General features: G+C 58.5%; 89 protein-coding genes and 2 pseudogenes (2 of these 91 cut by a window edge). 45 read left to right on the top strand and 46 right to left on the bottom strand.

Features of this window, described 5'->3' with window-relative positions:
• From ACTG27_RS06730 to ACTG27_RS06720, 3 genes are all read left to right on the top strand, one after another.
• Positions 1 to 1,380: the end of a DEAD/DEAH box helicase gene (locus tag ACTG27_RS06730; RefSeq protein WP_439979356.1), read on the top strand. The gene continues 2,796 nt to the left of window position 1, outside the view; only the last 1,380 of its 4,176 coding nucleotides appear in the window; its start codon lies off the left edge, out of view; it ends in the stop codon at positions 1,378 to 1,380.
• 293 nt (positions 1,381 to 1,673) lie between these two features.
• Positions 1,674 to 3,608, top strand: a complete 1,935-nt coding sequence (locus tag ACTG27_RS06725; RefSeq protein WP_439980502.1) for a DUF1998 domain-containing protein — start codon at positions 1,674 to 1,676, stop codon at positions 3,606 to 3,608.
• Positions 3,605 to 5,734, top strand: coding sequence for a UvrD-helicase domain-containing protein (locus ACTG27_RS06720; protein WP_439979355.1), 2,130 nt, complete (start codon positions 3,605 to 3,607; stop codon positions 5,732 to 5,734). The genes ACTG27_RS06725 and ACTG27_RS06720 overlap by 4 nt, the downstream gene beginning before the upstream one ends.
• Before the next feature lie 410 nt (positions 5,735 to 6,144).
• Here ACTG27_RS06720 and ACTG27_RS06715 read toward each other — a convergent pair.
• Positions 6,145 to 7,212: pseudogene (locus tag ACTG27_RS06715) on the bottom strand (IS256 family transposase); the annotation flags it as partial.
• A 1,334-nt stretch (positions 7,213 to 8,546) separates the two neighbouring features.
• On the opposite strand from ACTG27_RS06715, the gene ACTG27_RS06710 reads away from it, so the two are divergent.
• Genes ACTG27_RS06710 through ACTG27_RS06700 form a run of 3 tightly spaced genes read left to right on the top strand, consistent with a single transcriptional unit; the run spans position 8,547 to position 11,814 of the window.
• The gene (locus ACTG27_RS06710) at positions 8,547 to 9,860 is read left to right on the top strand and encodes an anaerobic sulfatase maturase (protein ID WP_206874584.1); all 1,314 of its coding nucleotides are present in this window, start codon (positions 8,547 to 8,549) and stop codon (positions 9,858 to 9,860) included.
• A 3-nt stretch (positions 9,861 to 9,863) separates the two neighbouring features.
• Positions 9,864 to 10,979, top strand: a complete 1,116-nt coding sequence (locus ACTG27_RS06705) for a tetratricopeptide repeat protein (RefSeq protein WP_439979354.1) — start codon at positions 9,864 to 9,866, stop codon at positions 10,977 to 10,979.
• 34 nt (positions 10,980 to 11,013) lie between these two features.
• A complete protein-coding gene (locus ACTG27_RS06700) occupies positions 11,014 to 11,814 on the top strand; it encodes a formylglycine-generating enzyme family protein (RefSeq protein ID WP_439979353.1) in 801 nt (266 codons plus the stop codon).
• Here ACTG27_RS06700 and ACTG27_RS06695 read toward each other — a convergent pair.
• The 8 genes from ACTG27_RS06695 to ACTG27_RS06660 all read right to left on the bottom strand — a co-directional run bounded on the left by ACTG27_RS06695 (position 11,811) and on the right by ACTG27_RS06660 (position 21,230).
• Entirely contained in the window at positions 11,811 to 12,746 is a 936-nt protein-coding gene (locus ACTG27_RS06695) for a LysR family transcriptional regulator (RefSeq protein WP_439979352.1), read from the bottom strand. The genes ACTG27_RS06700 and ACTG27_RS06695 overlap by 4 nt on opposite strands.
• A gap of 185 nt (positions 12,747 to 12,931) precedes the next feature.
• On the bottom strand, positions 12,932 to 14,269 hold the full coding sequence (locus ACTG27_RS06690; RefSeq protein ID WP_439979351.1) for a BatD family protein: 1,338 nt from the start codon (positions 14,267 to 14,269) through the stop codon (positions 12,932 to 12,934).
• 25 nt (positions 14,270 to 14,294) lie between these two features.
• Positions 14,295 to 16,025: a VWA domain-containing protein gene (locus ACTG27_RS06685; RefSeq protein ID WP_439979350.1), complete on the bottom strand. Its 1,731-nt coding sequence runs from the start codon at positions 16,023 to 16,025 to the stop codon at positions 14,295 to 14,297.
• A complete protein-coding gene (locus ACTG27_RS06680) occupies positions 16,022 to 17,065 on the bottom strand; it encodes a vWA domain-containing protein (RefSeq protein ID WP_439979349.1) in 1,044 nt (347 codons plus the stop codon). Before ACTG27_RS06680 ends, ACTG27_RS06685 begins: the two co-directional genes overlap by 4 nt.
• Entirely contained in the window at positions 17,058 to 17,579 is a 522-nt protein-coding gene (locus ACTG27_RS06675) for a DUF4381 family protein (protein WP_244775285.1), read from the bottom strand. The genes ACTG27_RS06680 and ACTG27_RS06675 overlap by 8 nt, the downstream gene beginning before the upstream one ends.
• Positions 17,579 to 18,562 carry a DUF58 domain-containing protein gene (locus ACTG27_RS06670; RefSeq protein ID WP_439979348.1) on the bottom strand — a complete coding sequence of 328 codons (984 nt, stop codon included), beginning with the start codon at positions 18,560 to 18,562 and terminating at the stop codon, positions 17,579 to 17,581. Before ACTG27_RS06670 ends, ACTG27_RS06675 begins: the two co-directional genes overlap by 1 nt.
• An 8-nt stretch (positions 18,563 to 18,570) precedes the next feature.
• Positions 18,571 to 19,548, bottom strand: coding sequence for an AAA family ATPase (locus ACTG27_RS06665; protein ID WP_439979347.1), 978 nt, complete (start codon positions 19,546 to 19,548; stop codon positions 18,571 to 18,573).
• Positions 19,549 to 19,691: 143 nt separating this feature from the next.
• Entirely contained in the window at positions 19,692 to 21,230 is a 1,539-nt protein-coding gene (locus ACTG27_RS06660) for an arylsulfatase (RefSeq protein ID WP_227273598.1), read from the bottom strand.
• Positions 21,231 to 22,075: 845 nt separating this feature from the next.
• Here ACTG27_RS06660 and ACTG27_RS06655 point away from each other — a divergent pair.
• From ACTG27_RS06655 to rplY, 5 genes are all read left to right on the top strand, one after another.
• On the top strand, positions 22,076 to 23,353 hold the full coding sequence (locus ACTG27_RS06655; protein ID WP_031227597.1) for an HD-GYP domain-containing protein: 1,278 nt from the start codon (positions 22,076 to 22,078) through the stop codon (positions 23,351 to 23,353).
• Positions 23,354 to 23,473: 120 nt separating this feature from the next.
• Entirely contained in the window at positions 23,474 to 23,896 is a 423-nt protein-coding gene (locus tag ACTG27_RS06650; RefSeq protein WP_005333273.1) for a CBS domain-containing protein, read from the top strand.
• A gap of 240 nt (positions 23,897 to 24,136) precedes the next feature.
• Entirely contained in the window at positions 24,137 to 28,051 is a 3,915-nt protein-coding gene (gene hrpA / locus ACTG27_RS06645) for an ATP-dependent RNA helicase HrpA (protein WP_439979346.1), read from the top strand.
• A gap of 95 nt (positions 28,052 to 28,146) precedes the next feature.
• Positions 28,147 to 29,034 carry a hypothetical protein gene (locus tag ACTG27_RS06640; protein ID WP_139402318.1) on the top strand — a complete coding sequence of 296 codons (888 nt, stop codon included), beginning with the start codon at positions 28,147 to 28,149 and terminating at the stop codon, positions 29,032 to 29,034.
• Positions 29,035 to 29,150: 116 nt separating this feature from the next.
• Entirely contained in the window at positions 29,151 to 29,438 is a 288-nt protein-coding gene (gene rplY / locus ACTG27_RS06635; RefSeq protein WP_005333252.1) for a 50S ribosomal protein L25, read from the top strand.
• Positions 29,439 to 29,544: 106 nt separating this feature from the next.
• Here rplY and ACTG27_RS06630 read toward each other — a convergent pair whose 3' ends face one another.
• On the bottom strand, positions 29,545 to 29,937 hold the full coding sequence (locus ACTG27_RS06630; protein ID WP_005360322.1) for a MerR family transcriptional regulator: 393 nt from the start codon (positions 29,935 to 29,937) through the stop codon (positions 29,545 to 29,547).
• A gap of 122 nt (positions 29,938 to 30,059) precedes the next feature.
• On the opposite strand from ACTG27_RS06630, the gene ACTG27_RS06625 reads away from it, so the two are divergent.
• Positions 30,060 to 31,235, top strand: a complete 1,176-nt coding sequence (locus ACTG27_RS06625) for a thiolase family protein (protein ID WP_439979345.1) — start codon at positions 30,060 to 30,062, stop codon at positions 31,233 to 31,235.
• Here ACTG27_RS06625 and ACTG27_RS06620 read toward each other — a convergent pair.
• From ACTG27_RS06620 to ACTG27_RS06570, 11 genes and pseudogenes are all read right to left on the bottom strand, one after another.
• Positions 31,232 to 32,454: pseudogene (locus tag ACTG27_RS06620) on the bottom strand (EAL and HDOD domain-containing protein). The gene ACTG27_RS06625 and the pseudogene ACTG27_RS06620 overlap by 4 nt on opposite strands.
• Positions 32,455 to 32,569: 115 nt before the next feature.
• On the bottom strand, positions 32,570 to 33,838 hold the full coding sequence (locus ACTG27_RS06615) for an OmpP1/FadL family transporter (protein WP_439979344.1): 1,269 nt from the start codon (positions 33,836 to 33,838) through the stop codon (positions 32,570 to 32,572).
• Positions 33,839 to 34,090: 252 nt separating this feature from the next.
• Positions 34,091 to 35,377 (bottom strand): outer membrane protein transport protein, encoded by a 1,287-nt coding sequence (locus ACTG27_RS06610; RefSeq protein ID WP_123173014.1) that lies wholly within the window; start codon positions 35,375 to 35,377, stop codon positions 34,091 to 34,093.
• A gap of 402 nt (positions 35,378 to 35,779) precedes the next feature.
• Positions 35,780 to 36,559: a DUF3379 domain-containing protein gene (locus ACTG27_RS06605; protein ID WP_439979343.1), complete on the bottom strand. Its 780-nt coding sequence runs from the start codon at positions 36,557 to 36,559 to the stop codon at positions 35,780 to 35,782.
• On the bottom strand, positions 36,552 to 37,151 hold the full coding sequence (locus ACTG27_RS06600; RefSeq protein ID WP_439979342.1) for a sigma-70 family RNA polymerase sigma factor: 600 nt from the start codon (positions 37,149 to 37,151) through the stop codon (positions 36,552 to 36,554). The genes ACTG27_RS06605 and ACTG27_RS06600 overlap by 8 nt, the downstream gene beginning before the upstream one ends.
• 13 nt (positions 37,152 to 37,164) lie before the next feature.
• Positions 37,165 to 38,676 carry a hypothetical protein gene (locus ACTG27_RS06595; protein ID WP_236317054.1) on the bottom strand — a complete coding sequence of 504 codons (1,512 nt, stop codon included), beginning with the start codon at positions 38,674 to 38,676 and terminating at the stop codon, positions 37,165 to 37,167.
• Between the two features lie 20 nt (positions 38,677 to 38,696).
• Complete coding sequence (locus ACTG27_RS06590) at positions 38,697 to 40,148, bottom strand: VWA domain-containing protein (RefSeq protein ID WP_439979341.1); 1,452 nt, start codon at positions 40,146 to 40,148, stop codon at positions 38,697 to 38,699.
• On the bottom strand, positions 40,139 to 41,131 hold the full coding sequence (locus ACTG27_RS06585) for a VWA domain-containing protein (protein ID WP_110303079.1): 993 nt from the start codon (positions 41,129 to 41,131) through the stop codon (positions 40,139 to 40,141). Before ACTG27_RS06585 ends, ACTG27_RS06590 begins: the two co-directional genes overlap by 10 nt.
• Positions 41,128 to 41,667 carry a DUF4381 domain-containing protein gene (locus ACTG27_RS06580; RefSeq protein ID WP_439979340.1) on the bottom strand — a complete coding sequence of 180 codons (540 nt, stop codon included), beginning with the start codon at positions 41,665 to 41,667 and terminating at the stop codon, positions 41,128 to 41,130. The genes ACTG27_RS06585 and ACTG27_RS06580 overlap by 4 nt, the downstream gene beginning before the upstream one ends.
• Positions 41,652 to 42,554: a DUF58 domain-containing protein gene (locus ACTG27_RS06575; protein WP_439979339.1), complete on the bottom strand. Its 903-nt coding sequence runs from the start codon at positions 42,552 to 42,554 to the stop codon at positions 41,652 to 41,654. Before ACTG27_RS06575 ends, ACTG27_RS06580 begins: the two co-directional genes overlap by 16 nt.
• A complete protein-coding gene (locus tag ACTG27_RS06570; RefSeq protein WP_064341237.1) occupies positions 42,545 to 43,495 on the bottom strand; it encodes an AAA family ATPase in 951 nt (316 codons plus the stop codon). Before ACTG27_RS06570 ends, ACTG27_RS06575 begins: the two co-directional genes overlap by 10 nt.
• Positions 43,496 to 43,677: 182 nt before the next feature.
• On the opposite strand from ACTG27_RS06570, the gene fadI reads away from it, so the two are divergent.
• Both fadI and fadJ read left to right on the top strand, forming a co-directional pair.
• Positions 43,678 to 44,988 (top strand): acetyl-CoA C-acyltransferase FadI, encoded by a 1,311-nt coding sequence (fadI, locus tag ACTG27_RS06565; RefSeq protein ID WP_236317058.1) that lies wholly within the window; start codon positions 43,678 to 43,680, stop codon positions 44,986 to 44,988.
• On the top strand, positions 44,988 to 47,135 hold the full coding sequence (gene fadJ, locus ACTG27_RS06560; protein WP_031227596.1) for a fatty acid oxidation complex subunit alpha FadJ: 2,148 nt from the start codon (positions 44,988 to 44,990) through the stop codon (positions 47,133 to 47,135). The genes fadI and fadJ overlap by 1 nt, the downstream gene beginning before the upstream one ends.
• A 168-nt stretch (positions 47,136 to 47,303) precedes the next feature.
• Here the strand turns inward: fadJ and ACTG27_RS06555 are convergent, their stop codons facing one another.
• The 4 genes from ACTG27_RS06555 to ACTG27_RS06540 all read right to left on the bottom strand — a co-directional run bounded on the left by ACTG27_RS06555 (position 47,304) and on the right by ACTG27_RS06540 (position 54,559).
• On the bottom strand, positions 47,304 to 48,824 hold the full coding sequence (locus ACTG27_RS06555) for a SpoVR family protein (RefSeq protein ID WP_201913877.1): 1,521 nt from the start codon (positions 48,822 to 48,824) through the stop codon (positions 47,304 to 47,306).
• A 9-nt stretch (positions 48,825 to 48,833) separates the two neighbouring features.
• Positions 48,834 to 50,105: a YeaH/YhbH family protein gene (locus ACTG27_RS06550; RefSeq protein WP_021230168.1), complete on the bottom strand. Its 1,272-nt coding sequence runs from the start codon at positions 50,103 to 50,105 to the stop codon at positions 48,834 to 48,836.
• 23 nt (positions 50,106 to 50,128) lie between these two features.
• Positions 50,129 to 52,051, bottom strand: a complete 1,923-nt coding sequence (locus tag ACTG27_RS06545; protein WP_005333223.1) for a PrkA family serine protein kinase — start codon at positions 52,049 to 52,051, stop codon at positions 50,129 to 50,131.
• A 591-nt stretch (positions 52,052 to 52,642) separates the two neighbouring features.
• Positions 52,643 to 54,559 carry a RecQ family ATP-dependent DNA helicase gene (locus ACTG27_RS06540; RefSeq protein WP_236267410.1) on the bottom strand — a complete coding sequence of 639 codons (1,917 nt, stop codon included), beginning with the start codon at positions 54,557 to 54,559 and terminating at the stop codon, positions 52,643 to 52,645.
• Between the two features lie 354 nt (positions 54,560 to 54,913).
• Here ACTG27_RS06540 and sstT point away from each other — a divergent pair, with 354 nt between their 5' ends.
• Both sstT and ACTG27_RS06530 read left to right on the top strand, forming a co-directional pair.
• Complete coding sequence (gene sstT / locus ACTG27_RS06535; RefSeq protein WP_346201622.1) at positions 54,914 to 56,164, top strand: serine/threonine transporter SstT; 1,251 nt, start codon at positions 54,914 to 54,916, stop codon at positions 56,162 to 56,164.
• Positions 56,165 to 56,371: 207 nt separating this feature from the next.
• Positions 56,372 to 57,367 carry a hypothetical protein gene (locus ACTG27_RS06530; RefSeq protein ID WP_335818952.1) on the top strand — a complete coding sequence of 332 codons (996 nt, stop codon included), beginning with the start codon at positions 56,372 to 56,374 and terminating at the stop codon, positions 57,365 to 57,367.
• Positions 57,368 to 57,633: 266 nt separating this feature from the next.
• Here the strand turns inward: ACTG27_RS06530 and ACTG27_RS06525 are convergent, their stop codons facing one another.
• The 3 genes from ACTG27_RS06525 to pabB form a co-directional block, all read right to left on the bottom strand.
• Positions 57,634 to 58,932: a serine/threonine transporter gene (locus ACTG27_RS06525; protein ID WP_439979338.1), complete on the bottom strand. Its 1,299-nt coding sequence runs from the start codon at positions 58,930 to 58,932 to the stop codon at positions 57,634 to 57,636.
• Positions 58,933 to 59,148: 216 nt separating this feature from the next.
• Positions 59,149 to 59,715: a CoA pyrophosphatase gene (locus tag ACTG27_RS06520; RefSeq protein WP_439979337.1), complete on the bottom strand. Its 567-nt coding sequence runs from the start codon at positions 59,713 to 59,715 to the stop codon at positions 59,149 to 59,151.
• 42 nt (positions 59,716 to 59,757) lie between these two features.
• Positions 59,758 to 61,041 (bottom strand): aminodeoxychorismate synthase component I, encoded by a 1,284-nt coding sequence (gene pabB / locus ACTG27_RS06515; protein ID WP_439979336.1) that lies wholly within the window; start codon positions 61,039 to 61,041, stop codon positions 59,758 to 59,760.
• Between the two features lie 294 nt (positions 61,042 to 61,335).
• Here pabB and ACTG27_RS06510 point away from each other — a divergent pair, with 294 nt between their 5' ends.
• Positions 61,336 to 62,862 (top strand): fumarate hydratase, encoded by a 1,527-nt coding sequence (locus ACTG27_RS06510; protein WP_005345328.1) that lies wholly within the window; start codon positions 61,336 to 61,338, stop codon positions 62,860 to 62,862.
• Positions 62,863 to 63,067: 205 nt separating this feature from the next.
• Here ACTG27_RS06510 and ACTG27_RS06505 read toward each other — a convergent pair whose 3' ends face one another.
• Entirely contained in the window at positions 63,068 to 63,646 is a 579-nt protein-coding gene (locus tag ACTG27_RS06505; protein ID WP_005333203.1) for a PhnA domain-containing protein, read from the bottom strand.
• 184 nt (positions 63,647 to 63,830) lie between these two features.
• Between ACTG27_RS06505 and ACTG27_RS06500 the strand changes: the two genes are divergently transcribed.
• The 3 genes from ACTG27_RS06500 (at position 63,831) to ACTG27_RS06490 (ending at position 68,025) form a co-directional block, all read left to right on the top strand.
• Positions 63,831 to 65,051 carry a methyltransferase gene (locus ACTG27_RS06500; protein WP_110303068.1) on the top strand — a complete coding sequence of 407 codons (1,221 nt, stop codon included), beginning with the start codon at positions 63,831 to 63,833 and terminating at the stop codon, positions 65,049 to 65,051.
• Between the two features lie 307 nt (positions 65,052 to 65,358).
• On the top strand, positions 65,359 to 66,822 hold the full coding sequence (locus ACTG27_RS06495) for a chitinase (protein WP_439979335.1): 1,464 nt from the start codon (positions 65,359 to 65,361) through the stop codon (positions 66,820 to 66,822).
• Positions 66,823 to 67,416: 594 nt separating this feature from the next.
• Complete coding sequence (locus tag ACTG27_RS06490; protein WP_335818946.1) at positions 67,417 to 68,025, top strand: histidine phosphatase family protein; 609 nt, start codon at positions 67,417 to 67,419, stop codon at positions 68,023 to 68,025.
• A 130-nt stretch (positions 68,026 to 68,155) separates the two neighbouring features.
• On the opposite strand, the gene ACTG27_RS06485 is transcribed toward ACTG27_RS06490, so the two are convergent.
• Both ACTG27_RS06485 and smrB read right to left on the bottom strand, forming a co-directional pair.
• Entirely contained in the window at positions 68,156 to 69,451 is a 1,296-nt protein-coding gene (locus ACTG27_RS06485; RefSeq protein ID WP_179903928.1) for a sensor domain-containing diguanylate cyclase, read from the bottom strand.
• Positions 69,452 to 69,508: 57 nt separating this feature from the next.
• Positions 69,509 to 70,033 (bottom strand): endonuclease SmrB, encoded by a 525-nt coding sequence (gene smrB / locus ACTG27_RS06480; protein WP_021230158.1) that lies wholly within the window; start codon positions 70,031 to 70,033, stop codon positions 69,509 to 69,511.
• Positions 70,034 to 70,115: 82 nt separating this feature from the next.
• Here smrB and prmB point away from each other — a divergent pair, with 82 nt between their 5' ends.
• Complete coding sequence (prmB, locus tag ACTG27_RS06475; RefSeq protein WP_005360393.1) at positions 70,116 to 71,051, top strand: 50S ribosomal protein L3 N(5)-glutamine methyltransferase; 936 nt, start codon at positions 70,116 to 70,118, stop codon at positions 71,049 to 71,051.
• A 12-nt stretch (positions 71,052 to 71,063) separates the two neighbouring features.
• On the top strand, positions 71,064 to 72,152 hold the full coding sequence (gene aroC, locus ACTG27_RS06470) for a chorismate synthase (RefSeq protein WP_201914756.1): 1,089 nt from the start codon (positions 71,064 to 71,066) through the stop codon (positions 72,150 to 72,152).
• A gap of 111 nt (positions 72,153 to 72,263) precedes the next feature.
• Here the strand turns inward: aroC and ACTG27_RS06465 are convergent, their stop codons facing one another.
• On the bottom strand, positions 72,264 to 73,094 hold the full coding sequence (locus ACTG27_RS06465) for a substrate-binding periplasmic protein (protein WP_439979334.1): 831 nt from the start codon (positions 73,092 to 73,094) through the stop codon (positions 72,264 to 72,266).
• A gap of 348 nt (positions 73,095 to 73,442) precedes the next feature.
• Between ACTG27_RS06465 and ACTG27_RS06460 the strand changes: the two genes are divergently transcribed.
• Positions 73,443 to 74,843, top strand: a complete 1,401-nt coding sequence (locus ACTG27_RS06460; protein WP_439979333.1) for a DEAD/DEAH box helicase — start codon at positions 73,443 to 73,445, stop codon at positions 74,841 to 74,843.
• A 118-nt stretch (positions 74,844 to 74,961) separates the two neighbouring features.
• Here the strand turns inward: ACTG27_RS06460 and ACTG27_RS06455 are convergent, their stop codons facing one another.
• The 5 genes from ACTG27_RS06455 to cra form a co-directional block, all read right to left on the bottom strand.
• The gene (locus ACTG27_RS06455; protein WP_439979332.1) at positions 74,962 to 75,612 is read right to left on the bottom strand and encodes a hypothetical protein; all 651 of its coding nucleotides are present in this window, start codon (positions 75,610 to 75,612) and stop codon (positions 74,962 to 74,964) included.
• 116 nt (positions 75,613 to 75,728) lie between these two features.
• Positions 75,729 to 76,115 carry an MAPEG family protein gene (locus tag ACTG27_RS06450; RefSeq protein WP_127005567.1) on the bottom strand — a complete coding sequence of 129 codons (387 nt, stop codon included), beginning with the start codon at positions 76,113 to 76,115 and terminating at the stop codon, positions 75,729 to 75,731.
• 220 nt (positions 76,116 to 76,335) lie between these two features.
• Positions 76,336 to 76,893: a hypothetical protein gene (locus ACTG27_RS06445; RefSeq protein ID WP_439979331.1), complete on the bottom strand. Its 558-nt coding sequence runs from the start codon at positions 76,891 to 76,893 to the stop codon at positions 76,336 to 76,338.
• A 252-nt stretch (positions 76,894 to 77,145) separates the two neighbouring features.
• Complete coding sequence (locus ACTG27_RS06440; protein WP_100653785.1) at positions 77,146 to 78,339, bottom strand: aromatic amino acid transport family protein; 1,194 nt, start codon at positions 78,337 to 78,339, stop codon at positions 77,146 to 77,148.
• Between the two features lie 559 nt (positions 78,340 to 78,898).
• Positions 78,899 to 79,885, bottom strand: coding sequence for a catabolite repressor/activator (gene cra / locus ACTG27_RS06435; RefSeq protein ID WP_439979330.1), 987 nt, complete (start codon positions 79,883 to 79,885; stop codon positions 78,899 to 78,901).
• A gap of 296 nt (positions 79,886 to 80,181) precedes the next feature.
• Here cra and fruB point away from each other — a divergent pair, with 296 nt between their 5' ends.
• The 4 genes from fruB to ACTG27_RS06415 all read left to right on the top strand — a co-directional run bounded on the left by fruB (position 80,182) and on the right by ACTG27_RS06415 (position 84,750).
• The gene (gene fruB / locus ACTG27_RS06430; RefSeq protein ID WP_439979329.1) at positions 80,182 to 81,282 is read left to right on the top strand and encodes a fused PTS fructose transporter subunit IIA/HPr protein; all 1,101 of its coding nucleotides are present in this window, start codon (positions 80,182 to 80,184) and stop codon (positions 81,280 to 81,282) included.
• Positions 81,282 to 82,271 (top strand): 1-phosphofructokinase, encoded by a 990-nt coding sequence (gene pfkB / locus ACTG27_RS06425; protein ID WP_439979328.1) that lies wholly within the window; start codon positions 81,282 to 81,284, stop codon positions 82,269 to 82,271. The genes fruB and pfkB overlap by 1 nt, the downstream gene beginning before the upstream one ends.
• Entirely contained in the window at positions 82,268 to 83,992 is a 1,725-nt protein-coding gene (fruA, locus tag ACTG27_RS06420) for a PTS fructose transporter subunit IIBC (RefSeq protein WP_439979327.1), read from the top strand. The genes pfkB and fruA overlap by 4 nt, the downstream gene beginning before the upstream one ends.
• Before the next feature lie 185 nt (positions 83,993 to 84,177).
• Entirely contained in the window at positions 84,178 to 84,750 is a 573-nt protein-coding gene (locus ACTG27_RS06415; RefSeq protein WP_439979326.1) for a glucose-6-phosphate isomerase family protein, read from the top strand.
• 21 nt (positions 84,751 to 84,771) lie between these two features.
• Here ACTG27_RS06415 and ACTG27_RS06410 read toward each other — a convergent pair whose 3' ends face one another.
• Positions 84,772 to 85,779, bottom strand: a complete 1,008-nt coding sequence (locus ACTG27_RS06410; RefSeq protein WP_368151050.1) for a LacI family DNA-binding transcriptional regulator — start codon at positions 85,777 to 85,779, stop codon at positions 84,772 to 84,774.
• Between the two features lie 211 nt (positions 85,780 to 85,990).
• Between ACTG27_RS06410 and ACTG27_RS06405 the strand changes: the two genes are divergently transcribed.
• The 6 genes from ACTG27_RS06405 (at position 85,991) to ACTG27_RS06380 (ending at position 91,598) form a co-directional block, all read left to right on the top strand.
• On the top strand, positions 85,991 to 87,757 hold the full coding sequence (locus ACTG27_RS06405) for a class I mannose-6-phosphate isomerase (RefSeq protein ID WP_439979325.1): 1,767 nt from the start codon (positions 85,991 to 85,993) through the stop codon (positions 87,755 to 87,757).
• Between the two features lie 6 nt (positions 87,758 to 87,763).
• Positions 87,764 to 88,192 (top strand): PTS sugar transporter subunit IIA, encoded by a 429-nt coding sequence (locus ACTG27_RS06400; RefSeq protein ID WP_108612298.1) that lies wholly within the window; start codon positions 87,764 to 87,766, stop codon positions 88,190 to 88,192.
• A 9-nt stretch (positions 88,193 to 88,201) separates the two neighbouring features.
• Positions 88,202 to 88,696, top strand: a complete 495-nt coding sequence (locus ACTG27_RS06395) for a PTS system mannose/fructose/N-acetylgalactosamine-transporter subunit IIB (RefSeq protein ID WP_064341276.1) — start codon at positions 88,202 to 88,204, stop codon at positions 88,694 to 88,696.
• Positions 88,697 to 88,708: 12 nt separating this feature from the next.
• Positions 88,709 to 89,512: a PTS mannose/fructose/sorbose/N-acetylgalactosamine transporter subunit IIC gene (locus ACTG27_RS06390; protein WP_194496413.1), complete on the top strand. Its 804-nt coding sequence runs from the start codon at positions 88,709 to 88,711 to the stop codon at positions 89,510 to 89,512.
• Positions 89,512 to 90,360, top strand: coding sequence for a PTS system mannose/fructose/sorbose family transporter subunit IID (locus ACTG27_RS06385; RefSeq protein WP_331378512.1), 849 nt, complete (start codon positions 89,512 to 89,514; stop codon positions 90,358 to 90,360). The genes ACTG27_RS06390 and ACTG27_RS06385 overlap by 1 nt, the downstream gene beginning before the upstream one ends.
• 74 nt (positions 90,361 to 90,434) lie before the next feature.
• Positions 90,435 to 91,598: an AGE family epimerase/isomerase gene (locus ACTG27_RS06380; RefSeq protein ID WP_439979324.1), complete on the top strand. Its 1,164-nt coding sequence runs from the start codon at positions 90,435 to 90,437 to the stop codon at positions 91,596 to 91,598.
• 19 nt (positions 91,599 to 91,617) lie between these two features.
• On the opposite strand, the gene ACTG27_RS06375 is transcribed toward ACTG27_RS06380, so the two are convergent.
• Positions 91,618 to 91,869 (bottom strand): DUF1289 domain-containing protein, encoded by a 252-nt coding sequence (locus ACTG27_RS06375; protein WP_042053709.1) that lies wholly within the window; start codon positions 91,867 to 91,869, stop codon positions 91,618 to 91,620.
• A gap of 150 nt (positions 91,870 to 92,019) precedes the next feature.
• On the opposite strand from ACTG27_RS06375, the gene mltA reads away from it, so the two are divergent.
• Positions 92,020 to 93,171 (top strand): murein transglycosylase A, encoded by a 1,152-nt coding sequence (gene mltA, locus ACTG27_RS06370; protein WP_019445143.1) that lies wholly within the window; start codon positions 92,020 to 92,022, stop codon positions 93,169 to 93,171.
• Positions 93,172 to 93,289: 118 nt separating this feature from the next.
• Here the strand turns inward: mltA and yfaE are convergent, their stop codons facing one another.
• The 5 genes from yfaE to ubiG form a co-directional block, all read right to left on the bottom strand.
• Positions 93,290 to 93,613: a class I ribonucleotide reductase maintenance protein YfaE gene (yfaE, locus tag ACTG27_RS06365; protein WP_019838758.1), complete on the bottom strand. Its 324-nt coding sequence runs from the start codon at positions 93,611 to 93,613 to the stop codon at positions 93,290 to 93,292.
• Positions 93,610 to 94,743, bottom strand: coding sequence for a class Ia ribonucleoside-diphosphate reductase subunit beta (nrdB, locus tag ACTG27_RS06360; protein ID WP_421388068.1), 1,134 nt, complete (start codon positions 94,741 to 94,743; stop codon positions 93,610 to 93,612). The genes yfaE and nrdB overlap by 4 nt, the downstream gene beginning before the upstream one ends.
• Positions 94,744 to 94,823: 80 nt before the next feature.
• A complete protein-coding gene (gene nrdA, locus ACTG27_RS06355; RefSeq protein ID WP_439979323.1) occupies positions 94,824 to 97,091 on the bottom strand; it encodes a class 1a ribonucleoside-diphosphate reductase subunit alpha in 2,268 nt (755 codons plus the stop codon).
• Positions 97,092 to 97,715: 624 nt separating this feature from the next.
• Positions 97,716 to 98,411, bottom strand: coding sequence for an HAD family hydrolase (locus ACTG27_RS06350; RefSeq protein WP_439979322.1), 696 nt, complete (start codon positions 98,409 to 98,411; stop codon positions 97,716 to 97,718).
• Positions 98,411 to 99,127, bottom strand: coding sequence for a bifunctional 2-polyprenyl-6-hydroxyphenol methylase/3-demethylubiquinol 3-O-methyltransferase UbiG (gene ubiG, locus ACTG27_RS06345; protein WP_108571790.1), 717 nt, complete (start codon positions 99,125 to 99,127; stop codon positions 98,411 to 98,413). The genes ACTG27_RS06350 and ubiG overlap by 1 nt, the downstream gene beginning before the upstream one ends.
• 198 nt (positions 99,128 to 99,325) lie before the next feature.
• Between ubiG and gyrA the strand changes: the two genes are divergently transcribed.
• A complete protein-coding gene (gyrA, locus tag ACTG27_RS06340) occupies positions 99,326 to 102,073 on the top strand; it encodes a DNA topoisomerase (ATP-hydrolyzing) subunit A (RefSeq protein WP_043170192.1) in 2,748 nt (915 codons plus the stop codon).
• A gap of 107 nt (positions 102,074 to 102,180) precedes the next feature.
• Here gyrA and ACTG27_RS06335 read toward each other — a convergent pair whose 3' ends face one another.
• Positions 102,181 to 103,578, bottom strand: coding sequence for an alpha-amylase family protein (locus ACTG27_RS06335; RefSeq protein WP_421319097.1), 1,398 nt, complete (start codon positions 103,576 to 103,578; stop codon positions 102,181 to 102,183).
• Between the two features lie 261 nt (positions 103,579 to 103,839).
• Between ACTG27_RS06335 and ACTG27_RS06330 the strand changes: the two genes are divergently transcribed.
• Positions 103,840 to 103,995: a hypothetical protein gene (locus tag ACTG27_RS06330; protein ID WP_005336695.1), complete on the top strand. Its 156-nt coding sequence runs from the start codon at positions 103,840 to 103,842 to the stop codon at positions 103,993 to 103,995.
• 179 nt (positions 103,996 to 104,174) lie between these two features.
• Here ACTG27_RS06330 and ACTG27_RS06325 read toward each other — a convergent pair whose 3' ends face one another.
• Complete coding sequence (locus ACTG27_RS06325; RefSeq protein WP_139443782.1) at positions 104,175 to 105,230, bottom strand: PA0069 family radical SAM protein; 1,056 nt, start codon at positions 105,228 to 105,230, stop codon at positions 104,175 to 104,177.
• Positions 105,231 to 105,403: 173 nt separating this feature from the next.
• Between ACTG27_RS06325 and ACTG27_RS06320 the strand changes: the two genes are divergently transcribed.
• From ACTG27_RS06320 to ACTG27_RS06280, 9 genes are all read left to right on the top strand, one after another.
• The gene (locus ACTG27_RS06320) at positions 105,404 to 105,991 is read left to right on the top strand and encodes a tetratricopeptide repeat protein (RefSeq protein ID WP_439979321.1); all 588 of its coding nucleotides are present in this window, start codon (positions 105,404 to 105,406) and stop codon (positions 105,989 to 105,991) included.
• Positions 105,992 to 106,224: 233 nt separating this feature from the next.
• Positions 106,225 to 108,153 carry a threonine--tRNA ligase gene (gene thrS / locus ACTG27_RS06315; protein ID WP_005336690.1) on the top strand — a complete coding sequence of 643 codons (1,929 nt, stop codon included), beginning with the start codon at positions 106,225 to 106,227 and terminating at the stop codon, positions 108,151 to 108,153.
• A 3-nt stretch (positions 108,154 to 108,156) separates the two neighbouring features.
• Complete coding sequence (infC, locus tag ACTG27_RS06310) at positions 108,157 to 108,705, top strand: translation initiation factor IF-3 (RefSeq protein ID WP_026034907.1); 549 nt, start codon at positions 108,157 to 108,159, stop codon at positions 108,703 to 108,705.
• An 86-nt stretch (positions 108,706 to 108,791) separates the two neighbouring features.
• On the top strand, positions 108,792 to 108,989 hold the full coding sequence (gene rpmI / locus ACTG27_RS06305; RefSeq protein WP_005336688.1) for a 50S ribosomal protein L35: 198 nt from the start codon (positions 108,792 to 108,794) through the stop codon (positions 108,987 to 108,989).
• A gap of 15 nt (positions 108,990 to 109,004) precedes the next feature.
• Positions 109,005 to 109,361: a 50S ribosomal protein L20 gene (gene rplT / locus ACTG27_RS06300; RefSeq protein ID WP_005336687.1), complete on the top strand. Its 357-nt coding sequence runs from the start codon at positions 109,005 to 109,007 to the stop codon at positions 109,359 to 109,361.
• 381 nt (positions 109,362 to 109,742) lie between these two features.
• Positions 109,743 to 110,726 (top strand): phenylalanine--tRNA ligase subunit alpha, encoded by a 984-nt coding sequence (pheS, locus tag ACTG27_RS06295; RefSeq protein WP_005351972.1) that lies wholly within the window; start codon positions 109,743 to 109,745, stop codon positions 110,724 to 110,726.
• Between the two features lie 12 nt (positions 110,727 to 110,738).
• Complete coding sequence (pheT, locus tag ACTG27_RS06290; RefSeq protein WP_439979320.1) at positions 110,739 to 113,126, top strand: phenylalanine--tRNA ligase subunit beta; 2,388 nt, start codon at positions 110,739 to 110,741, stop codon at positions 113,124 to 113,126.
• A gap of 3 nt (positions 113,127 to 113,129) precedes the next feature.
• Positions 113,130 to 113,426 (top strand): integration host factor subunit alpha, encoded by a 297-nt coding sequence (gene ihfA / locus ACTG27_RS06285; RefSeq protein ID WP_005300715.1) that lies wholly within the window; start codon positions 113,130 to 113,132, stop codon positions 113,424 to 113,426.
• Between the two features lie 15 nt (positions 113,427 to 113,441).
• Positions 113,442 to 115,343: the 5' portion of a response regulator gene (locus tag ACTG27_RS06280; protein WP_439979319.1), read on the top strand. 2,088 nt of this gene lie beyond the right edge of the window; 1,902 of the gene's 3,990 nt are visible here — the first part of the coding sequence; the start codon lies at positions 113,442 to 113,444; its stop codon lies beyond the right edge, outside the window.

Below are 115,343 nucleotides of genomic sequence, written 5' to 3'. Positions count from 1 at the left end.
AAGGCGCTCACAGTAACCCGTGAAGTCAGCCGCTTATGTTGCAGTGACTGTCGAGAGACGCTGGTTGCCCCCAGTGCACAGGCGTGGCAGTGGCAGGGGGCGCCCTGTATGTCGCTACGCTGCACCGGGACATATCAGCTTACCGCCCAAGCGAGTGCATTGCGCTGGGATCGGCTTGATGTGGCACGGGTGGTGGGTGCCGAGCATACCGGACTGTTAACCCGCGAGGTGCGCGAGGCCACCGAGCAGGCGTTTTATCGCGGCACTCGCGCCTGGCAGGTGAATTTGCTGTCGGCCACCCCGACCCTGGAGATGGGTATCGATGTGGGTGATCTTTCTAGCGTGCTGCTCTGTTCGGTGCCACCGGCGCAGGCCAACTATTTGCAGCGCATCGGCCGTGCCGGGCGTAAAGATGGCAACGCCTTGAATATCACCCTGGCCGAAGGCAATCCACACGATCAATTCTTCTTTGAAGAGCCGCTGGAGATGATGCAGGGCCAGGTGCAGCCGCCGGGGGTGTTTCTTAACGCCGTGGCGATTTTGGAGCGTCAACTGGCGGCCTTCTGCCTCGACAGTTGGGTGAGAACCGGCATCACGCCGATGGCGATCAGCCCGAACGTGAAACAGATGCTCGATGAGGTGGAACGCGGCAAGAAGGAACGCTTCCCGTATAACTTTTTGGCGTTTGTCGAGGAGCAGAGGGTCCGGCTTGCGGCCGATTTTGCCGCGGTGTTTGCCGATCTTGAGCCGCAAACCCTGCAACAGCTCTATGACTATTTGATGGGGCAGCAAGCTGAGCATTCGCTGGTGCTGCGCATAGACAAGGCGTTGCAACAGTTGCTTGAAGATCGTAAGTCCCTCAAGGCGCGCATCGACAAGCTCAAGCGTAGCATCGATAAGCTCGAAACCGGGCCGCGCGATCAGAACTTTGATTCGGATATGCGTGATCTGCATACCGAACGCCAAGCCTTGCAAGCCTTGGTCAGCCAGATCAACAACAAGCAGACGCTGAACTTTTTAACCGATGAGGGAATATTACCCAATTACGCCTTCCCTGAGGCGGGTATTACCCTGCGTTCTGTGTTGTGGCGTAAAAATGAGAATGAAGAGGGGCGAGTTATCAGACCGCGACCTACGAATATGAGCGCCCAGCCTCGACCGCCTTGGCCGAGCTGGCGCCACTCAATAGTTTTTATGCTGGTGGTCATAAGGTCGAGATTGAACAAATTGATCTCAAGGTGTCGGAACCAGAGCACTGGCGCTTGTGTAGCCACTGCAATCACAGTGAAAACATCGACCAAAACGGTGACCCGCATAAATACTGCCCCAAGTGCGGGACCCCGGGTTGGGCTGACGCAGGTCAGAAGACCACGTTACTGAAGTTGCGTCAGGTCTATGCCCGCGCCAGTGCTCGTGACAGCCAGATTGGCGATGAGTCCGATAGCCGAGAACCGGCCTTTTATCAGCGCCAATTACTGGTGAGTTATGAGCCTAAGGATGTGACCGCAGCCTATGCGATCAGCGACGGAGAAGTGCCGTTTGGTTTTGAGTTTTTAAGCAAGGTGACCCTGCGTGATATCAACTTTGGCAAGCAGACTGAAGATGCGCTGGAACTGAGCATCGCCGGTGATATTAAACGTTGCAGCGGCTTTAAGGTCTGTTTGGGCTGCGGCATGGTGCAACATCCGGTGAATCAAGATCCACGCAAAGAGCACGATCTGAGCTGTAAATACAAGAGCACGCCTGAGAAGGCGCAGTTTGAAGATTATCTCTATCTCTATCGTCAGCTGGAATCCGAGGCGGTGCGCATCTTGCTGCCGGTGAGCAGTTATAGTAGTGATCCGACAGTGGAAGCCTCGTTAGGGGCTGCAATCCAGCTGGGGCTTAAGCACTACTTCAAGGGCAGTGTCGATCACCTCAAGGGGGTGGTTTATCGCGAGCCGGAAAATGAGGGGGATTCGTGGCGCCAGTATCTGGTGATCTACGATACCGTGCCGGGCGGCACGGGCTCACTCAAGGAGCTGATGCGCGAGCCCGATAACTTATTGCAACTATTGCAATTGGCCTACGAGTCGCTGTGCGACTGCGGTTGTAATCAGGATGCCAGTAAAGATGGCTGTTATCGCTGCGTGTATGCCTACCGAGAGCGCGGCAAGATGCAGTACGTATCGCGCGATAAGGCGCGTTTGCTGTTGGGGCAGATCCTCGCGGTACGCGACAAGTTGCAACGCATTAACAGTATCAATCAGATCCCGCTCGATACCATGATGGGCTCTGAACTGGAAAAGCGCTTTATTGATGTGTTGGCGCAAAGCAAAGAGTTGGTCGTCAGCCGCAGCTATGCCCATGAGGGCGACGGTTGGATCATCAATACCCGCAGCAGCCCCTCTCTGAGCTGGCAGCTGAAAACGCAGGTCGATCTGGGCCCCAAACAGGGGGTTGGTATTCCCTGTCGCCCTGATTTTGTGCTCTATCCGCTGGTGCATATCGCCCAGTGCAAGCCGCTGGCGATTTTTCTCGATGGCTTTGCCTTTCATAAGGCGAGCGTGGTGGATGATGTGCAAAAGCGACAGGCCATTCGCGATAGCGGTCGTTATGGGGTATGGACGCTGACCTGGCGCGATTTAACCCAACCTGGCTGCAAACATTTGCAAGATGTGTTGGGACTGCACCATAACCTCGATATGAAGGCACCGCAGTTTTATAACCGCTTCCATACCACCACCTTTGCCACCTTGGAGAGTGAAGTCCGTGAGCGTAACAGCTTCGAACTGCTGCTGACCTATGTGCAAGATCCCCGTGCTCAGGCGCAGTTCTGGCAAAAACTGGCGGCCGCCCATGCCTGGGTATGGCTGGAGGTGAAAAAGTCCCAAGATGCCGGGATTTGCAACAAGTTTGCCTATGAGATGCATGAGAATGCCCCGGCATGGCGTGAGGCGCAGTTGCTGTCCGATGAGCCGTTTGTGTTTGGAGGCTTGCTTGATGCCCTGGCCAGCTCTCAACCGTTTATCGAGCTGGCCTCGGTGTTGCCCCAGCGTTGCCTAATCAATCCGATCACCCCGGATCAGTTGCATGCAGCCCTACGCTTACATCTGTGTTTTGATGACCAAAATCCCTTGGCCGATAACTATGAACGCGGTTTAACCGGTTTTTGGCGTTTGGTAAATCTGCTGCAGTGGCTGCCTGATATGACCTTTACCAGCCGCAACGCTGTCCGTAATAACATCGGGCAGGTTCCGAGGCCAGTGGACACGTTGCTCACCACAGCGACACCAGACTGCACCACGCCGGATGCCACTTTGGATGCTGGGGTGCTGGCGCAGTGGCAAGAACTGGCAGAGCTGGAAGTGTTGAGTCAACAGCAGATTGTGCTGTTGCAACGATTACCACTGCCGGTGCCCGAGGTGGGGTATGCCCTTCAAGATGAAGCAGGGGCCATCATCGCCGAGGCCGATCTGGCCTGGCCAGCGCTACACCGCGCCCATTGCTTTGTACACGATCAGCAAGCTGACGCTTTCATCACGCAAGGTTGGCAACTGACCCATGGCGAACTTGACGCTGAACTTATCGACACCCTGACCCAATTAGTCACAGGAGGTAAGGCATGACACTGCCATCCCTGAAAGTTGCCATATCCGATGGCTTTTTAACTTCATTTACCAAGATCCCCAAAGCACAACAAAAAAAGGTGATGGAGTTTCTTGCCAAGTTTCGTAATGACCCCACCAGCAAGGGGCTTAACTACGAAAAGATTCACGATACCAGCAGCGCCAATGTGCATTCGGTGCGCATCGACCAGAACTACCGCGGCATTGTGCTCAAACCCGAGCAGGGCAATCTCTATATGATGTTGTGGGTAGATAAGCATGATGATGCTTATTCTTGGGCTAAAAATCATAAGTGTGAAATTCACCCCGCTACAGGCGCGTTGCAGGTGATCGATACCAGCTTGGTTGTGCAGCCACCGCTGGACGATCCTGATCTGCCCATCGCATTCAAGCCAACCCCGTTATTTGCCGACTATTCGACCGAGCAGATCATGGCACTCGGGGTGCCGGCGCTGTTTTTGAATCGGGTGATGGCATTGACCAACTTGAGCGAGCTCTACCAGCTGGAGGGGGGGATGCCGGCCGATGCCTGGGAGCCGCTCTATTGGTTGGCCGAAGGGCTGGAGTATGACGAGGTATTGGCCGAGTTTAATGACGCCGCGGATGTGAAGGTTGATACCGACGATTTCGAACAGGCGATTAAGCGCAGCCAGCGGCACTTTTCCGTGGTGGAGAGCGAGCAGGAGCTGCTGCAAATGCTCAATGCCCCGCTGGAAAAATGGCGGGTATTTTTGCACCCCAGCCAGCGCAAGCTGGTGGAAGCGCACGCCAATGGTCCGGTGCGGGTGCTGGGCGGTGCTGGTACCGGTAAAACCGTGGTCGCCATGCACCGAGCCCGTTGGTTGGCGCAGCGTTTGTTAGCCGCGCCCGGCAAAAAGGTGCTGTTCACTACGTTCACCAAAAACCTAGCGGCCGATATTCGTGCCAACCTGCAGCGGCTATGCAGCCGTGAAGAGCTGGCCAAAATTGAGGTGATCCATATCGATGGCTGGCTGACCGATCAACTAAAGCGCCACGGTTATGATTTTCGGGTGGTGTATGACGGCGATCCGGCGCGCCGCAAATGCTGGGAGTATGCACTGCAGCAGCTGCCCACTGACCTCAATTTGCCAGAGAATTTCTATTTGGAAGAGTGGCATCGTGTGGTGCAGCCCAATGGGGTTCACAGCCGCGAGGATTACTTCAAGGTCAGCCGTTTAGGGCGAGGCTCGGCCATTTCGCGCTTGCAGCGAGCCAAGATATGGCCGGTATTTGAAGAGTATCGGGCGCAAATGGCGCGTGCCAAGTTGCGCGAAATGCACGATGCCATGCTTGAGGCTGTGGTGCTGTTTAAAGAGAAACAGGTGCAACTGCCTTATCAATATCTGGTGGTCGATGAGGCGCAGGATATGGGCGCACCCACCTTTGTGTTGTTGCGCCATCTCATCCCCGAAGGCGAAAACGACATCTTTATCGTCGGTGATGGCCATCAGCGCATCTATCGCAACAAGGTGGTGCTCGGTCAGTGTGGTATCAATGTGCGTGGTCGGCGTAGCAAGAAACTCAAGATAAACTACCGCACCACCGAAGAGACCCGTAAATTCGCCGTGGCGCTGTTGAATGGGGTGCCGACTGATAACCTTGATGGCGAGTCGGATACTGATAAAGATTATTTGTCGCTGATGCATGGCGAGGCGCCGCTGGTGACCCATCATGCTGACTTTAAGCAAGAGGCAGCCACCATCGCTGAGCAGATCAAAGCGTTGTTGCAAGAGGGCACCCCAGATACCGATATCTGTCTGACCGCCCGCACCAAGTATGCCTATGAGCGATATACCTCTGAGCTCAACAACGCCGGCATTACTACCTTTGTGCTGGGCCAGGATAGTGCCGACAGTGTGGCGCACCCCGGGGTGCGCATCGCCACCATGCACCGCATCAAGGGTCTGGAGTTTCAGTATGTGTTTCTTGCCGGCATCAACGATGGCGTAGTGCCAGAGCCCAGAGCCATTCAATCCGACGATCCGGTTGAGCAGCGCGATGCCCTGTTTAATGAGCGGGCACTGCTGCATGTGGCCGCCACCCGGGCGATCAAGGGCCTGTTTGTCAGTTCCTGTGGTAAGCCCAGCCCACTGCTGTGCAACTGATAGCAGCACATTTCGTGTTTAATCATGCCGTGGTGTTCAGTCGCGTAATACTGCGGCGGTTGTTGTTAAACGTTACAGTATGGATTAATGATGAGTGGTTTTGTTTGGCATGATTTTGGGGTGTTGACTCGCTGTGTGATTGAAATGGGTATGTGATCATCACCAATAACGCAGATAAGTTACTAAAAATGAGTATGGGTAGATACAAGGAGAGCGCGATGTATGTTCATGACAAGGCGCTCCGGTTGATAAATTCTCCGGTCAGGGTCAGGACGAGCCAGAATACCGGTAACTGGAGTACCGGGGAGTGGTTTAGTGAAATTGAGAAGCGTTAATCTGAGAGATGGGGGGAAAGCTGGTTGTTGTGATTTGCCGGGCCTGTAAATAATTCTGTGTAACTGCCCACTCCATTACAGGTGACCGTTCAGGCGATCTCCGAACTTGATAATCAAGCGATTCAGGGCAAGCTTCCAATTCTGGATCGGCATGGTCCATTTCTTGGAGGCCTGATGTATCGCAAGGTACGCCACTTTTAGCGCCGAGTCATCGGTTGGGAAGAGTTGGTCGCTTTACGCAGCACGCTGTTCAGTGACTCGATCGCATTGGTGGTGTAAATCACCTTCCGGATGGCGGGGGATAATCGAACAGTGTGATCAGATTATCCCAGTTACCCTGCCAGGAGCGCGTTATTTGCGGGTACTGGCTATCCCTGCGCTCGCCGAAGGCCGCTAGTGCCTGCTGAGCTTCACGTTCCGTCGCAGAGTGGTAGATCTGCTTCAGGTCCGCCGTCACCGCCTTGTAGTCCTTCTAGGAGACATAGCGCAGCGAGTTGCGCACCATGTGGACGATACACAGTTGGACCTTGGTCTGGGGGGATACTCCACGGCATTGGGAATGGCATCAGGGAAGCCCTTGAGACAGTCCACACATGCAATCAGGATGTATTCCAGACCGCGGTTCTTCAGCTCGGTCAGGACCGACAGCCAGAACTTTGCCCCTTCGGTCTCGGCTAGCCACAGGCCCAATAGCTCCTTGTGACCCTCCATATTGATGCCCAGTGCCAGATAGAGCGACTTGTTGATCCTCCGCTGGTTCGCGCGGATCTTCAGCACGATGCAGTCCAGATAGACGATGGGATAGAGCGGATCCAGCGGCCGGTTTTGCCATTCGTGGACCTGTTCGATGACGCGCTCGGTCACTTTCGATACCAGCCCCGTCGAGATGTCGGCGTCATACATCTCTTTGAACGCGTCCACGATATCCCGCGTGCTCAAGCCCCTGGCGTAGAGGGCGAGGATCTGGTCGTCCATTTGGGTCAGGCGGGACTGGCCTTTGCGGACAAACTGGGGGTCGAAGGACGAGTTACGGTCACGAGGCGCCTGGATGGTGACCTCTCCGTGCTGCCCTTTTAGGCGCTTGGTGGAATAGCCATTGCGATTGTTGCCGGTCCCATGGTCTTGTTGGGCGTGTTTCTCGTAGCTTGCAGTTTCCATGCATCACGGTGAGCCAACCTTGCTTCATTATCAATCATCACTGGAGTGTCATGACATTGACGCCGGGATCGGATCAGGTGGCCTTGGGGGAAGCTGTTGCCTGCTGTCAGCCGAGCGGGTTATGGAGTTGACCTCCTTACTAGCCAAAGGTGCGCAGAACCAGGAGGGGGGGACTTCACCGCTGGCGGTTATGGCGGCACTGGCTCTCCATAACGAACAACATCGGCTGGATCGCACGTTACTGCCTGTTAACCAGGGGTGTGAGCAACTAATGATCGGTGCTGCCGATTTGCTGGGGGAGGTTGCCCGCTTTGAAGATCAGGATATATTTCGCCTGTTGGCGTTACTGCTAGACAAGTTACTGCGGGGAGAGGGGGCTGTCGTCAGCCAAGCTGGATGGACTCACGGTAAGCGTGATGGAACAGCGGGCGCTGGCGGCGCAAGTCTCGCAATCAGCTGGGCCATGCCAGCTGGCTGGATGTGGTAGAAGCCGTTCTGGCATGGGGACGATTCGGCCAGCGGCGAGGTATTGCTCGGCTTACTGCTGGGGCGGGATGAGCGAGTGCGGCTTGTTTATGGTCTGCTGGTGGGGGCTTTATACATGGGGGAGCCTTTCCGGCTCGAGTGAGGCTGTTTGAATTTTTCAGCAACTGATTTAAATATAACAGGAAAATGAACCTCTGCAGTTTATGTCCACGAACTTCTGCATGTGGTGTTTCAAATATGAAACAACTGGACAGGTCTGGCTTGGCTTTATTATGGCAAAAACGGATGAAATCCTGCCGGTTAAGTTGCTCAGTCGAAGAGTGTTACTATCTGTAGCAATGCCCCTCAAATTTCACCACGTCCCAATTGTGTACCACTCTCATCAGCGTTAGAGCCATAAACCTTTATAAATCAGGTCATTAAAAAAGACATATTGCAAAACGTGGAAGTAGAATGTTGGCTCGTTGCCCGCGTGTGCTGTTTTGCTCATGTTGCTCGAGATGAGGTATCCGATGACGGTAGCGCCTGGCGCTAGGGTGGGCGGTGCCAGGCACCACAATTGTCTGCATGGTAAACCATAGCGCAGGCAGAACGAAGGGCGAGCCGTGCAGGTGGCGGTTTATTGGGCGGTTTCTCCCGATATCTTATGCACTTCTGTCTTGCTCACCGGGACTATACGACCAATTTATCTCGTAGGATGCGATGATTTTTTATGACACCAGAATGTTAGCCTGGTCCCATATCCGCTGGTTATAAGGGGTATAACCAGCGTGTGACAGCGGGAGCCTTTAGACTGCAGGCCTCAAAACAGCAATTTTGCAGGTGGTGCAGTTATGGTGATTACTCAGGGTCCACAGTTCAACGGCAAGGCATCCAAGCGGATGCATGTGATGGCCAAACCTATCGGGGCCGTGTGTAACATCGACTGTACCTACTGCTACTACCTCAGCAAGCAGGATCTGCTGGAATACAAGAAGGGATGTTCGCCCCAGATGGATGAGCAGACCCTTGAGACCTATATCCGTCAATATATCGAGGGGCAGAATACCCCCGAGATCATCTTCTCCTGGCAGGGGGGCGAGCCGACGTTGCTCGGGCTCGACTATTTTCGCAAAGTGGTCGAGTTGCAGCGCAAATACCAGCCGCAAGGGGTGGTGATTGCCAACGACCTGCAGACCAACGGCATCCTGCTCAACGATGAGTGGTGTGAATTTCTGGCCGCCAACAACTTTCTCATCGGTCTGAGCATTGATGGCCCCGAGCTGCTTCACAACGCCTATCGGGTCAACCGAGCCGGGCGCGGTACCTTCAATCAGGTGATGACGGCGGTGGCGCTGTTGCACAAATACAAGGTGAAGTTTGCCACCCTGACCTGCGTGAACAACCTCACCAGCAAGAATGCGCTGGAGGTTTATCGCTTCCTGCGTGATGAGGTGAAGTCGCCCCAGATGCAGTTTATCCCCATCGTCGAGCAGAAGAGTTTTCGCACCACCGCGCCCCAGACCTGGCAACCGCAGGAGCAACTCAAGCAGGGGGACAAGCGCCTCAATCCCTGGCACAAAAATTCGGTGGTCGAGCCCTGGTGCGTCTCGGCCGAGGGGTGGGGGGATTTTCTCATCACCATTTTCGATGAGTGGGTGCAGCGGGATCTGGGGCGGGTCTTCGTGCAATATTTCGAGGCGAGTGTCGAGACCTGGATGGGACGCAAGAACCCCCTCTGTACCTTGGGGGAGATCTGCGGCAAGGGGCTGGCGATGGAGCCCAACGGCGATGTGTTTGCCTGTGACCACTATGTCTATCCCAAGTACAAGATCGGCAATATCCACCATCAGCCGCTCAGTGAGCTGGCGTATTCGCCCGCCCAGCAAGCGTTCGGCTTTGCCAAATCGCGCAGCCTGACCCGCCAATGCCAGCAGTGTGACTACCAGTTTGCCTGCTATGGGGAGTGCCCGAAGAACCGCTTTATTCGCACCCACGAAGGGGAGGCAGGTCTGAATTACCTCTGTGCCGGTTGGTACAAGTTTTTCAGCCATATCGATCAGTCGATGGCCTATATCCTGCGCCGTGCCGGTTACCCTGTGGCCCATGGCAAGTATCGTGATGCGGGGATGAATAACGGCGTCATGACACATGGTCAGAGGAAATAAGCGATGCAGAGCATGTTGAGTCGCTGCGAGTTCCGTCACACCCGCTCCGGCACCATGGGCGCCTTGTGGCTGGCCCTTGGCATGACCCTGTCTGGCCCAGCACTGGCGGTAGCCAGCCCTGAGCCGCCAGTCACCACATCAGCGAATGGGGCACCCACTGCATCCGTGGCGGCCAGTGCGCCCTCAGCCGCCCAGATCCAGCAGTGGGCCTACAGTGCGCAGGATATCTCCCTGCCAACGGTGGATCGGGCCGATGCCCTGCGCCAGCTGGCGGCTTATCCGAACCAGAACAGTCTGGTGGCGGTGGCCAGAAGCCTGCGTGATGAGCGCGCATTGGTGCGCGAAGCGGCGGTGATTGCCGCCGATCCCTATCAGTTTGCGCACCGCTGGCGACTGCTCTCACCACTGCTGGCTGACAGCAGTGCCGAGGTTCGCCGCGCCGCTACCCTCAATCTGGCTCGCGATTATGGCGCCATGAATGAGGGGCAACTGAGCGCCATTGGCCAGCCGCTGGCGGAGTTGAGCGAGTATCTCGCCCGGCAGCAGGACCCTGCGCAGCAGCTGTTGCAGGCAGATCTCTATCGCTGGACCCGGCAGTGGGACAAGGCGCAGGCAAGCTACGAACAACTGCTGGCCAATCAGCCCGATAATCCCCTGATCTGGCTTGGTCTCTCTGACAACTTGCGGGCCCAGCAACGGGATGCCGAGGCGCTGGCCTTGCTCAACAAGGGGATTCTTGCGCTGCCACAGAATGCCAACCTCCATTACGCCAAGGCGCTGACCCAGGTGCGCCTCGATCAGAAGAGCGAAGCTGCAGTCACCATGGCACAGGCGGCGGAGCTCGCTGGCAATAACAGTTACTTCTGGTATCTCAACGGGGTGCTGCAAGAGCCGCTGGATCTCGAGAAAGCCATCGGCTCGTTCGAGCTGGCCTACCGGATCTCCGGCGCGCCGGAGCAGCTCTATGCGGTGTGCGATATCTACCTTCGCCACGATCACCCCAAGAGCGACGCCTGCATGAGTGAACTTGGCAAGATTGCGCCCCCCGAGGTGCTGGCCGAGCTCAATAGCAAGCGCGCGAGCAAGACGAGCACGCCGCCGGTTTCCGCTGGCCAGTGATGGCTGCCACTTCTCTTACTGCACAGGTCAGGTTATGACGATCATACCGTTCAAATTCGCAATTCCGTTGCTGGCGACCACCCTGCTGGTGGCCGGCTGCACCCTCTCGGTCAAACAGGGCAACCAGCCGCTCCATCCGCTGCGACAGAAGGTTGAAGCGGACATGGTGCTGGTGGAAGGGGGCCGTTTTGAGATGGGCTCCAACGACCCTGCCGCCAAAGCGAGCGAAGGGCCGCAGCATGCGGTCTCGCTCAACAGCTTCTACATGGCAAAATTCGAGGTGACCCAGGCCCTGTTCGAGGCGGTGATGGGCCCCTCCATCAGCTATTTCCAGGCGCCGGATGTACCGGTCAACAACCTCAGCTGGCAACAGGCCAATCTGTTTGTGACAAGGCTCAATGAGTTGACCGACGCTCACTACCGCCTGCCCACCGAAGCTGAGTGGGAGTATGCAGCCAGGGGGGGCAAGCTGAGTAAAGGCTATCGTTACAGCGGCTCCGATCAGATTGACGAAGTGGCCTGGTACAGCGGCAACGCCAAGAATCGCGCCTATCCGGTGGGGCTGAAAAAGCCCAACGAGCTGGGGCTATACGACATGACCGGCAATGTGGGGGAGTTTGTGGCTGATGCCTATGAAGAGACCTTCTATCGCCACAGTCCTCAAGAGAACCCGAACAATGCCCAGGAGAGCAAGAGCCACCTCGCCCATAAGTCGGTGCGAGGCGGCAGCTACGCCTATGAGGCTGAATTGTCTGAAAATTTCCGGCGTGATTTTGCCAGCCAGTCGGTGATGATGGCTGACATGGGATTGCGACTGGTGCGAGATGCCCGCTAGGGCTGATCGATGGAGGTGGTCAGCCCCAGCTCGCTGACCACCTCGAACAGCTGCTGGCGCAGCCAGCGGTGGCCCGCCTCGGTGGTCCGGCTGGGATGCCAGATGGCCGACAGGCTGAATACTGATTCCTCGAAGGGGAAGGGGAGTACCCGCACATCATACATGCCGGCAAAGGTATTTATGATGGAGGTGGGCAAAACTCCGATGATCTCGCTGCACGCAATGATGGGCAGCATCTCCATGGCGGTCGGCACCCGTACCACGATATTGCGGTTGGCCATTTGCGGCAGGTGCTCGGCGGTGATCATGCTGCCTCTGACCTGCCACTGGGCCAACGCCACATGCTCCTCGGTAAAATAGGCCTCCGCCGTCAAGTCGCTGCCCAGTCGCGGGTGGTTGCTGGCACACACCACCTTCACCTGCTCGCCATAGAGCACCTCGCTCTTGAGCATGCTGCGCCCGCTCTGGGTCATGTCGATGATGAGATCATAACGCTGCATCCGCAGGTCACTCTCCATATCCTCGGTAAAGAGGGGATGCACCTCGAGCGAAATACCCGGGGCGTGTGCCCGGATCTTGCACAGCAGCGCCGGAACCAGTTGGACGCTGACCAGTCTGACACAGGCGATGGAGAAGACTCGCTGGGAAGTGCGTGGATTGAAGGTGCGCGATGTAGAGAGGGTCGAGCTGAAGTTTTTCAGCGCGGCCGCCATCGCCGGATAGATGTCGATGGCAAACGAGGTGGGCTCCATCCCCACGACCTTGCGATTAAACAGAGGATCGCCGTAGATCTCCCGCAGTCGCTTGAGGGCCTTGCTGACGGCGGGTTGGCTGATCTCCATGCGTGTCGCCGCCCGGGAGAGGCTGCGCTCTTCGTAGATGGCGACAAAGATCGGGATCAGGTTCAGCTCGGTACTTCGGATGTCTAACAAGAGAGGCCTCGTTACATGTTCGTGGAAAAATCACACTGCCTTGGCACTGCCGGGTAGCCGGAGGGAGAACCTGCCACGCCAGTCAGGTGGCGTGGCAGCCAGCATGTATCCCACTTTGGCAGTGTAATGAAGTGGGCAAAGTGGGACAACCAGTGCAGGGCTGGTTGTTGCATGGCGCACTTTATTTATCTGTTTACGTTGCAGGATGATTGATCCGCTGAGGTCGGTTTGCCAGTCAGGGGGGGCAATTCCGGCAGGGCCGCTTGCCAGCCGACAATGTGGCCCAACCGTGAACGGATGTTGCCAAGACAGGTGCCCCGTCGCCTTTGCAGGCGCACCAGAAGGCGCCAGCCCATCCTGAGCGCATCAGCCCGATCAAGGGGAGCTTGCTGGAATACAGCCTGTTGTTGCTGCCAAACCGGATCGGAACTGACACGGCTAAGTTCCAGCCAACCCCTCTTGGCCCGCAGATAGCGATAGGCCAGTACCCGCACCGCCCCCCACTGCCTGCACCAGATGGCGGCCCCATATTGCCAGCCGAGCGGGCGAGGGTGGTGACGGTAGTAACGGGCCATAGCCAGAAGTGCCAGCACCAGCAGGGCTATACCACCGGCTACTCCGAGCAACTGATGCCAGTAGGCCGCCAGCCAGGAGGCGGGAGTGTGGCGCACTTGCAGGGTCTGCCCAGGGAGGGTCAGGGTCTGCAACTGGCCAGTCTGGCTGTTCCACCAGGCAAGCTCCAGCGCGGGCAGGGTCAACTCACCACCGCTCTGCACGATATAGGTAGTTTGATCTTCCCGTGTCGAGAGGTACTCCCCCCGCTCCTGGGTATCGTTCAGTCGGGCTTGCGCCGGATAGTCCTGTACCCGCCCATCGCTTGCAAGCGGAGTGATCAGCGGCGGGATCAGCACCGAGAGGGTATCCTGCCCGCTGGCGGTCACGGTGCGGGTGATATCATCTCCTACCCGCAGCTCGCCGTCAGCATGGTCATCCGCAGAGCGCTGCCAACGCTGGCTCAGGGTGAGATTGCTGGCGCTCAGCCAACGCCCGCCGACCGTCAGGGCAGGATCGGGCAGAGCGGCGGCAAAACGCTGAGGGTGGGTGGTGAGGGTGATCTGCCGGGAGCCCCCTTCAGGGCGCGCCACGGTGGCCCGCACCACGATGGCGGGGATCTCGAACTGGCCGGATTGCTGGGGATAGAGCATCAGCTCCCAGCGCTGGTGCGACCAGGTCTCGCCATTGCGGCGCAGGGTGAAGTTGGTCGCCTGCTCGCTGCGCTGCTTGACCATGACCCCCGGCAGCTCGAACTGGCCGATGCGGGTACCCGCGGTAAACCAGCGGTTGGTGGCCAGCTCCAGATAGAGGGTGACCTGTTGGTTGACGGCATAAGGGCGCTTCTCCTCCCCCTGATCTTTCAGCCAGCTCTTGAGGGTCACCTGAGTGGCGTCAGTCGCATCAGCGGCCTCGGCAGCCTGTGCCCCGACCGTGAGCAGCACGGCCCCGAGCAGGGTAGCGGTCGCCATATATCTGCACAGCCAGTGGCGGAGTTTATTGTGCCGGTTGCACATGGGTAGGTTCCTTGTGGGTGGCCGAACGAGGACGGGCGGTTGCGCCCGTTTGCTGCGCGTGTAGCTGGAGGCGGAATTTGGCTTGCAGGAAGTCACCGGGATCAGACTCCACCCGGCGCAGCCACTTTTCGGCCTGCGCCGGATTGGCCAGGATCTGATCCGCGGTCAGGGTTTCGCGCGCCATCAGGGATGAAGCCACTGTCTCTTCCGCCCCGTCGGCACTGCGTGGCTCTTCATCGGGCAGTTCACTGGAGTGATCAGGTCCATCCGGCGTGCCGGTCTGGCTCTGACTGGCGCGGTTGATCTCGTCAACAATCCCGTTCATCACCTGATAGTTGTGGGCGGCTGATTGGCGCACGCTCGGGTCGCTGGCCTCGTCAGCCAGTTTCCGGAACAGCCGCCGGGCGGCCAGATACTCACGCTGTCTGGCGAGGGCATTGCCGGCATAGAGCAGAGCCTGTTCGGAGTCGGCTTGCAGGAATGCTGACTGGGCCAGCGCAAACTCGGCGCCATAGTAGTAGGCCACCCCCTTGTAGAAGGGATCTTCATAGTGTTTAGCCGCCTCCAGATAGTCACCTTGCTGGAAGTACCACTGCCCCTGCTGATCCGGGGTGAGCCAGAGGTTTAACCACTGCTGTTTCAGCTCCTTTGCCCAGTGATTGATCGCAGGCTCTGTCGGCTCTGCGGGCGCCAGCGAGAAGGTGGTGGCCTGCGCAGGCGTCGTCTGTAACAGGGAGAGACTGATGGCTGCCACCAGACCCCACTGCACCAGCCAGCCTTTGCGAAACCAGAGCAGCAGCAGGGTGACGACAGGAAAGAGCAGGTAGTAACCCATGTCCTGCCAGGGCATCAGGGAGTCGTTGTGGATCAAAAAGTTGCGTTCAATCCCCCGGTTGATGCGCTCTACGTCGCCATTATCTACCGTCATGGTGAGCAGGGTGCCATCGCTGTCACTGGCCAGTCGCCGTAATGAGGCAAGCTCCAGCGGGCGTTTGCCACTCAGTGCCGGGTCGCCAGCGGCCAGGATCAGCAGCTGACGGGATTGACCACGGAAATAGTCAGCCAAGGGGGCAATGGCGGAGGGGCTGATGCCATCACTCACCAGCAAAACGGTGCTGCCGGTCTCATCGGCCAGAAGCTCGGTGAGCAGCGGGATCACCTGTTCGGTGCGCTTGCCCGCTTTAGGCATGATCTCGGGACGGATGGCGGCGAGGATAGGGTCATAGACGGCACTGTCACGGGTCAGCGGCATGGCGGTGTGGGCCGAGCCGGCAAAGACCACCAGCCCGTTGCGCCCGCCATCGCGGGTCGCCAGCAGATCGCTGATCTTCTGTTTGGCCCGCGTCAACCGGTTGGGGGCGATATCCGTTTCCAGCATGGAGTCGCTGTTATCGAGCAGGATCAGCAGGGCGCCCTGATCTTCGCCAAAGGGGGAGGGTTCACGGCTCCAGGTCGGCCCTGCACAGATCAGGATGGCCAGCCCCATCAGCAGCCCCAGCACCTTGAGGGGCAGGTTCTTTTTCCAGCCGGTGTCCCCCAGCGTCAGCGCCTCGCGCAGATGGGGCGGCAGCCGCTGTTGCCAGTTGTTCGCTTCATCCATGTGCCAGCGCAGCAGCAGGATTGCAACAAGGGGGATCAAGGCCAGCAGCCACCAGGGGCGCAGAAAGTGGGCATTCAGCCAGAGCTGTTGCCAGTAGAGAGGATCCATCATGGCGTGTCTCCTGAGAGAGCAGTGCGCAGGCGGTAGCGCCTGAGGGTCAACAGGGAAAAGAGGGTGAGATAGAGGCCGACGCTGACGGAGATGAGGTAAAGGTGCAGGCTTTCGCGGGTCTGAAAGCGGGTGCTTTCGTAGCGTTGTGGCTCCAGCTCACCGATCACCTTATATGCGCGCGTCAGCTGCACCTCATCAAGAGCCTGAAACAACTGGCCGCCGGTCAGGGTCGCCAACTGTTGCAGGGTATCGAGATCGAGAGCCTGTTCGCCGACGGTGGCCGGATCCCCCATGGCGATAGTATGCAGCCGCACACCTTTGACCGCGGCTACCCGGGCCGCATCCCGCGGGCTGACAAAACTGCCGGTGTCGTTGCCATCGGTAAGGATGATGGCGACTTTCTCCCGCTTGGCGCTGTTCTGGTCTTGTTGCCCGTGGCGATCACTGTTGTTGAACACTTTGATTGCCAGGCCGATGGCATCCCCCAGATGGGTACTCTGACCCGCCATGGCGACATCGGTTTCCTGCAGCAGGGTTTGCCAGGTGTCGAGATCGGCGGTAAACGGCGCCTGGAGAAAGGCGGCATCCCCAAACAGGATGAGCCCGAGTCGATCTCCTTCGCGCGTTGCAGCAAATTGTTTAAGCACCTCTTTGGCGGCGTCGAGCCGACAGAGGGACTTGCCGGGGTCGGTAGAGAAGTCGGTCTCGGCCATGGAGCCGGAGAGATCCAGCACTATCATCACATCCCGCCCGAACCGCTCGCGTACCTGAGGCGGGCCATAGATGGTGGGCTTGGCCAGCGCCACCACCGTCAGTAGCCAAACGGTGATCAGGGCGATCCGTTGCCACCAGCTGGCAGTCAGCTGGGTTGCCCCCTCACGCGGCGGCTCATCCAGCAGGTCGATCAGCAGGTCGAAGAAGGGCACCTTGATGGCACTCTGCCGGGTGCGATAGGCCGGAATAAGGCGAAACACCAGCAACGGCAGGGGCAGCAGCCAGAAACAGTGGGGGTGGGAAAACTCGAGACCGGCATCAAGCATGATGGGCCTCCGTCGCCAACGAGGCTGTTTGTATTGGAGTCTGGTGGTGGGCAAGCCAGTCGTTGCAGAGGGAAACGAGGCAGAGCTGATCACTCACGCTTAACACCACCTGATCACAGACCAGCGATACCAGCCAGCGCTCCCCCAGTTCGGTAGCGAAACGGGGCTGCCTATCAGCCATGGCATTGTCGAGGGTTTGCAGCAATGCCATGCCAAACAGCTTGCCGTGCCGGGGATCTAGGTGGGTCAACACCTGCTTGATCAGGTGAAACAGCGCCAGACTGGCCCCGGCATCAGACCAGTTGATCGTGCGCAGGGCCGCCTGCGCTTCACGGCGGTAACGCTGTTGCCACCAGCCCTGTGCCCGGTGATAGAGCCAGAGCAGCGCCAGCGCCCCCAGGCTCAGCGCCAGCAGCAGCCAGCCTGCGGTTTGCGGTTGCCAGCTGATGGTGGGTGGTACGGTCACGTCCTGCAATTCGCGCAGCATATAGGTGCCGGGCAGCTTGTGGTTCATCAGCGATCTCCTCCCAATGCGGTAATGAGGCGGGCGAGGTGGTGGCCACCGGTGTCGAGGGTGATAAGCGGCAATCCCTTGAGGGCCATCAGTCGCAGCAGTTGATCTTTTTTCAGCTGCTGCTGGCGGGCTAGCCCCTGATCCAGCACAGGGATCTGGTGGGGAGCAATATTGAGCTGGTACTGGCCATCGCCGACTACCCAGCTGGCGTCAGCGGCTGTGGTCGACAGGGTCGACTCGAGGGGATCGGCGATGTGCAGTGCCAGCACATCGTTGTGCTGCTGCAAGTAACCGAGGCGGGTCAGGTCGGCCTCGGTGACGCCTGCCCAGTCGCTGAGAAAGATCAGGGTGGTATTTTTCAACTTGAGGCGGCCCAGCATCGCCAGCAGGGGGGCCAGACCGGTCGCCTCGCTGTCGCGGCTGGTGGCCGAGAGAGCATGATTGGCGGCACAGAGCTGGCGCAGTCCTGCCAACCAGTGGCCACGGGAGCGCTGGCCGCGCAGCCACTCCACGCCATCGCAGTGCAAAATGGCGAGCCCGACCCGATCGCTCTCTTTGAGTACTTGCCAGCCGAGCAGGGCGGCGACTTCGGCGGCCACCACCGACTTCATCACCTCCACCGAGGAGAAGAACATGCAACTGCGCTGATCAACGCAGAGGATCACGTGACGATCTTTCTCTTCGCTATAACTGCGCACATGGGGGCGGCCGGTACGCAGGGTCACTTTCCAGTCCAGGGTGCGAATATCATCCCCTTGCTGATAGTGGCGCAGCTCTTCAAAGTTGAGCCCACGGCCGCGAAAGCGTGACGGGTGGCGGCCGCACAGCTGGTTGCCGCTGTTTAGCCGGGGCAGCAGTGAAAACTGGCCGACCAGCCCCTGTAGCCGGACCAGTGTCAGGTAGTCGCAGTGGATACGGGGGTCACCACTGGGCGGTTGCCCGCCCTGTGTCAGCCTGTCATGGGATAAGGAGCGAGGTGTCATGGTATCGCTTACCCGATGACGATGTGATCGAGCAGAGTCATCACCACCTGCTGGTGATCCACCCCATCTGCCAGCGCGTCATAGCTGAGGGTAAAGCGGTGGCCAAGCACGCTGGGCACCATGGCGCGCACATCGTCGGGCAGCACGTGGCTGCGCCCTTGCAGCCAGGCATAGGCGCGGGCGCACTTGTCCAGAGCAATGGATGCGCGGGGGCTGGCGCCGACCGCAATCCACTGTGGCAGCCCGGTGGCCGGGTAGCGATCGGGGTGTCGGGTCGCCATGACCAGCGCAATGATGTAGTGCTCCACCAGCGGTGAGACCGTCATGGCCGAGAGTTCTGATCTGGCCTGCAAGATGAGTTCAGGGGAAAGGGGGGCGAACCCCTCGTTCTGCTGGCGGGTACCGCGCTCTTCGGCCCGTACCAGCCGAATGATGGCAAGCTCTGCCTCATCATCGGGGTAGGCGACTGAGACCTTGAGGGCAAAACGGTCCATCTGGGCTTCTGGCAGTGGGTAGGTCCCCTCCTGCTCGATGGGGTTCTGGGTGGCCAGCACCATAAAGAGCTCGGGCAAGCGATGGCTCTTGTCACCGACGGTGACGGTGCCTTCGGCCATCGCCTCCAGCAGCGCCGCTTGTACCTTGGCGGGGGCGCGGTTCACTTCATCGGCCAATACGATGCTGTTGAAGATGGGGCCTGGCTGGAAACGCAACTGGTGGGCTCCGTCACGCTCCTGATACATCTCGGTGCCGGTTACATCCGAGGGGAGCAGATCGGGGGTGAACTGAATGCGGCCGAAGCTGGTATTGAGGGCTTCTGCCAGTGCCTTGACCGAGCGGGTCTTGGCGGTGCCGGGCAAACCTTCAAGGAGCACGTGGCTATTGGTCAGCAGGCCGATGACCAGGGCGCGGATCACATGGGACTGGCCGACCACACTGTGACCAACCTGTTCGATGAGTTGCGAGATCTGTTGTTGCAAGGGGTTCATAGGGTTTTCCACAGGGTACATTTAACGAGACAGAGATTGGGCTAGGAGGGGCCAACGGGTTTTCACTTTCCAGCTGGTTCGGGGCGAGCCGGCTGGAAATTGAAAACGCCCACCAGAGAGTGATGGGCGTTGGAGTCACCGCCTTACTTGATGGTGGCGACTTTTTGTTTGAGTGCGTCCAGCTCTGCCAGTTTGCCCTTGAGCATCAGGCTCTGGGAGCTAATGCTGGCCGGGTTCATCTGGAAGCTCTGTTGCATCGGGTAGTTGGGCAGAGTGTCGAAGAACTCTTTCAGGATCCCCTGTGCAGGTACGAACAGCCACATGTTGTCTGCCATCCAGCGCAGATACATGCCTGACTCATGCGGTGCCTTCTCGAACGGATCTGCGCGCAGGTTGATGATCTGCGGCCAGTTTGGAGTCACACGCGCCGCGTCGGTGATGTTGCCCTCCATAGTGGCAAAGTTAAGCTTGAAGTCATTCCAGCGCACGGCGTTGAGTTCGCCGTTTGAGGAGAAGTAGAGCATGGAGTTGCGCGGGGAGGTGTCGGCTTTTCCGGCGAGGTACGGCATGAAGTTGTAACCGTCCAGTTTCACCCGCCACTGTTTGCCGTTGGCCTTGTAGCCCTTGGCCAGCTTCTCTTTCACATCCGGTACACCGGCAGCGGCCAACAGGGTCGGCATCCAGTCCTGATGGGCCATCATGGCGTTGACCTTGCTACCAGGCTTGATCACGCCCGGCCAGCGAACCAGTTGCGGAACCCGCATCCCGCCCTCCCATGTAGTGCCTTTTTCGCCATAGAATGGGGTGGTGCCGCCATCCGGCCAGCTGACGGTCTCGGCGCCGTTGTCAGTGGTGTAGATCACGATGGTGTTGTCGGCGACCCCCAGCTCGTCCAGTTTGTCGAGCAGGATCCCCACCTGATCATCGTGCTCCAGCATGCCATCGGCATAGATGCTGACGCCGGATTTACCCTGATACTTCTCTTGCAGACGGGTCCAGACGTGCATGCGGGTGGCGTTGTGCCAGATGAAGAAGGGCTTCTTGGCCTTGACAGCTTTCTCCATGAACGCCAGCGAGGACTCGAGGAACTCTTCGTCAGCATGCTCCATGCGCTTGCGAGTCATGGGGCCGGTATCTTCAATCTTGCCGTCGGCAGAAGATTTGATGACACCGCGTGGGCCGAACTTCTTCTTGAACTCCGGATCTTTCGGGTAGTAGTAGGTTTCCGGTTCCTCTTCCGCGTTCAGGTGATAGAGGTTGCCGAAGAACTCGTCGAAACCGTGCTTGGTCGGCAGGTGCTGGTTCTGATCGCCCAAATGGTTTTTGCCGAACTGAGCCGTCATGTAACCTTGCTCTTTGAGCAGATCACCGATGGTGGGGGCCCAATCCGGAATGCCGTGAGTGGATCCAGGCATGCCGATGGTCAGCAGACCGGTACGGAATGGCTCTTCACCGGTAATGAAGGCGGCGCGGCCGGCGGTGCAGGATTGCTGACCGTAGTGATCGGTAAAGAGGGCCCCTTCATTGGCGATCCTGTCCAGGTTTGGGGTCTGGTAGCCCATCATCCCCTGGTTGTAGGCACTGATGTTCCAGTAGCCGATGTCATCGCCCATGATGGCAAGAATATTGGGCTTGGCGGCTGCTGTGGCACTACCAGCGGTGGCCATTAAGGCAAGGCTCATGGCTATTTTGTTTATTTGAATGGCCATTATTGGCTCCACTCCTAATCTGATGTGAATTGGTACACAAAATGGGCGATGAAAGCAGCGTGCGTTTAACGCGGCGGAAATATCATCCCGTACAAGCTGTTGGAGGGGATGGAATACCCGGATGGGCACATTCCCCTTTATCGCTGTCGTTATGACCTGCAAAGAGTGATATGACCTGAATAGCCCGAGTTAACCGCAGCTTGGAAATCAGCTTTCAACAGTTTCAATCTATAAATCCCGTTTATCCTTGTCGCCTTATAGCGAATATAACCGCTGGTTATCCGTTATTTTTTCGCCGACCCTTCGGTCGCAAGCTATCGGGTGAGCTGCGAGCGAGCATGGGAAGCTGTGTCCAGAAGGCGGAGGTGTCTACAGCTATCGATGGCGATAAGGCGAATAAATGGGTGATGGAGTTCACAGTTCGGCTAATCAATTTAGGGGATGAGAGCTGTTATGAGCGTTGTGGTGTGCCTTTATTCAAAATTCTTACTGGCAAACCGAGCTCTCTTTAATTCTGATTAAGTCATAATTAAGTAAAGTTGGGGTGTTGATTGTTTCGCTTAGATATGAGTTTTTAAAACTGCTCACAATGTCATCGCGAGATTTAAAAAGCCTGCTCGCATATTTTTGAACGGATACATATGACTTGAATGGGAGTGGTCAAATAAATCCAGCTGTGATCTTTGTCTATTCAAGGTGCCAGGGTCATAAATGCCTATAAAAACAAGGTAAAAGGCTCGGCTATTGACTAAGTTGATAGAAGGCGAAGCATAAAACAGCGCCAGTTTGATACAACAACATCGCATGGGACCCGGATCATGGACAGAGCGCAGGGCGCAGCCCCCTTTTCATTGCAAGTGGATCTAAGGCAGGTTGTGTATGCCCTGTCAGCCTCGCTGGACCTGGTGGGCATTGGCGATGTGGCCCACGGTAAACGGGTCGGGATTATGGCTGCCGAGTGCAGCCGGGAGCTGGGGATGAGTGAGGCCGAACGCTGTCTGCTGTTCGAGTTGGGGGTGCTGCATGATATCGGTGTCTCCTCGACCATCACCCATCACCATCTGGTCAGCGAGTTCGATTGGGAGTCCTCCCAGCGCCACTGCGAGGTGGGATATCAGCTGCTCAAGGATTTCCGTTTGCTGGCCCCACTGGCCCTGCCTATCCGTTATCACCATACCCACTGGCACCTGTTGCGCGAGATGGCCGATGTGGACCCCAATGTAGCCCGTCAGGCCAACCTTATCTTTCTGGTGGATCGCTGCGATGCGTTGGCGGCACCCTACTATGGTGATGGTTCATTGTTGATGCATACCAACGAGATCCGCGCACGCCTGCAGGATTTCCGTGACGAGTTCTTTGCCCCCGAGCTGGTGGATGCCTTCCTCAAGGCGTCTCGCTCTGAGGCATTCTGGCTGCAGCTGGAAGCCCGCTCCATCAATGATTACATGCTGGAGATGCTGCAGGTGCGGGAGCCTTGCCTGACCTTCAACGGGGAGCTAAAAGCGCTGGCGCAGATCTTCTCCGGCATTGTCGACGCCAAAAGCCCATTCACGATGACGCATTCGCTCGGTGTGAGCAGGTTGTCTCGGGCACTGGCAGAATTGATGGGAGTCAGTGCCATCCATTGTGACATGCTGGAGATCGCCGGTTTGCTGCATGATCTGGGCAAGCTCAGGGTGCCGGACGAGATCCTCGACAAGCCTGCCAGCCTGACGAAAGAGGAGCGGGCCATCATCAATACCCACAGCTTCGAGACTTACCAGATCCTGCGCCACATCGAAGGGTTTGAGGAGATTGCCTGCTGGGCGGCCTATCACCATGAGGAGCCTGACGGTGAGGGCTATCCGTTCCACCTGCCGGCATCCGCCATGGCGCTCGAAGCGCGGATCCTGCGGGTCGCCGATATTTTTCAGGCCATGGTGCAGGACAGACCTTATCGGCGCGGCCTGCCTGCCCGTGACGCATTGACCTTTATGCAGCAACTGGCGGATCAGGGGCGGGTCGATCCCGCTGTGGTGGCGGTGCTGGCCGATCACTTGCCGCAGATGATGATGGCAGCCATTCCGGATCGCGAGCCGGATCATGCCATCAATTGAGGGAGAGGCTGGCCGCTGACTCATACTGCCGCGAGCCAGCTATGCTTGGAACAAGCCGAGCATGGTGCCGGTACCGGCGCACAAGACGCCAGCTTGATGGACTACCGTAGGGGAGCAGATATGGAATCGCTAAAAGCCAAGGATTATATGCAGAGCAGACCCATCACCTTCACTGCCGACATGATGGTGCAAGCTGCGGTCGAGAAATTTCTGAACAGTCATCAGCTCGGTGGCCCTGTGGTGGATGGCCAGGGCCATCTGATTGGCTGGATCTCCGAGCAGGATTGCATCGCAGTGCTGCTTAAGGAGGCCTATCACTGCGAACAGGTGGCGCAGGTCAAGGATGTGATGCGCAAGGAGGTGTTGTCGGTGGGTCCCGATACCAGCATTTTGAGTCTGGCGGAGATGATGATGGGGCAAAAGCCGAAGATCTATCCGGTAGTGGAGGAGGGGCGTCTGCTCGGGGTCATCAATCGTCACAATGTCATGCAGGCCATTCACGCCCAGCTCACCACCTGTTTTGTCCATCACACCCACGGTTAATCCTGTTTTTCTCTCTCCCAAGGCAAGCTTCGGCTTGCCTTGGCTATTTCATTTGCTGCCATTTATTCATGTTATGCCATCTTACAATGGTTGTTTTGTTATGTTTGAGGAGCGGCCAATCTCTCTGTCTTCCCATATATAACGCTACGTTAAGGCTTGCACCGTTCCCGCTCGCTCTTTAGGATCGCTCGCAGCTAATCGATATGGCCCCTCTGGGCACCTATTTAAGGAATTCGTACCTTGTCTCTCTCTATCGAGGCGCTGCGCCGCCGTCTCTCTGCCTGCATGAACCTCGACGCTCGCCGCCTTTCCAGCCGTCTGCACGGGGTCAAGAAGCTGCCTGAAGTCAAACAGGCAGCCGTGCTGGAGACCATCGCCGCCGATCTGGATGCCGCGCAAGCGCGTTATCAAACCCGTCTGGCCGGAGTGCCCAAGGTCACCTATCCGGACAACCTGCCGGTCAGCCAGAAGCAGGCGGAGATCGCCAAGGCCATTCAAGAGCATCAAGTGGTGATCATCGCCGGGGAAACCGGCTCGGGCAAAACCACCCAGATCCCCAAGATCTGTCTGGCGCTCGGGCGCGGGGTCAAGGGCTTTATCGGCCACACTCAACCACGCCGTTTGGCGGCCCGCACTGTGGCGGCCCGTATTGCCGAGGAGATGGAGTCCGAGCTCGGCCACTACGTGGGTTACAAGGTGCGCTTTACCGATCAGGTGAGCGAGCAGACCCACATCAAGCTGATGACCGATGGTATCCTGCTGGCGGAGATCCAGAACGACCGGATGCTCACCCAGTACGACACCATCATCATCGATGAGGCCCACGAGCGCAGCCTCAACATCGACTTCATTCTGGGCTATCTCAAACAGCTGCTACCAAAACGCCCGGATCTCAAGGTGATCATCACCTCGGCCACCATAGACCCCCAGCGCTTCTCCCGCCATTTCAACAAGGCGCCGGTGATCGAGGTCTCCGGCCGCACCTATCCGGTGGAGGTGCGCTACCGCCCACTGTTTGTTGATAAAAAAAGCAGTGACAAGAGCGAGGGCCTGGAGGAGCGCGACGAACTGCAGGGGATCTTCGACGCGGTGGAAGAGCTGTCCCGCGAGGGGCTCGGGGACATCCTTATCTTCATGAACGGCGAGCGGGAGATCCGCGATACCGCCGATGCCTTGCGCAAGCTCAATCTGCGCGATACCGAGGTGCTGCCGCTTTACGCCCGCCTCTCCAACGCCGAGCAGAACAAGGTGTTCCAGCAACATGCCGGACGGCGCATCGTGCTCGCCACCAACGTGGCGGAGACATCGCTGACGGTGCCGGGCATTCGTTACGTCATTGACCCGGGCACCGCCCGCATCAGTCGTTACTCCTGGCGTACCAAGGTGCAGCGCCTGCCCATCGAGCCGGTCTCCCAGGCCAGTGCCAACCAGCGTAAAGGACGCTGCGGCCGGGTGGCAGATGGTATCTGTATCCGTCTCTACTCGGAGGAGGATTTTAACAGCCGTCCCGCCTTTACCGACCCCGAGATCCTGCGTACCAACCTGGCATCGGTCATCCTGCAGATGCTGGCGCTCGGCCTTGGCAATATGGAGGCGTTCCCCTTCGTCGAGCCACCCGAGTCGCGCCATATCAAGGATGGCCTGACTCTCTTGAAAGAGCTGGAGGCGGTGCGCGAGCTGCCCGCCACCGGCGAGCGCGAAGCCAAGTTGCAGCTGACCGAGACCGGTCGCCAGCTCTCGCGCATCCCCCTTGATCCGCGTCTGGCGAAGATGGTGATCAGCGCAGCGCAGACTGGCTGCCTGAGCGAGGTGATGGTGATCACCGCTGCCCTCAGCATTCAGGATCCCCGCGAGCGGCCCATGGAGAAGAAGCAGGCTGCCGATGAGCAGCACAGACGCTTTGAGGACAAGGATTCCGACTTCCTCGCCTTCGTCAATCTGTGGAATTACCTGAAAGAGCAGCAGGATACCCTTGGCAGCAACCCGTTTCGCCGCATGTGCCAGAAGGAGTTTCTCTCCTACCTGCGGGTGCGTGAATGGCAGGACATTCACTTCCAGCTGCGTCAGACGGTCAAGGAGCTGGGTTTTAAAGCCAACCATGAACCTGCAGATTTCAAGACGGTGCACTGCGCGCTGCTGACCGGCCTCTTGAGCCACATCGGCAACAAGGATCTGGAAAAGCCCGAGTTTCTCGGTGCCCGCAACGGCCGCTTCCACCTCTTCCCGGCCTCGGGTCTGTTCAAGAAGCCGCCCAAGTGGGTGATGGCCGCCGAGCTGGTGGAGACCTCGCGCCTCTACGCCCGCATCAACGCCAAGATTGAATCCGAGTGGGTGGAGCCGCTGGCAGGCCACCTCATCAAGCTGCACCACAGCGATCCCCACTGGTCGAAGAAAAATGGCGCCGTGATGGCCAAGGAGAAGGTGACCCTCTATGGCCTGACCCTGGTCAATGAGCGCACCATCAACTTCAGCCGTATCGATCCGGCGCTGTGCCGTGAGTTGTTTATCCGCCGCGCGCTGGTGGAGGGGGATTTCGAGACCCGCCACCGTTTCTTCAGCGATAACCGCAAGCTGCTGGCCGAGGTGGAGGCGCTGGAGCACAAATCCCGGCGGCGCGACATCCTGGTGGATGACGAGGACTTGTTCCGGTTCTACGATGCCCGCTTGCCAGAGGAGGTGATCTCCGCTCGCCATTTCGACAAGTGGTGGAAAGAGGCGAAAAAGCAGGACGCCGAGCTGCTCAACTTCGAAAAAGAGATGCTGATGAAGGGGGATGCGGCCCACATCAGCGATCTCGACTACCCCAACTTCTGGCAGCAGGGGCGCCTCAAGCTCAAGTTGACCTATCAGTTCGAGCCGGGGGAGGCGGCGGATGGCGTGACCCTGCATATTCCGCTGCCGCTCTTGAATCAGGTGGAGGTGAAGGGGTTCGAGTGGCTAATCCCGGGTCTGCGTCATGAGCTGTTGGTGGCCCTCATCAAGTCGATGCCAAAGCCGATGCGCAAGAACTTTGTGCCGGCGCCGAACTATGCCGATGCGCTGCTTGCCAGCATCAACCCCGAGCAGGGGCCGCTCTTGGACGAGATGGAGCGTCAACTGCGCCGCATGACCGGCGTCACCGTACCTCGCGAATCCTGGGACTGGAATGCGGTGCCCGATCACCTGAAACTCACCTTCCGGGTGGTGGACGACAAGCACAAGAAGGTGGCTGAAGGGAAAGATCTGGAAGCCTTGAAAGAGTCGCTGCGTGGCAAGGTGCAGGAGACCCTGTCGCAAGTGGCGGATGATGACATCGAGCAGTCCGGCCTCACCCTGTGGAGCTTTGGCGAGCTGCCCCAGGAGTACAGCCAGAAGCGCGGCGGCTTCGAGGTGAAAGCCTATCCGGCGTTGGTAGACGAGAAAGATTCGGTCGCCATCCAGCTGGTGGAGAGCCCTGTGGTGCAGCAGCAGCTGATGTGGGCCGGTCAGCGCCGGCTGGTGCTGCTCAACGTGCCATCTCCCATCAAGTATCTGCAGGAGAAGCTGCCCAACAAGGCCAAGCTGGGGCTCTATTTCAATCCGTTTGGCAAGGTTGCGGAGCTGATTGATGACTGTATCGCCTGTGGCTGCGACAAGCTGATCGAGCAGCATGGCGGGTTGGCCTGGGATGAGGCCGGTTTCGAGGCGCTCAAGGAGTTTGTCCGTGCCGAGCTCAACGATGCGGTGGTGGAGGTGGCCAAGCAGGTGGAAGCCGTGCTGACGCTGTCCCATGAGATCAAGAAACGGCTCAAGGGCAAGATGCAGCTCGACACCGCTTTTGCTATGTCCGATATCCAGCAGCAATTGGGCAACCTTATTCACAAGGGCTTTGTCACCGAGACCGGCTGGCAGCGGTTGCCTGATTTGCTGCGTTACCTGCGCGCCATCGAGCGTCGCCTGGAGAAGCTGGCTATCGATCCCAACCGGGATCGGGTCTACATGCTCAAAGTGCACAGCGTGGAGTCGGAGTACAAGGCGCTGCTGGCCAAGATCCCCAAATCCCAGCTTATTCCCACCGAGGTGGCCAATATTCGCTGGATGATCGAGGAGCTGCGAGTGTCGTTCTTTGCCCAGAATCTGGGGACCCCTTATCCGGTCTCCGATAAACGGGTGCTTAACGCCATCGCTCAGTGCTAAGCTGCTATCTAACTGTTTTAACAGCATGATAGCGGGTGATGAGAAGGGGTTGCCGGTCAGGTAGCCCCTTCAAACCGCAAATCAGGGAGGCAAGGATGCTGGGGATCTGGTTGAGTGTGGCGCAGGTGGTGATCAGCGGTTATCAACCCATCGCGGAACAAACCTGGGTGCAGTTGAACCCGGAATATTACCCGCTGGCTCGCACGCCGCCTGCGATGTTTGTGGCTTGGCGTGGCAATCAGTTTCCGCCGCTGGCCCAAAAGCAGAAGCAGGGTCGCTGGCAGATCCTCTTTCCAGCCCGGCTGGTGCCTCCCTTTGATCTGTTCGAGGGGGAGGCGCAGCTCTCCAAAACCTATCTGGCAAGGCTGCGGCGCATCGACGAGATGGCTTACGGGGTCGTCCCCGGGCAGGCTGTTGCGGCTGGTGCAATCGTGCAGCAGGGGAGTGGTTCCCCTGCTTATCACGCGCAACCTGTCGCGCCCTTTATTGCCGAGTTCCGCACACCCCAAGACGCGTTTGGTGGTGTTGATATGCCCAGCGACCCCGACGAGAGTGAACCTCTGCTCGCTCAGCTGGGGGTGACCTTTCGCACTGCGGGGATGAGTGGTACCCAAGGAGATGAGGGAGTAGCGAGCGCCGATATGGCGCTCGCCAGCCACACGGCTAGCTTATCCGCAGGCAGTGACGCCATGCTTACCCTCTCGGCTCCTGCGGCCGGCGGTCCACAAACCGTGTGTCATCAGGTCGCCGCAGGGGAGACCCTGTGGCGTATAGCGAATCAGTTATCCAGTGCCCGGGGAGCCGATACCTACAGCTATTTGCTGGCGCTGGTGGCAGAGAACCAGCAGCGGCTTGGCAAGAGCATTCGGGTCAGAACGGGGGAGGGTCTCTACTGTCCGCGCGCTGAGACCCTGGCGCGGTTTGATGCCCTGAGCCCGGCCCAGCGTCAGCAGCAATTCGCCCGGTTGGAGCAGGGGCGCTAAATACAGAGTCGGTACCTTGTATCCGAAGTTGGCCCGTGGTAGTATTCGCGCTCGTTTTGCGAGGTGTTGACCGGTCGCAGTTAGCACCATAAATTCATCCAAAAGAGATACATACTATGTCTTTCGTATTCCAAGCTGAAGTCCGTTCTGACCTGGGGAAAGGTGCGAGCCGCCGCCTGCGTCAAGCTGACCAAGTTCCTGCCATCGTTTACGGTGCAGGCAAAGAAGCCCTGTCCATCACTGTTGACCACAAGAAAATGATCCTGGCTCAAGAGAAGCCGGAATTCTATGAGTCTGTACTGACTCTGGTTATCAACGGTGAAGAAGTTAACGTAAAAGTGAAAGCTATCCAGCGTCACCCGGTACGTTACAAGCTGATCCACCTGGACTTCGTTCGCGTTTAATAGCGAACCTTCAGGTCGAAGAAAAGCCACTCTCAGGAGTGGCTTTTTGCTATCTGGCATATTGTGAGCAGGCTGAAGGGACTTACCTGATAAGCCAGCAAGGCGGTTATCCCAGCTGGCTAAGGGCTTGTTGGCAACGCTGCTCGGCGGCATCCAGCTCCAGCAGCACCATCCTGATATCTTCCATCTGCTGTTGCAGTGTCTCCCGTTTCTCCTCAACCAGTCCCAGCATGGTCTGTAACTGGGTGCGGCTGCTCTTGTCGGCATCATAGAGGTCAAACAGCTCGCGGATCTCGGCGAGGCTGAACCCGAGCCGCTTGCCGCGCAGGGTGAGCTTGAGGCGAACCCGATCCTGCTTGCTGTAAATGCGGGTCTGGCCCTCTCGGGCGGGATTGAGCAACCCCTGATCCTCGTAGAAACGGATACTGCGCGTCGTAATATCAAATTCCCGGGCCAGCTCACTGATGCTGAAGCGCCGTCCTTCATCCTTGTTGTTCATACAGACTTCTTGGCGAACTAAATCCTGTCTGCACCTTACCTAAACGTAAACTGCACTGCAACTCTTGTTCCATCGCGTCAGAACCCATATGTTATGGCCATGTAACAAACAGAGGCAGGCAAATGGATATTGCAATTGTGGCGGCAAAACGGACCCCGATGGGGGCGTTTCAGGGGGCATTGGCAGAGGTAACTGCGCCTGAGTTGGGTGCCTATGCCATTGAGGCGGCACTACAGCAAAGTGGGCTGAGTCCGGAGCTGGTCGATGAAGTGTTTATGGGCAATGTGCTGGCGGCGGGCGTGGGGCAAGCGCCAGCCCGGCAGGCGTTGTTGAAAGCAGGGTTGCCAGATAGTGTGCCTGCTACCACGGTCAACAAGGTGTGCGGATCCGGCATGAAAGCAGTGATGCTGGCGGCGGATACCATCCGCCTTGGTGACAACAGGGTGGTGGTCGCGGGGGGGATGGAGAGTATGAGCCGTGCCCCCTATCTGCTGGATAATGCCCGCAGCGGCTTTCGGATGGGGCATCAAAAGGTGCTGGACCACCTATTCCTCGACGGTTTGCAAGATGCCTATGATGGCCAGCTGATGGGGATACATGCCCAGCGCAGCGCCGATCTGGCTGGTTTGACCCGCAGTGCCATGGATGAGTTTGCTCTTGCGTCGTTGCAGCGTGCCCGCGATGCGCAGCAAGCCGGTGCGTTTGCATCCGAGCTGGCAAGTGTCTATCGCGGTGATCGCTTGTTGCTGGCCGAAGACGAGCAGCCCGGCAAGGGCAGACCGGAGAAGATCTCTACCCTGAAGCCAGCGTTTGGCAAGGAGGGCACCATTACGGCAGCAAATTCGAGCTCCATCTCGGACGGTGCGGCGGCGCTGATATTGATGGATGGCGCCACGGCGCAAGCCTGGCAGGTACCAGTGCTGGCACGGATCGTCGGTTATCAGAGCCACGCGGCATTGCCCGCAGAATTTACCTCTGCGCCCATTGGCGCCATTTCACGCTTGCTGGCGCGTCTTGCATGGTCGGTGGAAGAGGTGGATCTGTTCGAGATCAACGAGGCCTTCGCCATGGTCACCATGCTGGCCATGAGCGGGGTCGGCATCCCTCATCACAAGGTCAATGTGCATGGTGGGGCCTGTGCACTCGGTCATCCGTTGGGGGCGAGTGGCGCGCGCATTCTGGTGACGCTGATCGCCGCGCTGCGGCAACGGGGTCTGCGGCGAGGCGTAGCCGCGCTCTGTATCGGGGGCGGGGAGGCGACCGCTATCGCGGTCGAAGTGAATGATGAGGCGAATTAATTGGTGGCTTCCATCGCCAGCAGTTGTTCCGTGACCCAGGTGGTGGCGGCCAGATAGAGGTGACTCACCTTATCCTCGCTCAGCCCCAGGCGGGCTGTTCTGGCCGTGACCCGTGACCAGTTGGCGCTTTCGTAATCTTCACAAAACGCGAGGTAGAAACCCAGATTGCCTTTGCGCTCCAGCAGCGCCAGCCGAATATCGTCGATGAGAGGGATAGTGCCGAGCAGCTTGTCCATCGGCTGCTCCATCAGTACATCCAGCAGGGAGAAGAGACCGGTGATAAAGGCCTGTTGTGCCTGCTGGCTCGGGGCGTGGGCATGAGCCAGCAGTTCACAGAAGCGGGCACGGATCATCGACATCTGGTAGAGCTCGGCGCTCTTGCCTTGCCCGCGCTGGTCGCGGCTACCAGCGAGACAAAGCGCTTTAGCTGGGTGTTGCCAAGATAGATGGCAGCCTGACGAAATGACGAAATAGGGTTGGTGTGGCCTTTGAGATGGTTGACATAGCGCAACAGCTTGAGAGAGAGGGAGATATCCTGACCGAGTAGCTGCTCAATCTTGTTGATATCAGGCTCTGCCTCGTTGACCACGTTGAGCAACTGCATCACCACGACTTGTGCCGGCTCCATGGTGGCTTGCTTGACCATCTCGGGTCGACTGAAGAAAAAACCCTGGAACAGCTGGATCCCCAGCTGTTTGACCCGCTCGAACTCCGCCTTGTCCTCTACTTTTTCCGCCAGATAGGTGAGCCCCAGCGTCTGATGCCGCTGGATAAACACTTTGATCTGCATCAGGGGGGTGGCACGAAGATCAAACTTGATGATGTGGATAAAGGGGAGGAAGCGCTCCCAATCCGGTGACATGGTGAAGTCATCGAGTGCCAGTTGATATCCCAGCTTGTGCAGCTGTTTCACCTTTTCCAGCAGGGCATCATCCGGTGGGGAATCTTCCAGGATCTCAATCACCACTTTTTCGGGCGGCAGGCACTCTGCCAATCCCTCCAGCAGCAGTGAGTGGGGGAAATTGATAAAGCAGGGGCGGCCCCCCAACAGCTGATCGATATTTTGTTGCAGGAACTGTTCGACCACCAAGCGTGACGTCGCCTGCTGGGAGGAGATACTCGGGAAGACATTATTCAGACTATCGCGAAAGAGCAGCTCATAGGCATGAGTTTTGAGGTCTCTGTCGAGGATCGGCTGTCTTGCTACGTAGGAATACATGCCTTGCTCCAGTAAAGGTACTGGGTTGATTTTATGGTGTTGCAGAACACTATGCCAGTGTTCACCTTATTGAGTAAGGCAATAATTGGCATAGCGTTTTTTGCAGGGAAGGAATTTAGAAGAGATAGCTCAATTGTGCACCAGCCAGCCAGGCATCCCCTTCGGAAGTGCCCTGGAAGGTGGAGGTCGTCAGCGGATTACCCGGTTGCAGCTCCATTTTTTCAGTGACATCCACCTTTTTGCCATCGATCAGGGTCAGCCCCAGATCCACGGTCAGGTTGGGCGTGAACTGATACCCCATTCCCAGGCTGTACCAGAGCCGATCGGCATCCGGGATGGAGATGGTACGACGATCGGCTGGCACCGGGCTGGCGTCATAGGCCACACCGGAGCGCAGTTGCCACTTGGGAGTGACCTGATAGGTCATACCGATGGCGTAGCGCCAGCTATCTTCCCAGTGCTCGTCCTTGATGTGCATGTTCTGCAAATTGTTGAGATCAGCTTCCAACTGAACGAATTTGCTCCAGTTGGTCCAGTTCAGGCTGCCGTGGATAGCCAGCTTGTCAGTCAGCTGATGGAATGCCGCCAACTCTGCCGTCGCTGGCAACGGCAGATCCAGACTGCCGGTATCTCTGACCTCGGTAACGGAGCCATCTGCATTGGGTCGGCCCACGATAGCATCTCCCGAGAGGGTCAAAGTGACATCGTGACGGTAGGATAGGCCAATTCGGGTTTGTTCGGACAACTCCAGCAAGGTGCCGACATTCCAGCCCCATGCCCAGCCATCCCCTTGCAAATGTTTTGCGATCAGGTTGCGAGAGGGGAAGGTGCCACCGACTTCGCCTTCGCCCTGAATAGCAGAGATCCCGGCACCAATTGACCACATCTCATTGATCCGATAGGCGAGTGAGGTACCCAGATCCATGGTCTTGATATCGGAGACATTACCAAAGTGTCCCGCGCTGTAGTTATACGGCATCTTGACGCCAAGACCGTAGTAAGAGGTTGCCGAGAAGCCGAGTCGCCACTGCTCGTTGAGTGGAATGATCAGATAGGCGTTGGGTACCCAGGCTGCGGCGGCGATATCGTGTGCACTGGCATCGGAGGTGACGATACCGGCTTTGGTCGGCAAGCGGGTGTTACCTTCAATATTGACGTCAGGACTGACATAGATGACTCCGCCAGAGAGCGCCATCTGATCGAAGCGGGTCATGGCTGCTGCATTGCGGGAGAGCACACTGGCGTTATCCGCGATGGCGGCCTCACCGGCAAAGGCGCGTCCCAGGCCTGTAGCGGACTGTTCAGCCAGCTGGAACCCGGCGGCATGAGTCTGACCCGCGATCACCAGCAGGGCGATGGCGGACGGTTTGATGATGGGATGCATGGCAAAATCCTTGCTGTTACCCGAAGGTTCAATCGGTCATATGAATGGAGGCAGGATTTTATATGGTATGACCAGTAAGGCAACGGTAATGGCCAGTATCTGGATAAAACAAGATTAAATGCTGGGATGATGCACTCTAATAGCTTGATTGGAAAAGAAAAATAAACACGTGTGTGCTACATGTGTGCGCTGAAATCTAAGTTATGGATAAAAAAAGAGCGCCTGGCGGCGCTCTTTCCATTCTATCAATAATCAGAACTTCATGTTGAACTGGGCAGAAGCCAGGAAGGCGTTGCCGTGGGAAGTTCCTTTCCAACGCAGGCTGTCGGAGTGGCTACGCAGACCTTCGTTGACGTCAACTTCTTTACCGTCCAGATAAGCCATACCAAAGTCAACGCTCATATCGGTGTTGATATGGTAGGTGGCACCGGCGCTGTACCAGATACGGTCTGAGTCGGGAATGCTCAGGCTGCGGTAGTCAGCTTCGATCGGGGTGTTGTCATAGGCAAAGCCCATGCGAGCTTCCCAGGCCGGGTTGATATACCAGGTACCGCCGATTGAGTAACGAGTAGAGTCTTTAAACTTCTCATCTTTTTGCAGACATACGCCGCCAGCACATTGGCTGCTGGTTGCTTTCAGCTCCTGGAAGGCGCTCCAGTCAGTCCAGTTTACAGAGTAATGAACAGCAAACTGCGGGCTCAGGCGATGGTAACCGGCGAACTCGGCTTGTGCAGGCAGATCCAGTTTCAGATTGCCATCAACAGTGCGGTTCCCTGAAGTGAGCCCCTGGAAGTCACCATCAAAGCTCATATCGACCTGTGAACGGTAGGTCAGAGCAAAGCGATGGTTCTCATTGACTTCGTACAGAGTGCCAACGTTCCAGCCAAAGCCCCAGGTGTCGCCTTTCAGGTGAGCCAGGCGAGTATCTGTTGCCAGCGGGCCACCCTGGCTAGGTGGGTTCAGCGGACCCAGCAGACCAGCATAGCGGTTGAGTTCGGCGGCACCGTAAACGGCGTTGATACCGGCACCGACACTGAAGTGTTCGTTGATACGATAGGCAATGTTCGGGTTGATATTGAAGGTCATCAACTCGGTATCACCAGCACCGGCACCAGCCGGGAAGGTTTTGGAGTATTCGGTGGAGAGACCGTAGTTGGAGAAGATGCCAATACCCCAAGCCCACTGGTCATTCAGCGGCTGAATAAAGTAGGAGGCGGGAACGAAGGCTGCCGGAGCAATGCCACTTTCGCTGGCTGGAGCCATTTTGTTAGCGCCAGCGTAAACAGCACCATCCACATCCACATCCGGTTTGATGTAGGTGCCAGAGACAGAAACTGCCATCTTGTCGAAGGTGGTCATGGCGGCCGGGTTACGGGCCAGAACGGAGGCGTTGTCGGCAATAGCGGCTTCACCGGCATAGGCGCGACCCAGACCGGAGGCCGAGTGCTCGTTCAACTGGAATGCCGCGGCATGGACTTGACCGGTGGCCAGCGCGATGGTGGCGGCAATCAGGCTCTTTTTGAAAATTGTTGTCGTCATGGTGTTCTCTCTTGTAGGCAGATTTTTTTGCCGATATTGGCTGCACGTTCAATGCAAACCTCGACAAAATCCGTTTTTATTTCAGCTTCTTCCCAATCAATTCTGGCGTGATTCTATGGATCTGGTAGGAGGTAAGAAATCAGACCAGTGACAGCAGAATACATAAAAGTGATCGATGTGTTAATCATTTGTTTTAACTTGCTGTTTAATTCATCATTTTGAGGGTGTAAAGGTGGATTATTGACCTGGATTGCCGATCTCCGTCACAAAAATAATTTTGTCAATTTTTCGAAATCTTGAGGCAAATGAGTGACAAAGGGGAGTAATCAGGGGGGTAACAGGCAGCGGCTCGTGACCGCCGCCTGCTATTGAGGATGGATCTGAGGTTGTTAACCGGCGATGTTAAATGTCCCACTGCAGACGTGACTGCAGGGCGTTGGCAACGGGGGCTAGTGGCTCTTTCATCTCGCCAATCAGTACCATATTGGCGCCTTTGAGCTGGACTATCTCCCCTTTGAGGGTGCCATCTTCAAAGGTGGCCTGTTGCAGGGTTAATGGAACATGTTTGGGCACTAAAAAGAGAGTGACTGGCCCCATCTTTCCCTGGATTACCATGTGCAAGGCTGGTCCCTGATAAAACGAGCAGTGATTGACATAGGTCACCTTGAGCCCATCCATCCCGCTCAAGGTGGCGCCATACTTCTCCATCTTGGCATTGATGTTATGCAGATTGACCTGCTCATCGACACCTTCAATAAAGGGTTCTTCGCCATAGACATGAGCCATCGCCACCTGTGCGAGGGAGAGAGCCGCAGGAGCCGTTTCTGGCAGCGTGATCCAGCGGGTGCTCATTCCCAGCAGGAAGGCGACCGATGCAGCCAGGGCGATCTGGCGCCAGGATGTCGATGTCCGGAGCTTGACTGGCGCCGTGCCAAGGGGGTGGGATGGCGGCATCTCATCTGGCGCGTCACTGTCTTGCAGCATGGCTTGCCTGAGCAGGATCCGCTCGGCCAGTCCGGCGGGAACCTCTACCTGCATGGCGCGCTTGAGGCTTCTGTCGAACTGCTTCATCTCGTCGAGGTAGTTCCGATTGGCCTGGCTTGCTTCAGCGGTTTTGAGAAAGTCCGGTTGTTGATCGTTGGGCTGGATCATGGCGTTGCGGCGAAATTCGAGTTCATCCATGTCCGTGTCCTCTTGCTTGGTTCTTCTGCTCCATCGCCTCCTTGAGCTGGTTGCGGGCGCGAAACAGTCGGGTCATGACGGTGTTCTTGTTGAGGCCGAGCATCTCGGCAATCTCCTCACCACTGAATCCTCCCACGACTTGCAGCAGCAGTGGCTCCTGATACTCCTCGGGCAACCGGGCGATGTGACGGTGCAACCACTCGTTCTCCATCTCCTGTTCGCTGTGCAGCGCATCGTGCTGGGGTTGAGGGTGATCGTCGAGATCAATCAGCTCCAGCTGTTTGCGTTCAAAGCGGCGGGCGTTTTCCCGTCTGAGGATGGTGATCAGCCACCCTTTGGCCGCCTTGTCATCCTGCAGGGTGTCGATAGCCTTCCAGGCACGCAGGAAGGTCTCTTGCACCAGATCTTCCGCTACGTTGGGATCCCGGGTCAGCCAGTAGGCATACCGGTAGAGATCGCCGTGCAGCGCATGAACCAGTGCTTCAAATTTGGTTTGTTTGTCAGCCATGGGATCAGAGACCGGCGAAGTGGCCGGATCATTTCCACCAATATGCTGCTGAGCACGTTTTTTTCTAAAAAACAGCAGTGCCATTGGGCAATCCTTGTCAGGGGGCGTGGCGGCGGGAGCGGGAACTCCCGTGTGCCAGCAGGTAAATCAGGTACGCAATACCGGCGGTTTCATCGGCCCTGAGGGTACGCGCCAGAGCGCGCCACTCGATGGGCGGGCCAGAAGAGGGCCGTGCAAAACAGGCTCGCTCGAGTGCGGCTAGCGCGTTGCCGAGCCGATTATGCCCAGCGTCGGGCAACTGGCCTAATTGATAATAGGAGACCTGCCAGCGCAAGGTCGCCCACTTGATCAGCGCCTTGCGACTGGCATCCGGCTGGTGTTGGGCAAGGGCACGTTGCAGTTGATAGAAGGCGCGCCAGCGGGGCCAGTTGCGCCATAGCGCACGCAGCGTTATGGCCAGCACGACCCACCAAAGGCTCTCTCGCAGTGCCACCTGCGATGTCTGCTGATCAGGTTGCCGATTTGTTGTTGTCTGAAACGTCAGCGTGATGGCGGGCAGGCTGGCCTGCTCAATCCGGCCGCTTTGGGTATTAAACCAGGGCAGATCAATGGGGGGGAGCTGATAGTCGCCGCTCTGATCCGCGACCAGAGTCTGGCGCCACTGTCGCTCAAACAACAGCTTGCCATCACGGTAACGCTCCTGCTGTTGCTCGCCATCGGGATGTGCCTGTATGCCGCTTGGCAGTTGATGGGCCATCAGGGGGGCAAGCTGTATCTGGCCGCTGTCACCATTTTCCATGGTCAGGGTGAGGATCCGGATCAGCGGTTCACCCACTTCCCCCTTGGAGGCCGGTTCAAGCCGTTGACTCAGGGTCAGCCGGGTGGCCACCGGCGTGGCGGGTGCCTTGTCGACCCTCACCTCTAGCGGTGCCGCACGGGCCGAGAGTTTTTGCGCTTTTCCCCCTTGCTGCGTGAGCTGCCCCTGCAAGCGGGGCGAGTCGAGGTACCAGAGTCCCGGCGCTTTTGCCTGAATAAGCCAGCTGCGGGTGAGCCTGCCGGGCAGACCTGCCTGAACGGGGGCGATCCACTCGTCGCTACCGAGGCGACGGATAGTGAAGTTAGCAGAGCTGAGCTCGCTCAGGGCCGGGTTTTGCATACTGGTGGGCAGCCAAAGGGTCAGGCGGTAGGTCACCGGCTGGCCGGGATAGAGCGGGCCCTGATGATCAAGGCTGGCCTGCATCTCGAGGGGCGAGGGGGCTGCGGGTTGCGGCAGCGCCGCTGTTTTCACCTCTCTCAATGGCAGGGTGAGCGAGGGAGTGAACTCATTTCCCAGCTTGAGCGGGGCAATCACCACCTTTGTATTAGCGGGTGAGTCGCTCTGGTGCAGCGGGATCTGCCAGCGAGTCAGTTGTTGTACAGGGGTGGTGACCCGGCTCATGGTCACTCTGCCCACTGCAAACTGGCGCAGTAGGGGGGAGATCTCCAGCTCGTTGCTCTGGCGCTCGCCATCCGCTTCGATGATCAGCAGCCAATCGCTGGGGGCGGCCCCCGGCAGCAGCTCTGCCCGAGGGGGCAAAGCCCAGCAAAGTGGACTCGCGAGTGCGACCAACAGCCCCCATCCTGCCCGCGTCACCAGGGCTCCTCCACTTTGATCAGGTCCCGGCGCAGCGCCTCTTTGCGCAGCCGCTGTTCCAGCAGCAATACGGGTGGCGAGGGAGGCAGGGGCATTGCCGTCGCCTGCTGAGCAGCCGATGGTTCGGGTTGCTTGCTGTTGCTGGTATCGGGAGCAGCCGCCGCTGCGCCCTGTAACAGAGAGAGGTTATAGAGCGCATCTTCATGGCCTGGTTCAAGTGCCAGAGCGGCCAGATAGGCCTCTTTGGCGGCCGCAAACTCCCCCAGTTGCAGCAGGGCATTGCCGCGGTTGTAGTGGGCGGTGGCGCTCGTCGCTTCCTGATAGGCTGCGATGGCTTGCCGGTAGGCTCCGGCCCGATACCAGGCGTTGCCGCGCCAGACTGGATCGTTGAAGGTATGGGCAGCCCGCTGAAAATCCCCTTCTTGATAAGCCTGCATCGCTTGCAGATCTCCCTTCTCTGCGGCTTGCAGATCTTGCGGCGCAAGCAGCTGAGCTCCCACCATCAGCGCTATCATCAACCGGGCGCCGACTCTGGCCAGCAAGGCCAGTGGTAACAAGGGGATCAGCAACCAGGGGCCAAGATCCAGTGGTGCCGGGGTGAGGGCCGAGGTCGTGGTGGGGAGGGGGGCAAAGCGGGGGACGTCGTTGCCAAGCCACTGCAGCTCACCGCCGAGGCGATTGGCCATGGCGGCAATGGCCTGACTATCGGGGGCGGGCAACTGCGCGGGAATGCGGGTGGCAAACCCCAACTCATTGGCCGGAATGGCGGGCATGGGGGCCGGTTGACCGCTGCTGGCAAGCAGAATATCGAGGCGTGCCGACTGGGTGTCGCGGCAAAGAAGGCGTTGCTGGCAGGGCCACAGGGCGGCGATTTGGGTCATCTGATTCCGGGTGAGGTCGTCGGTGATCAGCAGCAGACGCGCTTGTTCTCCAGGGGCCAGCTGCTTCATGGCAAGTTCCACCGCCCGTGCCGGGTTGCTGCCCTGCAACGGCATGATATCGGGGCGCAAGTCGGGCAGTAGCAGCGAAAGGGCCTGATGATCCCGGGTTGGCGGCATGGCGAGGTAAGCATCGCCTGCGTAGAGGATCAGCGCAATGCGCTCGCCCTTGGCGCGGCTCAGCAGCTGCTGCAACTGCCATCTGACCCGGGTCGCCCGATCCGGTTTGAGGTCGGTGGCGGTCATCGAACGTGACAAGTCCAGCAGCCAGATATCGAGCGGTGCCGCAGGCTGCTGTTGCAGCTCACCGCGCAGTGCTGGACCACTCAGGGCCATAATCACGGGCAGGGTTGCCAGCCAGAGCCAGGGGCGCTGAGGACGAGATGCTGGCAGCAGATAAGCCTGCATAGCAGGTGCGAGCAGCAGGGGCTGGCGACGACGGCGCCACCCTTGCCAGAGCCAGGGGATGAGTGCGATCAGCCACAGGGGGCGGAGCAAGATCAACTCCATCTGCGTGCGCCTCGTGCCAGCCAGTTACGCACCGTGCGAAACTCCAGTCTGCCGTGCCCTGACGGCAGAAGCAGCAAGCCACAAAGCAGTGCCAACGGCCAGGGATAGAGCTCGATCACCGGCTGGTACTGGGCAACGGGCATGGGGGCCGGTTCAAGGGCATTGAGAGTCGTGTTGATGGCATCGAGATCGCTTTGGGTGCGTGCCCGAAAGTAACGCCCCTGGCCTGTCTGTGCCAGCTCTTTCAGGAGCGGCTCGTCCAGTTCGCTGCTGGGATCGGCCTGACCGCTGCCCGCCTCATCGTAGGGTTGGATAAAGGTATCGGGATCGGCCCCGACCCCCAGCGTGTAGATCCTTATTCCCTGAGCTGCGGCGAGTTTGGCCTCCTGCAGCGGGTCGGCATTGCCTGCGGTATTGCGGCCATCAGTGACCAGCAGCAGGGCGGTGGGGCGATCAGGATCCCCATGCTGACGTGCCAGCTGGATCGCCTCGCCAAGGGCGGTGGTTCGGCCGACCAGATCAAAATCGAGCTCGTCGCTCAAGGTCAACAGTGCCGGGAGCTCCTGGGTGAGGGGAGAGAGCAGATAGGCGTGATCGGCAAAGACGATGAGGCCCACCCTGTCACCGGCCCGTTTGGCGATCAGCGCCTTGATCTGCTGGCGCACCGCCGTCAGCCGCGCTTGCTGCTCGCCGTTGTCGAGCATATCCGGGGTGCGCATGCTGTCTGACAGATCCACCGCCAGCAGCAGATCCCGACTCCCCTCATATTGGATAACTGGTTCCCCCCACCACTGGGGGCGGCAGAGGGCGAGGATAAGGGTGCACCAGAGCAGCATGGCGCGCCAGAGCGGCAATCCGGCCTGAGGACGCAGCAGCGCAAACCCGGGGTGAGCCAGATAGCCATGACGCAGGGGCGGCAAGCCGAAGCGCACCAGCAAGGGCAGCACCAGCGCCAGCGCAAACCAGGGCCAGGCCAGGATCATGGATGCCTCCGCGCGGTTTTACGCCTCGAGCGGGGGGCGAGCTGGAAGAAGAGGGTTTGACCCCAACGGCGATAATGTTGCCGAAGCTGTTCGCTCTGCTCGCTGCTCGGCTTCTGACTGCCATAGAGCCAACTGCTCCAGTGAGACGAGAACTGGCTAAAATCGCTGCCACCGTGACGATCAACGAAGGCGAGCCACGCCTCTCCCTGAAGCTGGCGCGCCTCGGGCCAGCGTTGCAATGCTTCATGACGTAGGGCCTCCTGTATGCGTGCCACCAGCAGTGCCGGATCTCCCTCCAGCTGACGACACCAGTGGCGGTAACGTATCACCCTCTTGGCAATCAGGACGATCAGCAGCAGCAATAACGCTGTGATCAATAGCCACAATAGCGCCAGCACTCTGGGGTCAAGACTCTGTTCAATCAGATCCGGCCCCGGGTGGATGTCTCGCATCAGGGCAGCCAGCGGTGGAGTGATGGCGTCGGAGGCTGGACTGGCGCTGTCGAGTTCGGCGGGGGAGATCATCCCTGATGACATAGTCCCTCCTGCCACTGCTGTTGCAGCGTCTGGTTGTTATCGAGCAGATAGAGGCGCTGCACCAATGGCAACAGCAACTGCTTGCCGTAGGCCAGCTGCTGCTCGGCAGCTTGCTGGTAGCGGCGGGAGAAACCGGCATGGCCCCCATCCAGCCAGCCCTGATAGTGCTGCCCTGGCCGATCAATGGCCACCGGCAGTTGGCCATCAGAGGGAAGGGCTGCCTCGAGGGGATCGCGGATCTGCCAATAGTGAATATCGTGGCGCAGGGAGAGTTGTTGCAGTTGCTGACAGAGCGCCGACTCGCAGGGTCTGTGATCGGTAATGATCGTCAGCTTGGCTCCGTGAGGCAGCTTCACGCCGGACAAGGTGTCGGCCAGCGAGTGAGAAAGCGCCCGGCGGGCCAGCCCTTGCTGATAGTGATGGCAGAGGGATTCGAGCAGGGGCAGCACGCTGCCGCGCTGGCTCTGGTGATGGGGGGTAAGCCCGTGGCAGATCAGGGTGTTGTGCTGCTTCTCCCCTTGCCAGATCAAGGCTGCCGCCAGCTCGCAGGCGAGGCGCGCTTTGAGCTGCAGTGTGGAGCCGAAATACATGGCGGGAGAGAGATCGAGCAGCAGCCAGTGCGCCTGATCCAGCTCCTCGCTATAGAGGCGGGTAAAGGGACGACCGAGGCGTGCGGTCACTCGCCAGTCGATATGGCGTACCTCGTCACCAGCCTGATAGGCGCGCAGCTCCCGAAACGTGAGTCCGGGAGATCGGCCCGGTTTGCCGCGTTCGCTGCTGCTTCTGCCTGCGTGAGGTGGCTTCCTGGCCTTGGCCCATAGCCGGATATTGAGCAGCCGTGGCAGCGACAGGGCGATATCGGGATGGAGCTCCGGCGCTAGGGACATGGCACCTGATCCAGCAGTTGGGCGATCAGGATATCGTTATCCAGATTGTCGGCCAGTGCCTGATAGCTGGGAATAAGGCGGTGGCGCAGCACCGGATAGGCTTGCAGCTGGATATCTTCCGGCAGCACATAATCTCGTCCGGCAAGCCAGGCTCGGGCGCGGGCGGAGCGAGCCAGCCCAAGTGTGGCGCGGGGGCTTGCCCCCACGGCAATCAATGGCTCAAGGGCAGGGCAAAGACCGCTGCCCGGGCGAGTGGCGCAGACCAGCTCCACCAGATAGTGCTCCAGTCTGCTTTGCATGGTTACCGCCAGCACTTCGCTGCGGGCACGCTGCAAGCTGGTCTGACTCAGGGTCACTGGTGCCGCGCCAAGCTGTTCGCCGCTGGCGTTGAGCTGCAAGATGGCGAGCTCCATGGTGGGGCTCGGGTAATCCACCATCAACTTGAGCAGAAAGCGGTCGAGCTGCGCCTCCGGCAGGGGATAGGTTCCCTCCTGCTCGATAGGATTCTGGGTGGCGGCGACCATAAAGAGAGGTGGCAGCCGCCAGCTCTTTTTGCCCACGGTGATCTGGTGTTCGGCCATGGCTTCCAGCAGCGCTGATTGTACCTTGGCTGGCGCCCGGTTGATCTCGTCTGCCAGCACCAGATGGTTGAAGAGGGGGCCTGGCTGGAAAACAAAACTGGCATCCTGCGGGTGAAACACCTCGCTGCCGGTGAGATCGGCGGGAAGCAGATCGGGGGTAAACTGGATACGGGCAAAGCGCCCTTCGACGGCGCCAGCGAGCGCCTTGACGGCGCGGGTTTTGGCAAGGCCGGGAGCCCCTTCGATTAACACATGTCCTTCACATAACAGGGCAATCAGGAGCCCTTCTATTAGCTCCTCCTGCCCCAGGATCTGACTGCCAAGATAGTCCCTAAGTGCTCTGAACTCGGCCGCTGCCATGCGATAAACCCGTTGTTTTTATGGAAGTTGATCTTTTTATACTCCAGTTGCTCCCCAAGGGCGAGCAAAGGGGGCTTGCCGTGCTTAATTTAGTTTCAATCAGCTGTATGAAACTTGTGATTGGATTGTTAAGATGTGGCGCAATGAGGTCAGACCTCTGCCTTTTAAACCAAGGAGCCAGGATGAAACAGCCATTGAAACTGACGACTCGCCAGGGCGAACGGATTGCCGTCGTGGCGGGGCTGCGTACCCCCTTTGCCAAGCAGGCCACCGCCTTTCATGGCGTGCCTGCAGTCGATCTCGGCAAACTGGTGGTGAGCGAGATGCTTGCCCGTACCGATCTCGATCCCAAGCTTATCGACCAGCTGGTGTTTGGTCAGGTGGTTCAGATGCCGGAAGCCCCCAACATTGCCCGCGAGATCGTGCTCGGTACCGGCATGAGCGTCAATACCGATGCCTATAGCGTCTCCCGCGCCTGCGCCACCAGTTTTCAGGCGGTGGCCAACGTCACCGAATCCATCATGGCGGGCACTGTGGATATCGCCATCGCTGGCGGTGCTGACTCCTCCTCCGTGCTGCCTATCGGGGTGAGCAAGAAGCTGGCTCGCGCCTTAGTGGATCTCAACAAGGCGCGCAATCTGCAGCAGCGCTTCAATATTTTGCGCCAGTTGCGAGTCAAGGATCTGCTGCCGGTGCCGCCCGCTGTGGCGGAATACTCTACTGGCCTCTCCATGGGGCAGACCGCCGAGCAGATGGCCAAGAGCCACCAGATCAGCCGCGAGGCGCAAGATGCGCTGGCTCACCGCTCCCACACTCTGGCCGCGCAGGCTTGGGCTGATGGCAAGCTCAGCGGTGAGGTGTTTACCGCCCATGTGCCGCCCTACAAGTCGCCGCTCGAGCGGGACAACAATATCCGTGAAAGCTCGGATCTCGCGAGCTACGCCAAGCTCAAGCCGGTGTTTGACCGAGTCCATGGCACAGTCACTGCTGCCAATGCCACCCCGCTCACTGACGGCGCCGCTGCCGTGCTGTTGATGCGCGAAGGGCGGGCGAAAGAGCTGGGCCTCGAACCGCTTGGGTTTATCCGTAGTTTCGCTTTCTCGGCCATCGATGTGTGGCAAGACATGCTGATGGGGCCCTCCTATGCCACGCCGCTGGCGCTGGATAGAGCCGGTATCACGCTCAGCGATCTGACCCTGATCGACATGCACGAAGCTTTTGCCGCCCAGACCCTGGCCAACCTCAAGATGTTTGCCAGCGCCGAGTTTGCCCGTGACAAGTTGGGCCGTGATCAGGCTATCGGTGAAGTGGACATGGACAAGTTCAACGTCCTCGGTGGTTCGCTGGCCTATGGCCACCCCTTTGCCGCGACCGGTGCGCGGATGATCACCCAGACCCTGCACGAGCTGCGTCGTCGCGGCGGGGGATTGGGGCTCAACACCGCCTGTGCGGCGGGTGGATTGGGCGTGGCTATGGTGTTGGAGGTTGAATGATGAGCGCTAAGACTTTTTCCCTGGATGTTCGCAAAGATGGTATCGGCATCCTCACCATGGATGTGCCGGGCGAGAGCATGAATACCCTCAAGGCTGCTTTTGTGGAGGAGATCCGCACCGTGCTGGCCGAGGTGAAACGCAACAAGGATTTGATCGGTCTGGTGATCACCTCCGGCAAGAAGGACTCCTTCATCGCCGGTGCCGATATCACCATGCTGGCCGCTTGCACCAGCGCCAAGGATGCGGAAACCCTGTCACGAGAAGGGCAGGAGATCTTTGCCGAGATCGAGGGGCTGACCATTCCGGTGATCGCCGCCATTCACGGCCCCTGCCTCGGTGGCGGGCTGGAGCTGGCGCTGGCCTGTCATGGGCGGGTGGTGACCGATCATGGCAAATCTGTGCTGGGATTGCCGGAAGTGCAGCTCGGTCTACTGCCGGGCTCTGGCGGTACTCAGCGTCTGCCGCGCCTTATCGGGGTGGCCAAGGCGCTGGATCTGATGCTGACCGGCAAGCAGGTGCGGGCCAAACAAGCCAAAAAACTGGGGCTGGTGGACGATGTGGTGCCGCCGTCAATCTTGCTGGATGCTGCCATCAAGCTCGCCAAGAAGGGCAAACCGCGCCATCAGTTGAAACGGGATCTGCAGGGCAAGGTGCTGGAGACCAACAAACTGGGTCGCAAGGTGCTGTTCGATCAGGCCAGCAAGGGGGTGAAAGCCAAGACCCGTGGCAACTACCCGGCGCCGGAGCGGATCCTGGATGTTGTGCGCATCGGCGTGGAGGAGGGGATGAAGGCCGGTCTGGCCGCCGAATCCCGCCACTTTGGCGAGCTGGTGATGACGGCTGAGTCTGCCGCTCTGCGTTCCATCTTCTTTGCCACCACCGAGATGAAGAAAGAGGTCACCTATCAGGGGGCCGAGCCGCGCAAGGTGGGCCACGCGGCCGTGCTGGGCGGTGGTCTGATGGGGGGCGGCATCGCGTTCGTCACCGCTACCAAGGCGGGCGTGCCGGTGCGGATCAAGGATGTGGCAAGCGCCGGGATCGGCAATGCCATGCGCTACAGCTATGACATTCTGGCCAAGAAGCTCAAGCGCCGTCACATCTTGCGCAGCGAATTGGAAAAGCAGATGAGCCTGTTGACCGGTACCCTCGACTACTCCGGTTTTCACCGGGTCGACATAGTGGTGGAGGCGGTGTTTGAAGATCTCGCGCTCAAACACCAGATGGTGAAAGACGTGGAGCGTGAGTGCGGTGAACACACAGTGTTTGCCTCCAACACCTCCTCCTTGCCCATCAACCAGATTGCGGCAGAGGCGGCGCATCCGGAGCGGGTCGTGGGGCTACACTACTTCAGCCCGGTGGACAAGATGCCGCTGGCGGAGATCATCCCCCACGCTGGCACCAGTGCCGAGACGGTCGCCACCACCCTGGCTTTTGCCCGCGCCCAGGGCAAAACGCCCATCGTGGTGAAGGACGAAGCCGGTTTCTACGTCAACCGCATCCTTGCCCCCTACATGAATGAAGCGGCAAGACTGGTGCTGGAAGGGGAGCCGGTGGAGGTGCTGGATAGCGCGCTGCTGGACTTTGGTTTCCCGGTTGGCCCCATCACCTTGTTGGACGAGGTGGGGATCGATGTAGGGGCCAAGATCTCCCCCATTCTCGAAAAAGAGCTGGGCGGCGAGCAGTTCCAGGCGCCCAAGGCGTTCGACAAACTGCTGCAAAATGATCGCAAGGGACGCAAGAATGGCAAGGGCTTCTACCTCTATGGCAAGGCGGCACCGCGTAACAAGCTGACCGGCAAAGAGGGCAAGAAGACGGTGGACGAGAGCGTCTATGGCGTGCTCGGTATCAAGCCGTCTGCCAAGCTGGCTCGTCAGGAAATCGCCGAGCGCTGCGTGTTGCTGATGCTCAACGAAGCGGCCATGGCGTTGGATAGCGGTGTGGTGGCGTCGGCCCGTGATGGCGATATCGGCGCCATCTTCGGCATCGGTTTCCCGCCTTTCCTTGGCGGCCCGTTCCGTTATATGGACACGCTCGGGATCGATCATCTGGTTGGCCGTCTGGAGTATTACCAGAAGCGCCACGGCGACCGGTTCGCCCCCTGTGCCCGTCTCAAGGCGATGGCCGCAGAGCAGCAGACCTTCTACTGATAACCGCTGCAGATTGACCGCAAGGCAAAGAGGCCCGCACCCCATGCGGGCCTCTTTCTATATTGTGGTTTGTTCGGGTTATTCAGGTGGTGCTGCGATGATGCAGGCAGAGGCGAAGGCCGAAAAAATGGCCCACCGAAGTGGGCCGTAGAGATATCTGATCACGGGTCAGATCCCAGGTTTGCGCTCCGGGCAGCGGCCGATGATATCTGCAGGTAGATCGCCATTATCCTGTTCCAGCACAACGTCGAATCCCCACAGTTGATGGAGGTGTTTGAGCACCTCATGGCGAGAGTCGCCAAGGGGGATTCGGTTGTGGGGCACATAGCGCAGGGTAAGGGAGCGATCCCCTTTTACTGCCACGTTGTAGACCTGAATATTGGGCTCCAGATTGCTGAGGTTGTATTGGGCCGACAGGGTATTGCGCACCTGACGGTACCCCTCGTCATTGTGGATAGCGGAGACCTTCAGATAGTTCTTCAGATCGTCATCATCAATGGCGAACAGCTTCATATCCCGCATCACTTTGGGACTGAGGAACTGGCTGATAAAGCTCTCATCCTTGAAGTTCTGCATGGCAAAGTGGAGGGTTTCGACCCAGTTGCTGCCGGCATAGTCAGGGAACCAGTATCTATCTTCCTCGGTCGGGTTCTCGCAGATGCGGCGCAGGTCGGTAAACATGGCAAACCCCAGCGCATAAGGGTTGATCCCCGAGTAGTAGCGATTGTTGTAAGCCGGTTGATAGACCACATTGGTGTGGCTGTGCAGCACCTCCATCATGAAGCGATCGCTCAGCTTGCCCTCGTCATAGAGGTGATTGAGGATGGTGTAGTGCCAGAAGGTGGCCCACCCCTCGTTCATCACCTGAGTCTGCTTTTGCGGATAGAAATATTGGCTGATTTTGCGCACGATGCGTACCACTTCACGCTGCCAGGGCTCCAGCAAGGGGGCATTCTTCTCGATGAAGTAGAGAATGTTCTCCTGGGGCTCGGCGGGGTAGCGCCTGTCCTCCACACCGGCAGCTTTATGCTGCTTGGGTAGGGTACGCCACAGCTCGTTGACCTGAGTCTGCAGATAATCTTCCCGTGCCTTCTGACGCCGTTTCTCCTCGGCCATCGAGATCTTCTGGGGACGCTTGTAGCGATCTACCCCGAAGTTCATCAGGGCATGGCAGGAGTCGAGCAGCTGTTCCACCGCCTCGATGCCATGCTTCTCTTCGCACTGGGTGATGTAGTTCTTGGCGAACAGCAGGTAGTCAATGATAGAGGAGGCATCGGTCCAGGCCTTGAACAGGTAGTTGTTCTTGAAGAAGGAGTTGTGACCGTAGCAGGCGTGTGCCATCACCAGCGCCTGCATCGGCATGGTGTTCTCCTCCATCAGGTAGGCGATGCAGGGATCGGAGTTGATGACGATCTCATAGGCCAGCCCCATCTGGCCGCGCTTGTAGTTGCGCTCGGTATGGATAAAGCGCTTGCCGAACGACCAGTGTTGATAGCCGATGGGCATGCCAACGCTGGAGTAGGCATCCATCATCTGTTCGGCGGTGATCACCTCGATCTGGTTGGGATAGGTATCCAGCTTGTAGAAACGGGCGACCCGGGCGATCTCCTGGTGATAGGTCTCCAGCAGATCGAAGTTCCAGTCTGGTCCGTCATCCAGTGGCGCTACACGTTTTTCTGTTTCGATCATGTGACCTCCTCACGCCGCTTGTTTCTTGAACAGCTCGCGGAACACCGGATAGATATCCTCGACCTTGCGAATGTGCTCCATCGCAAAGTGGGGGAACTGGCTGGCTACCGATTCATATTCGTGCCACAGGGTCTGGTGGGCACGGGTGGTGATCTCGATGTAGGAGTAGTACCTCACCCTTGGCATGATGTCCCGCGCCAAGATCTCCCTGCACTGCGGTGAGTCATCAGCCCAGTTGTCACCATCCGATGCCTGCGCCGCATAGATGTTCCACTGGTTGGCGGGGTAACGCTCGTTGATGATGTCATTCATCATCTTGAGGGCGCTGGAGACGATGGTGCCGCCAGTCTCCTGGGAGTAGAAGAACTCGTGCTCGTCCACCTCCTTGGCCTGGGTGTGGTGGCGGATGTAGACCACCTCGACGTTCTTGTAGGTCCGGCTCAGGAACAGATAGAGCAAGATATAGAAACGCTTGGCCATCTCCTTGGTGGCCTGATCCATGGAGCCAGATACGTCCATCAGACAGAACATCACCGCTTGGCTGGAGGGGACGGGCCGTTTGACGAAGTTGTTGAATTTGAGATCGAAGGTGTCGATAAACGGCACCGCATCGATCCGCCGTTTCAGCTCCCTGATCTCCTTCTCGAGCAGGGCTATTTCGGCAAAGTGCTCGTTGGGATCGGTGGCCAGCAGAGCCAGCCGCTCTTCCAGTTCGTGCAGTTGGCGTTTCTTGCCCGCTTGCAGCGCCATGCGCCGCGCCAGCGAATTTTGCAGGGAACGCACCACGTTGATGTTGGCGGGCACCCCGTTTGAGGTGTAGCCAGCACGGTAGGTTTTGACTTCCATGAGCTGGTTGAGCTGGGTTTTCTGCAGCCTGGGCAGCTCCAGATCTTCAAACAGCAGATCGAGATACTCATCCTTGGAGATCTGGAACACGAAATCATCGGCTCCTTCTCCCTGATTGGATGCTTGTCCCTCGCCGGAACCCTGTCCACCGCCCCCTCCTTTGGGACGGTCAATCTTGTCGCCGGAGACGAACTGGTCATTGCCGGGATGCACCATCTCCCGTTTACCACCGTGCCCCTGATGAAAATGGGGCTCGCCGATATCCTTGGTCGGGATGCTGATGCTCTCGCCCTTGTCTACGTCCTGAATGCTGCGCTTGGAGACAGCATCCGAGACCGCTTGTTTTATCTGCTTCTTGTAGCGGCGGATGAAGCGCTGCCGATTGACAGCGCTTTTGTTTTTGCCGTTGAGCCTGCGGTCGATAAAATGCGCCATAACTCCCCCTTGAACAGTCAGGGTCAGGATGACTTGCGTACCCTGAGATACCATTCGGAGAGCAGTCGCACCTGTTTACGGGTGTAGCCTTTCTCCATCATCCGTTCGACAAAGTTATCGTGCTTCTTCTGCTCCTCGGCCGAGGTTTTGCTGTTGAAGGAGATAACCGGCAGCAGCTCTTCCGTGTTGGAGAACATCTTCTTCTCGATCACGGTGCGCAGCTTCTCGTAACTGGTCCAGTTGGGGTTACGGCCTGCATTGTTGGCCCGGGCACGCAGCACGAAGTTGACGATTTCGTTGCGGAAATCTTTCGGGTTGCTGATCCCGGCGGGTTTTTCAATTTTCTCCAGCTCGCTGTTGAGAGACGCTCTGTCAAACAACTGGCCGGTTTCGGGGTCACGGTACTCCTGATCCTGGATCCAGAAGTCGGCGTAGGTGACGTAGCGATCGAAGATGTTCTGACCGTACTCGGAGTAGGACTCGAGATAGGCGGTCTGGATCTCCTTGCCGATGAACTCCACATAGCGCGGGGTCAGATAGCCCTTGATGAACTCAAGGTAGCGATCGTGCAGCTCTTGCGGGAACTGTTCGCGCTCGATCTGCTGCTCCAGCACATAGAAGAGGTGCACCGGGTTGGCGGCCACTTCCGCGTGGTCGAAGTTGAAGACGCGGGAGAGGATCTTGAACGCAAAGCGGGTAGAGAGACCATTCATCCCCTCGTCCACACCGGCGTAGTCGCGATACTCCTGATAGCTCTTCGCCTTCGGATCGGTGTCCTTCAGACTTTCGCCATCATAGACCCGCATCTTGGAGTAGATGCTGGAGTTTTCCGGCTCTTTCAGCCGTGACAACACAGAGAACTGGCCCAGCAGCTCGAGGGTGCCCGGGGCGCATTTGGCCTCGGTCAATTCGCTGTTGATCAGCAGTTTCTCGTAGATCTTCACCTCTTCGGAGACGCGCAGGCAGTAAGGCACCTTGACGATGTAGACCCGGTCGAGGAAGGCCTCGTTGTTCTTGTTGTTGCGGAACTGCTGCCACTCGGATTCGTTGGAGTGGGCCAGCAGAATGCCGTCAAAGGGGAGGGCTGAGAGCCCTTCGGTACCGTTGTAGTTACCCTCCTGGGTTGCCGTCAGCAGCGGGTGCAGCACCTTGATGGGGGCCTTGAACATCTCCACAAACTCCATCACCCCCTGGTTCGCTTTACACAGCGCACCTGAGTAGGAGTAGGCATCGGCGTCATCCTGGGCGAAGTGCTCCAGCATGCGGATGTCGACCTTGCCGACCAGTGAGGAGATGTCCTGGTTGTTGTCATCACCGGGTTCAGTCTTGGCAATGGCGATTTGATCGAGGATGGAGGGGTTGACCTTCTCCACCTTGAACTTGGTGATGTCGCCGCCAAACTCGTGCAGGCGTTTGGCCACCCAGGGGGACATGATGGGACGCAGGTAACGGCGCGGGATGCCGTACTCTTTTTCCAGGATCTCCCCATCCTCTTCGATGTCGAACAGACAGAAGGGGTGATCGTTGACCGGTGAGCCCTTGATACGATAGATGGGCACCTTCTGCATCAGGGATTTGAGTTTCTCTGCCAGCGAGGATTTACCGCCGCCAACGGGGCCCAGCAGATAGAGGATCTGTTTCTTCTCCTCCAGCCCTTGGGCGGAGTGTTTGAGGTAGGAGACGATCTGTTCGATGGCCTCTTCCATCCCGTAGAAATCCTTGAAGGCGGGATAGCGTGCCACGACGCGGTTGGAGAAGAGTCGGCTCAGTCTGGGGTTGGCTGAGGTGTCTACCATCTCCGGCTCACCGATGGCGGTCAGCAGACGTTCGGCTGCGGAGGCGTAGCAGGCTTTATCCTGCTTACACATATCCAGGAACTCCTGGATGGTATATTCCTCTTCTCTCGCTTTTTCATATCGCTGTTGGTAATGCTCGAATATGCCCATAACTTTGCCCTCGTTATAGTCGCTTACCCTGAAAAAAGTGGATGACTGCTTTTGTGTTGTGCGCTTTTAAAGCCTAGTCAACAGACTCCAGTAATCCATCACGGTTGATAGGTTAAATTCTGAAGAAACCTGCCCGATCCTTGTGCGGGGAGGGTCAGTCAACAACACCGCTATGTTACTGACTGTTAAATTATTTTTGCCACGATAGTGAGGTAAATGTCAAAGACATAAAAAATAAATGTTTATGGGAAACAGGGAACTTATTGCGAAAAGATTAAGGGGTTTGACGAAAGGCAATGGGGCTGCGGGTTGGCGGGGTTATGGATGAGAATGTTATTACGTGAACGTCAACGTAAATCACTTTATTTGGAGTTTTGGCTCTAATTTTTACATTGACGCTACATTTTGAGTGCCCTAGATTGGCGATGTGTGAGCAGCAAGATGCTTTAGCAAGAGAGTTGACTGTTGCCTCACCAAGCTCTGTTTAAGCACGTTTCCGTTGGCTTGACCCTCGCAACCGCGAGGGTCTTCTTTTTCTACGTCTGTAAACGCTTGTTTCTGCTGGTGGCGATTGACGCCGCCAGCACTCATCTAGCAAGGGTAGGCTTGTTGCACTGCCGCCAGGACGCGGGCAAACGGGTGGGCGGCCAACTGGCCTGCGCCCGCCAGCGATTTGGCCTTGACCCGGCTGGTCAGCGGTGTGGCTATACCGCACAGGAAACGGGCCAAAACACGCGCATCCACGGAACCGGTCTTGGCAATCAGCGGATCGCACCAGGCGCGGATCCCCGCCTCGTTTGGCATGGTCAGTGAGGGCAGGGGCGGGAGATGCGCCACCTCGCCGCGACAAACCGAACAGTGGCCACAATGAACCGGCGCCACCTCATCGGCAAAATAGCGGGCGAGGCGGTGGCTCAGGCACTCACTTGAGGTGAAAAAGTCGAGCATGGCTTGCAGTCTTGCCAGCTCGCTCTGCTCTTTTTGCAGGAACAGGGCGTGCAGGGCTTTTGCTTCCTGCTCGTTGTCCCACCCCTGACGGGTGATCCGGTAGACCTCGGTCATCTGTTTGCTTTCAAGCTCGATCCAGCCTTGCTGCTGCAGGTAGTCGAGCGCCGCAACCGCCCGCTGTCGCTCTCCCTGATAGCCCTGCCAGAGGGCGTCAAAGTCCATGGTGCACCAGCTGCGGGCTTGCGGGGCGCAGGCGAACAGTTGCTCTAGAAACTGGCGACGATCCGGATTGAAGCGACTCACAATCTCGTCTTTATCCAGCACAAACTTGAAGCGATAGTCGGCGTAGTAGCTGTAGGCCGGGGTGATGATGCCTGCCATCTCCAGATAGACCAGCAAGGTTTTAAGGGGCAACTGGCGGATATTGGTGTCGTTGGAGAGACGCAGCAGGGTGAATTCCCACTCGCTCCCGCTCTGCTTGATGATGGCAAGGAGCTGGAGGATGGCACTCAAATCCGGCGTATCGCCGTAGACGAAGTTCTCCAGCACCGGCAGCTGGCTCTGGTTGGCCAGCACAATACAGCGCGATGGCTGGCCATCCCGTCCGGCGCGGCCAATTTCCTGGCTGTAGTTCTCGATGGATTTGGGCAGATCGTAGTGAATGACCCGCCGGATATCTGCTTTGTCGATCCCCATGCCAAAGGCGATGGTGGCGACGATGCAATCCACCTTGCCCGCCATGAAGTCGTGCTGGATCTGACTGCGCAGCGCCGAGTCGAGTCCGGCATGATAGGCGCGGGCGTTGATCCCTTCTCTAATGAGTTGCTCGGCGCAGGCTTCGGCGGTGTGTTGCAAGGTGACGTAGACGATGGTGGGGGCCCTTGGATCGTTGGCCAACTCCTGCGCGAGCCAGCTATCCCGCGCATCGGGCGACCGGGGAATGACTGCCAGATCAAGATTGGGGCGATAGAAACCGGTGACCACGACCCCCTCCGGCGCGATGCCGAATTTGGTCTGCATATCCTGAATCACCGCCGGCGTGGCGGTAGCGGTCAGCAGCAATACCTGCGGGATCTTCAGGTCATGGCGATAGCTCGGCAGCTTGAGGTAGTCGGGGCGAAAGTTGTGACCCCACTCCGAGATACAGTGCGCCTCATCAACCACCAGCAGTGATAGGGGCACTTGCTGGATAAAGCGGCGAAAACGCTCGTTCTTGAGCCGTTCTACCGAAATCATCAGGATCTTGAGTTGGCCATCCAGCGCCTGCTGCATCACTCGTCGGCTCTCCTCCGGGCTCTGGCTTGAGTCGAGGGTGGCGGCGCTTATTCCCTTGCTTTTGAGGAAGGTGAGCTGATCGTGCATCAGCGCCAGCAGCGGCGAGATCACCAGGGTCAGGTGAGGCAGGGCGAGGGCAGGCAGTTGATAACAGAGCGACTTGCCGGCGCCGGTGGGAAAGATGGCGGCGGCACTCTGACCTGCCAGTACCCGGCTGATCACCGCCTCCTGACCTGACCTGAGAGCGGAGAAACCAAAATATTGGTTGAGCAGGGATGGGATCATGGCAAGGCTCCGCGGCAAATGGGTGATGATAGCACAGCGACACGGTCACGGGTGGCACAGGAATGGTCGTGAGGGTAAGGGCAGAGAGTGTCGATAAAACGTACAAAAATGGGTGGTTGCGCTGTGGTTAAGGTTTTGTTGCGGTTTTTTGTGATGGAAACGGGATATTTTTTGGTGAGTCTCTGGAAAAAAAAGATGGCGAATGGGATATTCCGTCATGCAATCCGGTGACTGGCGGATCGGCCCGACAGAAGGCTGGCCACAGACACCACATCCGGGCGACAGGGGTCTCCCGATGAGTGGTTGCAGACAGGACTCATGATTCATGCACTACGGTGCTTAGGGACTTTTTTGATGACACAACAACACCCCCTCCTTCGGCTGGTCAATAGCACCAGTCTGGTCAGCCAGATCCTGGTTGGTCTGGTATTCGGTATCTTGCTGGCACTGTTTGCCCCCGAGTGGGCGAAAACGGCAGGTCTGCTCGGCAGTCTGTTCGTTGGTGCACTGAAAGCGGTAGCTCCGCTGCTGGTATTCGTACTGGTGATGGCGGCCATCATTGGTCACAAGCAGGGTCAGAAGACCAATATGCGACCGATCCTGCTGCTCTATCTGTTTGGTACCTTCTCTGCGGCCGTGGTCGCGGTGATTGCCAGCTTCCTGTTCCCCTCCAACCTCCATCTGGTGGCCAATACTGCCGAGATCACCCCGCCAGGCGGGATCACCGAGGTGCTGCAGACCCTGCTGTTCAACGTGGTGACCAACCCGGTCAAGGCGCTGATGGATGCCAACTATATCGGGATCCTGGCGTGGGCCATCGGTCTGGGTATCGCCATGCGCCATGCCAACGAGAGCACCAAGGCGCTGATCACTGACCTGTCTCACGGTGTCTCCGCCATCGTGAAAGCGGTGATCCGCTGTGCCCCGCTCGGGATCCTGGGTCTGGTTGCTTCCACTCTGGCAGAGACCGGCTTTGACGCCCTGTTTGGCTATGCCCAACTGCTGGTGGTGCTGATCGGCTGCATGCTGTTTATCGCCTTCGTGGTCAACCCGTTGATCGTCTTTTGGAAGATCAAGCGCAACCCCTATCCGCTGGTGCTGACTTGCCTCAAAGAGAGCGGCGTGACCGCCTTCTTTACCCGCAGCTCTGCCGCCAACATCCCGGTCAACATGGCGCTGTGTGAAAAACTGCGCCTGCCCAAAGATACCTACGCTGTCTCCATCCCGCTGGGTGCCACCATCAACATGGCGGGTGCGGCCATCACCATCACTGTGCTGGCCATGGCGGCGGTACATACCCTGGGGATGGAAGTGGACATGGCAACAGCCGTGCTGCTCTCCGTGGTTGCCACCATCAGTGCCTGTGGCGCTTCCGGTGTGGCGGGCGGCTCCTTGCTGCTGATCCCGCTGGCCTGTAGCCTGTTTGGCATCAGCAATGACATCGCCATGCAGGTGGTAGCAGTCGGCTTTATCATCGGCGTGCTGCAGGATTCTGCCGAGACGGCGCTGAACAGCTCCACCGACGTGCTGTTCACCGCCGCTGCTTGCATGGCCGAAGATGAAACCCTGCTGGAACCTTCCGCGCTGCCCAGCAGCGAGGCGTGAGCCGGTAGCTCGATTTTTCGATTCAGCCCCTCTCTGTGAGGGGCTTTTTATATCAGCGGGCCTAAATGTGTTGAGGAGAGGAGTGCGCAAGAAAACATTCATTTTGATGAAATGTTTGGTTACAAATAGCCGACAGACAGTGCGGGTGCTGCCCCGTTAAAATAGCTGCGGAATAATAAGGTTCAGGCTAAAAAACGAGATTAAATAATGAAAAAAACTACGCTTTCGTGGGCAATTATTGGTGCATTAGGTTTGGTTGGTTGCGGTGGTGGTGGCGGAGATAGTGGTGGTGGTGGTGGTACCACGCCACCGGAGCCGCAACCGAGGGCGCTGCCGGTGGCTGGCGTCTATCTCCCCGTCCTGATGGACGCTCAGGGGCAGTTAATCAACCGTCCGGTCAACGACAGTTATCGTGCGGTCGGTCTTGTCTATCCGGCGTCCACAGAGGGCACGGGTTGGGCGATGAACATTGCTGAGAAAAGAAGTGCCACAGTCAGCACTTATACCTTCCCTCAAGGCTTCTCTTCTCTGAATAAAGGTGAGGGTTACCCACTGACGTTGTCGTTGCTGGTGAACAAAAGCCAACCCAGTACCTTCGACTCGGCTGAGCAAAAGTCCAATACCAATGTCGATGGGTTGGTCAAGGTGGCGTCTGTGCCAGATACGGCGGGAAGCAGCCAGTCACTCTGGGTACTCGATTATCGACCCGTCAAAGCCAAAATCGATTCTGCACTCACTATTCAGAATTGGGGCGGCCAAGTGGCATTGCAGCCGATGGTCACTGCGCCTATCAACGCGGACTCCTGGTACAACCTTGGGGAGAGTGCACTGTTTCAAGATTTCAAAACCGAGCGCAGCAACAATGGTTTGGGGATCAAGCTGACCATCCTGTTTAAAGAAGGGTGTTCTGTAAGCGGTGAGACAGAGGCCAACACTCAAGGTTTGAACAAGCTGACGTTGACTGGTTGGAACAATCGGTCATGCAGTTTCAATACCTTGACAGGGCCTGCTGATATCAAAGAGGGAAAAATTTATGAGGGGCTCTGGGAAAAAAGGATGCGCGAATTTGCCGATCGCAACGCCAGTGTCACTGCATATCTGACCATGAAACCGGGTAGCAATGGTCAGAAAGACACCCTGGTGCTCGGTATTCCGGAAATCACCGGTATCACGCCGTTCCTGTTGGAAGCGCAACCACTCTAATCAGCCAGAGATAGTGCGTGTTTATCAAGAGATGCCAGTCGCTTACCCGACTGGCATTTTTGTTGGTCGAGGTTCGGTGCGAAGCCCTGAAACATCATGATGTGGTTGCCGGATAAGGGTTGTTTCCTTGGTTGTTGTGTGAGTTCAGGTGCTGTGGCTGCAATAACTGCGTGATGAGTGGCAAGACTATTCAGGACGGGACAACGCAATAAAAAAAGCCAGCCGAGTGTTCGGCTGGCTTTTTGCTATCAGCGGCAGGTAGGGGATTAACCGAACAGCTGATAGAGGATGGCGGAGATGGCGATCATGCCCATGGTTGCAACGAAGACGTTGCTGATATGGCCCTGATATTTCGCCATAGCCGGTACGCGCTTGATGGCGTACATCGGCATGATGAACAGGATGGTAGCGATGATCGGGCCGCCCAAGGATTCAATCATGCCCAGGATGGAAGGGTTGGCAATGGCAGTGCCCCACAGGGTCAGGATGAAGAAGGCGATAATGAACATCTCGACTTTCTTGGCGTTCGGCTCTTTGCCGGACTTGCGCATGTTCTGCACGATCATCCCTTTCAGACCTTCACGGGCACCCAGATAGTGGCCGAAGAAGGAGGATACGATGGCTACGAACGCAACCAACGGACCGAAGTAGGAGATGATGGGGCTGGCATGCTGGTTCGCCAGATAGGAGAGCACGGCGATGTTCTGGGCCTTGGCTTCTGCCAGCTGGGCCGGTGTCAGGCTCATGACGCAGGAGAAGACGAAGAACATCACGAAGCCCAGCAGCACCATGGCGGTACGCTTGAGGATGGCATCGGCCTTCTCGACAGCCTGATCACCGTGGTCGCGGCGCTGGGCCAGAGAGAAGCTGGAGATGGCCGGGCTGTGGTTGAAGGAGAAGACCAGTACCGGGATGGTCAGCCACAGGGTAGTGGCGAAATCCTTGGCAGAGGGCACTTGTTCCAGCGCGGCACCGGTCCAGTCCGGGATCAGGTACAAAGAGATACCGGCCAGAATGGCGATCAACGGATAAACCAGCAGCTCGGTCACTTTCAGCATCAGCTTTTCACCGGCCAGCATCACCGACATCATGCCCATGATCAGCACGATGGAGAGGATCCAGCGCGGCGGGGCACTCATCTGCAGTTGGTTGACCATGAAGCTTTCCACGGTGTTGGTGATGCCCACGCCGTAGATCAGCACGATGGGGTAGATGGCGAAGAAGTAGAGCAGGGTGATTAATTTACCGGCACCCACGCCAAAGTGCTCTTCCACCACTTCGGTGATGTCTGCGTTTGGCTTTTTGGAGGAGAGCACGAAGCGGGCCAGACCACGGTGGGCCAGATAGGTCATGGGACCTACCAGCAGCGCCATGACGACCAGCGGCCAGAAACCGCCCATACCCGCGTTGATCGGCAGGAACAGGATCCCCGCGCCAACTGCGGTCCCGAACAGACTGATGACCCAGGTAGAGTCGCGTTTTTCCCAACGAGTGGTTTGAGTAGAGCTGATCCCTTGCTCTGTTGACGCCGCAACTCCCTGCGTGCCAGTGACTGTGTTTGACATCTATCTCACCCCGAATGTGTGGTTCTTATTAAGTCGGCGCAAGGATACGGTTTTTCTAATCAAAAATGTTGATCAAATTCATCTTTACGGCACGAAAAACCGCACTTTCTTATGGAAATGTGATCAAAACAAGAAAAATTCAATTATTGTTTATCAATTGGCACGTTATTTTAGTGTTAATGATTAAATCTCGCTCAGCCTAATGTAGGTAAATTGTTATTTTGCGAGATGCTGGGCTAGCTGGTTGATCATGCTGGCGGTAGCCCCCCAGATAAAGTACTGTTGCCAAGGGATCCAGTAGATGGTATGAGCTTTCCCCCCTCTGGAAAGGGTCAGGGGGATGTGGTTGCGCCGATCCAGCAGATGGGTCAGCGGCACTTCGAAGGCGTGATCCACCTCATCCGGACTCAGGATGAGGGGATAGTTGCCATCGAGCAGCCCCAGCACCGGCAGTACCTCGAATCGTGACACCGTATTGAGCGGGTTGAGGGTGCCGATCACTTCAATCAGTCGGGCCGGAATGCCGAGCTCCTCTTCGGTCTCCCGCAGCGCCGTGGCAATCAGGTTCTCGTCACCGGGATCCTGTCGCCCGCCGGGGAAGCTGATCTGCCCCCCATGATGACGCAGCCGGGGGCTGCGCCGGGTCAATAACACGCTGAGCCCCTCATCGCGCATCACCACCGGGATCAACACCGCCGCCGGACTGAGCCCGCCAATGGCGAGGCGATGGGCCGGGGCGGGTCGCTGCAACTGGAAGCGGGTTAGCAGTTCGTGGCGATCCATGGCGGGGAGCTCTCCTGTGCGTTGGCCAGACAGTGGGGAGGGTTACAGCGCCGACAGCGGCGGCAGGATGCGGGCGACCTTGTCATAAGTCTCCTGATATTCGCTGTCGGCGTCGGAGTCGGCGATGATGCCGCCACCGGCCCAGCAGTGCAGGCGGCCCGCTTCGGCGATCAAAGTGCGAATGCAGATGCTGGTATCCATCCGGCCATGTTGACTGAGATAGCCGATGCTGCCGCAATAGGCATTGCGGCGCTGGGGCTCAAGCTCTTCGATGATCTCCATAGCGCGGATCTTGGGGGCGCCGGTGATGGAGCCACCCGGGAAACAAGCCCGCAGCAGATCAACCCCTTGCCAGCGTGCATCCAGCTCACCATGGATAGTGGAGACCAGATGATGTACCGCTGGAAACGACTCCACCGCAAAGAGATGAGGCACGCTGACCGAGCCCGGCCGGCTGACCCGACCGATGTCGTTGCGCAGCAGATCAACGATCATCAGATTCTCTGATCTGTCCTTGTCCGCCTGCGCCAGCTCCAGCGCGACTTGCCGATCGATGGCCGGATCAGGGTGGCGCGGACGAGTGCCCTTGATGGGTTTGGTTTCGATATGGCGGCCATCAAGCAGCAGGAACCGCTCGGGAGAGAGGCTCAGCAGCGCGCTGTCCGGCAGGCGGATAAAGGCTGAGAAGGGGGCCTTGTTGGCGGTTGCCAGCAGGCAATAGGCCTGCCACTCATCCCCCTGATAGGGGGCGCTGAAACGCTGGGTCAGGTTGATCTGGTAGCAATCTCCCGCGGCGAGATATTCCTGAATACGGGCAAACTTCTCGCCATACTCGGCGCGGCTCATATTGCTCTGCCACGACCCCTGCAAGGAAAAAGCGGGGGCCGGTTTGGTCTGCTGATGTTCAAGCCAGGCCAGTCGCTTGGCAAGGCCTGCTTCATCCCCCCAGTGCACCAGCTGCCAGTCGCCGGTCGCTACATTGCGCAGCAGCGCCCAGTCATAAATGCCCACCGCCATGTCCGGCACCGCGATATCGGCAGTGGCCTGCACCGGCAACCGTTCGAAGCGGCGGCCCAGATCATAGCCAAACAGACCGAGGGCGCCGCCAATAAAGGGAAGGCGAGTGACGCACAGATCCAGCTCTCCCAGCAGCTGTTGTTGGGTATGGGCCAGCAGAGCGAGGGGATCTTCGCTGTGTTCGCTGCTCTTACCATGCCAGGTGAGAGTGGTGACCTGGCCGCGGGTTTCGAGGGTCGCCAGCGGATCGGCAGTGATGATATCAAAGCTGTTATCGGCGCCGAGTGGTCCCGCCGATTCCAGCAACATAGCCCACGGCTGATGTTGCAGGCGGGCAAAAAGCTGATGGAGTTCAGCACTATGGTCTAGATGATGGATATGAAGTGTTGGCGTCATTTTATGTTACACAGGCAACAGTTTGGTTCCCGAACCCTAGTCGGTGCTGGTGGGCAAGCGTATCATAGGTGTCGGTGACTTAAGAAAAAACTGCCGTGTCGTTCGTTTTTTGCTGGTTGATAGTTTTTAGCCAGCACGTCAGCATGGCCCATCATATGGAAGCCCTTGCCCTGCTCCGTGGCAGAGACAAGGACCAGTGAGGATGATATGAGCATTATAAAAAAACAGGATTTCATCGATTCTATCGCAGATGCCCTCCAGTACATCTCCTATTACCACCCGTTGGATTTTGTTCAGGCTGCCAAAGCGGCGTATGACCGTGAGGCCAACCCGGCCGCCAAAGATGCGCTGGCCCAGATCCTGATCAACTCCCGCATGTCCGCCGAAGGTCATCGTCCGCTCTGCCAGGACACCGGCATCGTGACCTGTTTCGTCAAGATTGGCATGCAAGTCCAGTGGGACAGCGACATGACGGTGCAGGAGATGGTGGACGAAGGGACCCGTCGTGCCTACACCAATCCTGACAACCCGCTGCGCGCCTCCGTGCTGGCCGATCCGGCCGGCAGTCGCAAAAACACCAAAGACAACGCCCCTGCCGTGGTCCATATCGACATGATCCCCGGCAACAAGGTGGAAGTGAGCATCGCTGCCAAAGGCGGCGGCTCCGAGAACAAATCCAAGATGGTGATGCTCAACCCCTCTGACGATATCGTCGAGTGGGTGCTGAAAACCGTGCCGACCATGGGCGCAGGCTGGTGCCCACCCGGCATGCTGGGCATCGGCATCGGTGGTACTGCCGAGAAAGCGGCGGTGCTGGCCAAAGAGGCTCTGATGGAGCACATCGACATTCAGGAGCTGATCGCCCGTGGCCCGCAAACCACCGAAGAGAAGCTGCGGGTCGAGCTCTACGACAAGGTCAACAAGCTGGGGATCGGTGCCCAGGGTCTGGGCGGCCTCACAACCGTGCTGGATGTGAAGGTGAAATCTGCGCCGACTCACGCCGCCTCCAAGCCGGTGGTGATGATCCCCAACTGCGCCGCGACCCGCCACGTTCACTTCGAGCTGGATGGTTCAGGGCCCGCCGAGCTGACCCCGCCGAAACTGAGCGACTGGCCGGAGATCACCCGTGAAGCGGGTGGCAACGTGCGTCGCGTCAACGTTGATGGCATCACCAAGGCCGAACTGGCCAGCTGGAAGAGCGGTGATACCGTGCTGCTGTCGGGCAAAATCCTTACCGGTCGCGATGCAGCCCACAAGCGTATCGCCGACATGCTGGCCCGTGGTGAAGGGCTGCCGGAAGGGGTCGATTTCACCAACCGCTTTATCTATTACGTTGGCCCGGTCGATGCGGTGCGCGACGAAGTGGTCGGCCCGGCAGGCCCCACCACCTCCACCCGTATGGACAAGTTCACCGACATGATGCTGGGTGAAACCGGCCTTATCGGCATGATCGGCAAATCCGAGCGGGGCCCGAAAACCGTCGAGAGCATCAAGCAGCACAAGGCCGTCTATCTGATGGCGGTCGGCGGCGCCGCCTATCTGGTGGCCAAGGCGATCAAGAAAGCCCGCGTGGTGGCATTTGCCGATCTCGGCATGGAAGCGATCTACGAGTTTGAAGTGGAAGATATGCCGGTGACCGTAGCGGTCGACTCCGAGGGTAACAACATCCACGAAACCGGCCCGGCCTACTGGTCGGCCAAGATTGCCGAGCTGGATGGCAAGCTCTCCTCCTGAGTGACCATTTCCGCTGCCGGTTAACGACATCTGCCATGTAAACAAGGCGCATCCATCCGGATGCGCCTTTTTGCTTTGACTGGCCTGTTATGGGCTCAGGTTGGCCGTTTGTGGCAAGCGGGCATAAAAAAGGATGGCGTGACGCCATCCTTTTTCGTTGTGCTTGTGCTCTGGGTAGTAGACAGCAGAGCAATCGCCCTTGGCTTTAGGCCTTTTTCAGGTAGGCCGCAACCAGAACGATCTGCACGCCGTTGACCTTGCCTTCAATATGGAGCGGGTTGTTGGTCAGACGGATGCCCTTGACCAGGGTGCCGCGCTTGGCGGTAAAACCGGCGCCTTTCACGTCCAGATCCTTGATCAGGGTAACGGAGTCGCCCTCTTGCAGCACGGCGCCGTTGGAGTCAACGGTCGGTACGCTGTCGTCATCTTCGTCAGCAATACCAGCTTCAGCCCAGGCCTTGGCTTCGTCTTCCATGTACATCATGTCCAGCAGATCCTGAGCCCACACTTCACCCTTGCCGGAGAGAGCTTTCAGCTGGCGCCATGCCATCACCTGCACCGCAGGCACCTGGCTCCACATGCTGTCACTCAGGCAACGCCAGTGGTTGACCACCAGGGTATCCGGTTGTTCCAGCTGACCACGGCAGGTGTCACAGATAGCAACGCTGTGATCATCGTCGCTGGCGGGGGAGTGAGGCACCACGAAGGCGGTCAGCGCCTGCTCGGCGCTGCACAGTTCACACTTGGCGCCCGCGCGCGCTTGCAGAATGGCGTTGATGGTCATGTTGTTGGTCCCATAGCTAGTGGTAAAGCGACCCGCGTTGGGCGGGGCGCGTGAAAGAGGGGGCGGAATATAGCATAAAACCCCGCACTTTGTCAGGTCTGCCCTGGCTCACAAGGTTGGCTGTGCTGTTGCGCGGCGCTGATCGTTTGGTATTGAGAGTGCAATTTGAAGCGGGATCGCTAGAATGAGCCTCCTTTTTGACTGCAAGGCAGGGGCATTCGTGCTGGCTCAACGTTTTCAACACCTGGATCGACTGCTCACCCGCTACCGACGCTGGTGGCAATATCAGCCATATCATCATTTGACCATGGCCTTTGCCGATGAGGCGCCCGAACTGGCGGCGTTGCTCAATGGGCTGACGCTCGGCCAGTTGGCAGAGCTCGATGCGGATATGGATGCCCTCAGCAGTCTGCTTGCCCCCTGGATTGCCGAGGGCGCCGAGCTGCAGCAACTCAGCCAGCTTGCCCCGTTTACCCCGGAGCCCATCACTTGCAGCAAGGAGATGGCGCTGCATATGCCGGGGCGCAAGCAGGCTCAGATCGAGTCGTTCACCGCCTGTCTGCCTGCCCATCAGGGCCCCTATCTGGAGTGGTGTGCCGGTAAGGGCCACCTTGGGCGGCTGGTGTCACTTCATCGACAGGCTCCGATCCTCAGTCTGGAGTTGCAAGGGCAGCTTTGTGACGAAGGTCGGCTGCTGGCCGAGCGGGATGGCGCCAATATGACCTTTACCTGCGCCGATGCTTTTGCCCCCGAGTCGGCGGCGCTGATCGCCCCCGAACATCACGCTATGGCACTCCATGCCTGCGGCGAGCTGCACACCCATCTGCTGGAGCGGGTGGCCGAGCGCGGTGCCCGCGGCGTGACCATCTCTCCCTGTTGTTACCACCTGATCCGCAGCAGCCACTATCGCCCGCTGTCGGCCGCGGCCAATGCCAGCGAGCTGGTGTTGAGCAAGGCGGATCTCAAGTTGCCGCTACAGGAGACGGTGACTGGCGGTGCGCGGATCGCCCGCCTGCGGGAGCAGGAAGTGTTGTGGCGGCTCGGGTTTGACTGCCTGCAGCGTCAGGTGCGCGGGGTGGATGAGTATCTGCCGGTGCCCAATATGCAAAAGAGCCTGCTGACCGGCACCTTCGAGGCATTCTGCGTTTGGGCTGCTGAACGCAAAGCGATTATGCTGCCCGCTGGGCTCGACTATTCCGCCTGGCTGGAACACGGGGAGCGCCGCTTTGGTGATGTCGCCCGCATGGAGCTGGTGCGTCATTTGTTTCGCCGTCCCCTCGAGATCTGGCTGGCGCTGGATCGCGCGCTCTTTTTGCAAGAGCAGGGTTATCGGGTCGAAGTGGGGGAGTTCTGTGCCAAACCCATGACTCCGCGCAATATATTGATCCGTGCCGTGCGTGCCTGACATCCGGCTATTTTGAGCATTTTTCTTGAACATTGATGATGGCTGACAGGTTGAGCCTGTCAGCCATTTTTTTCATCACGAACAATGACCGTATGGCTGGTCACCTGGCCGCCTCAACTGTTCTAAAAATGGGCGACAGAACACGCTGGGTCGTTTTCGTTTGGGTTCTTTTTCTTTGTTTCAGCTGCACTGAATATCACAAGGTGAAATGGCTCACAAATTCTGCTTATTTCTTAATTCTCATCGTGAATTTAGTTGTTGAAACACCTACTCTTGGAACGCATTAATTCAAACAAGGACGATAAACATGTTCAAACCCAAGCGTTGTGCCTGGCTGATCGCTGCCGCCTGCGCATTGCCAAGCTATGCCGCAATGAGTGCTGCCATGAATATTCAACCCGATCCGCAAAATGAGGGAGGATATGTGATTGCGGCCCCGGATCTGACCGCCATGGAAAAAGCCAAGACGGCCAATCCCATGTATGCAATATGGGCCAAAGCATTGGCCACTCGGTCCAATAAAATCGTTGATGCCATTGAACCGGGTCTGGCAAGCAATCCTGACAACGTAAAACGGGTTGAACGGGTATTTCCCCAATCTGAATGGGAATATCTAACCCAGATGGCAGCGCCGGAATATACTTATGTCCGCTTCTTGCGAGCCATCGGTAAATTCCCTGCGTTCTGTGGCGAATATACTGACGGGCGTGATTCTGATGCGATCTGTAAAAAATCCATCGTGACCGCCTTTGCCCACTTCTCTCAGGAGACGGGGGGCCATATTTCCAAGGACAATATTTCCGATAACCCGCTGGGGCTGGAGGAGTGGCAACAGGCGCTGGTGCATGTGCGGGAGATGGGCTGGTCAGAGGGACAGACCGGCTATACCACAGGCTGCGGCCAGAACGACTGGCAGAACAAGAAGTGGCCCTGCAGCACGGGTCAGGGGTACTTCGGCCGCGGCGCCAAGCAGCTTTCTTACCACTTCAACTACGGTGCCTTCTCCGAGGCGATGTTTGATGGCGATGCCTCCGTGCTGCTCAACAACCCGGGTCTGGTGGCGGACTCCTGGCTTAACCTCGCTTCTGCCATCTGGTTTTTCCTCACCCCGCAGGCCCCGAAACCGGCCATGCTGCACGTGATTGATCGTACCTGGGCACCCTCCAAACGGGAAGCTGACGCCGGTATCGGCTATGGCTTCGGTACCACCATCAACGTCATCAACGGCGGCATCGAGTGTGGCGAGCAGAACAAGGACAAGGGGCAGCCGGTCAATCGCATCCGCTACTGGGAAGGGCTGGCCAACCACTACCAGATCCCGATAAAGGCGGATGAGAAGAACACCTGCTGGCAGCAGACTCCCTATGGCAGCCTCAATCTTAACGGCGCTACCGACGTGCTCTACACCAACTGGGATGGCAACTGGAAATACTATCCGGATCGCCCGGGCGGTTACTCCTTCGAGTGCGAGCTGGTGGGCTTTCAGACCGCTTATTCTGCGCTGGTGCCGGGTGATTACGAGAAGTGCGTGACCAACTTCTACGGCTCCCACGCCAACTGGCCGAAAGTGCGTATCGTGGACAAACTGACTCCACCGCCGGTCGATCCGAGCGAACCCCCCATCGGTGGCAACCCGGCCTGGGAAGCCAGCAAGGTCTATACCGCTGGCAGCAAGGTGAGCTACAAGGGAGCCGTCTATCAGGCCAAATGGTGGACACAGGGAGATGATCCCGCCAAAGGTGGCCCCTGGGCGTTGGTGACGAACCAATAAAGAGACAGTCCATCTATTGATAAGGAGAGGGGGGCTTAGCCCCCTTTTTATATATTTTTATGGTATGGATAATATGTGGTAGTGATTAAAAAGAGAACCATCAATCTGGAGGGGGAGCTGTATTTTTCGGCCAACTTTGATTTCCCGCTAAAAGTGACGTAAACGGTCCATATCAAAATTTATTGATGGCTGGGTTTAATGTTTGAACCTTGCGGCTTAGTAATATCAAGAAACGTTTTGTGATGTTTTGCTAAACGATGGGTTCGCAGAGCACACCCATGACGCTATCCTTCTCGTATTTATGATGAGGGTGTTTATTCTTCCCATCTATCAACTCATGGTATCACCCAGCTCGCTATTTATTTCACGGAGTGAGAAATGAACATGTTGGATGTAAAAGTCATATGTATCTATTTGTTTACGGATGAGTGTGCGTAGTTCAGCAGATTATTTTCACTGGGAGCGAGGTAATCTTGTTCGATTTTAAAGAATCGTTAAGGTGCGCAGATGAATGGGGATTGTCGTCTCGTTATCTGAATGGGAAGTCGTATGTGGTTTAATCACTAAGCAGATAGTAGGAAAGAGGAGTGCACCATGGAACTGGTGGTGATCCGCCATGCAGAGACGCAGGCCAATGCGGAAGGGCGTTATCAGGGCGCGCTGGATATCGGGCTCAATGACGATGGCGTGCGCCAGATCTCTTGTCTGGCTGAGAAGGTAGCTGTGGCACAGCAGCCGTTCGATCGGCTGCTGGCGTCCCCGCTGCTGCGAACAAGGGAGAGCGCTGCCATCTTGTCTCGCCAGTTGGGATTGTCAGTGGAGCTTGTGCCAGCCTTTCGTGAGCGGGATGTCGGCCTGTTTGAAGGGCTAACACAGGTAGAGGCGAGAACACGCTATCCCGAGCTGTGGGCGCGCAATATCACGCGGCGCTGGGCTGAAGCTCCTCCCGGTGGTGAAACCATTGATGAGGTGATTGCCCGAGTCTCGCAGGGACTCACGGAACTTGCTTCGACCATGCAAGGGGAGCGGATACTACTGGTGGCGCATGGTGTCGTCGCCAAGGTGATCCGCGCCGTAACGATTGCCGGATTTGATGACTTCTTCGAGTGGCAATTGCCCAACGGCGGCATGCTGTCGGTGAGGCTCTCTCTGGCTGATGGTGGCCCACTGCGCTTTAGCCGTCCCCTTGATGGTTGTGATTGAAAAGTGCACCAAAAGCATGACGAGAAAAAGCGCTACCGAAGAGAGTAGCGCTGTCTTTTGTATTCGTTGCGGTGGGTTATCGCTGCAGGCACAGGATAGCAGTGTCATCAGAGGGCAGGGGCGTGCGTCCTTAAGTCGGCTCCTGCTCCTCTTTGCGGCAGCAGTTGCGCCCCTGCTTTTTGGCCAGATAGAGGGCGGTGTCGGCTCGTCTAACCATCTTCTCTACAGTGTCATGGCTGCCCTTGCTGGCGCTGATCCCGATACTGATGGTGAGGGAGATCTCAAGAGCCCCATCCAGTGCATGGTGCTGGGATTCGATGGCGAGCCTGATCCGCTCGGCGCTGGCCCAGGCGAGCTCGAGGGAGGTTTCCGGGAGCAGCACGATAAACTCTTCGCCACCCCAGCGACCCAGCATGTCCACCTCCCGCAGCTGTTTGCTGATCCGTTTCACCAGACTCAGGATCGCCAGATCTCCCTGTTGATGGCCAAAGGTATCGTTGACTTCCTTGAAGTGGTCGATATCGATCAGCAGCAGGCTCATGGTATGGCCGAAACGCTGGCAGCGTTGCATCTCGGCGTTGACCAGCTCGTTGAAGCGGCGCCGGTTGGCAATGCCGGTCAGGGGATCCGTGGTAGCGGCGACCTTCAACTCCTCCACCAGTCGGGCTCGCTCCGAGATATCCCGCAAGATGGCGGTCATCTCGGTGGTCGGTCCCAGATTGATCTTGGCGATGGTCACCTCCAGCGGAAATTCGCTGCCGTCTCGGCGCAGACCCATCACCGAGGCGCGGGCGTGCATCGGGCGCGAATTGATGGGGGAGCTGCTGAAGGCTTTGAAATAGGTCTCGTGATTGGCGCGAAAACGCTGGGGAAGCAGGGTTTCCAGCCGCTTGCCGAGATAACTCTCGTCGATGCCGAACATCTCACAGGCGGCGGTGTTGATAAGCTCGATGCGTGACTCGCTGCTGACACTGATGATGCCGTCATAGGCCGAGTTGACCACTGCTTCGAAGCGACGGCGACTGGTGGTGAGCGCCTCTTCCAGCTGCTTTTTGGCAGTGATATCGATGGCGGTGACAATGATCCGGTTGATCCGTGCCTGCTCGGGGATGATGGGGGAGAGAATAAAGCGCCACCAACTGGTGCGCGAGAGGCTGTCGATGGGCAGCTCGCTCTCGAGCCCGGTCTGCATGCGCACACATTCGTGCATTGGCGGCTCGATGGTATTGGTGATGTAGCGGGGAAACATCTCGCTCAGCTGTTTGCCAATGCTGCCAAGGACATCCAGCTCGAACGCCTTGGCAAAAGTATCGTTGGCAGAGACCAGCACAAAGTGATCATCCTTGTCGAGGCTGAACACCGCCACGGCAGCGCCGATGGCGTCGAGAGATGACTTTATGTCGGCATGGGAACCCTGTGTAAACATGCGACCTCCACGGCGAATAACATATTGATATTCAGTATAGTGTGGTCGTTTGGCTAACTACTCTTCGATGTCCAGCAACACCAGAATGGCGCTGTCGCCACCCCATTCGCGGGGGGCCTGATGGAAGGCGCGCACATTGGGGTGCTGGGCCAGCCAGCTGGGAATGCGCTGCTTGAGAATATGTTTGCCGATGCCGTGCATCACCGAGGCGACGTGAATGTTCTCTTTCTGGCAGAGGGTGAGCAGGGCGGCCAGCTCCTGTTTTGCCTGCTGCTGGTTCATGCCGTGCAGATCCAGGTAGATCTCCGGCGGATAAATGCCCCGCTTGAGCTTTTTCAGCTCAAATTTTGACACATCTTCCCGCACGTAACGGGTCGGCCCATCATCGTCGAGATGGGGCTGATACTCATCGCTGAAATAGTGGTCAACCCCAAGCTTTTCGCGGGTTTCGCGCATTTCGCGTTTCTGCTTGACCGGGCGTAACTCGGCCCTTATGGTATCTTGCTTGATTTTCCGGGTACCTTTTATCGCATCGCGGAACAGCAGGGTTTCCTCGTCTGTCGGTGAGGGCGTTTTTTTCATCAGATGCTCATGTATTAGGTATGCGTCTTGCCCGCAACGTAAACGGGGCTCGGGCCGGATATTACTCGACTTGGAGGTGGATTTGGACAAGATATTTATCGATGAGGTGGTTGCCGAGATGCACACCATCCAGGACATGTTGCGTTGGGCCATGAGTCGTTTCAACGACGCCGGGATTTTTTACGGTCATGGAACCGACAACGCCTGGGATGAAGCTGTGCAGCTGGTACTGCCCGCGTTACATCTGCCACCGGATGTAGACCCGGCCATGCGCCACTCCCGTCTCACCAGCAGCGAGCGTCACCGTATCGCCGAGCTGATTATCCGCCGCGTACAGGAGCGGGTACCGGCCGCCTACCTGACCAACAAGGCCTGGTATGCCGGTTGGGAGTTCTACGTGGACGAGCGGGTGCTCATTCCCCGTTCACCCATTGCGGAGATGGTGGCCAACCGTTTCGCGCCCTTCCTCAAACATGAACCGACCCGGATCATGGATCTCTGCACCGGCTCCGGCTGTATCGCCATCATCATGGCCCACGAGTTCCCGGAAGCGGAAGTGGATGCCATCGACATCAGTATCGATGCGCTGAACGTGGCCGAGCGCAACATCAACGATCACGGGCTGGAGCAGCAGGTCATTCCGATCCGCTCCGATCTGTTCCGCGATCTGCCAGCGGGCGACAAGTACGATCTCATCGTCTCCAACCCGCCCTATGTGGACTCCGAAGATATGTCGGATCTGCCGGACGAGTTCCGTCACGAGCCCGAGCTGGCGCTGGCGTCCGGCTCCGATGGTCTCAAGCTGACCAAGCGTCTGCTGGCTCATGCGGCAGATTTCCTCAAGGATAACGGCGTCCTGGTGGTCGAAGTGGGCAACAGCATGATCCATCTGGAAGCCCAGTTCCCCGAGATCCCCTTTACCTGGGTTGAATTCGAAAACGGCGGTCACGGCGTCTTTGTGATGACCCGTGACGAGCTGGTGCAGTATCAGGATCATTTCGCCATCTACAAGAACTAAGCAGGAGCGCGCATGGCAGGGAACAGTTTTGGTCAACTCTTTCGGGTCACCACCTTTGGCGAGAGCCACGGCCTGGCGCTGGGCGCCGTGGTTGATGGCTGCCCGCCAGGGCTCGAGATCAGCGAGGCGGATCTGCAGGGGGATCTGGATCGGCGCAAGCCGGGCACTTCCCGCTACACCACGCCGCGCCGCGAGCCGGACGAGGTGAAGATCCTCTCCGGTGTGTTCGAGGGCAAGACCACCGGCACCTCCATCGGGCTGCTCATCGAGAATACCGATCAGCGCTCCAAGGATTACTCCGACATCAAGGATCTGTTCCGGCCGGGTCACGCTGACTACACCTACCACCAGAAGTATGGTCAGCGGGACTATCGCGGCGGTGGTCGCTCCTCGGCACGCGAGACCGCGATGCGGGTAGCGGCGGGGGCGATTGCCAAGAAGTACCTCAAACAGGTGCATGGCATCGAGATCACCGGTTTTCTCTCCCAGCTCGGCCCCATCAAGGCTGAGGCGTTTGACGCGGTGCAGATTGAGCAGAATCCCTTCTTCTTCCCCGATGCGGGCAAGCTGGAAGCGCTCGATCAATACATGCGTGACCTGAAAAAAGAGGGCAACAGTATCGGTGCCAAGGTGCAGGTCATTGCGCGCAATGTGCCGGTGGGCCTGGGTGAGCCGGTGTTTGATCGTCTCGACGCCGACATTGCCCATGCCATGATGGGCATCAATGCGGTGAAAGGGGTGGAGATCGGCGACGGCTTTGCGGTAGTGGAGCAAAAAGGCTCCGAGCATCGCGACGAGATGACCCCGGCGGGCTTTGCCAGCAACCATGCGGGCGGCATTCTGGGCGGTATATCGTCAGGTCAGGATATCGTGGTGAGCATGGCGCTCAAGCCCACCTCCAGCATCACGGTGCCAGGCAAGACCATCAATACCGAAGGCGAGGCAATCGAGATGATCACCAAGGGTCGTCACGATCCTTGTGTCGGCATTCGCGCCGTGCCCATCGCCGAAGCCATGCTGGCGCTGGTGTTGATGGATCACCTGCTGCGCCATCGCGCCCAGAACCAGGGGGTGTTGACCCATACCCCGCAGCTGCGCTGATCGCTGTTGCTGTTCATCGACTGACCGCTCCCTGTTTGGGGAACAAGTTCGACAATACCAAAAAGGCGACCTTCGGGTCGCCTTTGCTATTTCAGGTGGCGGCTTATCCCATCATTGCTTGCGGAGGGTGCGGGTCAGCAGATCCGCGGCGCCCGGATCGGCATTGAGGCGACACCTGGGGGGCGAGAACTTGTTGTGGGGTTTGGGCAAGGCATGAATGGCCTCGTTGACTTTGAGGAGCTGTTCTTCGTTCACGCTGTTTTTGGCAAACATCAGGCTGACCGGCTGGTGGTGTAGCAACAGCTGGCAGCTGATAAACTCTTCGGCCCCCAGTTGGGCCAGCCGGTAGCGGGCATATTGCCACTCCATGATGATGCCATCGAGGCGGCGAGCCAGCAGCAGATCGATCATCCGCTCATCGGCGTTGTATTCGGTCGCCATTTTAAGCGCCGTGCAGCTATCCATCTGATGCATGGGGCGGGTGCCGCGCAACTTGCCTATCTTGAGCCCTTTCTCGTTGCACAACGCGGGCAGATTATCGAGCTGCGCCCAGCGATCCTGATGGCCGGGAATAGGGTCATTGCTCAGCAGCACATAGGCACTCTGGCGGTAGGGGGTCGAGAAGCGGGCATAGCTCTGGCGCTCCGGCAGAGGGAGGGCGGCCATTGCCACATCCAGCTGATCGTGTTCTACCAGATGCAGTGCCCGCGCCCAGGGAAGTTCGCGAAACTTGGGGGCAAAGCCCGCCTGGGTAAGGATCTGGCGGGTCAGGCTGACATCCAGCCCATCCAGCTCACCCCGGTTGTTGATTTGGCTGAAGGGGGGCCAGTGACTCCAGGCCACGGTCAGGGTCTGACTGGCCTGCAGCGCAGGGCTTAGCAGCAGAAGCAGCAGGCCAATCCTTGCCTGCCAGCTGCCGCGGGGACGATATGACGTGGTCATAGCTAAACCTCGTTATTGTGTTCTTTTATCCCGTGCTTTTGCCCTGCGAGCCATGCCTGCGAGGGCTGATATTGTGTTGCCAGTTAATAGTGTGGTGCGTGCTACATCAATCAACGGGATTATTCGGGGGGCAGGAGGGGGATTTTCTGTTCGTGCTGGGAGGAGCATCACATTTTTCTCGTTTATCCCGGGCAACTCCGTTAGACTGCGCCTCTATTTTTTCCCCTTTGCTCTGCTCCCCGGGGAAATCGTTGTTTTCTCAATAGGCCCAGATCTTGTGAGATGGCATCGGCTCAGCAGAGGAGCCCCACCACAAATCCCCGGCGCCCCTATCTCTAGCAGGTAATTATGAGTTTTACTTCCCTCGGTCTGGCCGAACCCTTGTTGCGTGCCGTTGCCGAACAAGGCTACGACACCCCGTCTCCCATTCAGCAGCAAGCGATCCCCGCCGTTCTGGCTGGCCGCGATCTGATGGCGGCGGCCCAAACAGGGACCGGCAAGACCGCAGGCTTTACCCTGCCGATGCTGCAACGTCTGATGGAGAGCAAGCGCAAGGTTTCTCCGAACCGCATTCGTGCGCTGGTGCTGACCCCGACTCGCGAGCTGGCCGCCCAGGTGGGCGAGAGCGTGCGTAACTACGGCAAACACCTGCCGATACGCAGCCACGTGGTGTTCGGCGGCGTCAGCATCAATCCGCAGATGATGGCGACTCGCCGTGGTCTGGACGTGCTGGTGGCCTGTCCCGGCCGCCTGATGGATCTTTACAACCAGAACGCCGTCAAGTTCGACGAGGTGGAGATCCTGGTACTGGACGAAGCGGATCGCATGCTCGACATGGGCTTTATTCGCGACATCCGCCGCATCCTGGCCCTGATGCCGAAAAAGCGTCAGAACCTGCTCTTCTCCGCCACCTTCGCCGACGAGATCCGCGAACTGGCCACTGGTCTGCTGGATAACCCGGCTGTCATTGAAGTCGCCCCGCGCAACAGCACTGCCGAGCGTATCGAGCAGCTGGTGCATCCGTGCGACAAGGCCAACAAGATCGCGTTGCTGAGTCATCTGGTCACCAGCAACAACTGGCAGCAGGTACTGGTGTTCACCCGTACCAAGCACATGGCCAACCGTGTTGCCGAGACCCTCGACAAGAACGGCGTCAGCGCCGCCGCCATCCACGGCAACAAGAGCCAGGGGGCCCGTACCCGCGCCCTGGCTGGTTTCAAGGATGGCAGCGTCAAGGTGCTGGTGGCGACCGACATCGCCGCCCGTGGTCTGGACATCGACAAGCTGCCGCAGGTAGTCAACTTCGAGCTGCCGAATGTGGCGGAAGACTACGTGCACCGTATCGGTCGTACCGGCCGTGCTGGCGCTGCCGGTCACGCCATCTCCCTGGTCGCGGCCGATGAAGGCAAGCTCATCAAGGCCATCGAGCGACTGACCAAGCAGAACATTCCGTGCGAGCAGGTGGCTGGTTTTGAAGCCTCCCGCGAGACCCTGGACAACATCGCCCGTGGCATCGGCGCGCCGCTTCGCAAAGAGCCGCGCGATCCGAGCGAGCAGCGCCGAGCGCAGCGCCCGCAAGGTCAAGGCCAGCGTCAGGGCGCCGGTCGCTCTGCCAACGGTGGCAATGGCGGCGGTAACCGCTCCGGCAACGGTGGCAAGCCCAAGCCCCAGGGCGGCCAGCGTCCGGCTGATGGTGCCGGCAAACCGGCTCAGGCCCGTCGTCCACGTCGCTCTACCCACAACCAGTAAGCGGCTCGGGAGCTTGACTCCCCAGCTATGCGGTTGACTGAAAAGCCCTGCCAATCTGGCAGGGCTTTTTGTTTTTTCAGCCATGTAATCGGCCCGGTGTGGTGCAGCGAGATCAACGCTAGATGGCGGAGAGGTACTGCTTTTGCATCGCCAGCCAGCGGCCGTTATTGATAAACGCCAGCTGTACCTTGAGCAGGGCCGCAATTTCCGCGCGGTGCTTTTTATCGAGGTAGAGAAAGACCTGTTCTTTGGTGATCTTCTGCCAGGGGGACGCCAGTGCAGGTTGAGAGGCGGGGCGCATCTTGATGAGCCAATCCACTTTGCCTCGATGCAGTTGGGCAAGCCCCTGCTTCTCATCGTTCAACCAGATGACCTGATAGTTGCCGAGGAAGCGCTCGCACCACTGGATGCCACGCAGGCAGCCAATCACGGTATCCTTGGCAGGGGGCCAGCTCGGGTTATCCCTTGGCTGGCCATAAATCGCCGCCTCCGAGATGGGGGCACCGATCTGCAGCAAGTGGGGATAGGTCTGATCAAAGCCCTTGATCCGGGCCATATCGCCATCGACGGCATGGTCTGCCTCAATCAACTTTTCGCAGCGGGCATAGGTGCAGGGGATCAACTGAAAGTCGATGCCGGCCCGGCCAAACCAGTCATGAATAAAAGGGCGCAATATCGCAGTGTGTTCGACCGCTGCCGCCAGCTTTAGCGGGGTTGCATGGGCAACGTGAGTCAGCCCGACAAGCAGTAACCAGCCAATCCACTTCATATCGCACTCCTGAATCGGGCTTGTTTAAGCAGCACTGTTGCGACTATCTGTGCAGTGAAGAATAGTCGATAGGGATGGCTGCCAGACCGCTTCGCCAGCTATTCGTGACGGCCGGGTCAGGGGAGCAGCGCCGTGATCAGGATATGGGCCGCGCTCACCAGGATCACCGTGAAGGTCAGCCCCATTCCCGCCACCCGATAACGGAAGTTCTCCGGCGTGCGGCTCATGCCAAATGCATGGCAGAGGCGGCCAAGCAGCAAGGCGCTCCCCAGCAGATGGATAAGCCAGGGGGTATGGCTGCCGGTTTCGACGAAATAGATCAGCAGCAGGGCGAGGGGGACATACTCGGCAAAGTTGGCGTGTACCCGCATGGCCCGCAGCATGGCGGGGTCATCCCCATGCCCCAGCGCCACCTTGCGGCTATGGCGGGTGCGAATGGTTCGAATGCTCAGCAACACAAAAAGCAGCGCGAGCAGGGCCGCGTAAACAGGCAGTATGGTCATGGTATCTGGCTCCTTGTGTGATGATATCGAGTGGTTGGTGTTCAGAGACGCGATATTGCTCGGCATCTCAATGGCTTGCCTTGAGGGTAGCAGCAAACTGCCTTAGCACGACCGTCATCCACTCACTCGCCATCGGCCAAGCGCAGGCGCAAAACAAACAGCCCTGCCGAGGTGGCAGGGCTGTATTTTGACCGTGTTGATGGTGGGCTGCGCCCCGTCATTACCCCTTGTAAGGGAGGGAGGAGTGGTGTAGCACGATACGCACCTTGCCATCATCCCCCTTCTTGAAACCCCAGGTCTTGTCTACCGTGGTCTCCTTGTTGTCGCGATCTACCAGATGCACCTTGCCCATGGTCAGCGCCATGTCGCCGTTGATATAGACGGCGGCATTGTCATAGCGATAGCTCTGCCAGTTTTTCAGGGCGAACCCTTTGTCGGTGGGGTAGGCGCTGTTGTTGCCGACAAAGTAGGCCAGCGCCCCCTCGCGGTTGGTGCGAAAGGTCTGCTCGCCACCGGCAAGGGTCGGCTTGAACAGCACCGGCCCCTGCTGGTAGCCATAAGCGCTGTCGAGCACCGACTCGGCGGTCGCCTTGGCGCGCTCAATCCCACCGGCGCGATAGTCATCGCTGATCTTGATAAGCGCCGCGCCCCAACCATCCTGCGCGGCCTTGATCTCCGCCTCGGTAATATTGTTGTTGGCGATTTCGGCTGCGCTGAGTGCGCCGCTGGCGGCAAGCAGGACGAGGGCAAGGGTGCTCTTCTTGAGGTGCAACATCATTGTTTTCAAACTCCTGATAGCGATAAACGAGCGGGTAGTGTAGCGAAGGGGCATGAACGGTTTTTGAACTGATTATTCAGGGTTGGGTAGTAAAAAGGTCGGTATATAGCTGAAGGTTTGGGTGTTTGTTTGGTAAGGGGCGCTGTCTTAATTAATGGCTGATGCCTGTATCCACTTGATTTCTTTTCCAACAAAAAGCCCCGTCAAGTTAATTGGCGGGGCTTGGCTATTTGGGGCGTTTAGTATCGGGGATTACAGCGCTGGCAGCATTCCAAGGCTGACGCTGATCTGTACACCGACAATCAGCACCCCCATGGCGGCGGCAAGACCCAGCGCCACTACGCCACCCGGGGCACGGTAGTGGTGGGCCGGCGCCTGTTTGCGGCTCTGCCACACCAGCGCTACCGGCAGCAGTACCGCGAGGATCGCCAGCGCAATGGCAGCGTATCCGAGGGCCATGATAAAGCCCTGCGGGAAGTAGAGGGCAAACAGCAATGGCGGCACAAAGGTGATAAGGCCGGTCTGGGTGCGGCCCTGCCAGTTGTCCTTGCGGCGGGTCACCTTGGCCATAAAGTCGAACAGCCCCAGCGTCACCCCGAGGAAGGAGGTGGCGAGCGCCAGATCGGCAAACAGGTGCATCGCCTGATTAAACGCAGGCCAGCTCACCAGCTTGCCGACGTTGGCCAGCAGGCTGTCCAGCGCACCACCGGTTTGCAGCAGGGCTTGCTGGCCGAGCAGACCGAGGATCGCCACCTGCCACAGCACATAGAGGATCAGCGGCAGGGCTGAGCCCCAGACAAAGACCCGGCGCAACTGCTTGGGGCAGTCACCAAGGTAGAGCATCACACTCGGAATGGAGCCGTGAAAGCCGAACGAGGTGAAGATGACCGGCAGGCCCGCCAGCAACAGGCCCTGACCCAGCGGCATCGAGAGCAGATGCTGCCCTTCAGTGCGGGGCAGCAGCAACGCCAGCACCACCACCATGATCACCAGTTTGACGGTGAACATCAGCCGGTTGAGGTAATCCACCGAGCGGGTGCCGACACAGACCATGCCGCCAAACAGCAGGGTAAAGGCCCAGGCGGCCTGCTCCTGGCTGAGGGTCATGCCCGCATCGGCCAGCGCCTGTGCCAGCAGGCTGCTGCCGCCGCTGATGTAGGCGGAGGCCAGCGAGTAGAACAGCATCAGGATACAGAAGGAGGCGATGCGCTTGCCCCAGGGGCCGAGCAAATGATCCGCCAGCTGGTGCAGGTACCATTTGCCGGTGTTGAGGCTTGCCTCTACTTGCAGCATGGCGGTGAAGGCCATCAGGGCCCAGAGGCCGACCATCAACATCAGGGTGGCGGGGCCGCCGAGGGAGGAGGAGGCCAGCGGCAGGGCCAGCATGCCGGCGCCTATGGTGGTGCCGGCAATCAACAGGGTACAACCCAGGGTTTTGGTATTCATGTTATCCATCCGAACGTAGCGGTGTCAGTGCAAACAGGCGATGTCAGCATTGACGTCAACAAGAGGGAGCTAATTGGCGTTATCAGAAGGTGCCTCCGGTGATAGGGCCGGAGGCTAGCAATATCGGAACGGGAACATCTGTACCTAAAACCTGTCAGTTGTAAAAGATGGTTGCCACGTTAGCGGATCAAAATAGCGGAAACAACACCTTTTATACGGATCCTGTGCTGGCTTGTGGCAATAAGTGGAAATAAATGATGACAGCGGTAGCTAATTGCAGAAAAAAGCACCGAAAAAATGACTGGCAGGGGCTCATTGATACAGGTCAGCCAAGTGGTTGCAGCACGGATGGGGGAGTGCCTTGTCGTGGCGTTGGCGTTTAGTTGCGGGGTGAAAGGAGTGTGGAGGCCGGTTGTTTAGTCGGGCAGACGGTAGAGAAAGCCAAGCGGGCGGGTAGGGTTGTGGGGAAAAACAATAAGGCTGCCAATCCTGGCAGCCTTATTGTCATCTACTTTCTTTACCCACCCATTGATAGCAAATCGGGTCTGGTTCGAGCAGGTTAGCGGCGGCGCTTGAGGGTGCGGCTCACATAGTGCAGCCCGCTCTGGTATTCGCCGTTCACCGCCTTGAGCGCCAGCTCCAGCGCCTGGCTCGCCAGCGCATCGTGCTGCTGGGGCAGAGAGTTGATGCCAAAGGGGAGAAAGTCGAGCAGACGATCGTCGCCGAAGGTGGCCATGGCGAGCTGGCTCATGTCGATTTCTTGCTCCAACAGGTAGTCGAGTACCCCCTCCATCAGGATATAGGAGGTGGTGATCAGCGCTTCGGGCAACTGGCCCAGCTGCTGGTGCAGGTCTTTGATCAGGCGATACCCCTCAAGGCGGGAGAAGTGATCCCCCTGACACAGGTGGCGAGCCGCGCTATGACTGGCGACCGCCTGCTCGAAACCGGCTTTGCGCTCCTGACTGATCGTGAGTACCGGCAGAGCGGTGATCAAGGCGATATGGCGCAAGGTCGGGGTGAGCAGGGAGCTGGTGAGATCAAAGCTCGCCTTCTCGTTTTCACTGGCGACGGTGACGAACTTGTCGGCGGCCATCGCCCGGTCGATGGCGAGGATCTGGCTGCCTTGCGCCTGCAATTTGCCGTAGAAGGAGTCGTCCGGTGGCAGGCAACTGGCCACCAACAGGGCATCCACATGGCGGCTCACCAGCATCTGGGCCAGCTCTTTTTCTGTGGCGGGCTCATCTTCCGAGCAGACAATGAGCAGCTGATAGCCCTGCGCCCGAGCCCCCTGTTCCAGCCGTTTGGCCAGCTTGGCGTAACTGGCGTTCTCAAGGTCGGGCAGAATAAAGCCGAGGGTCCTGGTCTGGCCGCCGCGCAGGGAGGCGGCGCGGCTGTCCGGCTGATAGTTGTGGGCGGTGACCACGGCCATCACCTTGTCGCGGGTGGCCTGGCTGATGCGGTATTGGTCGGCCTTGCCATTGATCACATAGCTTGCCGTGGTGCGCGAGACACCGGCGAGGGCGGCGATTTCATCCAGTTTCATCATATTGGCTCTGTTTGAGTTGCAAGGCCCACGGTCACTGCCGGGTGAGGGCACCGAAAAGTGTGCGCGGGATCATATCATTGAAAAGCACTCTTTGTGGGTACTTGATCAATTCGCTGAAACGATTCAGTCTGAGTGTAAGTGAAACGATTCAGCCTGTCAGCAACGAAGAGACCCAGTGGCCTGAAAATCAGGCTCCGATCACAGTCAACCGTGTTCGGGTCTATTGTCAGCTGGCGAGTTACCCGAATGTTCAATTGTGACGTACCGGCGCGGCCGGAACCTGATGGAGAGTCTCTATGTTGAAGTTGGCGCGAGAGCAGATCTTGCTGGGACAGTCGGTGGCGACCAAGTCGGACGCCATTGCCCTGCTGGCAGGCAAACTGACCGAAGCCGGTCTGGTGGAAGCGGGCTATGTGGATGGGATGCTGGCCCGCGAAGCGCAGCATGCCACCTATCTTGGCAGCGGCATCGCCATTCCCCACGGCACCACCGATACCCGTCATCTGGTGAAGAGCACAGGCGTCATGGTGGCCCAGTTCCCCAATGGTATCGAGTGGGATGAGGGGCAGATCGCCTACGTCGCCATCGGCATCGCCGCCAAGTCCGACGAACATCTGGGCATTTTGCGCCAGCTCACCCATGTGCTGGGTGACGAGCAGGCGGCAGCTCAGCTCAAAGAGGCCACCGATGCCGACACCATCATCAACATCCTGACTGGCGCCACTGCCGCCAAAGAGGTGCAATACCTGACCCTGGCGGACTTCCCGGCCGATGATCGCGACCAACTGCTGCTGGGAGCAGCCGCCCGCGCCAAATCGGCGGGCTGGGGCGATGCCGCCATGGTGAGCGCCCTGTTGGCAAGCGATCCCGCCTATCTGGGCGAGGGCGTCTGGCTCGCTCGAGCACAAGCGGCCCAGACCGGCTGGGTGTTGGCCACCCCGAGCAGCGCACTTATGGCAGGGGAACAAACGGTCAGCGCCATGCTGCTGCTCTGTGCCGCAGATAGCGGCCATCTGCCGCAGCTGGAGAATCTGGCCAAACTGGCGGCTGCCGGTCAGCTGGCGACGCTGGCGGGCAATGATGCTCTGGCCATGCTGCAAGCTGGTCCTGCGAGCGGTCTTTCCGAAACCTTTACCATCATCAACCCCCACGGCCTGCATGCCCGTCCCGGCGCCATGCTGGTCAAGGTGGCCAAAGAGTTTGAATCCGACATCCGGGTTGCCAATCTGGATGGTAGCGGCGAAGCGGTCTCCGCCAAGAGCCTGATGAAGGTGATTGGCCTTGGGGTCAAGTGCGGGCATCGTCTGGCGTTTCGCGCCGAAGGGGCAGATGCCGAAGCCGCCCTCAAGGGGATCGGTGAGGCGATTGCCGCTGGTCTCGGCGAGGGGGCGCATTGATGAAGATTGTCACCATTACCCTCAACCCCGCCCTCGATCTCACTACCCGTCTCGAAGAGATGAGCCTGGGCGAGGTCAATCTGGTGAGCGAGGCCAACCTGCGTGCCGCAGGCAAGGGGATCAACGTCGCCATGGTGCTCAAGGACTTGGGCCGTGAAGTGGGTGTGACCGGCTGGCTGGGCGCTGACAATGAACAGAGTTTTGTCTCCCTGTTTGCCGAGCGAGCGCTGGATGATCACTTTGTGCGCGTGGCGGGCAGCACCCGCATCAACGTCAAGATCTCCGAGCAGTCCGGTCGGGTTACCGATCTCAACCTGCCGGGGCTCACTATCCATGAAGGGGAAGTGAGCGCCTTTGAACAGGCCATCGACGAGCTGGCATCGCAGGCGGAGTGGTTCGTGCTGGCGGGCAGCCTGCCCAAAGGGGTGGCCCCCGATTACTGCGCCCATCTGATCCGCCTGCTCAAGGCCAAGAGCAAGCAGGTGATCTTTGATTGCAGCGGTGCAGCCTTAAGCGAAGGGATCAAGGCGGCGCCGACCTTGGTCAAACCCAATCTGGAGGAGCTGAGCCAGTGGGCAGGCCGCCCCATCAAGACCCTGAGCGAGCAGGCCGAGTGTGCCCGCGCGCTTCAAGCAAGCGGGATCCCCAACGTGGTGATCTCCAACGGCGCCGATGGCCTCATCTGGTTTGCCCCGGATGCCGTCTGGCAGGCCATTCCGCCGCGGATGCAGGTGGTCAGCACTGTGGGTGCTGGCGACTCGTTGGTTGCCGGTCTCGCCCATGGTCTGAGCCTTGGCTGGGCGCCGGAGCAGACCCTGCGGCTGGCCACTGCCGTCTCGGCCTTGGCGGTCAGTCAGGTGGCGGTCGGCTTTAACGATATCAATGTGCTCAACCCTTTACTTGAACAGGTGCGCGTAGAGCGTCTGGATGCGCTGGCACCGGTTCAGTGCAATACCCCCTCAATGGAAAACTCAGGAGATGCCCAATGAAAGCAATCTTGGTTACGGCTTGCCCGGCGGGCATTGCCACCAGCTTTCTCGCTGCAAAACGGATAGAACAGCAGGCCAAACTGGCTGGCTGGGAACTCACCCTCGACGTCGGCTCCAGCGTGCAGCCCCGCCAAGTACCGAGCAAGGAGCAGATTGCCGCCGCCGATCTGGTGCTGGTTGTCGCCAGTGCCCCGGTGGATCTCGCCGCCTATGATGGCAAGCGAGTCTATCAGGGCTGCATGGATCTCGCCCTGCAGGATCCGGCTGCCTTGCTGGAAGCCGCAACCAGCGGTGCCAGCGTCTATCGTCATCAAGCCGCGCCCGCTGCCGCCAAACCGGCCGCCGCAGGCAAGCGCATTGTGGCGGTGACCGCCTGTCCGACCGGTGTGGCCCACACCTTTATGTCGGCAGAAGCGCTGGAGACCATGGCCAAACAGCTGGGTTATCAGATCCGCGTCGAGACTCAAGGCTCGGTCGGTGCCCAGAATGCCCTGACCGTCGAGGAGATTGCCGCTGCCGATCTGGTATTCCTCGCCACCGATATCGAGGTGGACATGGCCCGTTTCGATGGCAAGCCGGTCTATCGCACCAGCACCGGTGCTGCGCTGAAGAAAACCCGCGCCGAGCTCGACAAGGCGTGGAGTGAGGCGAAAACCTATCGCCACAGCGGTGCCAGCCAGCCCAAGAAAGAGGAGAAGGCAGGCCCCTACAAGCATCTGCTGACCGGCGTCTCCTTCATGCTGCCGATGGTAGTGGCGGGCGGTCTCATCATCGCGCTCTCGTTCGTATTCGGTATTGAAGCGTTCAAGGTGGAAGGCACTCTGGCCGCGGCTCTGATGAAGATCGGTGGCGGCTCCGCCTTTGCCCTGATGATCCCGGTGCTGGCCGGTTACATTGCCTACTCCATCGCTGACCGTCCGGGTCTCGCTCCCGGCATGATCGGCGGCATGCTGGCAAGCTCGCTGGGCGCCGGTTTCCTTGGCGGCATAGTCGCCGGTTTCCTGGCTGGTTACAGCGCCAAGTACCTGAGCGACAAGGTGCGCCTGCCGGTGACCCTGGAAGCGCTCAAGCCCATCCTGATCATTCCGCTGTTTGCCAGCCTGTTTACCGGCCTGGTGATGATCTACGTGGTGGGTGGTCCGGTGGCCGGCATCATGAATGCCATGACCACCTTCCTCAACAACATGGGATCCGCCAACGCCGTGCTGCTGGGTGTCATCATCGGCGCCATGATGTGCTTCGACATGGGTGGCCCGGTCAACAAGGCGGCTTACGCCTTCGGGGTCGGCCTGCTGGCCTCCAAAACTTACGCCCCGATGGCTGCCGTGATGGCCGCCGGTATGGTGCCGGCACTGGGGATGGGGATCGCCACCTTCCTGGCCCGCACCAAGTTCATCAAGGCGGAGCAGGAAGCGGGCAAGGCCTCCTTCGTGCTGGGTCTGTGCTTCATCTCCGAGGGGGCCATTCCGTTTGCCGCCAAGGATCCGATGCGGGTCATCCCGGCCTGCATGGTGGGTGGCGCCCTGACCGGTGCGCTCTCCATGCTGTTTGGTTGCGAGCTGATGGCGCCCCACGGCGGTCTGTTTGTGCTGTTCATCCCGCACGCCATCAGCAACGTCATGATGTATATCGTGGCGATTGCGGCAGGCTCGCTGCTGACCGGTGTCTCCTACGCCATGCTCAAGCGCGGTGAAGAGCAGGCCAAGCTGGCCACGGCATAAGCCGCCAGCCAGCAACACGCCATACAAGAGAGCGGCCTTTGGGCCGCTTTTTTATTGCCCCAATTTATTGTCCAAAAAAGTGACGAGGGTAGGGCAACCTGGCTTGTGGTTAATGGATTAACCCTCTAGCGTGGAACCCCGAAGGGCGCCGCTGCGCCTGCCGATAACCCGATCCCCAGGAGCTGATGATGACCCCCATGATCCCCCCCATTCTCGATTTTGCGACCGGCAAACTCGGCGGCGCCGAGCTGGTGGAAAAGAGCACCACCCTGGCTGACCTGCAGGGGCTTTTTGCCGACCCGCACGCCGAAGCGGCGCTTTTGCCTGATACCCGGCTCTATCGGGTCGCCATGCTGCCCGGCCATGGCGGCGAGGGGGATCTCAACATGGGGGTCACCTATCTGGCGGCGGGCCGGGTTGGCCAGGAGTTCTTCATGACCCGCGGTCATCTCCATGCGCGGGCCGAGCAGGCGGAATATTACTTCGGGTTGTGCGGGCAGGGGTTGTTGCTGCTGCAGGATATGGCCGGTGTCTGCCGGCTGGAGCAGGTCTTTGCCGGCAGCGTTCACCATATCCCAGGCCATGTGGCCCATCGACTCATCAACACCGGCGCGACGCAGCTCTCGGCGCTGGCGGTCTGGCCCGCCGTCGCCGGTCACGATTACGAAGCGCTGGGAGCGCGCGGCTTTGGCCTGCGGGTGCTGGCCGGGGAGGATGGCACGCCCCGCATCGTCACTTCTGCTGGGCAAGCCACTTGAAACCGCGCGTGCGGCGGCCCGCTAGGGGCTGCCGCAGGATTGGCGCACCACCAGGGTGGGGGGCAGGATGATGCTCTTGGCCGGTTCGTCGTTGCCGGCCATCCGCTCGAGCAGCAGCTCGCCAGCTTTTCGGCCGATCTCCCGCGACGCCACCGAGACGGTGGTGAGGGGCGGATCCACCAGCGCGGTTTCCGGCAGATCGTCAAAGCCCACCAGTGCAAAGTCCTGACCGATGACTCGCCCCAGCTTGCGCAGCCCCAGAATGGCGCCGAGCGCCACCACGTCCTGATAGCAGACCGCCGCCGTCACCTCGGGATGTTGTTGCAGCAGCGCCGCGATGGCACGGGTGCCTTCCACCCGGCTGGCGCCGCAGCCGATGATCCACTCCGGTCTTGGAGAGATGCCGTGTTCGAGCAACTTGCTCATGTAGCCGCCGAGGCGCTGAGAGCGACTGATGGAGACGGGGTTGCCTCCGACAAAGGCGATATGGCGGTGGCCCAGCTTCAGCAGGTGTTCGGTCGCCAGCTGGCAGCCCAGGAAGTTGTCGGTACCGACGAAGTCGATCGCCACGTCCGGCACCGGCCGCACGATCAGAATGGTGGGCATGCGGCGGCGCTGCAGGCTCTCGAAGAAGCTGCGGGGAGTAGTCTGGGTGGCGCAGATCACCATGCCGGCGGCGTTGTTGCGCTGCAGCGAGTCGGTGAACTGCTGCTGCCGGGTGGCCGACTCCTCGCTGTTGGCCAGAAACAGCATCAGATCGTGATGCTCCATCTCCCGGCTCAGGCCCGCCGTCATCTCCGCATAGAAGGGGTTGGTGATGTCGTGCAGCAACAGACCGACCTGGTTGCTGCTCTTGTTGCGCAGGTTGGCGGCGGTCTGGTTGTAGACATAGCCGAGCTCGTCGATGGCCCTGAGTACCCGCTGGCGGGTGTGCTCGGAGATGCGCCCCTTGTTGCGCAGGGTCATGGAGACGGTGGCAGTCGACACCCCCAGATGGCGGGCGATGTCGGCAACGGTCACATTGCTCATGGGATGGATCCTGTCAGGGAGTAGGTCTCAAGGTATATCGATTAACCTTTTCTTGTTCACTTGCCATGATGAAATTGCCGTCATGATCACATATTTCGCCCATCTTGGCGATCAAATACACCATTTTATGAGGTTAATCTTGTTTATCAGGTTGTGGTTAATAGGTTAATCGATTTATCTCTTTCGTAGGTGTCAACGAGAGAGCAAGCCAATGATTCATTCGAGTTACGTCTCCAACTACGACAAATTCCCGGAAGTGGTGGTCGCCGGCCATGAGGGCGCCGCCTGTGCCGGCTGGCACGAGATAGCCCGGCGACTGCAGGCCGCGGCAGACGGGCAAGGTGGGGCAAAGGTGGTGCTGGTGATCGACTGCTATCACGGCGTGGATCAGGACGAGCTGCGTAGCCAGCTGCTGGCGAGGCTTGGGCCCCACACGCTCATCGAGGTGGAGCAGGCCCGTCTGCCCGAATCAAAAGTGCTGGCGATGCTGGAGCGCTTCATTACCGACGACCGGGTCTTTGGTGTGCTGGCTCCCCACAAGATGGTGGAGTTTTTTGACCCGGCCGCGCTGGCTAGCCTGCAGCGGCAGGTCGCAGAGATAACCCGTGGCCTGGTGGTAGTGATGGGCAGCGGCGCCTCGCTGGTGGCGAGAGGGGATGTGCGGGTCTATGCCGATCTCGCCCGCTGGGAGATCCAGCAGCGACTGCGGCGCAAGGAGCTGGGCAACTGGGGGGCCGGCAACGAGGAGGAGGACATACTGCGCCGCTACAAGCGCGCCTTCTTCATCGAGTGGCGGGTGTTTGACCGCCATAAACTGGCCCAGCTGCTCACCATCGATTTCCTGCTCGATACCAACACCCGAGGCAAGCCGACCCTGGTGACGGGGCAGGCGCTGCTGGCGGGGTTGCATCAGGCCGCGCGCCAGCCGTTTCGGGTGGTGCCCTTCTTCGACCCCGGGGTCTGGGGCGGGCAGTGGATGAAGCAGGTGTGCGATCTGGACCCGGCTCAGCCCAACTATGCCTGGTGCTTTGATTGCGTACCGGAAGAGAACAGCCTCTACCTGCGCATTGGCGAGGTGCGGGTGGAGATCCCGTCGCAAAACCTGGTGCTGTGCCAGCCCAGCGCCTTGCTTGGGGAGCGGGTACACGCTCGCTTTGGCGCCGAGTTCCCGATCCGTTTCGATTTTCTCGACACGGTGGGGGGGCAGCCGCTCAGTCTGCAGGTGCATCCGCTGACCGAGTACATCCAGCAGGAGTTCGGCATGCACTACACCCAGGACGAGAGCTACTACCTGCTCGATGCCAAGCCGGATGCCTGTGTCTATCTCGGTACCCGCACCGGCATCGACCCGCAGGCGATGCTGGCGGAGCTGGCCGCCGCCCAGCGCGGCGAGAAGCCTTTCGATGACGAGCGCTTCATCAACCGTTTTCCGGCCCGTAAACATGATCACTTTCTGATCCCGGCCGGAACCGTCCACTGCTCGGGAGAGGGGGCCATGGTGCTCGAGATCAGCGCCACCCCCTACATCTTCACCTTCAAGCTGTGGGACTGGGGTCGGGTCGGGCTCGACGGCATTCCGCGCCCCATCCATCTGGCGCACGGCAGCAAGGTGATCCAGTGGGAGCGCGACACCGACTGGACCCGTGAACATCTGGTCAATCGCATCGAGCTCATCGCCGAAGGGGAAGGTTGGCGTGAAGAGCGCACCGGACTGCATGAGCGGGAATTTATCGAGACCCGTCGCCACTGGTTCAGTGTGCCGGTGGAGCACGACACCGGCGGCACTGTACAAGTGCTCAACCTGATAGAGGGTCGGGAGGCAACGGTAGATAGCCCGGACAACGCCTTCGCCCCCTTCGTGGTGCACTATGCCGAGACCTTCATCGTACCGGCGTCGGTAGGGCGCTATCGTATCCGCCCGAGTGGCGAGAGTGAAGGGCAGACCATTGCCACCATCAAAGCCTTTGTGAGGGGGTAACCGGAGATGCTGAGGATCCTTATCGCAACCCATGGTTCACTGGCGCCGGCCCTGCTGGCCAGCGCCAATATGGTCTACGGCGAGTTGCCCGCCGTAGCCACAGTTTCTCTGACCGAAGAGGGGGGAATAGAGGCGTTTCGCGCCGAGTTTGAACAGACCCTGCGCCGTCATGGCGCGGGGGCTGACGGGGTGTTGGTGCTGTGCGACATGGAGTGCGGCACCCCCTACAACGTGGCATGCCGCTTTGCATTTGATCCCGCATGGCCGCAGCCGGTAGCCGTGGTGACCGGGGTGAATTTTCCCATGCTGCTGATGAGTGCCGACTGGTTGGCGGCAACGGATGTGCACGAGGCTGCCCGCCAGTTGCTGGCCCAGGCACTGGAATCCATGGTGATCGCGGCCCCGGCGGCACACCAGCAAGATGACCACTTCTAGGAGAGCGAGATGGCGATTTCATTTGTACGCATTGATGATCGGGTGATCCACGGTCAGTTGGTGACCCGCTGGGCCAGAGAGCTTCCTTGTGACGGTATCGTCGCGATCGATGATGAGGTGGCGGCCGATCCGCTGCTCTCTCAGGTGATGACGGGGGCTGTGTCGGACACCAAGGTGTGGCTGTTTGATGTGGCTACCGCCATTACCAAGTTGCCCAAGGTGATCGCCAGTGACAAACGCTACTTCGTGATTGGCAAGTCGCCGGTCACTCTGCAGCGCCTGTGCGCCGCCGGGATCTCCCTGGATAATCTCAACGGCAAGATCAACGTCGGGCCCATGAGTGCCCGCGAGCAGACTACCACCATAGGCCCCAACCAGTCGGTGACGGCGCAGGAGATCGCCGCTTTTGATTACTTGGCCAACCTTGGCCACGAGATCGACTTTCGGCTGGTACCGGATGCCAGTCACTACAGCTGGGCAGATGCCCAGAAAAAGCTGAAATAGGGAGCAGAGATCATGTTTCTGGAAGCAACTCTCATCGGGATACTCTGCTATCTCGGTGCCCTCAGCAGCCCCTGGCTGCTGGGCTTGACCGGTGGCTGGTACACCATTACCCGCCCGTTGGTATCGGGCATGCTGGTCGGTGCCATTCTGGGGGATATTCAGACCGGTATCCTGATCGGGGTGGCGGTGCAGGCAGTCTATATCGCCATGGTGACGCCGGGCGGTTCCATGCCGGCGGATCTCAACTTCGTCGCCTTTCCGGCCATTGCGCTGGGCATCATGTCGGGCAAGGAGCCGTCGGTTGCCGTGGCGATTGCCGCCACCATCGGCATCGCCGGGACCATCCTCTTCAACTTCATGATGGTGTTCAACTCCTACTGGAACCACAGGGCCGATGTGGCGCTGGAGCAGGGCGATGAACAGGGGGTTTACCTCAACAGCGCCATCTTCCCGCAGGCCAGCAACTTTGTGCTGCGTTTCGTGCCCACCTTCATCGCCGTCTATTTTGGCAACCAGTACATCGAAGGGTTCATGAACAGCCTGCCGGAGCTGGTGATCCGTACCATGACGGTGGTGGGCGGCATTCTGCCTGCTGTCGGTATTGCCATCTTGCTCAAGCAGATCATCAAGCAGAACAGCATGCTGATCTACTTCCTGGTGGGTTTTGTCGGCATCGTCTTTCTCAAGCTCAACATGGTGGGGCTGGTGATGATTGGGGCCCTGCTGGCGCTCATTCACTACAACTACAAGCCGGAACAACGCCCTGCAGTCGCTGCCCGTGCAGCCACCCAAACCGATGATGAGGATGAATTCTGATGAACACAGAGCTGCAATCAGCGGAACTGGCGGCCAAGCAGCCGGTTGCTCTTACCTCACGGGATCTACGTGCCTGCTGGCGTTCGTGGATGATGTACAACCTATCCTCAATGAGCTTCGAGCGACTCGAATCGTTCGGATTTTGCCTCGGCATGATGCCGGCGCTCAAGAAGCTCTATCCCGTCAAGGCTGAACGGATGGAGGCGATGAAACGCCATGCCTCCTTCTACAACACCGAGCCCCAGATCGGCGCCATTATCAATGGGTTGGCAGTCGGGCTTGAAGAGAAGCGGGCCAATGGCGAGAAGATCGACGGTGAGACCATCAACACCCTCAAGGTCGGCCTGATGGGCCCCATCGCTGGCATCGGTGATTCCATGATCCCCGGTATGCTGGTGCCCATTTTGCTCAGTATCGGTATGGCGCTGGCGGCAGGGGGGAGTGTGCTGGGGCCGCTGTTTTACATCATCAGCTTCAACGCCATCGCCATTACTGGCTCCTACATGCTCTTTATGAAGGGCTACAAGCTTGGCACTGGTTCGGTGGAGTCTCTGGTCAGTTCCGAGTCGGCCAAGCTGCGCGAGGCGCTCTCCCTGCTCGGGGTCTTTGTGATGGGCGGGGTTGCGGCCAGTTATGTCAACCTCTCAACCGGGCTCGATTTTGTCACCTCGGACGGGGTCAATATCCAGGTGCAGAGCATGCTGGATGGCATCTTCCCCAAACTGATGCCGCTGGTGGTGGTGCTGGGTACCTGGTATTTGATGGCCAAGCGCAACGTTTCGCCGGTCAAAGCGATGCTCGGGCTGTTGGTGCTGGCCTTTGTTGGGGTCGCCATCGGTCTGTTCTGATGGGGTCAAGGCCATTTGGTCAACAATGGGAGAGCCTGGCTCTCCCTTTTTATCGCCGTTGCGAGAGGTAATTCATGCATATCGAGGTTATTGAGGCCGCACAGCGTTGCCATCGCTGGCTGGTCTCCGAGGCGCTGCCCCTTTGGGGCGCGCAGGGGGTTGACCCCGAGCGTGGTCTGTTTGCCGAGGGATTGGATAGTGCTGGGCAGCCTTTGTGGCAGCCGACCCGTTTTCGGGTACAGAGCCGCCAGATCTATGTGTTCAGCCACGCCACCCTGCTGGGGTGGTACGACGGGCGCACCCTTGCAGAGCGTTCTGCTTTGGTCGGTATGGGTCATTTTGACGATGGGGCGGGGCATAGCGTTTTCTCCATTAATCGGGATGGTTCGATTGCTGACGCATCAGTCTGCAGCTATGAATACGCGTTTGCCCTGCTGGCTGAGTGTTGGCTCTATCGTCTGAGTGGCGATCCACGTTGGCAACAACAGGCCGAGTCGAGCTATCAGGCCATTGAGCAACTCTTTTTGGACCCGCTGCACGGTGGATTCCACTCCAGTTGGCCATCTGGCCCACTGCGCAGCCAAAATCCCCATATGCATCTGTTCGAGGCGCTGCTGGTAGCGGCAGACAGCTTTGATGATGTGATATGGCAGCAGCGGGCAACCGCGCTGTATCGGCTGTTTCGTCAGCGTTTTCTGGAGCCCGGTTTACTGCGCGAGTTTTTCGACGACGCGCTGCTGGTGCGTCATGCCGATTCCCGTCTTATCGACCCGGGTCATCACTACGAGTGGTGCTGGCTGCTGGCAAGCTACCGGACTCTTGCCAGCAGCTGGGAAATCCAGCCAACCAGCACCGAGATTGACGAGGCAATCGGGATATTGACCCGCTTTGCCATCCGCCACGGGCACGGGCAAACCGGGCTGGTGATCGATGAGCTGACCGATGATGGGCAACCCTATCGCGATACCAGCCGGCTCTGGTGCCAGACCGAACATTTGAAAGCGCTCCTGGCGGCTTATGAACAACAGGGGGATGAGGCTACCGCCTGTCAGATCTGCGAGGTGGTTGCGCGGATCTTCCACTACTACTTGTTGCCCGCGAAGCCCGGACAGTGGATTGACCAAGTGGATAGCGAGGGGAAGCCGCTGACCTCTCATGCGCCAGCCAGCACGTTTTATCATCTGTTTGTGGCGTTTAGCGAACTGGCACGGGTCGCAGGGGTGGGTATCGGGGAGTAGGGTGGCCTATGGGAGGCGCTTAAAAATCCCAGCCGGGCTGTGCTTGCAGTTCACTGGGAGCGCCTTCCTGTGCCTTGCGGCGGGCGGCGTCGACCCGCGCCTTGCGGTTGCGGCACAGGCGCATCACCTCTTGTTGCTGGGCAGGGGTCATGGTGAGCCAGTTGAAACGCTCTTCGCGATTGCGCAGGCACCCCTTGCAGTAGCCTTTGTTGTTCACTTCGCAGACCCCGATGCAGGGGCTCTGCAGCGGGAATATTTCGAGCTGTTCCATTCATCACCCCGCACATCCTGTCACCTTGTTATAACCCAGCGGATCCCCTTTGGAGAAATCCTGCTTCAAGTGATTGATGTCGTTTGCTTTCCCCCTGCAAATTTGGCATCTTCCCCGCCGAGCATGGCTCTTGGCGTTATATGAGGACATATGAACAAACACGCGTACTGGCTGACCGCCGCAGTGCTGGGACTGGCCGGTTGTGCGGGCAACTCTGACAAAGCAGAAGTGCCCAAAAAACAGACCGACAACAGATGCTTTCTTAACTGCGAGGTGCCGGAAAATCTGGGCAAGCAGTATCTGGACGGGACCCTGCCAGAGGATCTGGTGAGGGTGGAGCGGGTCAATAGCCGTGCGCGTGCCGACTACAGCAAGTTTGGCCCGCAAAGCAGACTGGTATTGGAGCGCTCCGGCAAGATGACCCGCCGTTATGGCGAGCTCTATCACCAGCTCTCCCGCTGGGTGGCGGGCGGCGGCAATCCTGCCGACATCACCCGTTACGGTATCAGCCTGGCCCAGTTGGGCGGTGCCGATCGCATGGGTAACGTGCTCTTTACCGGTTACTACTCGCCGGTGCTGGAGGTGCGTCACCGCCCGGATGCCAAGTACAAATATCCCATCTATGCCATGCCCAAATGTGGCGGTCGCTGTCCGACCCGGGCCGAGATCCATCAGGGAGCCCTGGCCAACCGCGGACTGGAGCTGGGTTACAGCAAATCCCTTATCGACAACTTCCTGATGGATGTGCAGGGCTCGGGCTTTGTCCACTATGGCGATGACGATCGGCTGCAATATCTGGGTTACAGCGGCAAGAACGGCCACGGTTACGTGAGTATCGGTCGGGTACTGATCGACCGCGGTGAAGTGCCCAAAGAGCAGATGTCGATGAAGGCCATCAAGGAGTGGGCCAACCGACAGCCGGAGGAGAGCGTCAAGGAGCTGGTGGAGCAGAACCCCTCCTATGTCTTCTTCGAGCGTCGACCCACCAATGATGTGATCGGCGCCGCCGGTATCCCGCTGCTGCCGCTGGCGGCCGTTGCCGCCGACAAGACCTTGCTGCCGATGGGGACCCCGATCCTTGCCGAAGTCCCTTTGCTCGACAAAGAGGGCAACTGGACCGGCAAGCACCAGCTGCGGCTGTTGATTGCGCTGGATGTGGGCGGGGCGGTGAAGAAGGGCCACCTCGATCTCTACCACGGCATGGGCGAGAAGGCTGGCGTCGCAGCCGGTCACTACAAGCACTTCGGCCGAGTCTGGAAACTGGGCCTGCACCATGGGCCGACTGCCGCCCCCTGGTTGTAATCCTCTGAGGCTTTGGGCGTCTGTCATCGGGCGCCCGAGCAATGTGAAGAGACAAAAAAAGCCGCCGGATTGCTCCGGCGGCTTTCTATTTTGCGCGAGTTGCCAGCCTGTGGCGGTGTCAGCTCTTCTGGATATCCAGCCGGATGGCGCCGACCGGTTTGCAGCAGCAGGGGAGGCACTCCCCTTGGGCGACAAATGCCAGCGGCACCGCAGGATAGTGCACCTTGCCAGCCATCAGCGGAGTGCGGCAGGCGCCGCAATAGCCGCTGCGACACTGGAATTCCACATGATGACCGTGGCGCTCCAGGGTCTCCAACACGCTTTCGCCGGGATGGGCGTGCAGCACGGCACCATCCCGGGTATGTACCCGTGGTGCCACGACCGCCTGCTGTTCAGCAGCTGCGTGCGGGGCAGGGGTCAGCGTGTTGGTGGCATCACTCACAGCTCGAAATCACCCAGGTCATCGGCATTGACTTCGCTGTCGATCTGACCGACCAGATAGGAGCTGACCTCTACCTCTTGCGGGGCGACCTGCACGTTGTCGGATGACAGCCAGGTGTTGATCCAGGGGATCGGGTTTTGCTTGGTGCCGGCAAAGGCTGGCTGCAGGCCGACCGCACTCATGCGCAGGTTGGTGATGTACTCCACGTACTGGCAGAGGATGTCCTTGTTCAAGCCGATCATGGAGCCGTCCTGGAACAGGTACTCGGCCCACTCTTTCTCCTGAATGGCCGCTTCTTTGAAGATCTCGAAGCAGGCCAGTTCGCACTCGGCGGCGATCTCGGCCATCTCCGGGTCATCCTGGCCGGTACGCATCAGGTTCAGCATGTGCTGGGTGCCGGTGAGGTGCAGCGCTTCGTCGCGGGCGATCATCTTGATGATCTTGGCGTTGCCTTCCATCAGTTCACGCTCGGCGAAGGCAAAGGAGCAGGCGAAGCTGACGTAGAAGCGGATTGCCTCCAGCGCGTTGACGCTCATCAGGCACAGATAGAGCTTCTTCTTGAGCTCGCGCAATGTGATGGTCACTTCGCGGCCCGCGACAGTGTGGGTTCCTTCACCATGCAGGTTGTAGAGGGCGGTCGCTTCGATCAGGTCGTCGTAGAAGTGACTGATGGAGCCGGCGCGCTTCAAGATCTGCTCGTTGGTCACGATGTCGTCAAACACCTGGGCGGGGGTGTTGACGATATTGCGGATGATATGGGTGTAGGAGCGAGAGTGGATGGTCTCCGAGAAGGCCCAGGTCTCAATCCAGGTTTCCAGCTCCGGAATGGAGACCAGCGGCAACAGCGCCACGTTGGGGCTGCGACCCTGAATGGAGTCCAGCAGAGTCTGGTACTTCAGGTTGGAGATGAAAATGTGCTGCTCGTGGGGCGGCAGGGCCTGATAGTCGATGCGATCACGGGAGACATCCACCTCTTCCGGGCGCCAGAAGAAGGAGAGCTGCTTCTCGATCAGCCGCTCGAACACTTCGTGCTTTTGTTGATCATAACGGGCTACGTTGACCGATTGGCCAAAAAACATCGGCTCTTTGAGCTGGTCGTTTTGGGTTTGGCAGAAAGTTGAATAGGCCATGGTTACCAGAATATGTGAATAGAGAAAACAGGAGAGCGGGAGCTTCATGCTCCCGCCCGGTTATCAGTTCTTGCCGTGACTTAGATTTTGCAAGCCCCGCCAGCACAACCGTCATCTTGCAGATCGGTCTGGGCATCGTCTGCACCATCACGGGTGTTGTGATAGTACAGGGTCTTGAGGCCGTATTTGTAGGCGGTCAGCAAGTCCTTGAGCAGCTGTTTCATCGGGACCTTGTTGCCTTCGAAACGGGCAGGGTCGTAGTTGGTGTTGGCGGAGATCGCCTGATCCACAAACTTCTGCATGATACCGACCAGCTGCAGGTAGCCGTCAACGCTCGGTTGCTTCCAGAGCAATTCGTATTGATCTTTCAGGCGATCATACTCGGGCACCACCTGTTTGAGAATGCCATCTTTGGAGGCTTTGACCGACACCAGACCGCGCGGCGGCTCGATACCGTTGGTGGCGTTGGAGATCTGGCTGGAGGTCTCGCTCGGCATCAGGGCGGTCAGGGTTGAGTTGCGCAAGCCCACGGACTTGATCTCTTCGCGCAGGCTTTCCCAATCCAGATGCAGCGGCTCGTTGCACAGCGCATCCAGATCCTTCTTGTAGGTGTCGATGGGCAGGATGCCCTGGGCATAGGTGGTCTCGCCAAACAGCGGGCAGGGGCCGAACTCGCGGGCCAACTGCACGGAGGCTTTCAGCAGATAGTACTGAATGGCCTCGAAGGTACGGTGAGTCAGGGCCAGACCGGAGCCGTCGGAGTAACGGGCACCGTTTTTGGCCAGGTAGTAGGCGTAGTTGATGACGCCGATCCCCAGGGTGCGACGACCCATGCTGCCACGCTTGGCGGCGGCAATCGGGTAGTCCTGATAGTCGAGCAGGGCGTCGAGGGCACGCACGGCCAGATCGGCCATCTCTTCCAGATCTTCCAGCTTCTCGATGGCACCGAGGTTGAAGGCGGAGAGGGTGCACAGGGCGATTTCGCCACTCTCGTCGTCGATGTTGTTGAGCGGCTTGGTCGGCAGCGCAATCTCGAGGCAGAGGTTGGACTGGCGTACCGGCGCCACGCTCGGGTCGAACGGGCTGTGGGTGTTGCAGTGATCGACGTTCTGGATGTAGATGCGACCGGTACCGGCACGCTCCTGCATCATCAGGGAGAAGAGGTCTACCGCTTTCAGGGTCTTCTTGCGAATGGCCGGATCCTGCTCGTACTTGACGTAGAGCTCTTCGAACTTGTCCTGATCGGCAAAGAAAGCATCGTACAGACCCGGCGCATCGGACGGGGAGAACAGGGTGATGTCACCGCCCTTGATGAGGCGCTGGTACATCAGCTTGTTGATCTGCACGCCGTAGTCCATGTGACGGACACGGTTCTCTTCCACGCCGCGGTTGTTCTTCAGCACCAGCAGGCTTTCCACTTCGGTGTGCCACAGCGGGTAGAACAGGGTGGCCGCACCGCCGCGCACGCCGCCCTGGGAGCAGCACTTCACGGCAGTCTGGAAGTATTTGTAGAAGGGGATGCAACCGGTGTGGAACGCTTCGCCGCCACGGATGGGGCTGCCCAGACCGCGGATGCGACCGGCGTTGATGCCGATACCGGCGCGCTGAGAAACGTAACGCACGATGGAGCTGGCGGTGGCGTTGATGGAGTCCAGGCTGTCATCGCACTCGATCAGTACGCAGGAGCTGAACTGACGGGTCGGGGTGCGCACGCCGCTCATGATTGGGGTTGGCAGGGAGATCTTGAAGGTCGAGACCGCATCATAGAAGCGCTTGATGTAGTCCAGACGAGTATCTTTCGGGTACTTGGAGAAGAGGCAGGCCGCAACCAGCATATAGAGGAACTGCGGGCTCTCGTAGATCTCGCCGGTAACGCGGTTCTGGACCAGATATTTGCCTTCCAGCTGTTTGACTGCCGCGTAGGAGAAATCCATGTCGCGCCAGTGATCCAGATGGGTGTTCAGCTCTTCGAATTCGGCCTGGCTGTAGTCTTCCAGCAGGTGCTTGTCGTACTTGCCCATGTCCACCAGACGAGCCACGTGCTGGTAGAGGTGGGGCGGTTCGAACTGGCCGTAGGCCTTCTTGCGCAGGTGGAAGATGGCCAGACGGGCGGCCATGTACTGGTAGTCCGGGGTCTGCTCGGAGATGAGGTCAGCCGTCGCCTTGATGATGGTTTCGTGAATGTCGGCGGTACGGATACCGTCATAGAACTGGATGTGGGATTTGAGCTCTACCTGGGAGACCGACACGTTGTCGAGCCCTTCGGCGGCCCAGTCCAGCACGCGGTGAATTTTATCCAGATCGATGGGTTCTTTGTGTCCGTTACGCTTCGTCACAAACAAGTTCATTGGCTGATGACCTTCAGTTGATTCCCGAAAAACCATCGCACAATGGCGCCACCCAGGCCCCGGCGGTGTGCGGGAGTTGGGTAGAGATTGTGCGATGAATCACAAGATGTAGTGTTATTTTAAGTTCGAGCTACAAGATAGTGAGGTCAGCCCGCCATTGCAATGTGTGGATAAGTGACGAGCTGTGGATAAATTGTGAGTCTTACCCCGTCAGTTAGTGACCGCTCACAGTGAGCGGGTTTTCATTCGTCCGCTCCGCTAAATGCAAGTCTCCCGATCGAAGATGGAAAATTTAAATAACTTTTTTTGCTTGCGAAACGGGGGGCTTTTTACTAGCAAACGGCGGCTGATTATCCCTTATGCAACAAGGGTCAAAAGCTGTCCAGTTGTCGCAGCCGCGGGCTCAGCGTGGCAAGGGCTTTGCATCAGATGACGGAGGTTTATGTCCGCTTTGTGACGGCTGTGAGCTTGTCAAATGGGTATTCAATAGGCAGAAAGCTGCCTTTATTATCTATGAATAGAGGCGTGATGGTGGCGCAGGACGCGGGAGCGTAAAGGAAGAGATGCAAGGGGCGGAGAGTCTCTTCGCCCCCGTTTTCGCATGTCAGCCGGTAAGGCTGCGCGTTACGCTTTGGCCGTCAATTCATAGCGCAGCCAGTGGTGCAGGGCCTGCACGGTATCAAAGTGCAGATCGGCGCCCCACTGGGCGGGATCTTCCTCATTATTGAGATAGCCCCAGCCAGCGACCGCGGTGCGCATGCCAGCATTGCGGCCCGCTTCGATATCCCGCACATGATCCCCCACATAGAGGCAGTGAGCCGCCTCTACCCCCAGCTTCTCACAAGCAAAGAACATGGGGGCGGGGTCGGGCTTGCGTACCGGCAGGGTATCGGCACTGACAGTGACGCCGCAGCTGGCAAGCGCTGGCAGGGCTGCCAGCAGTGGCTCGGTGAGAAAGCCCGGCTTGTTGGTGACTATGCCCCAGGGGAGCTGTTTCTCGTCGAGCCACTCGATAAGATCCACCATTCCCTCATAGGGGCGGGTACCGACGCAGAGATTGGCCGCGTAGTAGTCGAGCAGGGCATTGCGCAGGCGCGTGGCCCCCAGCTCTTCAAGCAGTTCATCGCCGAGGCCCGCTTTCAGCAGCCCGAGCGCTCCGTGGGAGGTGGTCTGACGAATGATGTCGTCAGAGAGCGGCGCAAAGCCTTCGCTGATAAGCACGTGGTTGACGGCGGCACCCAGATCCGGGGCTGTGTCGAGCAGGGTGCCATCCAGATCGAACAGCACACCGCGCAGGGGAAGAGGGCGAGAGGCGCTCATCAGCCGTGCTCCGGGCGGACAAACTCCACCATATAGTTGACGTCGACATTCTTGCCGAGCTTGAACTGGTTGGTGAGGGGGGCGTAGTGGACGCCGCTCATGTCGCGCACCAACAGGCCCGCGGCTTCACCCATGCGACACAGTTCGGCCGGGGTGATGAATTTTTTGTGATCGTGGGTACCCTTGGGCACCATCTTCATCAGGTATTCGGCCCCGATGATCATCATCAGATAGGATTTGGGGTTGCGGTTGATGGTGGAGACGAACACCCGGCCGCCCGGGCGCACCAGGGTGGCTATGGCGCGCAGCACGGAGGCGGGGTCCGGCACATGCTCCAGCATCTCCATGCAGGTGACCACGTCATACTGGCCCGGCACTTCGGCGGCATGGGCTTCGGCAGTGATCTGGCGGTACTCGAGCTCGACACCCTGCTCCAGGGCGTGCAGGCGGGCGACGCCGAGGGGCTCCTTGCCCATGTCGATGCCGGTGACCCTTGCGCCACGGCGGGCCATGCTCTCGGAGAGGATGCCGCCACCACAGCCGATATCGAGCATGCGCTTGCCAAACAGACCGCCACTTTTGTCGGTGATCCAGTCAAGGCGTACCGGATTGATTTGATGCAGGGGTTTGAATTCACCTTCCATGTCCCACCAGCGGGAGGCGATGGCTTCAAACTTGGCGATTTCTGTCAGATCGACATTGGCATCACTGTTCATTTTTCGAAGATCCTGTGGCAGGGCGCCCGCTTCTGAGTCATGGGCGCAATCTATTGTCCTGGCGGGCATTATAACGGACGGACTTTGTCACACCAGCCCGATCTGATACCCGATTTGTGGCTTAAGGTATTTGGCTCAGTGTGTTACCATGTCGCGCTGTTTAAGCCAAAGAACAACTAATTAGGGATAAGGCTTTCTATGAGCGATCTGGCCAGAGAGATCACGCCGGTCAACATCGAAGAAGAGCTCAAGAGTTCCTATCTTGATTACGCCATGAGCGTGATCGTAGGACGAGCTCTGCCGGATGTGCGTGATGGCTTGAAACCGGTTCACCGCCGCGTTCTGTTTGCTATGAACGAGTTGGGGAACGACTGGAACAAGCCCTATAAAAAATCGGCCCGTGTGGTCGGTGACGTAATCGGTAAATATCACCCGCACGGCGATATCGCTGTGTATGACACCATTGTCCGGATGGCGCAGGATTTCTCCATGCGTTACATGCTGGTCGATGGTCAGGGCAACTTCGGTTCAGTCGACGGCGACAGCGCCGCGGCGATGCGTTATACCGAAGTGCGGATGGCCCGCATCTCCCACGAGCTGCTGGCCGATCTGGACAAAGAGACCGTGGACTGGGTGCCGAACTATGACGGCACCGAGATGATCCCGGCGGTCATGCCTACCAAGGTTCCCAACCTGCTGGTCAACGGCTCCTCCGGTATCGCGGTGGGCATGGCGACCAACATTCCGCCTCACAACCTCACCGAGATTGTCAATGGCTGTCTGGCGCTGATCGAAAACGGCGACCTCACCATTGACGAGCTGATGACCTACATCACCGGCCCGGATTTCCCCACCGGCGGCATTATCAACGGTCGTTCCGGCATCGTGCAGGCGTACCGTACCGGTCGTGGCTCCATCTATGTGCGGGCCAAGGCTGAAGTGGAAGTGGACGAGAAGACCAGTCGCGAGACCATCATCGTTCACGAGATCCCCTATCAGGTGAACAAGGCTCGACTGATCGAGAAGATCGCCGAGCTGGTCAAAGAGAAGAAGATCGAGGGCATCAGTGCCCTGCGCGATGAGTCTGACAAAGACGGCATGCGCATCGTTATCGAAATCAAGCGCGGCGAGTCCGGCGAGATTGTGCTGAACAATCTCTACAAGCACACCCAGATGCAGACCACGTTCGGCATCAACATGGTGGCGCTCGATAACAACCAGCCCAAGGTGATGAACCTTAAAGAGATCCTGGATGCGTTCCTGCTGCACCGCCGTGAAGTGGTGACTCGCCGGACCGTGTTCGAACTGCGCAAAGCGCGGGATCGGGCGCACATTTTGGAAGGTCTGGCGGTTGCGCTGGCCAACATTGATCCCATCATCGAGCTGATCCGCCACAGCGCGACCCCGGCCGACGCGAAAGCGGGCCTGGTTGCCAAGGGCTGGGAACTCGGCAACGTGGCCGCCATGCTGGAAAAAGCGGGCGACGACGCGGCACGGCCAGAGTGGCTGGAGCCCGAGTTCGGTATCCGTGAAGGTCAATACTTCCTGACCGAACAGCAAGCCCAGGCCATCCTTGACCTGCGTCTGCACAAGCTGACCGGCCTCGAGCACGAGAAGATCCTGGAAGAGTACCAATCTCTGCTGGATCTGATCGCCGAGCTGCTGCACATCCTGGCGAGCCCGGCTCGTCTGATGGAAGTGATCCGCGATGAACTGCTGGCCGTGCGCGAGCAGTATGGTGACGAGCGTCGCACCGAGATCAGCATGTCCAGTGCCGAGATCAACATCGAGGATCTGATCACCCCGGAAGATGTGGTGGTTACCCTGTCTCACCAGGGCTATGTGAAGTATCAGCCGCTCTCCGACTACGAGGCCCAGCGCCGCGGTGGTCGTGGCAAGTCGGCCACCCGGATCAAGGAAGAGGACTTTGTGGAGCGTCTGCTGGTGGCCAACACCCACGACACCATTCTGTGCTTCTCCACCCGTGGCAAGGTCTACTGGCTCAAGGTTTACCAGCTGCCGGAAGCGTCCCGTGGCGCCCGTGGTCGTCCGATCATCAACCTGCTGCCGCTGGAAGAGGGTGAGCGTATCACCGCTATCCTGCCGGTGAAGGAGTATGATGCCGAGAAGTATGTGTTCTTCGCCACCGCCAATGGTACCGTGAAGAAGACCAGCCTCTCCGACTTCAGCCGTCCGCTCTCCTCCGGTATTCGTGCCATCAACCTCAAAGAGGGTGATGAGCTGATCGGGGTGGATATCACCGACGGCAGCAACGAGATCATGCTCTTCTCCGACGCGGGCAAAGTTGTTCGCTTCGCGGAAGGCAGCGGTCGCGCCGATGCCGATGTCAGCGATGACGTTGAAACCGACGACGATGCCGGCAATGACGATGATGGCAGCGACAACGGCGAAGGCACCGAAAGCAAGGGCACCTTCAAGGGTGTGCGTCCCATGGGTCGTACCGCCGCCGGTGTACGCGGCATCAAGCTGGGCGCCGGTGACAAGGTGGTTTCCCTCATCGTTCCGCGCGGCGAAGGTGCCATCCTCACCGCCACCGAGAACGGTTACGGCAAGCGGACTGCGTTGGCCGAATACCCGACCAAGAGCCGTGGTACCCAGGGCGTTATCTCCATCAAGGTGGATGAGCGTAATGGCAAGGTGATCGATGCGATCCAGGTCGAAGATACCGACCAGATCATGCTGATCACCAACGGCGGTACCCTGGTGCGTACCCGTGTTGCCGAGGTGAGCGTCATTGGCCGTAACACCGGCGGTGTCCGTCTGATCCGTACCGGTGAAGACGAGACCGTGGTTGGCCTGCAGCGTATCGCCGAGAGCGACGAAGACGAAAACGACGCTTTGGCCGTTGACGGTGAGGTATCTGAAGGTACCGATACCGCGACCGGCACTGATGCGGTCGATGCTGGGGAAGCGGGTGACGAGTAATCGTCACCTGTTACCCGAGCAACGTCTCTGAGCAAAAAGAGCGACCCTGGTGGTCGCTCTTTTTATTTGTCTGCTTTTTATGACTCTACGCTGCTCTTACGGCTGGATCACTCCTGCAGCCACATTCTGGCGCTGCGGGCAGGAATGGCGACCCGTACCCACTGGCTCTGCACGTTGACTACGGCCCCTTGGTCGAGCACGTCCCGATAGTTGCGATACCAGTTCATCTCGAACCTGGCGGTATCGAGCCAGTACTCCTGCTCATAGTCGCACTTGTTGAGGCCGACCAGCCCCTGTTTGCCCCGTTTGAACAGCACGAAGCAGTCGCCACTGCCGACCAGCTGCATGGGTTGGCCCTGAACCGCATTGTGGAAGCGGATCATTCCCTTGAGATCGGCGCGCAGGTAGTAGTCCTGCCAGCGCAAGCCATCCTTGTCTCGGGTTTCGCCATGATCGGAGTAGACCAGTGGCGAGCCTCCATCGCGGCCGAGCAGGTAGGCATAGGCCAGCGACTCGTCTGTCTGGCTTAAGATCTGATAGCGGAAGCCGTCGTTGGTGGGGATGTCGTGGGTCACGGCAAAGGTGACGGCGCGATTGCCCGGCAGCGCCTGACCATAGGCGCCCGGATCCGCCAGCAGGTTCATGCTGCCACCATAACTGAAGGCTCCGCGAAGGGAGGCAAACAGCGGAAAGTCATAGGCACCCTGGCCGCTGCTGTCGAGGTAGGGTTTGAGGAAGCGCTCGTAATCGGTGCTGCCTGCGCCCCCTGTAGTGATCACCTCGCCAAACACGTGCATTCCCTGTTTGATCTCGGGGGTGAACACGGCATTGATCTGGTAATCGCTCATGTGTTTGACCGCATCGACCCGAAAACCCTTGATCCCCATCCCCTTGAGCGCCTTGAGATAGGCCTGTTGCTGACTCACTACCCAGTTGTTGGGATCCAGATCCGGCAGCCCCTTGTCACCGGCACTGCCACAGAGTCGCCAATACTGGACATAACCCGGATCGCTCCAGTCACTGATGCACCCTTCGGGATGAAAATCCTGACCGGAGAGGAAGTTTTGCCCCAGATCGCCAAACAGTTTCTGGCGCTCGAAATAGGCCGGGTTGCTGGCGTAGCTCTGCAGCAGCTCGTTGCCGGGATAGTTGAGATCGCTGCGTTTCCAGCTTTCGTTGGCCATGTGGTTGAGCACCACATCGGCATAGACGGCGATGCCACGCGCCTTCATGGCGGCGATCAGCTGCTCGAGATCCTGCTTGTTGCCAAGAGGGGAGTCGACAAGGCGCAGATCCTGCGGCTGGTAACGGGCCCACCATTCGTTGCCTGATGACTTGAGAGGCGGCGAGATGAGTACCTGTTTGTAACCGGCCGACTTGATAAGGTCGGCTTTGGCGGTCACTTCACTGTACTTCCAGTTGAAGGCGTGCAGTATGACGTCGGCGTGCGCCAAGGGGGCGATCAGCATACCTGCGATCGCCAGCATTCCTGCTGTGTGTTTCATTATTGTGTCCCTGTTTTTATAGATGCCTGAATGGGCAACCCAGCTTTGGCGGGAACAGAGTGAGCTACAATCCACAACCTGCAGATTTGTGACCGCTTTCAGAGTGATTTCGCCGAATATGTGAACTGTTTCGGCTTTTCCTCGCTACCGCCAGTTGCCTTTTTACAAGTGATTTTTTGTCATTTCCCTGTCATTCCCGGTCGCTATCCTGCTGGGCGAGTGGTGCGTTGTTGCCATCACCTTCACCGTCAGGAGCTGCATATGACCAGTTGGATCACGTGGGAAATTTGGTGGAGCCGGGTATGGGGCGAGTCAGAGGTGCCGCAGTATGAAGAGGATGAGCACGAAGTGGCTCATGAACCCTCGCGACTGCCGGTTGAAATGGTGCAGCAGGGGCGGGATCAGCGCGCAGGCTAAGGCGTTAGCCTTCTCTTTAGCGGGTAGCGCTTTCTTGTGGCTACATGGCTACTTCGTTGGCCAATTTGGAAAATTGGGAAAGCGGGGTTTCCACAGGATGTGTCGCGGCAGGTCTTCCTCTCGACCTCTTGGCAGACAAGGGCTCTGTGCTTGATGTGTGAAGGGCGTGAGCAGGGGGATTAGAAGAGCGACAGCTGCTCCCCGGGGCGGATAAACCCATCCAGCCTGAGCTGAATATGGCGTTTGCCCAGATCGAGGCGCTTGCTGATAAGGCGAAAGCGCTGGGCCAGCAGATCGGCAAAGTGCCCCTCACCGCGCATGCGGGTACCGAAGGCGGTACTGTTGAGCCCGCCACCGCGGCTGGCTCGCAACTGATTCAAAATAGCTTCCTTCTGGCCCGGATAGTGGGTATCGAGCCAGTCCCCAAATAGCGGCGCCAGTTCGTGGGGTAACCGCAGCAGGATGTAATCGGCGCAACTGGCGCCTGCCTCGGCCGCCGATTTGATGATCTGCTCCAGCTCCGGCTCATTGAGCCGCGGGATCATGGGGGCGGCCAGTACCCCCACCTGCACGCCAGCGTTGGCCAGCTTCTCGATCACTTTCAAGCGGCCTGCACCCGTGCTGGCGCGGGGCTCCAGCTGTCGGCGCAGGGTTTCGTTCAAGGTCGTCACCGACACCATCACCTGACACAGTCCCTCTCTGGCCAGCTCGGTCAACAGATCGAGGTCGCGCAAGATCATGGCGCTCTTGGTAATGAGCCCGACCGGATGGCGGTGGGCCAGCATCACTTCCAGCAACTGCCGGGTGAGGCGATAGCGCTGCTCGATGGGTTGATAGGGGTCGGTATTGGCGCCAATGAAGATGGTCTGTGGCTGATAGGCTGGTTTGGCAAACTCCCGGCGCAGCAGGTCGGCTGCATTGCGTTTGGCAAACAGTTTGCTCTCGAAATCGAGGCCGGGGGAGAGCTCCAGATAGGCGTGGCTGGGTCTGGCATAGCAGTAGATGCAGCCGTGTTCGCACCCCTGATAGGGGTTGATGGAGCGACCAAAGGGGACATCCGGCGAGCTGTTGTAGCTGATGATGCTGCGTGCATCGATCTCCCGCACCTCGGTGCCAGGCACAGAAGAAGTGAAGGCGGCATCCCAATCGGACGATTGCCAGCCGTCATCGACCGCTTCGACAAGGAGGCCGCTAAAACGGTGATCGATATTGTGGGGACTGCCTCGTCCTGCCATGGTGTGCACCGATACTGTTTATACATACAGTTATTTTGCAGGTGCCCCGGATAAATGACAACAACGGCTGATCGACCGGGTGCAAAAAGGGTTGTCGCAGGGATCTCTAGCTTGATCGCGGCGCTACATTTCGTTTACATAGACGAAATGAGAACTGGATCACGGAAATCATCATGAGACCCACCACTTCCCGCTGGCTGTTTATCGGTCTGCTTGCCCTGGTTATCTGGCGTCTGCTTCCGCTCTCCACCGAGCAGGAGATGGCTGCTGCCAACCGTGCCTGGCGTACCGGTCATTTCGATGAGGCGACCCGGATCTGGTCGCCACTGGCCGATCAAGGCCAACCTCGGGCGCAAGCCTTGATGGGCTGGAGCCATGAAGTGGGGCAGGGGAGCGAGCAGGATATCAATCGGGCCATCACGCTCTATCGCCAGTCGGCGCAGGCAGGGGATCCCTTCGGCCAATATCGGCTGGCAGAGCTCTATCTGCGCGGTGTTGGGGTCAAGCGAGATCTGCGCCAAGCCTTTCACTGGATGGATCAGGCTGCCCGCAATGGTGATGTCCCGGCCATGCTGAAAGTCGGCGTCCTTCATCTGATGGGGGTCAGCGGCAGGGTCGATTTGCCTCAGGCGAAACAGTGGCTCTATCAGGCGGCACAAAAGGGCAACAAGCTGGCGCTTCAGGTGCTGCAAGAGCTGGCGCTGGCAGAGGAGGGGAGCAGTGACTTTGACTTCAACTGGCAATCTCTGCTTGGTGAATAGTCGGCAGGCGACTCATTTGACTGTAGAAAATATCTGCAAATCCGATACAGCACGCCCGACTTCTGGTAGCATGGGGCAGTTTTGGCTTGGTTTGTCACGTTAGACATGTGGTTTACGTGTCAGGCCGTCTTCGCAAAGTGCTGTGGAGAACCAGAACATCACCTTATTTGAATCTCTTTTCCATCCCGCATGTGACCTTTGGTAGGGGTCACCACTGTATAAGGAAACACATAATGCCAATCATTACTCTGCCTGACGGCAGCCAACGTCAATTTGCCCACTCTGTTTCCGTCATGGATGTGGCTGCGGACATCGGTCCCGGCCTCGCCAAGGCGTGCATTGCCGGTCGGGTAAACGGTGAACTGGTAGATGCGTGCGAGCTGATCGAAGCCGATGCTGCGCTGGCCATCATCACCGCTAAAGACGAAGAAGGTCTGGACATCCTGCGCCACTCCTGCGCCCACTTGCTGGGTCATGCTATCAAGCAACTCTGGCCCCAGACCAAGATGGCCATCGGTCCTGTCATCGACAACGGCTTCTACTATGACGTTGATCTTGACCGTACCCTGACCGATGAAGATCTGGCTGCCCTGGAAGAGCGCATGCTGGCGCTGGTAGCCAAGGATTACGACGTCATCAAGAAGAAAGTCTCCTGGCAAGAAGCGCGCGATGTATTCGAGGCGCGCGGCGAGTCTTACAAAGTCGAAATCCTGGATCAGAACATTGCCCGTGATGACCAGCCAGGTCTCTATCATCATGAAGAGTACATCGACATGTGTCGCGGCCCGCACGTGCCCAACATGCGTCACTGCCACCACTTCAAGTTGCTGAAGATGTCCGGCGCCTACTGGCGCGGTGACTCCAACAACAAGATGCTGCAGCGTATCTACGGTACCGCCTGGGCTGACAAGAAGCAGCTCAAGGCCTATCTGCAGCGTCTGGAAGAGGCCGCCAAGCGCGACCACCGCAAGATCGGCAAGCAGCTCGACCTGTATCACATGCAGGAAGAAGCACCCGGTATGGTGTTCTGGCACAACGATGGCTGGACCATCTTCCGCGAGCTGGAAACCTTTATCCGCGGCAAGCTCAAAGAGTACGACTATCAGGAAGTGAAAGGTCCGTTTATGATGGACCGCGTCCTGTGGGAGCGTTCAGGTCACTGGGAGAAGTATGCCCAGGCCATGTTCACCACCCAGTCCGAAAATCGCGAGTACGCCATCAAGCCGATGAACTGCCCGGGTCACGTCCAGATCTTCAACCAGGGTCTGAAGTCCTACCGTGATTTGCCGCTGCGTATGGCCGAGTTTGGTTCCTGCCACCGCAACGAGCCGTCCGGTTCCCTGCACGGGCTGATGCGGGTGCGCGGCTTCACTCAGGATGACGCGCACATCTTCTGTACCGAAGAGCAGATCATGGAAGAGGTCTCCGGCTGTATTCGTATGGTCTATGACGTCTACGGTACCTTTGGCTTCGAGAACATCGTGGTCAAGCTCTCCACTCGTCCCGAGCAGCGTATCGGCTCCGACGAGATGTGGGATCGCGCCGAGAAAGCCCTGGCCGAAGCGCTGGAACTCAACGGTCTGAAGTACGATCTGCAGCCGGGTGAAGGGGCGTTCTACGGTCCCAAAATTGAATTTACCCTGCACGATTGCCTTGATCGTGCGTGGCAATGTGGTACCGTGCAGCTCGACTTTGCCCTGCCTGGTCGTCTGGGTGCCACTTATGTGGGCGAAAACAACGATCGCCATGTACCTGTGATGATCCACCGGGCCATCCTGGGTTCTATCGAGCGCTTCATCGGTATTCTGACTGAAGAGTACGCCGGTCTGTTCCCGACCTGGTTGGCACCGACTCAGGCTGTGGTCATGAATATCACGGACAATCAGGCCGATTATGCGGTGAAAGTAGCCAAAGCATTGAATGATGCGGGCCTTCGCGCAAAAGCGGACTTGAGAAATGAGAAGATTGGCTTTAAAATCCGCGAGCATACTTTGAAGCGAGTACCTTTCATGCTGGTCTGCGGCGATAAAGAAGTTGAAGCCGGTAAGATTGCAGTACGGACTCGTAAAGGGGCTGACCTGGGCACTTATCCTGTTGAAGAGTTCATCGCTCTGTTGACCCAGGAAGTTCAGACCCGCGGACAAAAGAAAGTGGAGGAATAAGCTATAAAAGGCGGAAAAAAACTGGGCAAGCAACCGCAAGCCCGCGCTCACCGGATCAATGAAGAGATCCGTCTGAAAGAAGTTCGTCTGACTGGTCTGGATGGTGAAGCCATTGGCATCACCTCCATTCAGGATGCTCTGAACTTGGCCGCAGAGGCCGGAGTTGATCTGGTAGAGATCAGTCCAAATGCTGAGCCGCCCGTTTGCCGGATCATGGATTACGGCAAATTCCTCTACGAAAAGAGCAAAACAACCAAAGAACAGAAGAAAAAGCAGAAAGTCGTCCAGGTCAAGGAAATCAAATTCCGTCCTGGCACTGACGAAGGCGACTATCAGGTAAAACTACGCAACCTGGTTCGCTTTCTGGAAGACGGGGACAAGGCTAAGGTCACCCTGCGCTTCCGTGGTCGTGAAATGGCCCACCAGGATCTTGGTATCAAGGTTCTGGAGCGCGTCAAGAACGATCTGGAAGAGTTGGCCGTAGTCGAGTCGTTCCCGAAAGTCGAAGGCCGTCAAGCTGTGATGGTCCTCGCACCTAAGAAGAAATCTTAAGGCCCACAAGAAATTGACTCATGGGGCAAGCCCCATGAGTTGGTTCGCCTTGCGATTTTGTTGTCACTCACAATGCGGAGTATGAAATGCCGAAGATGAAAACCAACCGGGGTGCTGCAAAGCGCTTCAAAAAGACTGGCTCGGGTCGCTTCAAGTGCAAGCACAACCACCTGCGTCACATCCTGACCAAGAAGAGCAGCAAGCGTAAGCGTCAGCTGGGGCCGAAATTCATGGTTTCTGCTGCCGACCACAAACGTGTTGTCGCTTGTCTGCCGTACGCATAAGGGGGGATGTGAAAAATGCCAAGAGTTAAACGTGGTGTGACTGCTCGAGCTCGTCACAAGAAAGTAATGAAAGCCGCCAAAGGTTACTACGGCGCCCGTTCCCGTGTTTACCGCGTAGCGGTACAAGCGGTAACCAAAGCTGGTCAGTATGCCTACCGTGACCGTCGCCAGAAAAAGCGTCAGTTCCGTCAGCTGTGGATTGCGCGTATCAACGCTGCAGCCCGTCAGAACGGTCTGTCCTACAGCCGTCTGATCAACGGTCTGAAGAAGGCTTCTATCGAGATCGATCGCAAGATCCTGTCCGATATCGCCGTTCACGACAAAATGGCTTTCACCGCCCTGGTTGAAAAAGCTAAAGCAGCTCTGGTTTAATCCAGTTCTGTTATAAACGCTAAAAGGAGGCTCAGGCCTCCTTTTTTGTATCTATAACCCTCTGTTTTTGCATCACTATTTCCTTTCTCTCATCCACGTCTTGTTCGCTTTTTGCACGAGTTATAGATTTCTCGACATACAAAGCGATATGTGCGAGATGGCCTGTTTTACAAATGACTTGTATGCCAACAAACTAGATGTTTGTTCTAATATTTAAGGAGCGGCGGTTAGTCGATGAGACTCGCTTGATATAACAAAATGATTTGTAGGGAGAAAAGCCCACCTTAACTATGGTCAGCGAAGGGGCTTTTTTTGTATTATTCCCCTCTTGACCTTATTTAGCCTAAAGGCTCCTGTACCGGGAGTGGTGACGAGGAAGACATGCAACAGCTTGAAGAAGTAGTCGGCCAAGCCAGAGCCGAAATTGAGGGCGTGAGCGATATCGCTACCCTCGACGAAATCCGGGTCAAATATCTGGGTAAAAAGGGCTTTTTTACCGAGCAGATGAAGGGCCTGGGTGCCTTGTCTGCCGAAGAGCGTCCAGCCGCGGGCGCCGTGATCAACCAGGCCAAACAGCAGGTTCAGGATGCGCTGAACGAGCGTCGTGAAGCACTCGAAGTCGCCGTGCTGAACCAGAAGCTGGCTGCCGAGACCATCGACGTCAGCCTGCCGGGCCGCCGCATCGAGAATGGCGGTCTGCACCCGGTAACCCGCACCATAGAGCGCATCGAGCGCCTGTTTGGTGAGATGGGCTTCAAGGTGGCCCGTGGTCCCGAGATTGAAGATGGCTTCCACAACTTCGATGCGCTGAATATTCCGGCTCATCACCCGGCGCGTACCGATCACGATACCTTCTACTTCAATCCTGATCTGATGCTGCGTACCCACACCTCCGGTGTGCAGATCCGCACCATGCAGCAGCAGCAGCCGCCGATCCGCATCATTGCACCGGGCCGCGTCTATCGTAACGACTACGACATGACCCACACCCCGATGTTCCATCAGGTTGAAGGTCTGCTGGTTGACGAGCATGCCAGCTTTACCGAGCTGAAGGGCATTCTGCACGACTTCCTGCGCAACTACTTCGAGGAAGACCTGACCATTCGCTTCCGTCCTTCCTATTTCCCGTTCACCGAGCCGAGTGCCGAAGTCGACGTGATGGGTAAGAACGGCAAGTGGCTTGAAGTGCTGGGCTGCGGCATGGTGCACCCGAACGTACTGCGTTCGGTCGGTATCGATCCGGAAAAATACTCCGGCTTTGCCTTCGGCATGGGCGTTGAGCGCCTGACCATGCTGCGTTACGGGGTCAACGACCTGCGTGCCTTCTTCGAAAACGACCTGCGCTTCCTCAAGCAGTTCAAGTAAGGGCGAGAGAACATGAAATTCAGTAAATCCTGGGTGATGGAGTGGGTCCGCACCGAGTTGAGTGACAATGCACTGGCCGAGCAGATCACCATGGCCGGTCTGGAAGTGGACGCCGTGGAAGCGGTTGCCGGCCAGTTCAACAATGTGGTTGTGGGTGAAGTGGTCGAGTGCGCCCAGCATCCTGACGCCGACAAGCTGCGGGTGACCAAGGTCAACGTGGGTGAAGCCGAGCTGCTGGACATCGTCTGTGGCGCGCCGAACTGCCGTCAGGGCTTGAAAGTATGTGTGGCCAAAGTAGGGGCGACCCTGCCGGGTGATTTCACCATCAAGAAAGCCAAGCTGCGTGGCCAGCCGTCTCACGGCATGCTCTGCTCGTTCAGTGAGCTGGGTATCGACGTTGAAGCAGATGGCATCATCGAGCTGCCGGCCGATGCCCCCATCGGTACCGATATTCGCGACTACCTCAATCTGAACGACGTCTCCATCGATGTGGATCTGACTCCGAACCGTGCCGATTGCCTCGGTATCGCCGGTCTGGCTCGTGAAATTGGTGTGCTCAACAGCGTCGACGTGGTCGAGCCGACCTGGACACCAGCCGTTGCCACCATTGATGCAACTTTCCCGATCCGGGTTGAAGCAACCGCCGATTGCCCCCGTTATCTGGGGCGCGTCATCAAGGGGCTGAACCTGCAGGCCCAGAGCCCGCTCTGGATGCAAGAGAAGCTGCGCCGTGGCGGCATTCGCTCCATCGACGCCATCGTCGACATCACCAACTATCTGCTGCTGGAATACGGTCAGCCGATGCACGCCTTCGATCTGGCTACCCTGGAAGGGGAACTGGTGGTACGTCGCGCCCACGCTGACGAGCCGATGACCCTGCTCGACGGCAACGAAGTGAAGCTCAAAGAGACCACCCTGGTGATTGCCGATGCCAAAGGTCCTGCCTGCATGGCCGGTATCTTCGGCGGCAACCGCACCGGTGTATCCGAGACCACCACCGACATCCTGCTGGAGTGCGCCTTCTTCGCGCCGCTCTCCATCACCGGTCGTGCCCGTGCTTACGGTCTGCACACCGACTCCTCCCATCGCTTCGAGCGTGGGGTTGATCCGGAGCTGCAAGCCAAGGTGATGGACAGAGCCACCCGTCTGCTGCTGGATATCTGCGGCGGTGAAGCGGGTCCGGTCATCGAGGTCAAATCCGATGCCCATCTGCCGAAAGCGGCACCCATCAAACTGCGTCGCAGCAAGCTCGACAAGGTGATCGGTATCAGCGTGGCGGATGCTCAGGTGGTCGAGATCCTGACTCGCCTCGGCATGCAAGTCACTGTGGATGCTGACGGTTGGACTGCGCTGGCACCCTCCTGGCGTTTCGATATCGCCATCGAGGAAGACCTCATCGAGGAAGTGGCTCGCATCTACGGCTACAACAACATCCCGAACCTGAAACCCGCTGCCTCCTTGGCGATGGTGGAGCAGGCAGAAGGGCAGGTGACCCTGAAGCGTGTGCGCGACCTGCTGGTTGACCGCGGCTTCCAGGAAGCGATCACCTACAGCTTCGTCGATCCCAAGACCCAGCAAACCCTGTTCCCGCAGAGCGATGCCATCGTGCTGCCGAACCCGATCTCGGTCGAGATGTCCGCCATGCGTGTGTCTCTGTTCCCGGGTCTGGTGCAAGCTGTTGTTTACAACCAGAACCGTCAGCAGCCGCGCGTGCGTCTGTTTGAACAGGGTCTGCGTTTCATCAAGGATGAAAGCGCCGAGAACGGCATCCGTCAGGAGCCGATGTTGGCCGGTATCATCACTGGCAACCAGAGCGACGAGCACTGGGACATCAAAACCCGCGCAGCCGACTTCTTTGATTTGAAAGGGGATCTGGAAGCGGTGCTGGACTTGACCGCCGAAGGGGCCACCTTTACCTTCGAGCGCACCGAGCACAGCGCCCTGCACCCGGGCCAGAGCGCAGCCATCCTGCGTAATGGCGAGATCATCGGCCACATCGGTGTGATCCACCCGAGCCTCGAGAAGAAGCTGGGCCTCAAGAGCCGCGCGGTGATGTTTGAGCTGGAGCTGGACAAGCTGACCCCGGCCAAGGTGCCTGTGGCAGCCGAAGTTTCCAAGTTCCCGGCGAACCGTCGCGACATCGCCGTCGTGGTCGATCGTCAGGTTCTGGCAGGTGATGTGCTTGCGGTAATTAAAAAAGTTGGCGGAAATCAGGTAGTTGGAATAAACTTGTTTGACGTATACCAGGGTGCTGGTATGGCAGAGGACAAGAAGAGCCTGGCCATCAGTCTTGTATTGCAAGACACCCAGCGCACCCTGGAGGAGAAAGAGATTGCCGAGACCGTAGACAATGTCGTGCGGGCCCTTGGTGAAGAGTTGAATGCATCCTTGAGGGATTGATCTATGGCGCTTACCAAAGCCGACATTGCAGAGCACCTGTTCACCCAGCTCGGGATGAGCAAGCGTGAAGCCAAAGATATGGTGGAAGCCTTCTTTGAGGAAATCCGACAGGCGCTTGAGCGTGGTGAACAAGTCAAGATTTCAGGCTTCGGTAACTTTGACCTTCGTGAGAAGAATCAGCGTCCCGGACGCAACCCCAAGACGGGCGAGGATATTCCTATCAGCGCCCGCCGCGTGGTGACCTTCCGGCCTGGCCAGAAGCTCAAGGCTAGGGTAGAAAATGTTGAACCCAACGAGTGATAAAAAGCCAGGCAGATGCCTGGCTTTTGTTTTCAGATGACCAAATTCCCCGTTTTTCTTCTGGGTGCCGTACTGGCACTGCCATTGCACGCCAAGCCTTTGCAGACCACAGTGCTGCCGTTGGCGCCGGCGACCCAAGCTTATGTAAATTCACTGAGTCAGCTTTCGCTCTGCTATCCTGCGACGCTTCCTCCACCATACCTGATGGCCGAGGGGGGTCTGCTCAAGGATCGTCTCGCCCGGTTGCAGGAGCTGTTCCCGATTCCGCTTGTGCTCAAAGAGTTGCCCGATTGGCAGACATTGCGCAACGGGCTCGCAGAGGGTGACTGCGACATCATTCCCTATGTTGGAACCCGCAAGAAGGCCGTGGAGGGTATGCGGTTAAGCCGTCCGATGATGGAGACCGATGCCGCCATCCTCTACAAGGGTGAAAATCTCAAACAGGCCCGCTTTCTGGTCTACTCGGTGGCAGACTCTGCCCGCCTGCTGCACGAGCTCTATCCCCAGGCACGCATTATTTCCCTAAAAAGCGGAGAGAAGGTCTACGACGCGCTGCAAAGTGGCAAGGGTGATGCCTATCTGGGGGACTATCTGCAACTGCGCTATCTGATGCGCGAGTTTCCGGCTGATGGGTTGCGTCTGCGGCGCCTGTTTGGTGAGGATCGGATCATCAGCTATCGCCTGATGATGCGTGATCAGCCTGAGTTGGCCAATCTGGTGGACACCCTGATCCGTCATATGCCCGCCGGTACTATCTATACCGATCTTGCTCGCTATCTCGATCAGGGGTCGCTATATGTCAACCAGCCCCACTTCAGCGATACCGAACAGGCCTGGTTATCCGGCCGCGGTCGCACCATTCGCCTGGTGGTCAATCCCGAGTTGATGCCCTATAGCGGCGTCAATGATCTGGGGGAGGCGAAAGGGTGGAGCGCGGATGTGCTGCGCTGGGTCACCCAGGAGACAGGCCTGAAATACAAGCTGGTGTCTGCCGCCAGCAAGGCGGAGGCCGTAGAAAAGCTGCGCCGTGGTGAGGCGGATATGATGGCCGGCTTGCCGGAATCCCCGGCATTGACGGATCAGTTCATTTTCAGCCGGACGATCTCCACCAACCGGTTTGCCTTGATCAGCAAGCGCAAGCTGGCTGCCGATCGCATTACCCAACTCAAGCGGCAGCGTATTCTGGTGCCGGAATCCCTCTACGATCCCTCCTTGCTCGCCCTGCTCGGTGATCAGGAGTGGGTTCGCACCGACGGCCTCGAGCAGGGGCTTGCCGCGATCAAACAGGGCAAGGCTGACGCTATGCTGAGCGAGCTATATCAGCTGCAATATCCCCAGCGTACCAACTTGCTGGAAGGGCTCGATATCGAGGAGCTGGAAGATCGCTTCAGCCTTGGCTTTGCCATCAACAAGAGTCAGACCGAACTGGCTGGGGTGATGGATCGCAACCTGATGGCGCTGACCAGCACCCAGATTGACGAACTTAACCAGCGCTGGCGCCGCTTGCTCGTTGTGCAGCAGCCCGGCGTGAGCTACGCCGCCTGGTTTGGCTCCATTGCCATGGCACTGCTGATCAGCGGCATTGTCATCGGCGGGATCTGGCGCTCCCGCCAGCAACTGGCGAGGGAAGTGGCCCAGCGTCACGCCGCCGAGAAGGCGCTGGCCATCGAGAGCGAGCTGCGAGAAACCATGTTTCAGGCGTTGCCGGTGCCCGTCTATCTACGTAATAGTCAGGGCAAGGTGATCAAATCCAATAAACAGGGGCGACGTCTGGCCCTGCGCTATTCGCAGCAGTTGATGTTGCCGCCGGTGCAGCCTCAGAAGAGTGAAGGGGAGCTGGTGCTGGGGGATCAGGTCTTCGCCTATGCCCAGCATCCGCTGCGGCTGGACAAGCAGGCACCTGCCACCGATCTTATC

It is taken from the genome of Aeromonas sp. 97A (genome assembly GCF_051919185.1).
GTDB lineage: Bacteria > Pseudomonadota > Gammaproteobacteria > Enterobacterales > Aeromonadaceae > Aeromonas > Aeromonas veronii.
The sequence above is the reverse complement of the archived record's forward strand: the minus strand, read 5'-3'. Positions and strand labels throughout refer to the sequence as shown.

Coding starts and splice junctions, on each gene's coding strand:
- ACTG27_RS06725 (WP_439980502.1), top strand. CDS start 1,674: ATGGTGCAACATCCGGTGAATCAAGATCCACGCAAAGAGCACGATCTG.
- ACTG27_RS06720 (WP_439979355.1), top strand. CDS start 3,605: ATGACACTGCCATCCCTGAAAGTTGCCATATCCGATGGCTTTTTAACT.
- ACTG27_RS06710 (WP_206874584.1), top strand. CDS start 8,547: ATGGTGATTACTCAGGGTCCACAGTTCAACGGCAAGGCATCCAAGCGG.
- ACTG27_RS06705 (WP_439979354.1), top strand. CDS start 9,864: ATGCAGAGCATGTTGAGTCGCTGCGAGTTCCGTCACACCCGCTCCGGC.
- ACTG27_RS06700 (WP_439979353.1), top strand. CDS start 11,014: ATGACGATCATACCGTTCAAATTCGCAATTCCGTTGCTGGCGACCACC.
- ACTG27_RS06690 (WP_439979351.1), bottom strand. CDS start 14,269: ATGGCGACCGCTACCCTGCTCGGGGCCGTGCTGCTCACGGTCGGGGCA.
- ACTG27_RS06685 (WP_439979350.1), bottom strand. CDS start 16,025: ATGATGGATCCTCTCTACTGGCAACAGCTCTGGCTGAATGCCCACTTT.
- ACTG27_RS06680 (WP_439979349.1), bottom strand. CDS start 17,065: ATGCTTGATGCCGGTCTCGAGTTTTCCCACCCCCACTGTTTCTGGCTG.
- ACTG27_RS06675 (WP_244775285.1), bottom strand. CDS start 17,579: ATGAACCACAAGCTGCCCGGCACCTATATGCTGCGCGAATTGCAGGAC.
- ACTG27_RS06670 (WP_439979348.1), bottom strand. CDS start 18,562: ATGACACCTCGCTCCTTATCCCATGACAGGCTGACACAGGGCGGGCAA.
- ACTG27_RS06665 (WP_439979347.1), bottom strand. CDS start 19,548: ATGAACCCCTTGCAACAACAGATCTCGCAACTCATCGAACAGGTTGGT.
- ACTG27_RS06660 (WP_227273598.1), bottom strand. CDS start 21,230: ATGAGCCTTGCCTTAATGGCCACCGCTGGTAGTGCCACAGCAGCCGCC.
- ACTG27_RS06655 (WP_031227597.1), top strand. CDS start 22,076: ATGGACAGAGCGCAGGGCGCAGCCCCCTTTTCATTGCAAGTGGATCTA.
- ACTG27_RS06650 (WP_005333273.1), top strand. CDS start 23,474: ATGGAATCGCTAAAAGCCAAGGATTATATGCAGAGCAGACCCATCACC.
- ACTG27_RS06640 (WP_139402318.1), top strand. CDS start 28,147: ATGCTGGGGATCTGGTTGAGTGTGGCGCAGGTGGTGATCAGCGGTTAT.
- rplY (WP_005333252.1), top strand. CDS start 29,151: ATGTCTTTCGTATTCCAAGCTGAAGTCCGTTCTGACCTGGGGAAAGGT.
- ACTG27_RS06630 (WP_005360322.1), bottom strand. CDS start 29,937: ATGAACAACAAGGATGAAGGACGGCGCTTCAGCATCAGTGAGCTGGCC.
- ACTG27_RS06625 (WP_439979345.1), top strand. CDS start 30,060: ATGGATATTGCAATTGTGGCGGCAAAACGGACCCCGATGGGGGCGTTT.
- ACTG27_RS06615 (WP_439979344.1), bottom strand. CDS start 33,838: ATGCATCCCATCATCAAACCGTCCGCCATCGCCCTGCTGGTGATCGCG.
- ACTG27_RS06610 (WP_123173014.1), bottom strand. CDS start 35,377: ATGACGACAACAATTTTCAAAAAGAGCCTGATTGCCGCCACCATCGCG.
- ACTG27_RS06605 (WP_439979343.1), bottom strand. CDS start 36,559: ATGGATGAACTCGAATTTCGCCGCAACGCCATGATCCAGCCCAACGAT.
- ACTG27_RS06600 (WP_439979342.1), bottom strand. CDS start 37,151: ATGGCACTGCTGTTTTTTAGAAAAAAACGTGCTCAGCAGCATATTGGT.
- ACTG27_RS06590 (WP_439979341.1), bottom strand. CDS start 40,148: ATGGAGTTGATCTTGCTCCGCCCCCTGTGGCTGATCGCACTCATCCCC.
- ACTG27_RS06585 (WP_110303079.1), bottom strand. CDS start 41,131: ATGATCCTGGCCTGGCCCTGGTTTGCGCTGGCGCTGGTGCTGCCCTTG.
- ACTG27_RS06580 (WP_439979340.1), bottom strand. CDS start 41,667: ATGTCATCAGGGATGATCTCCCCCGCCGAACTCGACAGCGCCAGTCCA.
- ACTG27_RS06575 (WP_439979339.1), bottom strand. CDS start 42,554: ATGTCCCTAGCGCCGGAGCTCCATCCCGATATCGCCCTGTCGCTGCCA.
- ACTG27_RS06570 (WP_064341237.1), bottom strand. CDS start 43,495: ATGGCAGCGGCCGAGTTCAGAGCACTTAGGGACTATCTTGGCAGTCAG.
- fadI (WP_236317058.1), top strand. CDS start 43,678: ATGAAACAGCCATTGAAACTGACGACTCGCCAGGGCGAACGGATTGCC.
- fadJ (WP_031227596.1), top strand. CDS start 44,988: ATGAGCGCTAAGACTTTTTCCCTGGATGTTCGCAAAGATGGTATCGGC.
- ACTG27_RS06555 (WP_201913877.1), bottom strand. CDS start 48,824: ATGATCGAAACAGAAAAACGTGTAGCGCCACTGGATGACGGACCAGAC.
- ACTG27_RS06550 (WP_021230168.1), bottom strand. CDS start 50,105: ATGGCGCATTTTATCGACCGCAGGCTCAACGGCAAAAACAAAAGCGCT.
- ACTG27_RS06545 (WP_005333223.1), bottom strand. CDS start 52,051: ATGGGCATATTCGAGCATTACCAACAGCGATATGAAAAAGCGAGAGAA.
- ACTG27_RS06540 (WP_236267410.1), bottom strand. CDS start 54,559: ATGATCCCATCCCTGCTCAACCAATATTTTGGTTTCTCCGCTCTCAGG.
- sstT (WP_346201622.1), top strand. CDS start 54,914: ATGACACAACAACACCCCCTCCTTCGGCTGGTCAATAGCACCAGTCTG.
- ACTG27_RS06530 (WP_335818952.1), top strand. CDS start 56,372: ATGAAAAAAACTACGCTTTCGTGGGCAATTATTGGTGCATTAGGTTTG.
- ACTG27_RS06525 (WP_439979338.1), bottom strand. CDS start 58,932: ATGTCAAACACAGTCACTGGCACGCAGGGAGTTGCGGCGTCAACAGAG.
- ACTG27_RS06520 (WP_439979337.1), bottom strand. CDS start 59,715: ATGGATCGCCACGAACTGCTAACCCGCTTCCAGTTGCAGCGACCCGCC.
- pabB (WP_439979336.1), bottom strand. CDS start 61,041: ATGTTGCTGGAATCGGCGGGACCACTCGGCGCCGATAACAGCTTTGAT.
- ACTG27_RS06510 (WP_005345328.1), top strand. CDS start 61,336: ATGAGCATTATAAAAAAACAGGATTTCATCGATTCTATCGCAGATGCC.
- ACTG27_RS06505 (WP_005333203.1), bottom strand. CDS start 63,646: ATGACCATCAACGCCATTCTGCAAGCGCGCGCGGGCGCCAAGTGTGAA.
- ACTG27_RS06500 (WP_110303068.1), top strand. CDS start 63,831: ATGAGCCTCCTTTTTGACTGCAAGGCAGGGGCATTCGTGCTGGCTCAA.
- ACTG27_RS06495 (WP_439979335.1), top strand. CDS start 65,359: ATGTTCAAACCCAAGCGTTGTGCCTGGCTGATCGCTGCCGCCTGCGCA.
- ACTG27_RS06490 (WP_335818946.1), top strand. CDS start 67,417: ATGGAACTGGTGGTGATCCGCCATGCAGAGACGCAGGCCAATGCGGAA.
- ACTG27_RS06485 (WP_179903928.1), bottom strand. CDS start 69,451: ATGTTTACACAGGGTTCCCATGCCGACATAAAGTCATCTCTCGACGCC.
- smrB (WP_021230158.1), bottom strand. CDS start 70,033: ATGAAAAAAACGCCCTCACCGACAGACGAGGAAACCCTGCTGTTCCGC.
- aroC (WP_201914756.1), top strand. CDS start 71,064: ATGGCAGGGAACAGTTTTGGTCAACTCTTTCGGGTCACCACCTTTGGC.
- ACTG27_RS06465 (WP_439979334.1), bottom strand. CDS start 73,094: ATGACCACGTCATATCGTCCCCGCGGCAGCTGGCAGGCAAGGATTGGC.
- ACTG27_RS06460 (WP_439979333.1), top strand. CDS start 73,443: ATGAGTTTTACTTCCCTCGGTCTGGCCGAACCCTTGTTGCGTGCCGTT.
- ACTG27_RS06455 (WP_439979332.1), bottom strand. CDS start 75,612: ATGAAGTGGATTGGCTGGTTACTGCTTGTCGGGCTGACTCACGTTGCC.
- ACTG27_RS06450 (WP_127005567.1), bottom strand. CDS start 76,115: ATGACCATACTGCCTGTTTACGCGGCCCTGCTCGCGCTGCTTTTTGTG.
- ACTG27_RS06445 (WP_439979331.1), bottom strand. CDS start 76,893: ATGATGTTGCACCTCAAGAAGAGCACCCTTGCCCTCGTCCTGCTTGCC.
- ACTG27_RS06440 (WP_100653785.1), bottom strand. CDS start 78,339: ATGAATACCAAAACCCTGGGTTGTACCCTGTTGATTGCCGGCACCACC.
- cra (WP_439979330.1), bottom strand. CDS start 79,885: ATGATGAAACTGGATGAAATCGCCGCCCTCGCCGGTGTCTCGCGCACC.
- fruB (WP_439979329.1), top strand. CDS start 80,182: ATGTTGAAGTTGGCGCGAGAGCAGATCTTGCTGGGACAGTCGGTGGCG.
- pfkB (WP_439979328.1), top strand. CDS start 81,282: ATGAAGATTGTCACCATTACCCTCAACCCCGCCCTCGATCTCACTACC.
- fruA (WP_439979327.1), top strand. CDS start 82,268: ATGAAAGCAATCTTGGTTACGGCTTGCCCGGCGGGCATTGCCACCAGC.
- ACTG27_RS06415 (WP_439979326.1), top strand. CDS start 84,178: ATGATGACCCCCATGATCCCCCCCATTCTCGATTTTGCGACCGGCAAA.
- ACTG27_RS06410 (WP_368151050.1), bottom strand. CDS start 85,779: ATGAGCAATGTGACCGTTGCCGACATCGCCCGCCATCTGGGGGTGTCG.
- ACTG27_RS06405 (WP_439979325.1), top strand. CDS start 85,991: ATGATTCATTCGAGTTACGTCTCCAACTACGACAAATTCCCGGAAGTG.
- ACTG27_RS06400 (WP_108612298.1), top strand. CDS start 87,764: ATGCTGAGGATCCTTATCGCAACCCATGGTTCACTGGCGCCGGCCCTG.
- ACTG27_RS06395 (WP_064341276.1), top strand. CDS start 88,202: ATGGCGATTTCATTTGTACGCATTGATGATCGGGTGATCCACGGTCAG.
- ACTG27_RS06390 (WP_194496413.1), top strand. CDS start 88,709: ATGTTTCTGGAAGCAACTCTCATCGGGATACTCTGCTATCTCGGTGCC.
- ACTG27_RS06385 (WP_331378512.1), top strand. CDS start 89,512: ATGAACACAGAGCTGCAATCAGCGGAACTGGCGGCCAAGCAGCCGGTT.
- ACTG27_RS06380 (WP_439979324.1), top strand. CDS start 90,435: ATGCATATCGAGGTTATTGAGGCCGCACAGCGTTGCCATCGCTGGCTG.
- ACTG27_RS06375 (WP_042053709.1), bottom strand. CDS start 91,869: ATGGAACAGCTCGAAATATTCCCGCTGCAGAGCCCCTGCATCGGGGTC.
- mltA (WP_019445143.1), top strand. CDS start 92,020: ATGAACAAACACGCGTACTGGCTGACCGCCGCAGTGCTGGGACTGGCC.
- nrdB (WP_421388068.1), bottom strand. CDS start 94,743: ATGGCCTATTCAACTTTCTGCCAAACCCAAAACGACCAGCTCAAAGAG.
- nrdA (WP_439979323.1), bottom strand. CDS start 97,091: ATGAACTTGTTTGTGACGAAGCGTAACGGACACAAAGAACCCATCGAT.
- ACTG27_RS06350 (WP_439979322.1), bottom strand. CDS start 98,411: ATGAGCGCCTCTCGCCCTCTTCCCCTGCGCGGTGTGCTGTTCGATCTG.
- ubiG (WP_108571790.1), bottom strand. CDS start 99,127: ATGAACAGTGATGCCAATGTCGATCTGACAGAAATCGCCAAGTTTGAA.
- gyrA (WP_043170192.1), top strand. CDS start 99,326: ATGAGCGATCTGGCCAGAGAGATCACGCCGGTCAACATCGAAGAAGAG.
- ACTG27_RS06335 (WP_421319097.1), bottom strand. CDS start 103,578: ATGAAACACACAGCAGGAATGCTGGCGATCGCAGGTATGCTGATCGCC.
- ACTG27_RS06330 (WP_005336695.1), top strand. CDS start 103,840: ATGACCAGTTGGATCACGTGGGAAATTTGGTGGAGCCGGGTATGGGGC.
- ACTG27_RS06325 (WP_139443782.1), bottom strand. CDS start 105,230: ATGGCAGGACGAGGCAGTCCCCACAATATCGATCACCGTTTTAGCGGC.
- ACTG27_RS06320 (WP_439979321.1), top strand. CDS start 105,404: ATGAGACCCACCACTTCCCGCTGGCTGTTTATCGGTCTGCTTGCCCTG.
- thrS (WP_005336690.1), top strand. CDS start 106,225: ATGCCAATCATTACTCTGCCTGACGGCAGCCAACGTCAATTTGCCCAC.
- rpmI (WP_005336688.1), top strand. CDS start 108,792: ATGCCGAAGATGAAAACCAACCGGGGTGCTGCAAAGCGCTTCAAAAAG.
- rplT (WP_005336687.1), top strand. CDS start 109,005: ATGCCAAGAGTTAAACGTGGTGTGACTGCTCGAGCTCGTCACAAGAAA.
- pheS (WP_005351972.1), top strand. CDS start 109,743: ATGCAACAGCTTGAAGAAGTAGTCGGCCAAGCCAGAGCCGAAATTGAG.
- pheT (WP_439979320.1), top strand. CDS start 110,739: ATGAAATTCAGTAAATCCTGGGTGATGGAGTGGGTCCGCACCGAGTTG.
- ihfA (WP_005300715.1), top strand. CDS start 113,130: ATGGCGCTTACCAAAGCCGACATTGCAGAGCACCTGTTCACCCAGCTC.